Origin of the sequence: Lysobacter yananisis, assembly GCF_031199375.1 — a bacterium.
GTDB classification, from domain to species: Bacteria; Pseudomonadota; Gammaproteobacteria; order Xanthomonadales; family Xanthomonadaceae; genus Lysobacter; species Lysobacter yananisis.
The window spans coordinates 2032383-2145530 of sequence record NZ_CP133568.1 but is presented as its reverse complement, the minus strand read 5'-3'; the positions used below and the strand labels follow the sequence as shown (position 1 = coordinate 2145530).

The window sequence follows — 113148 nt, the reverse complement described above, 5'->3', positions numbered from 1 at the left end:
TTCACCGGCGCGCCGTTGCCGGACTTGGTCGCGTTCTCGACGAAGCGCAGGTCCGCCGCCGCCTGCGGCACGGCCTTGATCAGCAGGCTGTGGGCGAACTCGGACCGGCCCAGCACCGCCGCGCCGGCGCCGCTGCCGGCGAAGCCGGCGAAGAAGCGCTCGAACGGGCTCGGGGTCTTCTCCACGTAGCGCACGCGGAAGTCCTCGGCCTTGCCGAGCTTGGCGCGCTTGGCGACGTCGTCGACCGCGGCCTGCAGGCCGCCCAGCTCGTCGACCAGGCCGCGTTCCTTGGCCTGCGCGCCGCTCCACACGCGGCCGCGGGCGATGGCGTCGATGTCGGCCACCGGCTTCTTGCGCGCCTGCGCGACGCGGCCGGTGAAGTCGGCATAGCCCTTGTTGATGATGGTCTGGATCACCTGGCCGACTTCCGGCGCCAGCGGCCGGGTGATGTCGTAGGAGCCGGCGAAACGCGTGGTGCCGACGCCGTCGGAATGCACGCCGATCTTCTCCAGCGCGCGCGGCACGGTCGGGATCAGGCCGAAGATGCCGATCGAACCGGTGATGGTCGAGGGATCGGCATAGATGCGGTCGGCGTTCATCGAGATCCAGTAACCGCCCGACGCCGCCAGGTTGCCCATCGACACCACCACCGGCTTGCCGGCGGCCTTCAGGCCGACGATCTCGCGGCGGATCTGCTCGGAGGCGAACACTTCGCCGCCGGGCGAGTTGACCCGCAGCACCAGCGCCTTGACGTTGTCGTCGTCGCGCGCCTCGCGCAGCAGCGCGGCGGTGGAGACGCCGCCGATGGTGCCCGGCGGCTGCTCGCCGCCGGTGATCTCGCCCTCGGCCACGACGATGGCGACCTGCGGGCGGCTGTCGGCCGGGTTGACCACGCGGTCGAGGTTGAACAGATAGGCGTCCATCGCGATCTGGCGGAAGCCGCCGTCGGCGTCCTCGTCGGCGACGCCGCGCTTGGTCAGGATCTGGTCCACTTCCTCGCGCGTCTTCAGCCCGTCGACCAGCTTCAGGCCGAGCGCGTACTTGCCCAGGTCGCCCTGGGCCGCGTCCAGCCGCGCCGGCAGTTCGTCGATCGCCGCGCTCAGCGCGGCCGGCTGCAGCTTGCGCGCCTTGGCCACGTCGTCCAGGTAGCGCTGCCACAGGTCGTTCATCCAGAACAGGTCGGCGGTCTTGGACTCTTCCGAGGCGGCGTCGAGGATGTAGGGCTCGGCGGCCGACTTGAACTCGCCGACCCGGAACAGGTGCACGTCCACGCCGAGCTTGTCCTGCAGCAGCTGGCGGTAATACAGGCGGTAGCGGCCCAGGCCCTCGAGCATCATCGCGCCCATCGGGTCGAGATAGACCTCGTTGGCCTGCGCGGCGACCAGGTACTGCTTCTGGTCCATGCTCTCGGAAAAGGCGATCACTTCCTTCTTGGCCGCGCGCACCCGCGCCACCGCGGCGGCGACCTCGCGCAGGCCGGCCATGCCGCCGGACTGGAGCTTGTCCAGGCGCAGCACCACGCGCTCGATGCGCTTGTCGTTCTTGGCCGCGTCCAGCGCGCGCACCACGTCGCGCAACTGCACTTCCGGATTCTTGTCGCCGAGGGCGCGGTTGAGCGCGCGCGAGGCCGGGTCGGAGCTGTACTGCTCGACCAGGTTGCCTTCCGGCGCGATCACCAGGGTGGTGCGGTCCTGGAACGGCTTGGTGTTGCCGCCGAACAGCATCGCCAGCACCACGATCAGCATGAAACCGAAGAACACCAGGTTGAAGACCAACCGGCGGGTGAAGTTCATCGCGTCCCAGGCGCCTACGAAGAAACGGGCCAGCGGCCCGCGACGTGGGAGGGTCTCGTTCATTTGCACAGGCTCCGTGTGTACGCGCTCAGACTAACCCGGCGCGGGGCGGGGTTTCACCCGCCATTCGTAACGTAGGGTGGTGGAAAAGTTGCGATTCGGCCGCAATCCGTTCATCTGCGCAACGCTCGGCGGCGGCCGGCCCGGTCCGGGGCGGCCGCCGTCCGGGCGCGCTCAGGTGCAGCCGGTCTCGTGCGGATCGACCTCGTGCGGCGCCTCGCGCGCCATCCGCTCGGCCAGCCGCTGCGGCTGGCTGGAGCGCAGGAAGCGCGCGCACAGCAGGACCGAGGCCACGGTCAGGCCGGCGATCAGGCCGATCCACATGCCCTTCGGCCCCCAGCCCAGGCCCAGCCCGAGCCCGGCGCCGATCGGCATGCCCACGCCCCAGTACGCCAGCGCCGCCAGGACCATCGGCACGCGGGTGTCCTTGAGCCCGCGCAGCGCGCCGGCCGACAGTACCTGGATGCCGTCGGGGAACTGGAACATCGCCGAGTACAGCAGCAGCGAGGCGGCCAGCGAGGCGACCGCGACGTCGGTGGTGTAGAAGCTCACCAGCACCTCGTTCGCGCTCAGCAGCAGGATGCCGGAGAACAACTGCGTGCCGATGACGATGGCGTAGCCGGCGAAACCGGCGCGGCGCACGCCGGCGTAGTCGCGCCGGCCCAGGGCATGGCCGACCCGCACCGTGGTCGCCTCGGCCAGGCCCATCGGCACCATGAAGCACAGCGCCGAGAGATTGATCGCGATTTGGTGCGCCGACGCCGGCACCTCGCCGAGCCGCCCGATCAGCAGCGCGGTGACGATGAACAAGCTGCCTTCCATCAGCACGGTCACCCCGATCGGCAGGCCGGTGGCGAGCAGGCCGCGGATGGTCGGCCAGTGCGGCTTGTCGAAGCGCTCGAACAGGCGCAGGTCGGCGAAGCGCTTGGCCGCGCGCAGGACCAGGAAGAAGCCGATCGCCTGCACCCACAGCATCGCCGCCGAGGCGATGCCGAGGCCGCCGGCGCCCATCTCGGGCAGGCCGAACTTGCCGAAGGTCAGCACATAACCCAGCGGCAGCAGCACCAGCAGGCCGCCGGCGCTGAGCAGCATGGTCGGCAAGGTCCAGTGCAGGCCCTCGCTGAGATAGCGCATGCAGAAGAACAGGGTCAGCGCCGGCACGCCCCAGCGGATGCCGTGCAGGAACTCGCGCGCGCCGGGAATGATTTCCGGGGCGATGCCCATCGCCGGCAACGCGTACGGGATCAGGGTCAGGAACGCGAACAGGAACACGCTCAACAGCAGCGCCATCCACAGCGCCTGGCGGAACAGCGCGCCGATCTCGCCGCGGCGGCCGGCGCCTTCGAGTTGCGACACCGACGGCGGCACCGACAACAGGGTGCCGATCGGGACCATCATCGGCAGCCACCACAACGCGGTGCCGATGGTCACCGACGCCAGAGTGGTGGTGCTGTGGTGGCCGGCCAGGGTGTTGTCGACGAAGCCGATCAGGCCGGTGGAGACGTGGCCGGCGACCAGCGGCGCGGCCAGAACCAAGGTAGTACGGATTTCCCGGGCCAGGCCGGGGCTCGAGACGGAGGGGGACGACGCAGACATGGGGGGAAACCAACGGCGACTGCGGCCGCGCATCCGGTCGGGGCGCTGGCGCCGGGTCGCGGCGGACGGCTATCTTACCCGCTCGAAAGTGAAGGCCGGGGAGCCTCGTTTCTCGATACATGAGCGCAACCACTGAAGCCACGGCCGCGTCGGCCGGCCACGGCCACGGCCACGACCGCCCGAGCCACTGCGAGAACTGCCGGGCCGACCTGCACGGGCATTACTGCCACGAATGCGGCCAGTCGGTGCACAACCCGGTGCGCAATTTCGGCCATGCGGTCGAGGAGGTGTTCGAGTCGTTCTGGCACCTGGACGGGCGCGTGTTCCGGACTTTGCGCGATCTGCTGTCTCCGGGCAAAGTCGCGCGCGACTACCTCGCCGGCCACCGCGTGCGCTACCTGCCGCCGCTGCGGCTGTTCGTGATCGCCTCGGTGCTGACCTTCTTCGTCGCCCAGTTCGCGATCCACGTCGAGACCGCCACCCATTTCGACATCGACACCGCGCAGAGCACCACGGTGCGCCTGGGCAACGTCAAGAAGCAGATGCGCGCCGCGCAGAGCGTGGTCGAGGTCGAGGAACTGCGCGCGCGCATCGTCGGCGAGCTGCGCGTCGCGGCCGCCGCCGCGCCGGTGGCGCGCAGCACCATCGAAGCCTCGATCGCCGGGGTCCAGCGCCAGGCCGACAAGCGCATCGAAGCGCTGCGCGCCGAGCAGGGGCTGAGCGCGCAGGACGTGGCCTCGCAACGCGCCGAAGGCGACCGCCTCGCCGCCGCGCCCAAGCCCGGCAGCATGGAAGCGGCGAAGGACCTGGCCGAGGTCGAGCGCCTGCGCGACGCGCGCATCGCCCGGTTGCGCGACGAACACGCCGCGCAGGCCGCCGGCTTGCGCGACGCCTCGACCCTGGCCGCGCAGATCCGCGTGGCCAACGCCGAAGCCGGCTGCCGCATCGCCCAGTTGCAGATCGGCCACGCCGCGTCCAGCGAAGGCGCCCGCGCCCACGACAAGGACCGCGCGCGCTACGGCGAGACCGACTGCGACGGCATGGACGATCCGATCTCGTTCAACGGCAAGCCCTGGGACGCCAAGACCAATCCGCTGACGGTGACGTGGTGGCCGCGGTTCGCCAACGACTGGCTCAACCGCCAGGTCGGCAAGGGCGAGGCCAATTTCCAGCGCGCGACCAAAGACCCGGCGCTGTACATCCACGCGCTGATCGGCGCGATCCCCTCGGCGCTGTTCCTGATGGTGCCGATCTTCGCCCTGCTGCTGAAGATCGCCTACCTCGGCTCGGGCCGCGGCTACCTCGAACACCTGGTGGTGGCGTTGTACAGCCACACCTACCTGTGCCTGGCCTTGCTGGCGATGTTCGTGCTGATGCTGCTGGGCGACGCGATCGCGCCGCACTGGGCCGGCTTCGCCTGGATCAAGGGCCTGGGCATCGGCCTGTTGTGGCTGTGGATGCCGATCTACCTGCTGCTGATGGAAAAGCGCGTCTACGCCAACGGCTGGGCGCTGACGTTGCTGCGCTACACCCTGATCGGCGGCGCCTACTTCTTCCTGATGAGTCTGGCCACGGCCGGGATCATGGCCGCGGCGATCGTGCGGATGTAAGGCGCGGCGACGGCGACGCCTCGCGGGTGCCGCCGAACGCGACGCGGACGCACGACCACGACTCGGAGATCCAGACCATGCACGCGACCGCGGACGAAACCATCTACGAGGTATCGCTGGACGTGGACGCGGCGGTCGCCGCGGACTTCCTCGCCTGGCTGCGCGGGCACATCGACGAAATCTGCGCGCTGCCGGGGTTCCTCGGCGCGGACCTGCACGAACTCGCCGATCCGGCGCCCGCGCCGGGGCGGCTGGCGCTGTGCGTGCGCTACCGGCTGCGCGATGCGGCGGCGCTGGAGACCTACCTGCGCGACCACGCGCCGCGCATGCGCGGCGAAGGCCTGGCCCGCTTCGGCGGACGCTTCGACGCGAGCCGGCGGGTGATGCGGGTGTTGCCGCGTTGAGGCGCGGGCGCGCGGTTTCGTCGTAATCGCATTGGCGCGGTCGCGGCTTGCGCCGCTCCTACAGGGGCTGCGGTGGGTTTCGTTTGCGACTGTAGGAGCGGCGCAAGCCGCGACCGCGACAACGCAAAGACGGCGAATTCTGGGCCAGGCCGGCCATGGCAATAGAGGGCTTGTCCGCGCGATCGCGCGAACGACCCGCGTCTAGCGCGCCAATGCGTCGTGCAACCAGGTTCCGCGTTGCGCCGCCGGCGTCGCCAGCAATCCCGCGCGCAGGCGCTCGCGCTCCTGCGGCGGGGTGCGCTGCACCAGCACCGCCAGGTCCTTGCGCTGCGCCGCGCTGAGCCCGCGCAGCGCCGCCAGCAAGGTCGCGTGCTGTTCCTGCGGCAACTGCGCCAGCAGCGGCTGCAACGCCGGGTAGTCCGCGCCGAGCGCCGGGCCGAGCAGCCAGCCGCGGCGTTCGCTGCGGTCGAGCGCGTCGAATTGCGCGCGCAGCGCCTGTCGCTGCTCCGGCGGCAGCGCGGCATGGCGCGCGGCGGCGGCCTGGGCCTGCGCGCGTTCGTCGGCGCTCAGCGCCTGCCAGGCCAGGTAGCGTTCGCGGCGGGCGCCGCGTTCGGCCGCGTCGAGTTGGTTCCACTGTGCCGCGCGCTGGGCGAATTCGTGCCGTTGCGCCTCGCTCCAGCCGTCCCAGCGCGCGCCGTTGGCGCGGATGCGCGCCTGCACCGGCGCCGGCAGCCGGGCCAGGCTGCGTTCGAGTTCCGGCGGCAGCGCGCGCGCCGGCGCGCTCAGCGCCAGCGTCGTGGCCAGCGCCACGACACCGAACCAGGGCATGCGACTCCAGGCCGCGCCGAAACGCGCGCCGGAGCAGAACGTGCGCGCGACCGTGGTCCGGCTCATTCGCCCTCCTGCGCATCGGTTTCCAGGCCCGCGCGGTCGTTGCCCACCGGGGCCGGCGTCGCCGCCGGCTCGGCCGGCGGCGCGGCGACCGCCGGGATCGTCCCGGCGTCGCGCGCGGCCAGCCAGCTGTCGAAGTCGACCGCGGCCGACGCCGCCTCGCCCTGCGGGTCGGCGAGCAGCCCGAAGTCGCCGTCGGCGATCAGGCCGGCGTCGCGGCTGTAGCGCTCGGCCGGGCCGCTGCCCTCGGCCAGCGGCGCCACCGTGACGCCGTCGGGGCCGTCGCTGAGCCAGCCGCCGGGCAGCCCGGCCGCCCACCAGAAGGTCGCGGCGAAGGCCAACGCGCACAGCGCCAGCAGGCTCCACAGCAGCGGCATCAGCCAGCGCGGACGCGGGCGCGCCGGCGCCGGCGCGCGCCGTCCCGGCGGCACGGCGCCCGGCGCGGCGTTGCGCAGCGCGGCGTCGCGCGCCTGCGCCAGACGCTGCAGGCGTTCCGGCGGCAAGGTCTTGATCCGGCGGTGGATCTGCTCGCGCAGTTGCTGCCAGGCCTGCGGGTCGGCGCGGCCGTCGGCATGCCGCGGCAACGCCCGCTGCAGGGCCATGCGGTAGGTCGCCGGGGCGACGTGCAGTACCGCCGCCGCCTCGGGTTCGGCCAGGCCGGCGGCCAGCCGCAGCAGCAGCGCCGCGCGCGGGCCGCTGCCGAGTTCGCCGAGCCGGTCGGTGGCGTCCAGGGCGATCGCCACCGCGGTGCGCTGGCGCAGGCCGGGCTGGGTCAGCAGCAACGACCAGAAGCGCGCCGGCCATTCGTTCAATGCGGTCTCGGCGGCGAGTGAGCGGAACCCGGCCATGGCGGCGACCAGCGCGGCGTCGCCGGCGGCGGCGTCGCCGGCCTGCAACTCGGCCAGCACCGCGCCGCGGCGCTCGATCCCGCGCAGGAACGCCGACAGCGCGGCAGGGGCGGCGGGCGCGTCCGTTCGGGGGGTGGACGGCCCCGGGGCGGGGGGTGTGGAACTCATCGGAACGACTTCACCATACGGCGCATCATAGCGATGCCGGACGTGCGCAAAACTGCTTGACAAACCGCCAAACCGCGTCAGCGCGAGGCGGGACGCGGCTTGCGCGAAAATCCGGTTGTGCACAGCAGTAACGGAACCGTCATGCGTCGCCCTTTCACGGAACCAAACCCCCTTGTTACAGCGATGTTTCACGGCTAAGCACATGATTCATAAGAAAAACCTGCAATTGGCGATTTTTTCACCAACCTAACCCGAGGGCTTGATTCAACGCCCTCGCGCAGCCCTGCCGACACACCATGCACAGATTTATCCACAACCCATGTGGATAAGCGCGATTTCCTTTAACAGGCAGCCACTTGCGCGGGCTTTGTCAGGCGCCCCGCAGCAATGGCCGGCAAAGTCCCGCCTGCCGCCCAGGCCGGCGCGCTCGCTAGACTGATGCGATGCCCGAGGCCCCGTTGCTCCCATCGCCCACCGTCTGGCGCATCGCCCTGCCGGTGCCGCTGCCGCGCCTGTTCGACTACCTGCCGCCGGCCGGCGACGCCGGCGGCGACCCGGTCGGCGCGCGGGTGCGGGTGCCGTTCGGGCGGCGCGAGCTGGTCGGGTTGGTCGCCGAGACCGGCGCGCCCGAGCCCGGCACCGACCCGGCCGCGCTCAAGCAGGTGCTGGCCCGGCTCGACCCGGAGCCGTTGCTGCACGGCGAGTTGCTGGAGTCGCTGCGCTGGCTGGCCCGCTACACCCACGCCCCGCTCGGCGAGGTCCTCGCCACCGCCCTGCCCGGCCCGCTGCGCCACGGCGAGCCGCTGCCGGACACCCATGCCTGGGCCTGGCGCCTGACCGAGGCCGGCGCCACCGCCCGGCCCGGCCTGCGCGCCGGCAAGCCGCGGCGGCTGTCGGACCTGCTCGACGAACACGGCGAACTCGACGAAGACCGCCTCGACGACCTGCTCGAGGACTGGCGCAGCGCCGCCCGCGCCCTGGCCAAGCGCGGCCACGCCGAACGCGTCGCGGTGCCGGCCGTCGCCCATGCGCCCGCACCGCAACCCGGCCCGCCGCTCAACGACGAGCAACAGGCCGCGGTCGATTCGATCCTGGCCGCGCCCGGCTTCACCGGCCTGCTGCTCGACGGCGTCACCGGCAGCGGCAAGACCGAGGTCTACCTGCGCGCGATCGCCGACTGCCTGGCGCGCGGCAAGCAGGCGCTGGTGCTGGTGCCCGAGATCGGCCTGACCCCGCAGACCCTGGCGCGCTTCCGCGCCCGCCTCGGCGTGCCGGTGCACGCGCTGCACTCCGGTCTGGCCGACGGCGAACGCGCGCGCACCTGGGCCGCGTTCGCGCGCGGCGAGGCGCGGGTCGCGGTCGGCACCCGCTCGGCGGTGTTCCTGCCGCTGGCCGAGCCGGGCCTGATCGTGATCGACGAGGAACACGACGGCAGCTTCAAGCAGCTCGACGGCATCCGCTACCACGCCCGCGACTTCGCCCTGGTCCGGGCCAAGGCGCTGGACGTGCCGGTGCTGCTGGGCAGCGCCACGCCGTCGCTGGAATCGCTGCGCAACGCCCAGGCCGGCCGCTACGGCCACCTGCGCCTGCTGCGCCGCGCCGGCCAGGCGCAACCGCCGCGGGTGCGCGTGCTCGACGTGCGCAAGCGGCCGTTGCAGGCGGGTTTGTCGCCGGAACTGCTCGAACGCATCCACGCCGAACTGCGCGCCGGCGGCCAGGCGCTGGTGTTCAAGAACCGGCGCGGCTACGCCCCGGTGCTGCTGTGCCACGACTGCGGCTGGACCGCGCACTGCCCGCGCTGCAGCACCCCGCTCAAGCCCACCCCGATGACCGTGCACGCCGGCGGCCGCCGGCTGCAATGCCACCACTGCGGCACCCGCCGCCCCGCGCCCGACGCCTGCCCCGACTGCGGCGGCCTGGCCCTGCAATCGCAGGGCGCCGGCACCGAGCGCATCGAGGAATCGCTGGCGGCGCGGTTCTCGGATTTCCCGGTGCTGCGCATCGACCGCGGCACCACCCAGAAACGCGACGCGCTGGAGAAGCTGCTGGCCGAATTCGGCACCGCGCCGGGCGTGCTGGTCGGCACCCAGATGCTCGCCAAGGGCCACGACCTGGCCAACCTGACCCTGGTCGCGGTGGTCGGCATCGACGAAGGCTTGTTCAGCGCCGACTTCCGTGCGCGCGAAAAACTCGCGCAGCTGCTGATCCAGGTCGCCGGCCGCGCCGGCCGCGCCGAGAAGCCCGGCGAGGTGGTGCTGCAGACCCACCATCCCGAACACGAACTGCTGATCACGCTGTTGTCCGGCGGCTACCACGCCTTCGCCGAAGTCGAGCTGGCCCAGCGCGAAGCCGCCGGCTTCCCGCCGTTCGCGCACATGGCGCTGATCCGCGCCGAAGCGCAGCAGGTGGAACTGGCCAACGCGTTCCTGGCGATGGCGCGGCGCGAGCTGCAGCAGGCGGCCGCGCAGCGCGCGCGCCACGACGGCATCGAGCGCAGCGCGCTGGAGATCAACGGCCCGGTGCCCGCGCCGATGCCGCGCCGCGCCGGCTACCTGCGCGCGCAACTGATCCTGTCGGCGCCGCAACGGCGCGAACTGCACGCCGCCCTCGACGCCGCGCTGCCGGCGATCTATGCCGCGCCGGAAGCGCGCAAGGTGCGCTGGTCGCTGGACGTGGATCCGGCGGATCTGTACTGAGCCGCGCCGGCACGGCTGTTCCTTCAAGCGCTGCGGGCGCGGATCTGCAGCCTTCACAAAGCTTGCGCCGTAGTCGCTATGGCGCGGTCGCGGCTTGCGCCGCTCCTACAGGGGCTCCGGCCGGTTTCGTCGCGGACTGTAGGAGCGACGCGAGTCGCGACCGCGAGCCGGCGACTGCGACGGAACTTACGCCGCAGCAGCGGCGGCGCGGTCGCGGCTCACGCCGCCCGTACAGGGGCTCCAGTCGCTTGCGCTTCAAACTGTAGGAGCGACGCGAGTCGCGACCGCGAACCGGCGACTACGACGAAACTTGCGCCGCAGCAGCGACGGCGCGGTCGCGGCTTGCGCCGCTCCTACAGGGGCTCCGGTCGCTTGCGCTTCAGACAGTAGGAGCTGCACGAACGGCGACCGCGAACGCTCGATTGCGATGAGACGCCGATACGCGCACGCCCCAACCGCCCCTCACCGAATATCGATCTTCAACGAAAACTTCGACACCGTGCCGCGGCGCGCGATGGCGCGGAACTGGTACACCTGGATGCGATAGGTGCCATTGGCCGGCAATACCGCGCTCTCGCTCGAACGCCCGTTCTGATAGTCGCTGCTCAGTTCCAGGCCGTCCGCGTCCGGGTCCGGCGTTCCGTTCGCGCGCGGCGGAAAGACGTTGACGTTGGCGTTGGTGCTGCCGGAGATCGTCAGGCGCAGGGTCTGACCGGCGCGGGCGACGACGAGGTACTCCACCGAGTCGTAGCCTTTGATCGCGCCCTTGACCGTGGTGCCGGTGGTTCCCTTGGCGAACTTCACCGGCACGGTGACGACTTTGTCGGCCGCGCCGACGGCGCCGGCGGCGAGCGCCAGCGAGAGGACCGCGATTCGAGCGAAACGGGCGGGAGAAAAATGCATGCGGGTCTCTTCGGCGACAGGGAGGAACCGCGGAATCTACCGCACGCGCCTGAGCGCGGGTTGAAGTTTTTTCGCCGCGTTGCGAGCGCGTGCCCGCACTGCGCCGAATCGGCAGTCCACATGCAGTTGCAATGCAGGCACGCAGCGAGTGCACAGCTATTTCTGCGCGCCGCCCAGCCCTTTTCGTCCCTACCTTTGGCCGCTGGCTTGCCCGCGCCATCGTGGGTCTGTTCCTTGGCCGCCTGGCCTTTGGACCGGTGATGGAGCAGCTGTCGCGACTGGGAACCTGGGCGAGCACGATTGCGCGGTGCGGCCCGCTGGCGGCGAGCAAGCCGCGCTCGATGGGGCGGGACGCTGAGCGATCGCCCCGACTTCGCGCTCAGGTCCGGTCGGCCACCTCGGCGTAATTCGTGGGCGCCGCGGTCTGGTTCGCTCGGCTGGGCGCCACCTGCATCGAACCCAACTGATTCAGCGCATTGAGCGAGATCAACCCACCCGGCGTCGCCGGCGGATCGACTGCAATACCGCGATTGAGGCGTTCGCGCCGCGTCGCATTGCCAGCGATTTCCGCCGCGTTGCGCGCCGCCTGCGCCGCGCGCTCGGCGCGATGCGCCGAATCCTGCGCTTCATGCGCGGCCTTGGTATTGGCCGGCGACGGATGCCGCGAGCGACCATTCGGTATTTAGGTAAATGAAGAACCGACACTCTGCGCGGAATGTCGCGAAACGAGCCACAGGTACAGCGCGATGAATAATGAACGGGGTGCGTCGTGACACACTGGCGGTTCGCGCGAACGAAATCCACCAGACGACAAGGAGCGGCCCGATGGCGAAGGAAGCAGCAAGCATGGATGAAGCGGCCGATGTCGCCGAAAGGATCGCCAGGGCGCCTACTGAAAACGTCGCGCGCCAGATGATCGAGTACGCGCGCAGCGTCGAGCCCGACGGCATGCTCAATATCCAGACCTTGACCGAAAGCATCCGGTTCATGCCGAAGGATCGTCAGGCCGAGATCACCCAGAAGATCTCCGAGATGATTCCGCCCGAAGAGGCCGGCTATCTGCGCAACGCGCTGGCCAAGCCGGATCCCTTCGCCGAGTACCGCGATGCCCATCGCAAAGGCCGCAACATGGCCTTCGCCCCGGAAGAGGCGGGAGTCGATGTGGACATTTCGATCAAGAACGGCGCCGGCCAGGAAGTGAGCCTGACCGACGGCAGCTACACGCAGGGCGCCGGCCCCATTTCCAAGAACCTGGAAACCGGCGAGGTCGGCGTTTCGGTGCCCACGCCCATTCCCGGGGTCGAAGCGAAGGTCGGGCACGGCCCCGGCGCGCTGCCCATGGATCCCAACCAGACCAAGGTGGGCGTCGGCGTCGGCGTCGAGGCCGGCGATATCGGCGTCGAGGCCAGCGTCACGGTGGGTTTGAAGCAGCCGAGTCCCGGCATGGACGGTGCCTGGATCCAGACCAACGAGAAAGGCCAAGCCGTCATGGCCGGGCATGCCCAGCGCACTTCGCGCACCGGCCAGTTCGGGCCGATCGTGGAAACCCGTGTGGTCGGGCCGGACGGCACCGTCACGCGCGCGGACGTCGAAGTCGAATCGAAAAAGATGGCCGAGGCCCTCGTCAATCCGGCGTGGACCGACGGGCGCGCGACCACGGGCGAGAAGACGCCCGAGCAAGCCCAGCAGGAAGCGGTGTTCAAGCAACTCAAGGAAGGCATCCCGCCGGGCGATCAAGCGCTGTTCAACAAGCTGCGGGTGCTGGCGCCGGCGGGTACGTCCTACGAGACGGTCGCCGAAGCCCTGCTGATCGCCAAGCACAACGGCATCAACGATCCCAAGGACCTCAGCGATGGGTATCGGGACGGAAACTCCTGGAAGCTGACCGGCCCCAAGGGCGACCTCGAACTGGCCATCCTGGACGCGCCCAAGCCCGATGTCGCGGACGTGCTGCATCGCTTGAAGACGGACACGTTCCCGCCGTCGCAGAATCCGTCTGCCGCGGCGCCCGCTACCGACAGCGCCAAGCCGGAGGAGGGCCGCCAGCAGGCTGCGGCGGCCGCGCCTGCCGCTGCCACGCCGACTGCGAACGCCAGTGCGGTGTCGAACCTGCTCGATGGCATGCTGGCCGGCGATCGCGCCGCCCTGGCCGCTGCGCGCGAGCAGCCGGCGGGACAGGACCTGCGTGCGTCGGCCGTAGCCGAAGCCGACCGGCAAGAAGCGGCGCAACGCGCGCAGACCCCGGCCGCGCCCGCACCGGAAATGGCGACCGAATCGCCGGCCGCGCCTTCGCGTGGCGGCCGCTGACACGCAGGAAGGTTCCGGCCACCGGTGAGGCAAGGGCCGCACCCGGGATACTCGGGGAGCGTCCGGCTTCGTTCTGAGCCGAACGCTCGCGGGAGACGGCGGCGGCGCAGCGGCTCGAACAGCACGCCGCGCCCGAAGCGCGCAAGGTGCACTGGTCGCTCGAAGTGGACCCCGCCGATCTCTACTGAGCCGCACCCGTCCCCTGCAGGAGCGACGCGAGTCGCGACCGCGAAACCGCGCCTGCGACGCAAACGGCCGCCCCACGGTCGCGACTCGCGTCGCGCCTACAGCGGCCGTCCGCCGCGACACCGCGATCCCGGCGATACGTCCGCCGCGTTCGCTGCGAAGGGCGATTACGCCTTCGTTTCCTCTTTGACCTTGGGCTTGCCCGCGCCGGCCTTGTCAGGTTCTTTGCCCGGCTCTTTGACCGCGTCCTTCGCCGCATCCTTGACCGCCTTGCTCTTGGGCTTGTCGCGGACCCACACGACTTTGTTATTGCGGCGAGTCTCGAACAACCCCGAAGCTTCGATCAGATCGCTGAGCTTGCGATAACCATAATTGCGCGAGTCGAACGACGCTTGGTTGGCGACCTGGTTGCCGACCGCGCCCAGATGCGACCACCCGTCGTCGCCGCTGGCCGCCTCCACCGCGCGCCGCAGCATCCGCACCAGGCGGGTGTCGCTGCGCAGGTCCTGCGGGCTGCGCAGCGCCACCGTGGCCACGGTCTCGTCGGCCTGCACTTCCGCCGCCGGCTGGCCCAGCCCTTCGACGTAGGTGAACTTGGAGCAGGCGTTGACGAAGGGCTCGGGCGTTTTCTTTTCGCCGAAGCCGTAGACCTTGACCCCGTCGGTCAGCAGCCGCATCACCAGCGGGGTGAAGTCGGCATCGCTGGAGACGATCGCGAAGGCGTCGAGGTTGCGCGCGTACAGCAGGTCCATGGCGTCGATCACCATCGCCATGTCCGAGGCGTTCTTGCCCTTGGAATACGCGAATTGCTGGATCGGGCGGATCGCGTACTCGTGCAGCACCGCTTCCCAGCTTTTCAGGTTCGGGCTTTTCCAGTTGCCGTAGGCACGGCGCACGTTGGCCGCGCCGTAGCGGGCGACCTCGGCCAGGATCACCTCGATCTTGGCCGCCGGCGCGTTGTCGGCGTCGATCAACAGGGCGATGCGTTTTTCTTCCGTGGCCACGGCCATGCGCTCAGCTCCCCGGCCGCGGCGCGGCCGTCCGCGCCAGCCTAGCGCAAGCCGGCGCGGGCGGCGATGCGCGCGGCCGCCAGTCAGAAGATAGCGCCGGTTTCATGACGGGCTAACCGCAATGGGCGAAAATGGCGCGGATACCTAACGACAGACCCCACTGCCCATGAGCAACCGACTCGAACAGCTGCGCCAACTCTCCGCCGTGGTCGCCGACACCGGCGACATCGAGGCCATCGCCCGCTTCCACCCGCTCGACGCCACCACCAATCCCTCGCTGCTGCTCAAGGCCGCGTCCCTGCCCGCGTATGCGCCGCTGATCGACGCCGCCGTCGCCCAGGCCCGCGGCGGCGACGCGCAGGCGCGCGTGGCCGACGCCGGCCTGCGCCTGGCGGTGGCCATCGGCGGCGAGATCCTCAAGCTGATCCCCGGCCGCGTGTCCACCGAAGTCGACGCGCGCCTGAGCTTCGACACCCAGGCCAGCCTCGACCAGGCGCGGCGCATCGTCGAGCTCTACGACGCCGCCGGCATCGGCCGCGACCGCCTGCTGATCAAGGTCGCCTCGACCTGGGAAGGCATCCGCGCCGCCGAGCAGCTCGAACGCGAAGGCATCCACTGCAACCTCACCCTGCTGTTCTCCTTCGCCCAGGCGGTGGCCTGCGCCGAAGCCGGCGTGTACCTGATCTCGCCGTTCGTCGGCCGCATCCTCGACTGGCACCTGGCCAACGGCGCGGCCAAGCCGGCCACGCCGCAGGACGATCCGGGCGTGCAGTCGGTCGCCCGCATCTGGAACTACTACAAGCGCCACGGCTACGACACCGTGGTCATGGGCGCCAGCTTCCGCAACGTCGGCCAAGTGCTGGCGCTGGCCGGCTGCGACCGCCTGACCATCTCGCCGGAACTGCTCGGCGAGCTGGAAGGCAGCGACGGCGAGGTGCCGCGCGCGCTCGAAGACGACGGCGCGCGCGCCGCGCCGGGCGAGCGCCTGAGCGAGGCCGCATTCCGCTGGCAGCACAACGAGGACGCGATGGCCACCGACAAGCTCGCCGACGGCATCCGCCGCTTCGCCGCCGACCAGCGCAAGCTCGAAGACCTGCTCGCGCAACGCTTGAACGGATGAGGAGGCCGCCATGTCCGACACCCGCAAGCATGTCGTCATCGTCGGCGGCGGCTTCGGCGGACTGTGGGCGACCCGCGCACTGGCGTCCGCGCCGGTGCGCGTCACCCTGATCGACCGCCGCAACCACCACCTGTTCCAACCGTTGCTGTACCAGGTCGCCACCGCCGGCCTGTCCTCGCCGGACATCGCCGCGCCGCTGCGCCACATCCTGCGCAAGCAGGCCAACGCGGAAGTGCGCCTGGGCGAGGTCGTCGGCCTCGACGCCGACGCGCGCTGCGTCGTCCTCGCCGACGGCGAGCGCATCGGCTACGACTTCCTGCTGCTCGCCAGCGGCGCCACCCACGCCTACTTCGGCCACGACGAATGGTCCGCGCACGCGCCGGGCCTGAAGACCCTCGACGACGCCCTGCACATCCGCCGCCGGGTGCTGCTCGCGTTCGAGCGCGCCGAGGCGGCGCAGACCGAGCAAGAACGCGCGGCGTGGCTGCACTTCGCCGTGGTCGGCGGCGGCCCGACCGGGGTCGAGCTGGCCGGCACCCTGGCCGAGATCGCGCACAAGACCCTGCGCCGCGAGTTCCGCCGCATCGATCCGGCGCAGGCGCGGGTGCGCCTGATCGAAGCCGGGCCGCGGGTGCTGGCGAGCTTTCCCGAATCGCTGTCGGAAAAGGCGCGCGCGCAGTTGCAGCGGCTCGGCGTGGAAGTCTCCACCGGCACGCCGGTGGGCTCGATCGACGCCAACGGCTACACCCTCGGCGCCGAGTTCGTTCCCGCGCGCACGGTGCTGTGGGCCGCGGGCGTGGCGGCCTCGCCGCTGGGCGCCCTGCTCGACGTCCCGCGCGACCGCGCCGGCCGCGTGCAGGTGCTGCCCGACCTCAGCGTGCCCGGCCGGCCGGAGATCTTCGTCGCCGGCGATCTCGCCAGCCTGCAGCAGGACGAAGGCAAGCCGGTGCCCGGCGTGGCGCCGGCGGCCAAACAGATGGGCAGCTACGTCGCCCGCACCATCCGCGCGCGCTTGGCCGGCAAGCCCGCGCCGCCGCCGTTCCGCTACGTCGACTTCGGCAACCTCGCCACCATCGGCCGCCGCGCCGCGGTGGTGGACCTGCACGGCTGGCATTTCTCCGGCGTGCTGGCGTGGACGTTCTGGCTGGCCGCGCACGTGTTCTTCCTGATCGGCTTCCGCAACCGCCTGATCGTGCTGCTCAACTGGTCGTGGGCGTACTACACCTACCAGCGCCACGCCCGCATCATCCTCGGCGGCGTGGACGACAAGTCCGCCAACGACGACGAGGACTGAGTCCAGGCCGGGCGGCGACGCAGGCCACGGTAAAAAAAGGGCGCCCGAGGGCGCCCTTTTTCGTTCGTGGCCAAGCGCCCGCTCAGGTGTATCCGTCGTAGTAGTAAGCCGTCGCCTGCACCTGCTGGCTCGCGCCGGTGTCCAGGTCGGTCACGGTGGCCTGCACGATCGCCACGCCGTCGCCGGCCAGGTCGGTCGTGATCGGCACCGCGCACGCGTTCTGGTTGGCGCAGGACGCGACGATCGCATTGGTCTCCAGATCGCGCCAGACGAAACCGTAGTTGCCGGCCGGCAGGCCGGTCACGCTGAACACCGCCACCGACGTGTGGTGCGCGCCGTTGGGCACCCACCACGAACTGCAGGTGTCGGGAGTGGGGATGTCGTAACGGAAGGTGTCGACGTAACACACCATGCCGGCGCCGGTAACGTTGCCGGCCTGCGCCGGCGCGACGTGGCCCATGGCCAGCGCCAGCGCGACCGCGCCCAGGCCGATGCTTGTATTGATGCGCATGAAACTCTCCTTGTCCGATATGCGTGATTCGATATCCGCCGCGCGCTACGGCGTTCGCCGCCGGCGCGCGCGGCGACCGCGATCAGTTGTAGCCGTCCCAGTACCACGCCGTGGCATCGAGCGAACGCTGCGCGCCGGTGGCCGTGTCGGTCACCACCACGCGCGCGCGCGCCTCGCCGTCGCCGCGGGTCTCGGTGGCGATCGGAACGATGCAGTATTGCGCGTTGCCGCAACCCGACGGCGTCTGCCCGGTTTCCAGATCGGTCCAGGCGAAGCTGTAGTTGCCGGCCGCCAGGCCGGTCACCTCGAACATCGCCACCGACGGATTCGTCGCCGTTCCCGGCGTCCAGGTGCTGTGGCACCACTGCGCCTGCGGCACGTCGAAGGCGAAGGTGTCGACATAGCACGTCAGTTGCGCGCCGCTCAGATCCCCCGCGCGCGCGGGCGCGACCGCGACCAACGACAACGCCGCGGCGAAGCCTGCCGCGATCAGCATCTTGCTCACTTCCATGACCCCCTCCTTTTGGTTTTAGACCGGCGCATGGCGCGGCCGGCGCCGCAGTCTTGAGCCAGCGCGCGGGCGCCGGCAAGGAGGACGCCGCATTGCTGCGACGCGGCTTGCAGTTCTCAACCGTCCGCGCGGCGCGGCGGCGGCGAAGTTGCGCGCCGGCGCAACCGCGAATGGCGCCGGCTCATGCCTGCGCGGGCTCGCGCTCGATCGCGCACAGGAAACAGCCGTAGCGCGCGTTGTGGGCATGGATCCGGGCCACGCGCGGATCGTCGAAGAGTTCCTGCACCGCCGCCTCGGCGTCGCGTCCTTCGAGCGCGCGCGCCTGCAACATCCAGCCGTCGGCGTCGTAAGCGCGCAGCGACAGATGGCGGGTGGCGAGGATCGACGGCAGCCGATTGCGCAGCGTCGGCGCGCGCACCGCGCCCTCGCGCACGAAGATCGGGCCGCTGGCGCGATACGGACCGTCGCAATCATGGTGCTCGAAGGTCAACAGCAACAACCGCTCGCCGGGCGCGGCCTCGGCCAGCGAAACGCGGCAGGGATACCCGGTCGGCGAATCCGCCACGACCCGGCGCATGCCGTGCGCGCGCAGCGCGTCGTCGTCGAGCGCGAACAACGGCGCGAAAGCGTGCGGGGCGAGACCGTCGATTCGATAAGCGTGCATGGCGCGGGTTCCGGTGTGGGGGACGGTGCCAAGTTAGGCCGGCCGGGGCGGCGGCGATATCCGGGTCTTGCGGGGCGCGGGCATTGGTTTAGGCTGGCGGCCCGCGCGCAAGACGCGACTCGCCGATGAAGGACCGCATGAGCGCGCAGCGCAATCCGCCCCCGACTACGTACCCGCGTCCGCGCCGCCGTTCGACGCCGGCGTTGCTGCTGGCGCTGGCCGCGGCCGCCTGCGCCGGCGCGAACGCGGCCCCGCCTGGACTCCAGGCTCCCGTGCCCGCCGCGACACCGGCGGCAACCCGTGTGTCGGCCGAGGACTTCCTCGCCCAAGTCGGCGCCGAATCGCAAGCCGCCGACGACTTCGGCCGGCGCCACCTGCCGCTGCAGTTCTCCGGCCGGCTCGACCAGGCCGTGGCCGAACTGGTCGCCTACGCCGAGCGCGGCGGTGCCGCGCGCCGCTTCGCCATCGGCAACATGCTGTGGGCGATGGCGCCCGACGCCTCGCTGGGCCTGCACCGCGGCGCCGACGCGCTGCAGCCGGAGCAACCGGAAATCCTGTTCGAGCTGGCCTTGCACTACACCCGCAAGGACGACTGCGCCGCCGCGTTGCCGTTGTGGGCGCGACTGCGCGCCGGGCCCGTCGGCATCCCGGCTACGGCCACCTATGTCGCCGCGTATTGCCATCTCGCACGCGGCGACCTGCGCGGCGCGGTCGCGATCGTGCGCGACAGCGACGTCGATTCGCACCACGTCGGCGCCGAGAAGATGTCGTACGAAGTCTTCGGCGGCCCCAGCGAACTGAGCCTTTTCGACCGCGACTACCGCCAGGCCGCGGGCGGCGACCGGGTCGCGCTCGAGCGCCTGCTCGCGCGCTCGTTCGATTGGCACGGCGACTGGTGGAACGCCGCGCCGCAAGCGTCGGCGCAGGACGCCGCGATCACGCTGGCGCGCACGCAGTGGGGTCCGCAACAACGCGAGCGCCAGCAATGGGATTGCTTGTGGCCCAAGCTGCGCGACAGCGCGCAGGCCTTCGGCTACGACGACCTCGAGCGGTGCCGGGTGATCGTCGGCGGTCATCCGCCGTCGGCCCATCCGTACCCGGCCAGCTCGGCGCTGGGACGGGTCGCGCTGGGCCGCGCGGTGGCGCGCGCCGTGCAGCCGCCGGATTTCGCCGCCCTGCTCGCCCGTCACGGCGACACGCTGCGCGAACGCGCCCGCAGCGAGGCCGGCGATCTGGAAGCGCTGCGCGTGCTGGCCTATCTGCAGCAAAGCGCGGGCGATGCCGCCGGCCTCGCCGAGAGCGACGAACTGGGCTGGAAGCGCTATCGCGACGAACGCTTCGCGCGCAGCCGCATCCAGCACGCGGGCCCCGCCGCGGGCGCGACGCCGGACCCGGCCTACCGCGCGATGCTGACGCAGGCCGCGCGCGACTTTCCGCATTCGCCGCTGTATCCGATGCTGGCGGCGGCCGACCGCGCCGGCGACGGCGACTTATCCGCAGCCGATCTCGCCCGCATCCTGCAGGCCGAGACCCGCACCCTCGACCTGAGCGTGCGCAGCGGCGGCCTGCGTTCGCATTCGCAGCTCAAGGCGCTGTACCGGCTCCTGGACCAAGCGCTGGAAAAAGAAGGCGCCCGGCCCGGCGGCTGAGCGCGCCGCTGCCCGGGTGGGGCGACGGCGCGCGCCGGAGCGCGAGGCCAGCTCCAATGGGGCAAGCTCCAAAGAGGCCAGCTCCAACGAAGCCAGCTCCAACCAAGTCGGCGCCTAGCAAGCCAGCTACAACCGAGCCCGATCCGATCGCCCATAAACAAAAACGGCCCGGGTCGCCCCGGGCCGTTCGTCGTTCCGATCCGCCGCGCGCTTAAGCCGCGAACAGGCCGCGCATCTTCTTCAGCGCGTTGGCCTCGATCTGGCGGATGCGCTCGGCGCTGACGCCGTACTCGTCGGCCAGTTCCTGCAGCGTGACCTTGCTGTCGGCATCCAGCCAGCGGCGCTTGACGATGTCGCGCGAGCGCGCGTCCAGCCCGGCCAGGCCCTCGCGCAGCAGCGCGAGCTGGTTGTCTTCCTCGTCCTCGCGCTCGTAGCTCTGCGAGGGGTCTTCCTCGGCGGCGCGCAGGTAGGCGGCCGGCGACGGCGGGGCGTGGTCGTCGTCCTCGTCGGCGGGGGCGTCGAAGCCGATGTCGCGACCGGACAAGCGCGACTCCATCTCCAGCACTTCGCGCTCGGAGACGTTGAGGTCCTTGGCGACCTGGCTCACTTCTTCGGCGTTCATCCAACCCAGGCGCTTCTTGCTCTTGCGCAGGTTGAAGAACAGCTTGCGCTGCGCCTTGGTCGTGGCGACCTTGACGATGCGCCAGTTCTTGAGGATGAACTCGTGCATCTCGGCGCGGATCCAGTGCACCGCGAAGGAGACCAGGCGCACGCCCTGTTCGGGGTCGAAGCGCTTGACCGCCTTCATCAGGCCGATGTTGCCTTCCTGGATGAGGTCGCCGATCTGCAGGCCGTAGCCGTTGTAGCCGCGGGCCACGTGGACCACGAAGCGCAGATGGGAATGGACGAGTTCGCGGGCCGCGTCGAGGTCTTCCTCGTCGCGGAAACGGCGGGCCAACGCCTGCTCGTCCTCGGCGGTCAGCACCGGGATCTGGTGCACCGCGCCGATGTACGCGTCCAGCGAACCGAGCGCGCTGGGCACAGGCAGGTTGTTGGCGACAAGAGCGGAGGATTGGGCGATAGAGGTCATGTCGGCGATCTTAGCAGTCGGCCTATCGGACTGCTAAAGGGTGGGGAAGTTCCGCAGTGTTGCGCGTTTGGAACGGCCAGGACGGCGGAAAAACGGCTGGCGTTCAGACTGGCGGGAGTGTTTCGGAGCGGACGTGGCCGCGGCGTCGTGAAGCGATGACACCAGTGCGAAAACAGCCTTTCGGATCAGTGAGTTGGACCTGGCCGGCACCGCGCCCGGGAAGCCCTGGCCGAACCCGCATCGGCCGGTTTTCGCGAGCCCTCATGAGACCTGCAGCGGGGCGAAAAGTTCCCGCGGGCGGCCGGGCATCGCCCTGCCGGCCGAACCGACCCAACCGGCCTCTCGCGTGCCCATGCCGGGCGGTTCCAAGCGGTCCTGCGAGCCAGCCCGATCACCCGACGCCCCACTCAAGTGCATTCCCGGCACCTGAACGGGGAAAGCGTTGACACCTTTGGGCTGAAACAGCACGTAACAGCAAGCATTCCATCACAGTTTCGCAATGATTCCGGTCGCTTTCGCGCTTGCGACCGCTTTGCCGAATTGGGCGTACTGAGCGTGCGCCGGCCGCCTGCGCCGGCCCGACCCGGGGAGCTCTCATGATCAGCACGTCCACCCGCCGCGTCCTGCGGCGCCGCCCGCTTTTGACCGCTCTGGCCGTGGCCTTGGCCGCGCCGGCCTTCGCTCCCGCCGCGCTCGCCCAGGACGCCGCCGCACCGGCGTCGGCGCCAGCGCCGGCCGAGCGCAAGGCGACCGAACTGGAGGGGATCAAGGTCACCGCCTCGCGCATTCCGCGCTCGGGCTTCGACACCCTCGAACCGGCCAGCGTGGTGTCCAGCGAATCGGTGCGCGAGCGCGGCATGACCAACGTCGCCGACGCGCTCAACCAGACCGTCGGCTTCGGCATCGGCCAGACTCCGGAAGGCGGCCAGGCCAACTTCGCCGGCGGCGTCAATTTCGTGAACCGCTTCGGCCTGGGCAGCAACCGCACCCTGACCCTGGTCAACGGCCGGCGCGTGGTGACCTCGCGCGCGTTGACCAACTTCGGCGCGTCCGCCGGCGCCCAGGTCGACCTCAACGCGATCCCGGTGCAGATGATCGACCGGGTCGAGAACGTCGCCATCGGCGGCGCGCCGACCTACGGCTCCGACGCCATCGCCGGCGTGGTCAACGTGATCCTCAAGGACCGCTTCCAGGGCGTGGAGGCCAACTTCAACTACGGCATCAGCGACCACGGCGACAACGAGCGGCTGGGCTACAGCTTCCTGGCCGGCGCCGATTTCGCCGACGGCCGCGGCAACCTCATGGTCGGCGGCTCCTACGACGACAGCCAGGGCCTGCTGCGCTCGGACCGCACCGACTTCGCCCGCGCCTACGCCTTCCCCGCCAATCCCAACGCCGCGCAGATGCGCGCCAACCAGCCCGGCCGCAACCCCGAGAGCGACGGCCGCGTGCACGGCAACATCCCGTTCGACACCGGCCCGAACGACGGCATCCCCGGCACCGTGCTGATCCGCGACGCGCGCACCTTCACCAACACCTTCGGCGGCCTGATCCTGCCGGTCAGCGGCGCGGTCACTCTGCCCGGCGGCGCGCTGCGCGGCTTCGGCCCGGGCGAGCGCACCTATCTGCAGTTCGCGCCGAACGGCAACATCGTGCCCTACGACCCGGGCGTGAACTTCGGCACCAGCACGGCCTCCGGCGGCCAGGGCCTCAACACCGCCGACATCACCGCGCTGCTGACCAGCCTCAAGCGCCAGACGGTCAACGTGGTCGGCCATTACGACGTCGCCGACAACGCGCGCCTGTTCGTCGAGGCGATGCACTACCACGCCGATGCCTACTCGCCGACCGACATCGGCACCACCGGCAACACCACCGCCGGCACCCGCCTCAACAGCGCGCTGATCGTGCAGTCGACCCACCCGCTGCTCAACGACCAGGCGCGCCAGCAGCTGTCGGCGCTGGGCATCCGCAGCTTCCGTCTGGCCCGCACCTCGGCCGACCTGGGCCTGACCCCGGACCGCACCGAGACCGACATCGACCGCATCGTGGTCGGCGCGCGCGGCGACTTCGAGCTGTGGTCGAAGCCGTTCGACTGGGAAATCTCGGCCAACTACGGGCGCATGCAGGCGACCACGTCGTCGACGGCGCTGAACCAGCAGAACTTCATCAACGCCATCAACGTGCGCAACGTCGGCGGCCGCCTGGTGTGCGACCCGACCGCCGGCAACGCGCTGTACGCCGCCAGCGCCGGCGCCAACTCCAATCCCATCGCCGATCCCAACTGCGTGCCGCTGGACCTGTTCGGCCAGGGCCGGCCCTCGGCCGAGGCGATCCGCTACGTCACCGGCACCGCGCGAACCGACTTCGAGCAGAAGCAGAAGGTGTTCAGCGCCTTCGTCAGCGGCCCGGTCGCCGAACTGTGGAGCGGCCCGCTCAACGTCGCGCTGGGCTACGAGCACCGGATCGAGGAAGGCGGCTTCACCCCCAACGACTTCACCCGCCGCGGTCTCGGCCGTTCGGTCGCGATCCCGCCGCTCAACGGCAAGTACCACACCAACGAGTACTACGTCGAAACGATGCTGCCGCTGGTCTCGCCCGACGCCGGCATCCCGGGCCTGCGCCGGTTCGACATCACCGGCAAGTTCCGCCGCGTCGACAACAGCGTCAACGGCGGCTTCAACGCCTACACCTACGGCCTGCAGTGGGAGCCGATCGAGGGCCTGCAGATCCGCGGCAACAAGACCCGCTCGCTGCGCGCGCCGGTGATCACCGAGTTGTTCCTGCCGCAGGTGGAGCTGTTCCAGGCCACCTCCGATCCCTGCGACCGCCGCAACGTCACCGGCGGCCCGAATCCGGCCGCGCGCGCGCGCAACTGCGCCGCGTTCTACCAGCAGTACGGGCTCAACCCGGTCGACTTCCAGCAGAACAGCGCCAACTCGCGCGCCGCGCGCCAGGGCGAGCCGAACCTGCGCAACGAGGCGGCCGATTCGTGGACCGCCGGCTTCGTCTGGCAGCCGGAATTCGTCAAGGGCCTGCGCCTGGCGGTGGACTACAACGAGGTCAAGCTCAAGGACCAGATCTTCGCCCAGAGCGTCAACGACGTGCTGTCGGCCTGCTACGACAATCCCGATTTCAACGCCGGCAACGTCAACACCGCCAACTACTACTGCCAGCAGATCCAGCGCCGGCCCGACGGCCAGTTCGACATCGTCGCGGTGCGCTACCGCAACGGCGACTTCATCCACTTCCAGGGCATCACCGGCGAGTTGGCCTACCGTTGGGACGTCGGCGACTGGGGCCGTTTCGACTTCAGCGCCAACGCGCTGTGGGTCAAGCGCTTCGAAAGCTCGACCACCGGCGTGACCGTCGACGACGACGTCGGCGAGATCGGCATGGCCGAGCGCCAGTACCAGTTCGGCCTGGACTACCAGAAGAACAAGCTCGGCCTGAACTTGAACGCACGCTACTTGAGCGCCTCGGTGTTCAACAACGAGAACACCGTGGAGACCTCCGACGTGCTGCGCGCGCCGTCGTACTGGCTGCTCGGCGCCGGGGTGAACTACCGCTTCACCGACAACGTGCGGGTCAACTTCGCGGTGCAGAACCTGCTCGACAAGGACCCGCCGCTGGGCACCACGCCGAGCGAAGTCGGCGTCGGCACCTACGACATCCTCGGCCGGCGCTACAGCATGAGCGTGACGTACCGGTTCGATTGATGCAGGGGCGGGCCGCCCGGCCCGCTTGCTCCGGCGATACCGCCATCGGCCCGGACGCGGCGCGTCCGGGCCGACGCGGTGCTAGGCTGCCGGGCGTCGCCCACGCCCGCGCCCGATGCTCCAGCGCCGCCTCCAACACGATCGAACCGGCTGCGGCCTGGCCTGCGTGGCGATGCTGGCCGGGATCGGCTATGCCCAGGCGCGCACCCTGGCGCGGGCTCTGGCGATCGGTCCGAGGCTGTATCGCTATCGCGCCGGCGGCGGCCTGCGCACGGCGCGCGAGGGCTGGCTGACCGATGCGCGGCAATTGCGGCGGATGCTGGCGGTGCTGCGCATCGGCAGTGGCGGCGAACGCGCGGTGAGCGCCTGGCGCGACTGCGACGGCGACGGCTTGGTCGCGATCAACGCGCGCGCGGACGGCACCTGGCATTGGGTGGTGTACCTGCACGATCCGGTCTCGCCGCGCGTGCTCGATCCGAATCCGCGCGTGCGCCGCGGCGCACGCCGCGATTTCGGCCGGATGCGGCCGGTGCGGTTCGTGCCGGTGACGTTGCACGAAGCCTCCATGTAGAAGCGGCGCGCGCCGCGACCGCAGCAACGCGACTGCGGCGATGCTTTCGGCGCGAACGGCTGCAACGCGGTCGCGGCTTGCGCCGCTCCTACAGGGAGCGACCGCAGGCTGCGCGGATCGCGCTCACTGCGCGCCGATGCCCGCCAACGAACGCGCGAACGCGCGCGTCACCGGGCGGATCTGCTCGACGTCGGCGACGCCGTAGCCGAACGCGATGGCCGGTTGCGCCGGCGCGCTCATCGCGTATTCGGCGATCGACTGCGCCCCGGGCATGTGCCGCGGCAGTCGCGCCAGGATCGCCGGGGCCAGGGCCGGATCGCGGATGCGCGCGGCCAGGTGCATGCCGGCTTCGCACGGGATCGGCTGCAGCCACGGCGCCAGTTCGGCGTCCAGCGCCGCCAGCAGCGCCTCGCGCCGCGGCGCGTACACCGCGCGCATGCGGCGCACGTGGCGGGCCAGGTGGCCGTCGCGGATGAAGGCGGCGAGCACCGACTGGGTGATCGTGTCGCTGTGCGAATCGGCGCAGTGCTTGACCGTCGCCAGCGCGTCGCGCGCCCAGCGCGGGGCGACGATGAAGCCCTTGCGCAGCGACGGGAACAGGCTCTTGGAGAAGGTGCCGATGTAGAACACCAGGCCGTCGCGGTCGAGCGTCTGCAGCGCGTCGAGCGGGCGGTGGCCGAAACGGAACTCGCCGTCGTAGTCGTCCTCGATCACCAGCGCGTTGCGGCGGCGGGCGAAGTCGAGCAGCGCGCGGCGCCGGCGCAGCGACAGCGCCACGCCGGTCGGCGACTGGTGCGAAGGGGTCACGCTGATCACCCGCGCGTCCTCTGGCAGAAGGTCCACGCACAGGCCTTCTTCGTCCACCGGTATCGGCAGCAGCCGCGCGCCGGCCGCGGCGAAGGCGGCGCGCACCGGCGGGTAGCCGGGCTCCTCCACCGCCACCCGGGTTTCGCCCGGCGTCACCAGCAGCCGCGCCAGCAGGTCGAAGGCCTGCTGTGCGCCGGAGGTCACCACCACGTCCTCGCCGCCGCAGGCGACCGCGCGGGCGAACGCCACGTGCTGGGCGATCGCCTCGCGCAGCTCGGCGATGCCTTCCGAGGGCGGATAGCTGAAACCGGTCCGCGACCACGCCCGCAGCGTTTGCGCCGACAGCCGCCGCCAGGTCTCGTGCGGGAAGTGGCGATGGTCGGGAATGCCGAGGCGGAAGCAGCGCTCGGGCAGGTCGCGCGGCGGCTCCGGGCGCAGGAACGGAGTGCGCCAGAGCGGGTTCAGGCGCGGGTCTTCCGGGCCGGCGGACAGGCGCCGCGGCGCGCGCCGGTCGCGGCGCGCGGCGACGTTGGCGACCACCGCCTTGGCGCCGCGGCGCGGCACGAGGTAGCCCTCGGCGATCAACAGATCGTAAGCGGCGACCACGGTGTTGCGGGCGACGCCCAGGCCCGCGGCGACCCGGCGCGTGGCCGGCAGCGCCGCGCCCGCGGCGAGCCGGCCGTCGAGGATGGCCGCGCGCAGTTGCTGGTGCAGTTCGTGGGTCAGCTGGCCGTGGCCGCGCGCCGGCAGCTCCAGCGGGAACTCGAAGACCGGGCCGTCCGGATCGGCGGCCGCGGGCGCGGCGGCATCGAAAACTGGTTCCATGGATTCCGTCCGATTTGGACCAACGCGGGCGCCAGCGTACTCCTAAGCTGGCTCCATGGAAGCGGCCCCTCGCCGCCGCGGACGCCGCCGAGATGATCGACCTCCACTACGCCGCCACCCCCAACGGCCTGAAGCTGCGCCTGTACCTGGAAGAGACCGGGCTGGCGCACCGGATCGTGCCGGTGAAGCTCTCCGCCGGCGAGCAGTTCGCGCCGCGGTTCCTGGCGATGTCGCCGAACAACAAGATTCCGGCGATCCTCGACCATGCGCCGGCCGACGGCGGCGCGCCGCTGCCGGTGTTCGAATCCGGCGCGATCTTGCTGTACCTGGCGCGCAAGACCGGACTGCTGTGGCCGCGGGGCGAACGCGCGCAGTTGGAAGCGACGCAGTGGCTGTTCTGGCAGATGGCCGGGCTCGGCCCGATGGCCGGGCAGGCCGGGCACTTCCGCGCGCACGCGCCCGAAGCGGTGCCGTATGCGATCGACCGCTACACCCGCGAGGCCGCGCGACTCTACGGCGTGCTCGACCGGCGTCTGCACGGGCGCGAGTTCGTCGCCGGCGACGAACTGTCCATCGCCGACATCGCCTGCTATCCGTGGGTGGTGCCGCATGCCGGCCTCGGCCACGACCTGACCGCCACGCCCGACCTGCAGCGCTGGTTCGAACGCATCCGCGCGCGGCCGGCGACGCAACGCGCATATGCCGGCGTCGAGGACCCGTACGCGAAGCCGGCCAACTTCACTCAAGCCGAGCGGCAGGCGCTGTTCGGCCAGGGCGCGCAAGGCTGACGCGCCGCTGTCGTGGGAGGGGGCTTCAGTCCCGACGCTCTCGTGCCCGATCGCGGCGACCGGAAAGGAAAGCGTCGGGACTGAAGTCCCTCCCACACAAGCCAAGCCAAGCCAAGCCAAGCATCAAACCCTAGTCGGCCACGAGTCGGCCAGGGCGACAAGCCCCGAACGCCGCGCTGTCGTGGGAGGACCTTCAGGCCCGACGCTCTTGTGCCCGATCGCTGCGACCGGAAAGGAAAGCGCCGGGACTGAAGTTCCTCCCACACAAGCCAAGCCAAGCATCAAACCCTAGTCGGCCACGAGTCGGCCACGAGTCGGCCAGGGCGACAAGCCCCGAACGCCGCGCTGTCGTGGGAGGGCCTTCAGGCCCGACGCTCTTGTGCCCGATCGCTGCGACCGGAAAGGAAAGCGTCGGGACCGAAGTCCCTCCCACACAAGCCAGGCATAACCCGTCCTGTCGCGAGGCCCGCCATGCCCTGCCCCATTTGCGAAACCTGCGGCACCCAGTTCGCCGAATCCGCCGCGCCGCCCACGCATTGCCCGGTCTGCGAGGACGAGCGCCAGTACGTCGGCTGGAACGGCCAGCGCTGGACCACGATGGAATCGCTGGCCCAGCGTCACCGCCTGCGCATCGACGACGACGCCGGCGTGCTCAGCCTGAGCATGTCGCCCGGCTTCGCCATCGACCAGCGCGCGATGTTCCTGCCCACCGGCGCCGGCAACCTCCTGTGGGAGACGCTGTCGCTGGTCACCGACGAGGCAGTGCAGGCGCTGCGCGCGCTCGGCGGCGTCGACCTGATCGCGATCTCGCACCCGCACTTCTACGCATCGATGGTCGAATGGAGCCGCGCGTTCGGCGACGTCCCGATCTACCTGCACGAGGCCGACCGCGAATGGGTGCAGCGGCCCTCGCCGGCGATCCGCTGGTGGCGCGGCGACGAACTGGCGCTGTCGGACGATGTCGTGCTGATCCGCTGCGGCGGCCACTTCGACGGCAGCGCCGCGCTGCACTGGCGCCGCGACGGCGCGCGCGGCGCGGCGCTGTTCCCCGGCGACGCGCTGCAGGTCGTCTCCGACCGCCGCCACACCACCTTCATGTACAGCTATCCGAACTACATCCCGATGAAGCCGGCCGACGTGCGCGCGATGCGCGAACGCATCGACCGCTTCGCGTTCGAGGACGTGTACGGCTACAGCCTGGGCCGCAACATCCTCGGCGGCGGCCGCGCCGCGGTGGATGCCTCGTTCCAGCGCTATTTCGACGCGATCGCCGGCTGAGCCCAGCCGCCCACGCCCCACGAGGAACCGCCATGGCTTCCGGCTTCGACGCCCTGCACGACTACCTGCCCGCGCGCATCGGCGCCAGCGCGCAACTGCCGTGGATTCCCGCCGACACGCCCGGCAAGTACTCCAAGCCGCTGCGCTTCTTCGCCGACGACCGCGGCTTCGTCGAACTGCTGCGCATGGACCCGGGCCTGGCGATGCCGCTGCACCGCCACACCGGCGAGGTCCACGCCTACAACCTCAGCGGCACCCGCCAGCTGTGCACCGGCGAACTGATCGGACCGGGCGATTACGTCTACGAACCGCCCGGCAACGTCGACTGGTGGAAGATCGTCGGCGACGAACCGATGATCGCGCTGGTGGTGGTGATGGGCGCGGTCGAGTTCCTCGGCCCCGGCGGCACGGTGCGCCTGCGCGCCACCGCGCAGAGCCAGCGCGCCGCGTACGAGCGCTATTGCCGCCAACAACGGCGGCCGGCGCTGGACCTCACCGACCGCTGAGCGCGCACCCGCGCCTCAGGTCTCCACGAACGCCTGCAACCGCAGCAGCGCCTGGTCCCACTGCTCGGCGATGCGCTGCAGCGACTGCCGCGCCTGCTCCAGCTCGGCCGGCTCGAACTGCCACAAGCGCTCGCGCCCGGCCTTGAGGTCGCGCACCAGCCCGGCGCCGGCCAGCACCTGCAGGTGCTTGGTCACCGCCTGGCGGCTGATGTCGGTGCCGGCGGTGAGCTGGGCGATCGACAGCGCGCCGCCGGCGCACAGCGCCACCACCAGCCGCAGCCGGGTCTCGTCGCCGAGCGCGTCGAACACCCGCGCCGAGCGCCGCAGCGCCGGCGCCTTGAACGCGGCCGCCGGCTTGGCGGCGGCAGGCTTACTCGACATAGCGCGCGATGTTGCCGACCTGCTCGTCCCAGCCGCCGGAGTTCATGCGGAAGGCTTCCTCGCGGCGTTCGGCCGGGACCTGGTCGAAGCCCGACTCGGTCACCGTCAGCCAGGTGCCGCCGTCGGCGTCCTCGAGCGCGAACTCGACCAACGTAGGCGGCTCGTGCGAGTAGTCGTGGTCCGGATCGACCGCGTAGGGATGCCAGTGGAACGAGAACCGGCGCTCGGGCTCCATCGCCTGCACCACCACCCGCATCAGCAGGTGCTCGTAGCCGGGATAAGTGATGTAGCCCTGCGCGGGCTCGCCGGGGGCAAAGCGCTGGCCTTGCAGCTTCACTCCGAACCATTGGCCGAAGGACTCGGCGTCGGCCAGCGCGCGCCAGACCTTGGCGCGCGGAGCCTTGAGCAGGATGCGGCGTTGGATGCGGTCGGTGGATGCGTTCATTGGCAACCTCTTGGATGCATATCGCCGGGCCAGAGTGGACCGCAAATACGCAACCGTCAAGTTGCTTTTTCAGTCGCCGGCGCGAGGCCGCCAACCTCCGCACCCGCGCCCACGCATGGCTCGCCGCGCCGCGCTCAGTACGCCACCGCGAGCGCCGTCCATACCAGCGCGATCGCCAGCGCGACCGCGGTCGCGATCCGCTCCACCTCGGCGTCGCGCCACCGGATTCGGCAAACCACCGCGGCCGCCAACACCACGCACGGCACCGCCAAGGCTTCGATGCCGATCATCCCGCAACGCACCATGCGGTCGCCGACGTCGCACATGAAGCGATTCGGGTTCAGCGCGAGGGCGGTGTCGGCGATGACGGTATACAGCGGCGGCACCAGGGCCAGGCAGAACAACGCGATCCACAGCAACGACTGCGCCGCGCGCGCCGGCCACGCGCGCGGCCACCACTCCAGCGCCAGGCAGCACGCGCAGGCCGCGGCCGCGATCGCGGGCAGGCCCCAGGCGACGCCGCCGCGGTTGATCCAGACGGTGCACGCCAGCCCCGCGACCCACACCGCGGCGACTGCGATAGCATTCCTGCGCGCGGCCGCGCCGGCGCCCGCGCTCATCGCGTCCGCTTCCGCGGCGACCGGGCCGCCTTCGCGCCGGTCCCGCCGGCCGCCGCGCGCGCATCGCACCGCAACCGTCCGCGCCCGCACCGCATCGTCTCCATGGTTCCGCTCCGCATCGCGCGCCTCCTTTCGTGCCCCATGTTCACACACGCAAACCCGGCTGACGCTAGCCTCAACGGCAGATGTGTTTATTTGTATCGCCTCCACGGCCCACACCGCCCGGCGCTACCATGCCGGCTCGCATGAGGTGGCCATGAATAAAGTCCTGCTGATCGAGGACGACGCCCGTCTGGCCGGGCTGATCTCCGAGTACCTGCAACGTTACGACTTCCAGACCTCGGTGGTGCTGCGCGGCGACCTCGCGCTGCCCGCGATCGAGAACGATCCGCCCGACGTAATCGTGCTCGACCTGATGCTGCCCGGCATGGACGGCTTCGACGTGTGCCGGCAGATCCGCAAGCAGTCGAGCCTGCCGATCGTGATGCTGACCGCGCGCGCGGACCTGTTCGACCAGGTCACCGGCCTGGAGGTCGGCGCCGACGACTACGTGCTCAAGCCGGTGGAGCCGCGCCTGCTGCTGGCGCGGCTGCGCGCGGTGCTGCGCCGCAGCCAGGCCCAGCCGCAGGCGGCGGGGCCGTCGATCCTCAGCTACGGCGGCCTGCAGATCGACCTCACCGCGCGCCAGGTGCGCTGGAAGGGCGAAGAGATCGACCTCAAGACCGCCGACTACAACCTGTTCGTGATCCTGGCCCAGGCCGCCGGCCGCGTGCTCAGCCGCGACGAACTGCTGCGGCGCTGGCGCGGCATCGGCTTCGACGGCGTCGACCGCACCGTCGACGTCAGCATCTCGCGCCTGCGCCGGCACTTCGCCGACGACGCGCACGAGCCGCGCAAGATCAAGACCGTGTGGGGACGGGGCTATCTGTTCAGCCCGATCGCCTGGGAGGACTGAATGCTCTCGATGCTGGTGCGGTTGTACCTCACCGTGGCGGGGCTGCTGCTGTGCTCGATCCTGCTGGTGCAGCAGGTGTTCCCTTATCTGTTCCCGGACCAGTACTCGGCCTCGGTGCGGCACGAGTTCGTCGGCGAACTGACCCTGCTGCGCGAGCGCCTGGGCGATGCCGCGGGCGCCGAGCTCGACCGCCGCCTGGCCGAACTCAACCGGCGCACGCCCGAACGCTACAGCCGGGTCACGACGCAGGAACTGCGGGCGCTGACGTCGCGCAACCGCGCAGAACTTGCCCGCCTCGGCAGCGCCAGCACCCACGTCGGCAGCGAACGCCATCACCTGTTCCTGCGCCTGCCGGCCGGCGACACGGTGCAGATCGTCTATACCGAGAACGACTTCCCGATCCGTTACGTGGCCTACCTCACCGTGTTCGCGATGGTGCTGCTGGGCCTGATGATCTGGCTGCAGCCGCACTGGCGCGACCTGGAGCGGCTGCGCGACGCCGCCGCGCAGTTCGGCGACGGCGACCTGGGCGCGCGCGCGCGAGTGCGCGGCGGCTCGTCGATCCGCCAGCTGTGCGTGTTCTTCAACAACATGGCCGACCAGATCGGCCGCCTGATCCAGTCCCAGCGCGATATGGTCAACGCCGCCTCGCACGAGCTGCGTACGCCGATCACCCGGTTGGAGTTCGGCCTGGCCAACCTCGCCGACACCCTCGACGACCGGGTCGCGCGCGCCCGCGTGCACGCGCTGCGCTGCGACGTGGAGGAACTCGACCTGCTGGTCGGCGAACTCCTGACCCTGGGCATGCTCGAACGCAGCGGCCCGCGCCCGAGCCTGGAGCCGGTGCAGCTGGAAGGGTTCCTGCGCGCCTCCACCGGCGTGTCGGCCGACGAACTGCGCAGCCGCGCCACCCGGATCGAATGGGCGATCTCGGCGGAGCTGGACGAAGTGGCGGTGGAACCGCGCAGCCTGCGCCGCGCGTTCTCCAACCTGATGCGCAACGCGGTGCGCTACGCCGACAGCGCCATCCGCGTCGCCGCCGAACCGGCCGGCAACGACTGGCTGCTGATCGTCGAGGACGACGGCGTCGGCATCCCGGCCGAGGACCGGCGCCGGGTGTTCGAGCCGTTCTACCGGCTCGACCGCAGCCGCGACCGCGCCACCGGCGGTTACGGCCTGGGCCTGAGCATCGTGCGCCAGGTGATCGAACGCCACGGCGGCACGGTCCATGTCGAGCCCTCGCCGCTGGGCGGCGCGCGCTTCGTCGCGCGGCTGCCGCAGCGCCCGCGGCTGTGGTCCGAACGCGACGGCGCGGCCGTCGGCGAGGCCGAAGCCGGCCCGGGCGACGCGCAGGAGCGCCCGTTCCATCTGCAGTGAGCGGCCGCGGCCGCCGCGGCGATGACCCCTTTCGCTCCCGCACCGCGTTGGCAACAGCGCGGACGGCGTTTTCGCGCGCCGTTGCAAGCACGCTCGTTCACACTGCGACCGGCTCCAGGATAGGAACCCCGACCCATATGGATATGAACGCCCAGCCCGACGATCTCGAATCGCGGGTGCTCGACCTCGCCAACCAGGCCATCGCCCACCAGGCCGCCGGCGAGCATCGCCAGGCCGCCAAGCACTGGGGCCGCGCCATCGCCCTGGCCGACAGCGGCCTGGCCGACAGCGGCCTGGGCAGCGACGACATCCGCCACTGGCTAAGCGCCGGCGCGGCCGAAACCCTGTACCGGCTCGGCGACTACGCCGCCTGCATCGTCGCCGCGCGCGCGGCGCAGGAATGGAGCCGGCAGCAGCACGCGCCGCTGGCCGCGTTGCTGCTCGGCCAGGCGCAATTGCGCCTGGGTCGGCGCGAGGCGGCGCTGCAGGCGCTGCGCGAGGCGCGCGCGCTCGGCGGGGAGGCGGTCTGGGACGCGATCGACCTCGACCTGCGCGCGGCGGCCGCGCGGCTGCTGCGCAGCGACGCGGCCTGAGCGCGGCGCGCGCGCCCGGCGGCGGCGCGGCGCGCGCTCAGAACCGCGACCACCACTGCACGTTGCGCTCGAAATGGCCAACCAAGGTCTGGACCAGGCGATGCCGGGTCTCGGCCGGGCGCGTCTGCGCGTCGCCGCAGGCGATGGCGCGATCGACCGCGCCGTGCATAGCGCTGAAGAAGATCACCGCGGTCATGCGCGGATCCGGCGCCGCCCACACCCGCGCGGCGATGCCGCCTTCGAGCAGTTCCACCAACTGGTCGATCACCGGATTGTCCTGCCAGGCCTGGCGGTCGTAGCCCTTGCTGTGGGTGTGCGCGTCGTGGAACAGCGCGTCGTGCAGCGCCACCTGCTCCAGATACGCGCTCACCGCCGTCTGCACCCAGGCGCGCAGGCGCCCGCCCCAGTCGCCGTCGCGGCACCGGTCCATGGCCTGGCGCACGCGCGCGACGAAACCGTCGGCGAAGCGCTGCTCCAGCGCCGCGCGCAGGCGCCGTTCGCAACCGAAGCGGACGCGCAATTGGGCTTCGTCGAGGCCCGCCGCCGTGGCGATCCGCTCCAGCCGCAGCGCCGCGACGCCGTACGCGGCGACCAGGCGCGCGGCCGCGTCCAGCGCCGGGTCCGGCGTCAGCGCGAGGAAGGCCGATGCGGCGGCGGCGGCGCGCGCATCGGCTTCGCCCGCCACCGCGGGCTGCAGGGTGGCCATGGGCCGAATCTCCAAATGAGAACCGTTCTCATCATACTCCATCAGACGCGCGCCGGGCGGCGGCACCCAACCCCGCCGGTGACCGCCGGATCGACCGGCGGATCGATTGCCGAACCGAGCGTCGGGCCGGGCGCCGGCGCGAACGCGAGCGGCGAGGACGCAACCGCCGCATCGCCGACGCGCATTTTCCCGGCTGGATAATTTTTCACCAATCCTCACCCGCGCTTGCGACCGCGATCGACATTCGCATGCGAACCAATCCATTGCCGCGCGCGAAAACACGTTCGCGCTCAGCGGAAACGAATCGGACACGATCACAACTCGCGCGTGATTGAACGCGAGTCGTCGACATCGCGCGACATGGTCGTTTTCCCCTGGAATTTCGCGTTTTTCGCAAACTCCACCGAACTCGAAGACAACACCCGACGCTGTAGAAAAACCTTCACATATCCGTCTTGTGATAAGTCTCTCACCGTCGCCCCCGTAAATATTCGACTTGTGATATGCCTCTCATCCACCTTGATGGACATGACTTGAGCGCTCGGGGATATTGACCCCGAAGGCGCCGCACAACGCATCCGCGCAACGTCGCCTTTCGATGCGTTCGCGTCCGCCCGTCGCGGCGGAATGCCGCATCGTTTGTTCCGTCCCCCCTTTGCCACACCGATAAGAACTAAGGCCCACCGTCCGCCGCTCGCGCCGGATGTACACGGATAGAGGCCCTGCCCAGGCGCGCTGCGCCGCGGCCGTGCTGTATTTTTTTGCATTCGCTGACACACGGAGAGGGGGCCACTCGCAAGAACGAGTCGGCCGCAGGCCCGCGCGCACCCGGTACCGCGCGCCGACGGACATCGCGTCCGCCGGCCGGCGGGCGCGCGCGTCCCGGCGCCGGCTCAGAGGAAGCGCCATGAACGAACTCCATGCCCACGGCCTGCCGCTCACCACCGCCCAGCGCGGTCTGTGGGTCGGACAGAAGCTCGCCTCGGCCGAAGCGACCTTGAACATCGCCGAAGCGGTGGAGATCCACGGACCGGTCGAGCCGGCGCTGTTCCAGCGCGCGTTGCGCCAATTCGCCGACGAAGCGCAAGCCGTGCGCGCGCGCATCGTCGAGCACAACGGCCTGCCGTACCAGATCGTGCGCGAGCGCTACGAGTTCGACACGCCTTACATCGATTTCAGCGCCGAACCCGACCCGCGCGCCGCCGCCGACGCGTGGATGCAGGCGGAGATCAACCGCCCGGTCGACCTCGCACACGATCCGCTGTGGGTCGGCGCGATCTTCAAGTTCGCCGACGACCTGTATTGCTGGTACCAGCGCGCCCACCACACCGTCTACGACGGCTACAGCGGCGGCATGGCGGCCAAGCGCCTCAACGAGCTGTACTGCGCCTACCGCGACGGCGTCGAACCCGAGCCCTGCGGCTACGGCACGCTGGCGTCGCTGATCGAAGCCGAGGCGTCGTATCGCGATTCCGACCGCTACCGCCGCGACCGCGAATACTGGCTGGAGCAACTCGCCGGACTGCCCGAAGCGGTGACCCTGGCGCGCCGGCGGGTGCGCAACAACGGCGGCCTGCGCCGTTCCAGCGGCCACGTGCCCGAAGCCGGGCGCGAGCGCCTGGCGCAGATCGCGCGCGACAACGGCGTGAGCCTGCCGCAGGCGCTGATCGCGCTGATCTCCGCCTACTACCACCGCGCCAGCGGCGCCCACGACCTGGTGTTCGGCATGCCGGTCACCGGCCGCGCCAGCCACGCGCTGCGCAGCACCCCGGGCATGGTCGCCAACGTCGTCGCCATCCGCCTGCAGATGCGCGCGGACATGAGCATGAGCGAGCTGTTCCAGCAGACCTCGCGCACGGTCAAGTCGGCGCTGCGCCACCAGCAGTACCGCTTCGAGGAATTGCGCCGCGACCTCGGCCTGGTCAACCCGGACCAGCACATGGCCTGGCTCGGCATCAACATCGAGCCCTACGACTACAACAACTTCCTCGGCCACCGCGGCAGCGCGCGCAACCTGCACAACGGCACCGCCGAGGACCTGACCGTGTTCGTGTTCGACCGTCTCGACGGCCAGGGCCTGAGCTTCGACTTCGACGCCAATCCCACCCTGTACCCGGCCGCCGAACTCGACGAACACAAGCGCCGGCTGATGCGCCTGATCGACGCGGTGCTGGAAACGCCGGACATCGCCCTGGGCGCGATCGACGTGCTCGGCGCGGACGAGCGCGCGCGCCTGCTGACGCAGTGGAACGACACCGACGCGCCGCTGCGCGACACCACCGCGCTGGCCGAGTTCCGGCGCCAGGCCGACGCCACTCCCGACGCGGTCGCGCTGATCGCCGGGACGACCCGATTGAGCTATCGCGAACTCGACGAATCCAGCACCCGCCTGGCCCGGCGCCTGGTCGCGCGCGGCGTGCGCCCCGGCGACACCGTGGCGATCGCGCTGCCGCGCGACGAAGTGCTGCTGTCGGCGCTGCTGGCGGTGTGGAAGGCCGGCGCGGCCTACCTGCCGCTGGATCCCGACGCGCCGATGCAGCGCATCGCCCTGACCCTGGACGACGCCGCGCCGAGCCTGCTGCTGACCGCGCCCGCGTTCGCAGACGCGTTCGCCGGACGCGGCCTGCCGCTGCTGTTCGCGCACGCCCAGGACGAACGCTACGACGCGCCCGACGCGCCGGCGCTGCCCGAGGTCGGCGGCGACCACGGCGCCTATGTCATCTACACCTCCGGCTCGACCGGCGTGCCCAAGGGCGTGGAAATCGGCCAGCGCAGCCTGTGGAACTTCCTCCAGGCGATGCAGCGCGAACTGCGGCCCGAACCGGGCCAGCGCTATCTGGCGCAGACCACGATCACCTTCGACATCGCCGGCCTGGAGCTGTTCCTGCCGCTGACCGTCGGCGCCACCGCCGTGCTGACCACCGCCGAGGTCGCGCGCAATCCGCTGGCGCTGGCGCGGCTGATCGACGAACAGCGCATCGACGTGATGCAGGCCACGCCGTCGCTGTGGCGGATGCTGCTGGCCAACTCCGACGTGCGCCTGCAGCGCGTGCACGCGCTGATCGGCGGCGAAGCGCTGTTGCCGGAACTGGCCGAACAGCTGGTGCGGCAGGCGCGCCGCCTGACCAATCTGTACGGCCCCACCGAGACCACGGTGTGGTCGACCGCGATGGAGATCGACGCGCAGGTCCTGGCCGCCGGCAACGGCGCGCCGCCGCCGATCGGCCGGCCGCTGCTCAACACCCAGGTCTACGTGCTCGACGCCGCCGGCCAGCCGATGCCGACCGGCAGCGCCGGCGAGCTGTACATCGGCGGCGCTGGCGTCGCGCGCGGCTATCGCAATCGCGACCGGCTCAACGCCGAGCGTTTCCTGCCCGATCCGTTCCGCCCCGGCGGCCGTCTCTACCGCACCGGCGACCTGGCGCGCTGGCGCGACGACGGCACGCTGGAATACCTCGGCCGCGCCGACCAGCAGGTCAAGATCCGCGGCCATCGGGTCGAGCTCGGCGAGATCGAGACCCAGCTGCGCGGATTCGACGCGGTCGCCGAGGCCGCGGTCGCGCTGCATCGCGACGCCGCCGGCAACGCCCTGCTCACCGCCTACGTGGTGCCGGCCGCCGGCGCCGACGCCGCGCCCGACGCGCTGCGCCGCGCGCTGGCCGCGCGCCTGCCCGACTACATGGTGCCGGCGGCGTGGATCGAACTGGCGGCGTTGCCGATGACGCCCAGCGGCAAGCTCGACCGCAAGGCGCTGCGCCCGCCCGAGCGCAGCCGCCAGAGCGCGTACGTGGCGCCGCGCACCGAGGCCGAACGCAAGCTGGCGACGATCTGGCAGCGGATCTTCAAGCTCGAACGCGTCGGCATCCACGACAACTTCTTCGAACTCGGCGGCGATTCGCTGACCGCGGCCGAGCTGGTCGCGGCGCTGCCGCGCCATTTCGGTTCCGAGTTGTCGATGGGCGCGCTGTTCGAAGGCTCGACCATCGCCGGCCTGGCCGCGGCGCTGGAGCGCAGCGGCGGCGACAACGATCCGCTCGGCGCGCTGCTGGCGCTGCGCGGCGGCGCGGCGGAGCGCAACGCCCATCCCGAGCGGCCGCTGTTCTGCATCCATCCGGTCACCGGCGTGGGCTGGGCCTTCACCGGCATGCTGCGCCAGCTGGAGTTGCCGCTGTACGCGCTGCAGTCGCGCGGCCTGCGCGGCGGCGCGCTGCCGGGCAGCATCGAGGAAGTCGCGGCCGACTACATCGCGCAGATGCGCAAGGTCCAGCCGCACGGCCCGTACCGCCTGCTCGGCTGGTCGCTGGGCGGCCTGATCGGCCACGCGGTGGCGGCGCAGCTGCAGCGCGAAGGCGAGCGGGTCGAACTGCTGGCGATGATGGATTCCTATCCCTTCGCCACCGAACCGGCGACGCCCGACGAAGCCCAGCAGGCCCAGGCCGTGCTCAAGTTCCTCGGCTTCCACCACCGCCTGCGCGAAGCGCCGCAGGACATGCGCGCGCTGACCGAGCTGCTGTGCCAGGAGTACGAGGTGTTCTCGAACCCGCTGGTGCAGCAAGTGTTGAAGGACGACGCCAAGCTGATCGAGCACGTCGCCGCGGTCACCCGCAACAACCTGAGCCTGGCGCGCCGCTACGCGCCGCAGCGCATCGACGCCGACGTGCTGTTCTTCGACGCGCGGCGCAAGGAGCGGGTCGACCTGGACGGCCTGCTGCACTACCGCGCCAACGCCTGGCAGGCGCACGTGGCCGGACGGTTCGAGGTGCACGAAGTCGATTGCCACCACCAGACCATGCTCGAGCCGCGCGCCGCCGCGCATATCGGCCGGGTGTTGCGCGAGCGCCTGCACGGCGCGCCCGCGCAGCCCGCGCGCGCCGACGCGCCGCCGCCGGCCGCGCTGACCGCGGCCGCGGCCCTGGTCGCCGCCTATTCGTAAGGAGACGCACGTGTCCGCTTCCGCTTCCGCCGTCGCCGCAACGCTTCCCATCGCCGCCCAACCGGCCGATCCCACGCCCGGCGCGGTGGTGATCTTCACCGTCGGCACCCAGGGCGACGCGCGCCCGTGCATCGGCCTGGGCCAGTCGCTCAAGCGCGCCGGCTATCCGGTGCGCATCGTCACCAGCGAGAACTTCGCGCCGCTGGTGCGCGAGGCCGGGCTGGAATTCGCCGCGATCAGCGCCGACTTCAGCGACCTGCTGACCAACAATCCCGAGACCGTCGACAAGGCGCTCAACCCCTGGTACCTGGTCCAGCACACCCGCGCCAAGTTCGCGCAGTGGGCGGCGACCTGGGCGCAGGAAGCGCGCCCGGCGTGCAAGGGCGCGGCGCTGCTGGTCGGCACCGGCATCGTCACCCAGCTGGCCAAGGCGATCGGCGAGGCCGACGGCATTCCCTTCATCCAGGCCCACCTGCAGCCGTTCACGCCGTCGCGCAAGCTCTCGCCGCTGTCGTTCTGGTCCGAGCGCGAGTTCCCCGGCGCGGTCAACATGGCGCTGTTCTCGGTGATGAAGCTGCTGGCTTGGTACACGCTCAAGCCCGCGGTCAACGGCGCGATCCGCCCGCAGCTCAAGCTGCCGCTGTTTCCGTGGTACGGGCCGTTCTTCGACAAGAACCCCGAGCGCATGCGGGTGCTGTACGGCTACAGCCGCCACATCCTGCCGCCGCCGGACGACTGGCCGGCCGAGGTCAAGGTCACCGGCAGCTGGTTCCTCGACCAGGCCGACGTGTGGCAGCCGCCGCAGGCGCTGGCCGACTTCCTCGCCGAAGGCGACAAGCCGGTGTACTTCGGCTTCGGCAGCATGCTGGCCAACAACGCCGAGGCGCTGACCCAGGTGGTGCTCGACGCGGTGCGCCTGAGCGGCCGGCGCGCGGTGCTGGCGACCGGCTGGGGCGGACTGCGCTGCGATCCGGGACGCTTGAACGACCAGGTCTATGTGATCGAGGCCGCGCCGCACGACTGGCTGTTCCCGCGCATGGCCGCGACCGTGCAGCACGGCGGCGCCGGCACCACCGTGGCCGCCGCTCGCGCCGGCGTGCCGTCGGTGTTCGTACCGTTCTTCGGCGACCAACCGTTCTGGGCGCGGCGCATGCACGCGCTCGGCGCGGCGCCGCCGGCGCTGGACCGGCGCACCGTCACCGCCGAACAGATGGCGCAGGCGGTGGCGCAGGCGCTGCAACCCGAGCGGGTGCGCGCGGCGGCCGAACTGGGCGAGAAGATCCGCGCCGAAAACGGCGGCGCCTCCGCGGTCCGCGCGCTCACCGAATGGGGCCTGTTGCCATCGCCGCGGCTGGCGCGCGAAACGGCCGCGCCGGCGCTGGAGCGCGTGGCCTGAGTTCGCTATCCGGATAGGGGATAGCGCGGGCGCCCCGGCCCTTGCCCCCACTGGCAAGGGCCGGGGCGCGGTGCGCAAGCGCGCAGCGCAGCGCCATGGCGCGACCGCGACGCGCCCAGTCACAGCCCTCGCCCAGTCACAGCCTCGGAGACGAGCCGCGCGCACAATGGCAGACCGCCCCGCGGCGCCCGTGCGCGCCGCCCGCCACCGAGGCGTCCCCCATGCAAAGCAGCGATGTCGAACTCGAGCGCCTGCGCGTGCGCCGCGAGGCGCGCCGCGCCGAACTGGCCGCGCACAGCGGCGTCAACCAGCGCGAAGGCCGCGCCCTGTGCCTGTCCGGCGGCGGCTACCGCGCCGCGCTGTTCCACCTCGGCGGCCTGCTGCGCCTGCACGAAGCCGGCCTGCTCGCCGGCCTGAGCCTGATCAGTTCGGTTTCCGGCGGCAGCATCGTTTCGGCCTGGCTGGCCTGCCGCTACCTCGACACCCGCCGCGACCGCGACGAGAGCTTCGCCGCCTGGAGCGACCGCATCGACTTCCGCGCCGAGGTGGTCGAACCGTTCCGCGCGGTCGCCGCGCGCGACATCCGCACCCTGCCGGTGCTGGCGACGCTGCCGTTCAACTGGCTCAAGCCGTCGTGGCGCATCGGCCTGCTCGAACGCGGCTACATCCGCGCCTTCGGCGAACGCCATCTGGACGAACTGCCCGAGCGTCCGTCGTTCGTGTTCTGCGCCACCGACCTGAGCTTCGGCGTGAACTGGGAGTTCTCGCGCCGCCGCGTCGGCGACTACCTCGCCGGCTATCTGCGCGACGGCGCGCGGCGGGTGCGGCTGAGCTGCGCGGTCGCCGCCTCCTCGTGCTTCCCGCCGGTGTTCGGCCCGGTGCGCTTCGAAGCGGCGCCGGGCGACTACCAGCGCGGCGACTACCGCGGCGACGACGGCGACGCGCTGCGCGCGCGGATCGAACTCAGCGACGGCGGCGTCTACGACAACCTCGCCACCGAACCCAGCCTGCGCCGTTATCGCGAAGTCCTGGTATCCGACGCCGGCGGCCCGTTCGTGTTCGAGAGCAAGCGCTGGTGGCTGTCGCGGCTGATGCGTTACACCCAGGTCATCGGCAATCAGGCCGAAGCGCTGCGCAAGCGGTTGTTCTTCGGCCAGGCCGAGAGCGGATCGTTCAGCGGCGTGTACTGGAGCCTGACCGGCTATCGCGACGAAGGCGCCGACGGCTACAGCCCGGCGCTGGTGCGCGAAGTGCTCGGGCGCCTGCGCACCGACCTGGACCGCTTCCTCGACGTCGAGTTCGAGGTGCTGGTCAACCACGGCTACTTCGCCGCGCACGATGCGCTATGGCGGCAAAACGGCTGGGTGTCGGAGACGTCGCCGGCGGCGTGGCCGTATCCCGATCGCGCGGACGAAAGCCGGGTGCGGCGCTGGCTGCGGCGCAGCCATGCGCGGGTGCTGCATCGGCGCTGGTGGGGCGCGAGTTGAGCGCGGGCGGAGGTAGGCGACGACGTTGCGTTGCGCTGTCGCCGCTCACAGAAGCAACAAACGCCCCACACCGTCATTCCGGCGAAAGCCGGAATCCATTTTGCCGTTGCCGTTGCTGTTGCTCGTGCTCGCCCCCGAGCCCGCTGCAGTCGTCCCGCAGCCCCGAAGGGCGTGCGCATGGATGCGCACGCGCGCCATGGGGCAGGATGCCCCTTATGGCGCGGCCCCGCGCCCCTTTCGAGCCCTAGTGGCTCTTGATCCGAAAAAGATAAGGCCTTTTCTTTGGTTACTTTCTTTGTGGCTTGAGACAAAGAAAGTGACCCGGCCGCTTGCGGACGGAAGCTCTTGATGGTCGCTTGTCATCACTCGTAGCGACGACAAAAGCGAGAGCAACAACAGAGTCAAAATGGATTCCGGCTTCCGCCGGAATGACGGCTCGGGAGGTTCGTTGCCTCAAGGATCATCGGCTCAGCTACGTCGCCTCAGTTGGATTCCGGCTTCCGCCGGAATGACGGCTTGGGAGGTTCGTTGCTTTAAGGAGCGCCGGCGGAGCTGCATCGCTTCGGTTGGATTCCGGCTTTCGCCGGAATGACGGCGTGGGGAATTCGTTGCTTCGGGATGCGGCAGCGGAGCTTCGTCGCTTCGGTTGGATTCCGGCGTCCGCCGGAATCACGGCAAAGGGGCGACGTAGTTGCGTTGTCGCGGTCGCGGCTTGCGCCGCTCCTACAGGGGCTTCGGCTGGTTCGTATCCGACTGTAGGAGCGGCGCAAGCCGCGACCGCAACAACACAACTACGAGGCCGCCCTCAACGCAACCGAAATCATCCGCCTAAACCGCACACCCACCATCGAAGCCCTCAAACCGCCTTTCGTACGCACGGCGCGAACAGATCCATCCGCTTCTCGTACACGCTGGTCTCCACCTGCATCAACCCCAGCACCGAGTGGAACAGGTTGTCCTGGCTCGCCGGCTTGGCCGACTCCGCGCGCAGGCATTGCAGGTCCAGCCCGCGCGAGGCGGCGAAGCCCGGCGAGAACCACATCGTCATCGGCACCTTGGTCTGGGTCTTGGGCGCGATCGCGTACGGCACGCCGTGCAGGTACAGCCCGTTCTCGCCCAGCGATTCGCCGTGATCGGACAGGTAGATCATCGCGGTATCGCGCGACGTGTCCTGGGCCAGGTAGCGGATGGTGCGGGCCAGGAATTCGTCGGTCGCCAGCACCGCGTTGTCGTAGGCGTTGACGATCTGCTGCCGGTCGCACTTGCCCAGTTCGTTGGTGTCGCAGGTCGGCGTCCAGCGCCGCAGGCGGTCGGGATAGCGGCGGAAATAGGCCGGTCCGTGGTTGCCGAGCTGGTGCAGCACCACCACCGCGTCGCCCGGCTTGGCGCCGATGCGCTCGCGCAGGCCGCGCAGCATCACTTCGTCGAAGCAGCGCTCGCTGTCGCAGTACGCCGGGTCGGTGTCGTGCTCGAAGGTCTCGAACGCCAGTCCCTTGCACACGTTCTTGCAGCCGGTCTGGTTGTCGCGCCACAGGGTCTGGATGCCGGCGTACTCGAGCACGTTGAGCAGCGATTCCGAACCCTGGATGCGATCCTTGTCGTAATTGGCGCGGCCGTACGGCGAGAACATGCACGGCACCGAGACCTCGGTGCTGCTGCCGCAGGCCGTCGTGTCGGGGAAGTTGATCGGCCCGATCCGCGCCAGTTCCGGCGTGGTCTGGCGCTGGTAGCCGTTGAGCCCCCAGTTCTGCGCGCGCACGGTTTCGCCCACCACCAGCACCAGCAGGCGCGGCTTGGCGCCGGCGGCGCGGCCGGCGGCCACGCGCGCGTCGGTGCCGATCGGGGTGCGGCCGCGCACGCGCGAGGCCGAATCGTCCAGCGCTACCCGCGTCAGCGACACCAGGTAATTGGCCGGCGTCACCAGGTGGCGCATTTCCTTGTGGTTGCGCATCAGCGCCGAGATGTCCTGGAACGAGCCCATCAGCGCCAGCCCGGCCAGCGCCAGCGACGCGAGCAACAGCCCCAGCCGCACCAGTACCGCGCGGGCCAGCGGCCGCGGCTTCAACCGCACCCGCCACAGCAACAGCGCCGGCAGCAGGCCGTACAGCAGCAGCGGCAGCACCAGCCCGCCGGTGAACAGCTCCGCCGACTCCTTGCCGTCGGACTGCAGCACGTTGCGGATCATCCCGGTGTCCAGGTAGACCCCGTACTGGCTCATGAAGTGCGCCGCGCCGGCGGTGACCAGCAGCAACACCGTCAGCAGCGGCTTCACCGTCCAACGGTTCAACAGCACGCCCAGCAACAGCGAAGTGATCGCGACGATGGCCACGAACACGCAGGCCGCCACCCACGCGCCGCCGCCGTTGGCGAACGCGCCGGCGGCCGAGGCCGCGCGCCAGAACGCGTTGTTGGCGAAGGCGGCGAAGAACACGCTGGCGATCAGGACGATCGCTTCGACGCTGAGCTCGGGGCGATAGGCCAGCCACGCCGGCCAGCGCAGCTGCGGACGGGCGATGGCGTTCATCGGCCCGCTCCTTCCAGCGCTGCGCGCGCGGCCGGCGCCCCGCGCTCGTCCGCCGCCAGCGGCGCCTCGCGCCGCGCCATCGCCAGGTACAGCGCCAATGCCACGAACCAGCAGATCGCCAGCGTCCACACGTCGTGCGAAAGAAAGTGCGCGCCGCGCAGCTGCTGCGAGAAGCCGAACAGCAGCCCCACCGCCAGCCCGGTCGCCAGGCCCGCCCAGCGCAGGCGCGGGCGCGCCTGCAGGAAGAAGAAGTACAGCGCGATCCAGGCGTAGCCGCCGCTGGCGTGGCCGGCGGGGAAGCACACGCCGCGGTCCAGCCCCGGCGGCCGCCGGTCGAACAGGCCGAAGAAGGGAACCTCGCCGCCGTAGCGGGTCAGGTCCCAGGGGCAATCCATGTTGGTCAGCGACTTCAGGCCCGACGCCAGCGCCACCGCCAGCAGCGTCGCCAGCAACAGATAGGCCAGCGGCCGCCGCCACGGCGCCAGCGCCGGACGCGAGCGCGCGTACAGCCAGAACGCGAACGCGCCCAGCCACGCCGCGGTGCTGGCGTCGCGGCCGAAGCGATGGATCACCTGCTCGGTCAGGTAGGCGTTCTGCAGCGCCCAGCGCCCGCCTTCCAGCGCGTAGAAGCGGTCGGCCAGCCAGAAGTCGCCGCCCAGGCCCATGGTCAACGCCGACAGCGCCGCCAGCGTCAGCAGGGGCCACAACGCATGCAGCAGCAGGAACTTGCGCGGCGACATGCCGGCGGAAATGCCGGGCAGGACGGCGGGGCGCGGAAGGGCCGACGGCAGCGGCCTGGAAGCGGAACGGATCATCGACGGCAGCGGGCTCGGAGACGGGCGTGGAAGACCCGTGCGAGGGCGCTTCGGGCTGCGGGGATGATCGAAACCGCGCTGTCGGAGAGCGGTCGGAACCGGGTTGGCGGCGCGTTAAACAGGCAAAAAAGCCGCGAAGCCGAGCAAACGGCCGACATTGCGTTCAGATTCGGCCGGCGTTGCGCCGGCGCGGCGCTTGTACCGACTGCGTTCCGACGCCACCGTCTCCACACTGCCCGCCCGCGCCGGGACCGGGGACGTCCGCGCGCCCCATCACTCGACGCCCCGGCAATGGGGCACACTCGTCACGCCGCCCCCGCGGCAGGAGACCCGGCGCATGCGCCTGTTGGTAGTGGAAGACAATCGCAACCTGGTCGCCAATCTCTTCGATTACTTCGAAGCGCGCGGCTACACCCTCGACGCCGCGCCGGATGGCCCGACCGGCCTGCACCTGGCGGTGACCCAGCGCTACGACGCGATCGTGCTCGACTGGATGCTGCCGCGCCTGGACGGCCGCGAAGTGCTGCGCAGCCTGCGCGAGGAAGCCGGCTCCGACGTGCCGGTGCTGATGCTGACCGCGCGCGACGAACTGCCCGACAAGATCGCCGGCTTCCGCGCCGGCGCCGACGACTACCTGACCAAGCCCTTCGCCCTGCCCGAACTGGAAGTGCGGCTCGAAGCCCTGGCCGCGCGCGCCGCCGGCCGCGGCCGCAGCAAGCTGCTGCAGGTCGCCGACCTCAAGCTCGACCTGACCACGCTGGAAGTCAGCCGCGGCGGCCGCTCGCTGCACCTGTACCCGGCCTGCCGCAAGCTGCTGGAAGTGCTGTTGCAGTCCAGCCCCGGCGCGGTCACCCGCGAGCGCCTGGAGCACGCGCTATGGGGCGACAGTCCGCCCGACGGCGACATGCTGCGCTCGCATATCTACGAGTTGCGCCGCGCGGTCGACGGGCCGTATCCGGTCAAGCTGATCCAGACCCTGCCGCGAGTCGGCTACCGCCTCGCCGTGCCGGCGGATGCCGAGGCCGATGGCGACGCCTGACCGTCCCGCGGCGCCGGCCCGTCCGCGCTCGAGCCTGCGCCAGCGCATCCTGCTCGGCCTGTTCGGCTACACCGCGCTGCTCTCCATCGCGGTGGTGGTGCAGGGCTTCTTCGTCAACGAACACGCCGAACACCTGGTGTGGACTTCGCTGATGAACACCGAGATGGACTACTTCGTCGAGCGCAGCCGCAGCGACCCGGACTATCGCTGGAGCGACACCCAGGCGCTGTCGCTGTACGACAGCGCCACCCGCCCGCCGCCGCGCGAACTGGCGGCGCTGGCGCCGGGCGTGCACGACGAAGTCGTCGTCGCCGGCGTCGAGTACGTGACCCTGGTGCGCGACATCGACGGCCGCCGCCTGACCCTGGCGCTGGACATCGACGACATGGAGCACCGCGAGTTCGACCTCGCGTTGACCATCGCCGGCTCCGCCGTCACCACCTTGCTGCTGCTCGGCGTGGTGATCGGCTGGGGCGTGCGCCGGCTGGTGCGGCCGCTGACCAACATGGCCCAGCGCATCGGCGGCCTGCGCCCGGACCGCTCGGGCCAGCGCGTGGAAGTGCCCGAATCGGCCAGCTCGGAGCTGGTGGTGATCGCCGACGCGGTCAACGACTACCTGCAGCGCAACGACCGTTTCGTCGAACGCGAGCGCGCCTTCATCGACAGCGCCAGCCACGAGTTGCGCACGCCGATCTCGGTGATCGCCGGCGCGGCCGAGATCGCGCTGGAACAGAACGAACTGCCGGCCGGCGCGCGCCACCAGATCAACCGCATCCGCCGCGCCTCGCGCGATGTCGAGCAACTGATCTCGCTGCTGCTGGTGCTGGCCAAGGACCCCAAGCGGCTGAGCGCCAGCAGCGACCGCGTCGCCCTGGACCATCTGCTGCCGGAGATCGTCGAGGACCACCGCCACCTCACCCGCGACAAGGACCTGACCCTGGCGGTGGCGCCGCTGCCGCCGTGCGAGATCCTGGCGCCGCTGCCGATCGTGCAGGCCGCGATCGGCAACCTGCTGCGCAACGCGATCGAGAACAGCGACCGCGGCGAGATCGCGATCCGCCTGCACCCCGACGCCACCGTGACCATCGACGACCCGGGCCACGGCATGACGCCGGAAGAGATCAGCGCGATCTACGCCCGCGTCGCCCGCGGCGGCCGCGAAGGCGGCGGCATCGGCCTGGACCTGATCTCGCGCCTGTGCGAACACCTGGGCTGGACCCTGCGCTTCGACAAGGCCGAGCGCGGAACGCGCACGACGCTGGCGCTGAAGGCGACCGGGTAGCCGTCGCGATCGGGAACGAAAGCGTCGGGCCTGAAGGCCCTCCCACGACAGCGCCATCCGCCGAAGCGCAACGCTGCCGTGCGTAAAGCCGTCCCGCCATGCAAACCGCTGCGCGGTGGAAGGCCACAAGGCTGTCGTGGGAGGGCCTTCAGGCCCGACGCTCTCGTTCCAACTCGCCCGCGCCCTATCCCTCGAGCCGCTCCGGCAACGCCAGCGCCTCGCCCGCCTTCACCCGCCGATAGGCCCGCTCCACCGCCTGCGCGCCGTACCTCAGCTCCAGCCGCTTGACGATGAAATGCCCGCGCGCCATGTCCTGGTAGTGATTGGTGAACAACACATTCATCGTCGCCGCGGTCGCCGCGCCGAGCACCGGCACGATCTGCGCCGCGGTCTTCTCGGTGATCACGATGCCGAAGCGCGTGGCCACCGTATCGATCAGCTTGGCCATCCACGCCGCTGTCTGTTTCTTGGCGTACGCCTGGGTCAGTTCGTGCGCGCCGCGATGGCCGGCCAGGTGCACCAGCTCGCGGGTCGCGCCCTTGGTCAGCTCCGACAGCATCCCGCGCGAGGCGTAATAACCCGACTCGGCCGCATCGTCGCTCTTGCTGTTGCCGCCGAACGCGAACACCTCCACGCAGGCCGCGCGCACCCACGGCTCGGACACCGAAAAGCCCTCGCTGCGCGCGATGTCGGCGACCGAGCGCATCATGATCACCGTGGTCACCGGCAGCTCCACCGCCAGCCCGGCCATGCCGAAAAACCCGCCGGCCGCGCCGGACACCGCCGCGGCGAGCTTGTGGGTCTTGGTCGACGCGCCCTTGCTCGGCGCGTCGCCGACCGTGCTCAGCGCCGCCGACGCGGCCCGGTGCAAGGCCGCATGCACGATCTTGTGGATGCGCTCGTGCGCGAACTTGGGCAGCTTGGACATGCCGAACTCGATCGGCGCGCCGGCCAGCGCGGCCATGCGCGCGGTGATCGACGGCGTCTCCAGCAGCGCCACCGCGCGCTTGAGATCGGCCGCATCGGCCGGGTGCTGCAACGGATCGGAGTCCTGGGTCATCGCCTCTCGCCTGGTCGCGCCGGAATGGCGGCTCGCCGCGAAACGCGCCCGCGGCCTTGCGAAGGTAGGGGCCGGCGGCGGCCACCACAAGCCCGCCACCGCAATCGCCGTTCAGCCGTTCCCGCCGGCCGGGGCGGCCGTGGCTGCGTTTCCGACCGCCGGGAGCTGCGCGGGTCGCGGCCGTGCGACTTCAAGCTCGCGTCGCAAGCGCAGTAGCCCGGTCGCGGCTCGCGCCGCTCCTACAGGAAGCGACCGTAGCTTCGTTTCCGACTGTAGGAGCTGCGCAAGCTGCGACCGCGGGGCCTCAACCCCGCGTCGCAAGCGCGGTGGCGCGGTCGCGGCTCGCGCCGCTCCTACAGGAAGCGACCATAGTTTCGTTTCAAACTGTAGGAGCCGCGCAAGCTGCGACCGCGCGGCCGCAAGCTCGCGTCGCAAGCGCTGTTGCGCGCTCGCGACTCGCGCCGCCGCAACACGCGGGCTTCGCGGCTTATGCCGCTTCGCGCAACGCACGCTCGGCCGTCAGGCGCTGCACCAAGGCGTCGATGTCGCGTTCGGCGCGCTCGATCGACGCACGCAGGCGTTCGTCGCCGAATTCGTCGTATTCCACCGCGACCGAATGCGCGTCGTCGATGCCGATATAGCGCAGCGGGGTCAGCACGCCGGGCTCGACGTGGTTGATCGCCTCCAGCCGCTCGCCGCGGCCGTAGCCGTAGTCGCCTCGCGAACTCAACAGCACCAGCTGCCGTCCCTGGTCGGCGAGCATCGGCCAGTACGGCTCGCCTTCGCGCGCGCGGTCGAAGCCGAAGGTGCGGCCCACCCGCACGACGTTGTCGATCCAGGCCTTGAGCTGGGCCGGCATGCCGAAGTTGTACATCGGCACGCCGACGACGACGAGGTCGGCGGCCAGCAATTCCTCGACCAGCGCGTCGCTCTCGGCCAGCGCCTCGCGCATCCATGGCTCGCGCTGCGCGGGCGGGGTGAAGGCGGCATGGATCCAACCGCCGGTGACCGGGGCGGGCGGGTGCAGGCCGACGTCGCGAACGATCACGTCGTCGCCGGGGCGCAATTCGCGCCAACGGCGCACGAAGCGCGCGCTCAGACGCCGGCTGTGCGAGCCGTGGGCTTGGGTGTCGGACCCGCCGGGGCGGGCGCTGGAGTCGATGTGGAGCAGTCGGGTCATGGCGGGGCTCGCAGGCTATGGGTGAGTCGGGCTGCGCCACTTCAGCGCGGCGCCGGAATGAGAGCCATATTGAAAGCGGCCTCGATGGGCGACAAACTCCGATTTCTCAACCGATAGATGATCTGTCCTCAGCCATGTCCGGCCGCCGCCTGCCCCCGCTGAGCGCCCTGCGCGCGTTCGAAGCCGCCGCGCGGCTGCGCAGCTTCAAGCGCGCCGCGCAGGAGTTGTCGGTCACCCCGACCGCGATCAGCCACCAGATCCGCGGCCTGGAGGAGCACATCGGCGTGCGCCTGTTCGAACGCCAGACCCGCCGCGTCGTCCCCACCGCCGCCGCCGAGCGCCTGTTCCCGGTGCTGCGCGACGGCTTCGACGCCTTCGCCGCCGCGGTCGAGGCATTGCGCGCACAGCCGCAGCGCCGCGCGCTGACCCTGTCGGCGACGCTGTCGTTCACCGCCAAGTGGCTGGTGCCGCGCATGGCGTCGTTCCGTCAGGCGTGTCCGGACCTCGACCTGCGCCTGCACGCATCCGACGACCCGGTCGATCTGCACGCCGGCCTCGCCGACGCGGCGATCCGCTACGGTCGCGGCCCCTGGCCCGGGCTCAGCGCGGAACCGCTGGTCCACAACCGCTTCGCGCCGGTGTGCAGTCCGCATCTGGGCCTGCGCGTGCCGCAGGATCTGCAGCGGCACGCGCTGCTGCATTCGGAATGGCGCCATCCCACCGCCGACACGCCGACCTGGCAGCGCTGGCGCGAACGCGCGAGCGCCGACGGTCTCGACTTCGGCGATCTCGACTTCGACGCCGGCCTGCGCTTCACCGACGAGAGCCATGCGATCCAGGCCGCCATCGCCGGCCACGGCGTGGCCCTGCTGAGCCTGGCCCTGGTCGCCGACGACCTCGCCGCCGGCGCGCTGGTGCAACCGTTCGGGCCGGTGCTGGACGGCCACCCGCATTGGCTCGTGCAGGCGCCGGGCGCGGAGCGCGCCGACCTCGCGGCGCTGCGCGCGTGGCTGCGCGCGCAGGCCGACGCGGGCTGAGCGCGGCCGCGCGGGCGGCCCGTTTCCGCCGGCACGCCGGGGACGGCCGGCTTATGGCGGCCCGCTAATGGCGGCCTGCTCATGGCGACCTGTCGACCACAACAGGTTCCCAACGGCCGGCGGCCGCCGCGGGCTCAGCGCGGCGCGGCGATGCGCGTGGCCTGGTAGCGCCGTTCCTGAGTCGCGCCGCCGTAGCCGTAGGCGGCGGCGCGCGCATCGACGACGTGGATGTACGACACCTCGTGGACTTCGCCGATCAGCGCCGACAACTGCGCATAGGCGCGCTCGATGAAGCGCGCCTTCTCGTCCTTGGTATTGGTCTCGTCGGTGATGCTGATGTCGAGAAAGAACGAATTGCGCCCGAGTTCCTCCAGGCTGCGGCCGTCGACGAACCACAGCGCGCGATCGACGAAACGCACCTCGATGGCGATCAGCTCGCGTGGCTTGCCCAACGTTTCGACGGTGAGGTCGGCGACCAGGGCGCTGGCGCGGCGCGCCAGCGCCGGATCGGCGGGGCCGGAAATCTGCAGGTTCAGGTGCGGCATGGCGGCGGTTCTCTGCGGCGGGCCGGCATGACTCGGCCCCGGGATGCAGGTACAGGCTAGGCTTGCCGCATCCATCGGAATAGCGGGAAGATCGCCGCTCATCCATCGGCTATCCCGGTAACGCCGCCATGCGCAGCCTCGACCTCGACCAGCTCCGCGCCTTCGTCGCCGTCGCCGAAGCCGGCAGCATCTCCGCCGGCGCCGGCCGCGTGTTCCGCTCGCAGTCGGCGGTCAGCGAACAATTGCAGAAGCTCGAATCCGCCGCCGGCGCGGCCCTGTTGCTGCGCTCGCGCCAGGGCGTCGGCCTGACCCCGGCCGGACAGCGCCTGATCGGCCACGCCCGCCAGCTGCTGGCGCTGGGCGAACTGGCCTTGCACGACGTGCGCAACGAAGTACGCCGCACCCAGGCGCGGCTGGCGATCAGCGATTACTTCCGCAGCGACGAGATCGCCGGCCTGCTGGCGCAACTGGGCCGGCGCTGCCCGCAGTTGCGGCTGCAGGTCGAGGTCGGACTCAGCGCGGCGCTGGCCCAGGGCCACGCCGAAGGCCGCCACGATCTGGCGGTGATCATGCGCACCGGCGCCGCGCGCGAACGCGCCAAGACGCTGCCCCTGCGGCGCGAAGCCCTGCACTGGGTGGCCGCACCGGGCCTGGACCTGCGCGAGGAAAGCGAGTTGCCGCTGGTGCTGTTGCCGCCGGACTGCCGCCTGCATGGCTTGGCCGTACAACGCCTGCGCGCGCATCGCAGCGCCCATCGCATCGCCCACCAGGCCAGCGGCGTGGCCGGGCTGCAGGCGGCGCTGCGCGCGGGACTGGGCGTGGGTTGTCTCAATGCCTCGGCGATCGGGCCGGGCCTGGCGATCGCGCGATCGCCGCGACTGCCCGCCTTGCCGGACTGCGCGTTCGCCTTGCTCGCGCCGCCGGCCGATGCGCCCGCGGACCTGCACGAAGCGGCGGCGATCGTGCGCGCGTTCTTCGCCTGAAGCGCGCGGTCCAGGCGCGCGCTGGAACCCCACGAATGAAGCCTGCGGCTGGGAATCCGCCCGTCCCGACGGATCCAGCGCTTGTGACGGCGGCCAGGCGACCGCGAGCGGCGGCGCATGGCTTCGGGCCGGAGAATCGCCCGCCGCAGCCCGGGCGTGCGGCGAGTCGGCGGTTCCGCGGTGGGGTCAGAGCAGCATCAGCTCCGAGCGTTCCTTGGTGCTGTTGTCGACGAAGAACATCTTCTTGCCCTTGTCGGCTCGGTCCTCGACCACCTGATACAGGCGCAGGGCCTGACGGATCGCCGCGGTCTTGCTGACGCCCTTGCGGACGCACAACTCTTCGAGGAACTGCATCTCGCTGCCGGCCAGATTGAGGGTCATACGACGCCGGGTCTCTTTCATGAAATCACCTTACGTTGTGGCTGGGAGGATTCACGCTGACATCAGTGACTGCAAATCGCCGACGCCCGTAGCGGCGAAGGCGCAATCGCGCCGCCGGACCGGCCGGCGCGAGCCGGCGCAGCCTTGGCGGTGCGTTGAAGCCGCGCCGGCGGACCGGCGCGATGGGCGGACGGCGTCAGGGCCGTCCGCGGCTGCGGCCGCAGGCCGCGAGTTCGCGCGGCGTCGGCCGCCTGCGTACGGAGCGAACGGGAACCGGCTGCGCTCCGAGCTGTGCCGCTGCAATCGAAAGGCATGCGTAGGGTGACTTTCACTGCCCATTGAGGCACGCCCAGGGCAGAAAGCCGGACGCGTTGTATGGATGAATTGATCACTCCGCCGCCCCCTTATGGCCGATATGGACGCGTAATCGCTGCCGTCCGGCACCCTTCGACTTCCGACACCTGTCCCATCGGAGAAACCCGGGGGCCGAGGACATCGGTGGATTGACCGTGCACCAGACACGCGGTAGCGGAAAAGCGGGGCGCGAGGCAGCAGGCAGGGGGTTTGTGCGTTTTTTTCGACCGGTGACGTCGACAAATGACCTGTCGGGTCAATATAAATGTGATCAATATCACTAAATTGATCGATCTGTCCGGCAGGGGGTCATGCAAATTTTCAGACAAGTCCGAGCCGTTTTTCTTCACTGCAAGAGCCTTGGAGGTGCCTGCGAGCACACCGTGTCCTCGACTGGCCCGGTCCTGCGTCTCTACATCGGTTGCGACCAGAAGTCGTCCGGCCTGCCCTGCTCCCGCTCCACCTACCCGGCTCCGTCATGACGCGGAGCGAACGTGTCGCCGGTCACCCGGGTTTCCGAGGCTGGCGCACAAAAAACTTGACTAAAGGATGCTGGGTCCGATGCTTGGAAGTTTTGGCGCCTCGGCCTGCCCGCGCCTCCGGCCCGGCCACACGCCCCGATCGCAGTGCGGAGACAAAGGAATGAAATCGCCACACCCGCCGACCCTCGGCGGCCTGTTGCGCGCGCTGCGCGCCCGCAATCAATGGACCCTGAAACAGTTGAGCGAGCTTTCCGGCATCCCGCTGTCCACGCTGTCCAAGATCGAACACGACCGCCTGTCGCTGAGCTACGAGCGGCTGGTGCAGTTGAGCCAGCGCTTGAACCTGAGCATGGGCGAGCTGTTCTCGGCGCCGCGGCCGGCCGAGCGCGGGGTGACGGCGCGCCGCAGCATCGGCCGGCTGCGCGAGTCGCCGCACATCGGCGGCCGCAACTACGACGCCTACCTGCTGTGCGCGGAACTGCGGCGCAAACGGATGATCCCCGCGCTGACCCGGATCCACGCGCGCAGCCTGCAGGAGTTCGGCGAACTGGTGCGCACGCCCGGCGAAGAATTCGTCTACGTGCTCGACGGCGCGGTGGCGCTGCACACCGAGTTCTACGATCCGACCGTGCTGCGCGCCGGCGAGTGCAGCTACATCGACTCGGACATGGGCCACGCTTACGTCCTGGCCGAAGGCTGCGATTCGGCCACGGTGCTGGCGGTGGCGGCCTGCGACGACGAACAGCCGCTGCTGGATGCACTGGCGGCGCAGTGAGCCAGGCGGCGCAGCGCTTCGGGAATTCGGGAATTCGGGAATTCGGGAATTCGGGAATTCGGGAATTCGGACTGCGGACTGCGGACTGCGGACTGCGGACTGAAGGCTACGAGCTGCGATCGGCCCGTTGCGGTCCCCATTCGCGCGTCGCCAGCGCCCGATCCGGCCGGCGCTTCACGCGAATAACGACTACAGCGCGCTGCGCGGCGGCAACGCCCAGTCGATCGGCGTCTGGCCGTTGCGCTGCAGGTACTCGTTGGCGGCGGAGAAATGGCCGCAGCCAATGAAGCCGCGGTGCGCCGACAACGGCGAGGGATGCGGCGCCTTGAGCACGCGGTGCCGGCGCGGGTCGATCACCTTGCCCTTGGCCTGGGCATAACTGCCCCACAGCAGGAACACCAGCCCCTCGCGCTCGCGGTTGAGCACGTCGACGGCATGGTCGGTGAAGCCTTCCCAGCCCTTGCCCTGGTGCGCGCCGGCGCGGCCTTCCTCGACCGTCAGCACCGCGTTGAGCAGCAGCACGCCCTGGCGCGCCCACGGCAGCAGGCAGCCGTGGTCGGGCCGGACGATGCCGAGGTCGCGGTGGATTTCCTTGAAGATGTTGTCCAGCGACGGCGGCACCGCCACGCCCGGCTGGACCGAGAAGCACAGGCCGTGGGCCTGGCCCTGGCCGTGGTACGGGTCCTGGCCGAGGATCACCACCTTGACCTGGTCGAACGCGGTGGCGTCGAAGGCGGAAAAGATCTGCGGGCCGGGCGGGAAGATCCGCGCGCCCGCGGCCTTGCGCTCGCGCAGGAAGCGCGACAGCGACTGCATGTCCTCGCGCGCGAACCAGTCGCCGATGCGCGACTTCCACGACGGATCGAGCTTGATGTCGCGATCGCCGTCGCTCATGCCGGCACCGCCGCGGGCGTGCCGAGCCGCGACAGGCGCAGCTGGAACAAGGTCTTGGTCACCAGCAATCGTTCCTCGATCGGCTTGAGCACCAGATCGTTGGCGCCGGCGCGCAGCAACTCGCTCTGGTTGTCGCGGTTGGCGTCGCCGGTCATCACCAACACCGGCAGGCGGCGCTTGCCGTAAGCGAAGTCGTTGCGCAGCCGGGCGAGCAGGTCCTTGCCGCCGAGTTCGCCCTTCAGATACACGTCGGTCAGCACCAGGTCGGCGCCGGCGTCGCCGCCGTCGCGGCCGCTGGCGCGGTGCGCTTCCAGATGTTCGAGCGCTTCCTCCACGCCGATGAAATGCAGCACCTGCAGCGCATGGCGTTCGAGCATGCGCTTGGTCGCCACCGCCACCACCCGGCTGTCCTCGACGTAGAGCACGCGCGCGCCGGGAATCGGCTGCGGCTGCACGTAGCCGCGGATGAACGCGGCCAGCGCGCTCTGGCCGAGCGACTTGTCGAAGTAGTCGGTGACGTCCTCGGTGAAGCGGCGCGCCTCCAGATGGGCCTGGGCGTCGCCGGACACCACGATCACCGGCACGTAGGCCTGGCCCGCGGCCTCGCGCACCGCGCGCGCCAGGGCGATGCCGTCGCCGTCGGGCAGCACCAGCGAGGTGGTGACCAGATCGACTTCGCCGTGATCGAGCGCGAGCCTGGCCTCGATGATGGTGCCGCACTGGACGATGCGCGCATTCGGCAGCTCGCGCGCGAGCACGTCGGCGATGAGCTTGCGTACCAGCTTGGAGCCGTCCACCACCATCACCCGCGGCGCGGTGTTGTCGAAATGTCGCAGGTTCTGGCTTTGCATGCGGGGCGGTACCGTCTCCGGACGCGCGTCCGGCGGCGCGGGCGGCCGGGGCGGAAGGAGCGCAGGTCGTGCGGGGGGGAGTCCGATTCTAGGCGCAAGCGGGGTCGGATTCCGAGTCTTGCGCTGCAAGCCGGTGCGCCGGCCGCATCCGGGTGGGCGTTGCGGGAGGGACTTCAGTCCCGATGCTGTTCGCCGAGGTCGCCGCGATCGGACAGGAAAGCGTCGGGACTGGAGCCCCTCCTACAGCCGCCGCGCCTCCAGCGCCTGCGGCGGCTCAGTCCTGCCCGCCGCGGGTCTGGCGCAGGTAATGCCCGGTCACCACCCCGGCGCCAAGCCAGCCCAGCGCGGCGGCGCCGGCGAGGATGCCCAGTGCCTGCAGCGGATCGAAGCCGCGCAGGGCGAAGCGGCTGCCGTAGCTTTGCGCCAGCGCGCCCAGCGGTTCGCGCAGGCTGTGGTCGGCCGCGGTCAGCAGCGCCAGCGCGACCGCGCCGGCGGCCAGGCCGTAACAGGCGCCCAGGTACAGGAACGGCCGGCGGATGAAGCCGTCGGTGGCGCCGAGTTGCTGCAGCACGCCGATTTCCTCGCGCCGCGACTGGATGTCCAGGCGCACGGTGTTGCCGACCACCAGCAGCGCGCCCAGGCCGAGCATCGCCGCCAGCACCCAAGCCAGGCGGGTGCCGAAGCGCAGCCAGCCGTCCAGGCGCTGGCGCCAGCCGGCGTCGTGCTGGACCACGTCGGCCTCGCCCAACTGCTCCAGCGATTGCGCCAGGGCCAGTTCGTCGCCCTTGGGCGTGACCACCAGCAGGCTCGGCAGCGGATTGTTCTCGACCGCGGCCAGCGCCTCGGCCAGGCCGCTCTTCTCGCGCAACTCGGCCAGGCCCTGCTCGGGCGTGCGCACGTCCACCGCGCCGACGTCCGGCCGCGCGCGCAGCTGTTCGGCGAGCGCGCGGGCGCGTTCGACCTCGATCTGCGGCTTCAGGAACACGCTGATCTGGCGCGAACGCTGGACGTCGCCGGCGAAGCGCTCGATGTTGCTCAACGCCGCCCACAGGCCCAGCGGCAACGCCAGCGCCACCGCCATCACGCCGATGGTCAGCAGCGCCGCCCAGGGCTTGCGCAGCAGCCGGCCGAGGCTGGCGACCAGACTGTAGAGATGATGGTCCAGCCACATGCCCAGGCGCGATTGCGCCGAGGCGTCGACCGCCGGCTCGGCGCGTTCGGCGCGCAGCTCGGAAGGACGCAGGTCGGCGCGGCTCGCGTCGGCGCGCTTGTCGGCCATGCGCTCGCTTGCGCCATCCTCGTCGGGTCGGAAGTCTTCAGCGCTCATTCGGCCAGGTCCTCCGGGGCGATGTCGTCGACCAGGCGACCGTGGTTGAGCACCAGCACGCGCTTCTTCATGCGCTTGACCAGGGCCAGGTCGTGGCTGGCGATCAGCACGCTGGTGCCGCGTTCGGGCAGCGACTGGAACAGCGCCATGATCTCGGCCGACAGGGTCGGGTCGAGGTTGCCGGTGGGTTCGTCGGCGACCAGCAGGCGCGGCTCGCCGATGATCGCGCGGGCGATGCCGACGCGCTGCTGCTCGCCGGCCGAGAGCTCGCCCGGCAGCGCCGTGGCGCGCGCGCCGAGGCCGACCTTCTCCAGCGCCGAGCGCACCCGCCGGCCGATGTCGCCGCGGCGCAGGCCGCGCAGCAGCAGCGGCAGGGCGACGTTGTCGGCGACGCTGCGGTCGGCGAGCAGGCGATGGTCCTGGAACACCACGCCGACGTCGCGCCGGTGCAGGGCGATGCGGCGGCCGCGCACCTTGAGCAGGTTCTTGTCGGCGAACACCACCGCGCCGCGGCTGGGCCGCTCGCTGAGGTGGATGAGCTTGAGCAGGGTGCTCTTGCCGGCGCCGGAATGGCCGGTGACGAACAGCATCTCGCCGGCGGCGACCTCGAAGCTGACTTCGCTGAGTGCCTCGTGGCCGCTGCTATAGCGTTTGCTGACGTTGTCGAAGCGCAGGACGGTCATGGCGGAAGTATCGCAGAGCGAATCGCCGGAAGACATCGGGGTTCGGCGCGGCGGTTCGGTTTGCGTTCGCGCTGCGGCCGGCGTGGCCTCATCCGGGATCGGCCGCGCGCGGCTCGAACCGGAACATCGCAACGGAAAGCGTCGGGCCTGAGCGCTCTCCCACAAAAACACGAAGCCCCTCCCACGACAGGCCCGACGTGCTCGGGCGCTGTTGTGGGAGGGGCTTCAGCCCCGACGCTTTACGACCGGGTCGCCCGCGAGCGCGACGAAGCGGCGCGCGCCGCTTCGCCGGCCGGCCTCAGTGCTGGGTGCGCGGCGGACGCGCCACCAGCGACTTCAGCTTGCGGCCGAGGCGGCTCAGCAGCGAGGGCTGGCCCTGCGGCTGGGCCGGCTGCGCGGCGGCGGCCGGCTTGTGCGCGGGCACCGCCTTGGGCGTCGAAGCGGCCGCCGGCTGCGCGGTTTGCGCGGCCTGCGGCGCGTTGGCCGAACCCTCGGCGCCGTCGATGCGGCGACCGCCGCGACGGCGACGGCGCTTGCGCGGCGCGCGCTCGCCCTCGGCGGCCGGGCTGGCGCCCGGATGCGCGGCCTGCGCGGCGGCGTCCTGGACCGGCGCGCCTTCGACGCGCGGCTTGCGCGGCGGACGCGGCGCGCCCGCTTCGGCGCCGGCCGTCGCGGCCGCGCCTTCTTCGCTGCGCGGCTTGCGCGGCGCGCCGTCGCGACGGCCTTCGCTGCGGCCGCCGGGACCGCCGCTACGGCCGCTGCCGCCGCCGCTGCTGCGGCCACGACCGCCGCCGCCGCCGCCGCGACGCTGTTCGTCGGCCGCGCGCTGCTCGCGCGCTTCCTTGAAGATCGCGCCGATGCTCTCGTTCTCTTCCTCGCCGTCCTCGGCCGCCGGCAGCTCGCGCTGCGGACGCGGCAGCGCCACCAGCAGTTCGGCGTCGACCGGCGCGGTCGGCAGCTTCTGCTCGATGTAGGCCTCGATGTCCGGCAGGCTCATCGCGTAGCGCTCGCAGGCGAAGCTGATCGCGTCGCCCTCGGCGCCCAGGCGCGCGGTGCGGCCGATGCGGTGGACGTAGTCCTCCGCGTCGAACGGCAGGTCGTAGTTGTAGACGTGGCTGACGCCGTCGATGTGCAGGCCGCGCGCGGCCACGTCGGTGGCGACCAGGATCTCGAGCTGGCCCTTCTGGAACTTGTTCAGCAGCGACTCGCGCTTCTTCTGCGGCACGTCGCCGGACAGCACGCCGACGCGGTAGCCGCCGCGCTCCAGCGCGCGCGCGACGCGCTCGACGAAGGCCTTGGTGTTGACGAACACCATCGTGCGCGCGCCCTCGCTGCGCGACAGCAGGCCCAGCAGCAGCGGGATCTTCTCGTCGTCGGCGGGGAAGTAGACCTTCTGCCGGACCTTGGCCGCGGTGATGAACTCGGTCTCGACCACGACCTTCTCGGGCTCGTTCATGTGCTCGTAGGCCAGCTCCAGCACGCGATGGCTCAGCGTCGCGGAGAACAGCAAGGTCTGGCGCTCGGTGCGGATCGGCATGCGCCGCAGCAGGAAGCGGATGTCCTTAATGAAGCCCAGGTCGAACATGCGGTCGGCTTCGTCGAGCACGCACACTTCGCAGGCGTGCAGCGAGACCACCTTGTGCTGCTTGACGTAGTCGATCAGCCGGCCCGGCGTGGCGATGATGACGTCGGCGCCCTTCTGCAGCAGCTCGCGCTGCTTGTCGTAGTCGACGCCGCCGTAGACCAGGGCGAACTTCAGGCCCAGCTCGGAGCCGAACTTGACCGCGTCCTTGTGGATCTGGATCGCCAGCTCGCGGGTCGGCGCCAGGATCAGCGCGCGCGGGTCCTCGGGCTTGCGCTCGGCCAGGGCCGGGCGGGTCAGCAGGCGGTTGATGACCGCGACCAGGAAGGCCAGGGTCTTGCCGGTGCCGGTCTGGGCCTGGCCGGCGACGTCGCGGCCGGTCAGGGCGATCGGCAGGGTCAGCGCCTGGATCGGCGTGCAGCGGGAGAACCCGGCCGCTTCCAGACCCGCGAGCAGGCTCGGATGCAGGTCGAAGGACGAGAACGTGATATCGGTTAAAGGCTTGTCGCTCATGCGTTTCCGGAATCCGCGCCGGTTCGGCGCCGTAGGGTGTCGCTTGCGTGGGTGGCGTCGGCGAAGCAGACTGCCGGGGCCGAGCCGGACCCCGTTTTATATGTCGGGAAGACCGGTTCGAGGAGGCCGTGGCGCCACGCGATACGCTGTGTCCCAGCCCTTGAAGGGGCCTTGAAGGCGCCACGAAACGCCCCAGTTTAGCGTAAGCCCCCGCCCGGCATGGCCCGCCTGGGCATTCCGTTCCAAATTAGTCCATTCCGTATGGTTTGGACACCCGCAGGAGACCCCCGTGAGCGAAAAAGTTCTGCATGCTGGCGCCGCCGATTTCGATGCCACCGTGCTGCAGTCGTCCGAACCCGTCCTGGTCGATTTCTGGGCGCCGTGGTGCGGCCCGTGCAAGGCCATCGGCCCGATCGTCGAGCAGCTGGCCGACCAGTACGACGGCCGCGCCAAGGTGGTCAAGGTCGACGTGCAGGAACATCCCGCGCTCGGCGTGCGTTTCAACATCCGCAGCATCCCGATGCTGATGATGTTCAAGGACGGCCAGATCCACTCGACCCAGCTGGGCGCGCCGCCGAACATCAAGACCCTGCTGACCCAGATGATCGACAAGGCCATCTGAGCCGGCCGACCTGAGCAGCGACCGGTCCGCGCCCGCCACGGGCGCGGACCCTCCCCGACCGGCCGGCGAGCCGCCCCGGTCAGGTGAACGGCAAGATTGGGGAATCTTGCCGCAGCCCCGCAGCAATGCTAGTTTCGCGGTACCCGGCGTCGGACTTCGCGTCCCCGCGCCGCACCCCGTCTAGCAACTCATCACATCCATCCACGTCCCTGACGTCCCGCTCGCCCGATGCGAGCGCTCGCCGCTTAGCGAGGAACCTCCGCTTGTCCGATAAGACCCCCGACGCTGGCGAAACCGCCGAGAAGCGCGTGCGCAAGCCGCGCGCCAGCAAGGCCGCCGAAGCCGCTCCGGCCGTCGTCGCCGATGCCAGCCCCCTGATTCCCGCGCCGATGCCCGCGAGCGAATCCGCTCCGGCGCCGACGCCTCGCGCGGCCAAGGCCGCCGCCCCGGCCGCCAGCGCCGGCGAGTCCGCTCCGGCCGCCTCCGGCGCCGCCGAGACCGCCGCGCCGCAGCACGCCGGCAACGGCCAGCCGGCCGGCGAAGGCGGCGGCGCGGCCAACAACAACCCGCAACAGTCGCAGCAGCAAGGCCAGCAGAACCAGGGCGGCCAGCAGCGCGACGGCGGTTTCGACAACCGCGGCGGCAACAACCGCCGCGACCGCTTCCGCAACCGCCGCGACCGCGAGCGCAACAACCGCCAGCAGCAGCGCGGCGGCAACGGCGGCGAGGATTTCGGCGACAACGGCGAGAACTTCGTCCCGCGTCCGCACCCGCAGGTGCCCGAGGGCTTCCCGCAGTACTCGCTGGGCGACCTCAAGCGCATGCCGGCGCCGAAGCTGCTCGACCTGGCCGACCAGCTCAGCATCCAGGAAGGCGTCGCCCGCGCGCGCAAGCAGGACGTGATCTTCGCCCTGCTCAAGGTGCTGACCCGCCACGGCGAAGGCGTCGCCGCCGACGGCGTGCTGGAAATCCTGCCCGATGGCTTCGGCTTCCTGCGCGCGGCCGAGGCCAGCTACCTGGCCGGCCCGGACGACACCTACATCTCGCCGAGCCAGATCCGCCGCTTCAACCTGCGCACCGGCGACCACCTCTCCGGCCGCATCCGCTTCCCCAAGGACGGCGAGCGCTACTTCGCCCTGTCGGTGGTCGACAGCATCAACGGCGAGCCGCTGGAAGCGTCGAAGAACAAGGTCCTGTTCGAGAACCTGACCCCGCTGTTCCCGCGCAAGCGCTTCCGCCTGGAACGCGGCGACGGGTCCACCGAGGACATCACCGGCCGCATCCTCGACCTGATGGCGCCGCAAGGCAAAGGCCAGCGCGCGCTGATCGTCTCGCCGCCGAAGGCCGGCAAGACGATGATGATGCAGCAGGTCGCCACCGCGATCACCCACAACCATCCCGACGTGCACCTGATCGTGCTGCTGGTCGACGAGCGTCCGGAAGAAGTGACCGAAATGCAGCGCACCGTGCGCGGCGAAGTGGTCTCCTCGACCTTCGACGAACCCGCCGCGCGCCACGTGCAGGTCGCCGAGATGGTGATCGAGCGCGCCAAGCGCCTGGTCGAACACAAGAAGGACGTGGTGATCCTGCTCGACTCGATCACCCGCCTGGCCCGCGCCTACAACAACGTCGTGCCGAGTTCGGGCAAGGTGCTGTCGGGCGGCGTCGACGCCAACGCCCTGCACCGTCCCAAGCGCTTCTTCGGCGCCGCGCGCAACGTCGAAGAAGGCGGCTCGCTGACGATCATCGCCACCGCGCTGATCGACACCGGCAGCAAGATGGACGAGGTGATCTACGAAGAGTTCAAGGGCACCGGCAACTCGGAAGTCCACTTGAACCGCCGCATCGCCGAAAAGCGCGTGTACCCGGCGATCGACATCAACCGCTCGGGCACCCGCCGCGAAGACCTGCTGATCGAGCCGGAGCTGCTGCAGAAGATCTGGATCCTGCGCAAGCTGCTGCACGGCATGGACGAGATCGGCGCGATGGAGTTCCTGCTCGACAAGATGAAGACGACCAAGTCGAACGACGAGTTCTTCAGCTCGATGAAGCGCTGAGTCGGTCCGGCTCGCCACGAAAAGCCCTCGCCTCGCGCGAGGGCTTTTTCGTTTTGGGGATCGCTCTCGCCGGAACCCATCGCGGTTTCGATTCCGACTGTAGGAGCGGCGCGAGCCGCGACCGCGACACTTCAAGCTCGCGCCGCAAGCGAGGTTTCGCGGTCGCGGCTCGCGCCGCTCCTACAGGAGGGATAACGCAGGTTCGCGACCGGCTTGAGGCTCAGGCCGGACCGCAATCGACGGTCACTGCATGCTCGATGCCTTGGCGGAACATCTTCGCGTAAGGACAGATGCGTTCGGTGTTGCGCACCAGCTCCGCCGCCAGCGCGCGGTCGAGCCCGGGCAGGCGCACGCGGATTTCGGCCGAGAGCAGGAACAGGCCGTCGGCGGGGTCGCGCGCGAAACTCACCGCCGCGTCCACCGCGAACTCGGGCAAGGCGACGCCGGTGCGCTGCGCCAGCAACATCAGCGCGCCATGGAAACAGGCCGCGTAACCGGCGGCCAACAACTGTTCGGGATTGCTGCCGCCGCCGGGCCCGCCGAGCTCCGGCGGCAGACGCAGTTCGACCGCCAGCGCGCCGTCGTCGGAACGCGCGCTGCCCGACGCGCGCGCGTGCCCGGCTTCGCCGCCGCGCACGCTGACGCGCCCGGTGTAGAGCGCGACGCTGGCGTCGCCGCGGTACTTGTCCAGCAGGCTGGCGGGCGGCGCTTGCAGCGGGGCCATGGCCACGGTCCTGAGGCGGGCGGTGCGGATGCGGCCGACGCCCGGTTGCGGCGCGCGTCGGGGCGGCGGCGGACGGCGGCTCAAGCCCGCGGCGCGGGACGCGCGTGCCCGGACTGCGCCAGCCAGGCGTCGAAATCCAACGCGCCGAGCCAGGCCTCGCCCTCGGGCACCAGCGTGCCGTCGTCCAGTTCGGCGCCGAAGTAGCGCGCGTGCGGGTCGGTGACGGCTTCGCGCGGGTCCTCGACCGCGCGCAGGTAACGCTGTGCCAGGCGCGCCATCGGCAAGCGCTCGGGGCCGGCGATCTCGACGATGCCGTTGGCCGGCGGCTGCTGGGCCAGGCGCGCGACCGCCGCGGCGACGTCCTCGGCGGCGATCGGCTGGATCTGCGCCTGCGGCAGGCGCACGCGCTCGCCGTCGGCGCCGGACTGGACGATGCCGGGCAGGAACTCGAAGAACTGGGTCGAATGGACGATGGTGTAGGGCCGGTTGGATTCGCGGATCAACCGTTCCTGTTCGATCTTGGCGCGGAAGTAGCCGCTTTGCGCGAGCTTGTGGGTGCCGACCACCGACAGCGCGAGGTGGTGGCCGACGCCGGCGCGCGCTTCGGCGGCGAGGATGGTGCGGCCGGCGGCGGCGAAGAATTCGAGCACCGCCGCGTCCTCGAACGAAGGCGAATTGGCCAGATCGATCACGGTGTCGGCGCCGGCCATCGCCGCGTCGAGTCCGGCGCCGGTGAGGATGTCCACGCCGGTCGAGGGCGCGGCGGCCAGCGCCTCGTGTCCGGCCGCGCGCAGCCGCGCCACCACCTTGCCGCCGATCAGTCCGGTACCGCCGATGACCAGGAATTTCATGGATCGCCTCCGCAGGTTGGATTTCGATAAGGGCGGCCGGCGCGCGGGCGGCGCCGGCCGATCGCAAGCGATGCTAGGAAGCCGGCCGCGCCGGCGGTAGCCCTCGCCGCGGCCGCGCGGCGTTGCCCTGCGCGCACCAATCGCCGCGGCTAGCCGGCGGCGGCCAGCGCCGCGGGCACGGCGGCGCAGGCATGATCGAGCGCGCAGTCCAGATCCAGCGCGCGCACCCGCGCGGTGGCGAAGTCGATGAAGACGCGCACGCGCTTGGGCAGTTGCTCGCGACTGAGGTAGCACAGGTAGTGGCCGCCGTCGTCGGGCGCGTAGCCGCCCAGGCAATGCACCAGCGCGCCCGAGCGCAGCGCGTCGCACGCCAGGTACGCCGGCAGCTGCGCCAGGCCCTGGCCGTCGACGGCCGCGTGCAGCAGCAGTTCGTCGTCGTTGAACGCCAGCTCCGCCGCGGGCGCGAACGCCTGCGCGCGGCCGTCGACCTTGAACTCCCAGGCGCGCAGGCGGCCGCCGCCGAGGCGGCGGTTGAGGCAGGCGTGGCGCGCCAGTTCCGCCGGCGAAGCCGGCAGGCCGTGGCGGCGCGCGTAGTCGGGCGCGGCGCACACCAGCCACTGCATCGGGATCAGTCGCTTGGCGATGACCTGGCTGTCGTCCAGACGGCCGTCGCGAAAGGCCAGGTCGAGCCGGTCCACGGCCAGCTCCGGCGTGCGTTCGTCCAGCACCAGTTCGATCGCGACGCCGGGATGGCGGCGGCGGAATTCGCCGAGCAGCGGCGCCAGCACCTTGCGGCCGAAGCCGGGCGCGGCGCCGATGCGCAGCTGCCCGCGCGGCGGGCCGTCGCGCAGCTCGCGCAGGTCTTCCAGCGCCTGCACGATGCGCTCCATGCCGGGCCGGCAATGGTCGAAGAACAATTGACCTTCGGGGGTGAGCGAGGTCGAACGCGTGGTCCGCGAGAACAGCCGCGCGCCGACCTGTCCTTCCAGTTTCTGCACGCTGCGGCTCACCGCCGAGCGGCCGATGCCGAGGCGATCGGCGGCGCGGGCGAAGCTGCCTTCGGTGGCGACGGCGATGAAGGCGACCACGCCCGCGTAGCTGGCGGAGAACGCCGGCGAAAGCGGCGACGGCGACGCTGGCGGCGAGAGCGCGACGGGCGCGGCGCAGGCATGCGGCGGCGGTGCCGCACCCGCGGACGGGTCGCGGCGACTCGCGGCCGGGGCGACGGCGGACAGGTTCGCGCGCCGATCTTCTCGCGCGCGCGGCGGAACGGATGGATGCGGGTTCATACCCGATACGTCGAACCAGCGTCGGGGTTTGTGACATCCCGGCGATTGGTGCGTCGCGCTCAACACCGCGCGTCCGCGCGGCGGCCTACCGCGGCGCCGGCCGCCGGCCTAGATTGGCCGCCAACCGCCGGCACTTCCGCCGCGCCGCACCTCACCTCACGGAGCTTGCGTCATGACCCAGCGCCTGGATTACCAACAGCAGTCCCCGGAACTGTTCAAGAAGCTCGTCGACTTCAGCATGGCCACCAAGAAGCCCTCGCTCGGCCACACCCTGCTGGACCTGGTCAACATCCGCGCCTCGCAGCTCAACGGCTGCGGGTTCTGCCTGGACATGCACGTCAAGGAAGCCACGATCCGCGGCGAGCGTCCGCTGCGCCTGCACCATGTCGCGATCTGGCGCGAATCGACCCTGTTCGCCCCGCGCGAACGCGCCGCGCTGGCCTGGACCGAGGCGCTGACCCAGCTCTCGCCGCAGGGCGTGCCGGACGAGCTCTACGACCGCGTGCGCACCCAGCTGTCGGAGCAGGAGATCGTCGAGCTCACTTATGCGGTGATGACGATCAACGCCTGGAACCGCATCAACGTCGCGTTCCGCGCGACCCCGGGCAGCCACGACAAGGCCTTCGGCCTGGACAAGGCCCAGCTCGCCTGAGCCCGCGCACGGCGGGCGCCGCGCGCGTCCGCCGTGGTCCGTCAATGCACCCGCCGGTGCGCTCGCCCAGCGCGCGCCCCGTCCGCAACGGCCATCCCGGAGCCGCCCATGTCCCCTCGCCTGTCCGCCCTCGCCATCCTCCTCGCCGCCGCGTGCCCGGTCGCGGCCGCCGCCCACGGCGCCGCGCCGGCCGCGGGCCACGCCGCGCCCGCTCCGGTCGTGACCGAGGTCATGCGCAAACCGCTGCCCGACTATCCCGGCAAGGAAGCGCTGATGCTGTCGGTCGAATACCCGCCCGGCGGCGCCGATCCGGTCCATCGCCACGATGCGCACGCCTTCGTCTACGTGGTCGAAGGCGCGATCGTGATGGGCGTGGCCGGCGGCAAGGAGGTCGAGCTCAAGGCCGGCGAGAGCTTCTACGAAGCGCCCGGCGACCTGCACACGGTCGGCCGCAACGCCAGCGACAAGCGCCCGGCCAAGTTCGTGGTGGTGCTGCTCAAGGATGCCGGCAAGCCGGCGCTGATGCCGGTGCCCTGAGGCGCCGGCCGGACGCGGACGCGCGCCACGGTCGGCGCGCGTGCGCCTGGGTCACAATCGCGCCTCCCGATCCGACTCAGCGGTGTATGGACGGCGCTCTCGACTGCTTCACCCGCCTGCGCCCGCGCCTGCTCGGGCTGGCCTACCGCATGCTCGGCTCGCTGGCCGAGGCCGAGGACGTGGTCCAGGACGTGTGGCTGGGCTGGAACGAGACCGGCGCCGCGCAGGCCGACGACGCCGAGGCCTGGCTGGCGGTCGCCACCAGCCGCCGCGCGATCGACCGCCTGCGCCGCGCGCGCGCCGAACGCGCGCGCTACGTCGGCCTGTGGCTGCCCGAGCCGGTGCTCACCCAGGACGCGCCGGCCACACCGGAAGACCTGCACGAAGCCGCCAACGATTTGTCGGTGGCGTTCCTGACGGTGCTGGAACGGCTCGCGCCGCAGGCGCGCGCGGCGTTCCTGCTGCGCGAGGCCTTCGACGCCGACTACGCGCAGATCGCCCGCGTCCTCGACAAGAGCGAAGCCGCGTGCCGGCAGATCGTGCATCGCGCCAAGGCGCAGCTGCGCGAGCAGCAGCCGCGCTACCGGGTGCCGGCGCAGGCGCACCGACGGCTGATGCAGCGCTTCCTCGACGCCTGGAACGCCGGCGACCTCGGCGCGATGAGCGCGCTGATGGACGACTCGGCGACCTTGATCGGCGACGGCGGCGGCATCGTCGCCACCTTCCCCGCGCCGATGGTCGGCGGCCCGCGCATCGCCCGGCTGCTGTTCGCCTCGACCTTGCGCCGCGAGCGCGGCCTGCGCCTGCAGGCGGCGACGATCAACGGCCGCCTGGGCGTGTTGCGCTACTTCGGCGACGCGCTGGAATCGGCGCAGGCCTACCACAGCGACGGCGAACGCATCCTCGGCGTGTACGTGCAGCGCAATCCGCACAAGCTGCGGCGGATCGCGCTGGGGGCGACGGCGCGGCTGGGCTGACGGCGAGGCGGTGGCGATCCGCAACGCGGGTCGGCCCGGTCGGCCCGGTCGGGCCGGAACGCCGGCGAAAACACCGGCGAAAACGCCAGGGCCCGCCGGCCCGATGCTCTCCGATCGGACTCCGGTCGTACGCATCGCGACCGGAACGGAGAACATCGGGCCGGCGGGCCCCGTGGAGGGTTGCCGGCGCCCGCGCCGGAGCCCTGGAGGACTCCGGCGCCGAAGCGCCGGCGCGCCGATTACAAGCCGCGGCCGCCCGCGACCTGGTTCTGCTGCGCGTTCTGGCCGTCGCCGCTGGCGGCGTGGTGCGCGGCCAGCTTGCTGCTGGTCTCGATGCTCTGGTCGGCGCCCTTGACCACATCGATGGCGACCATGCGCCGGGTCGGCGAATCCAGCTCGCCCTGCACCGCGAACACGCGGCTGCCGTCCTTGCTCGGCACCAAGTGATCGACCTGGTTCAGGCCGGCCTCGCGCGCGGCCGGCACCAGCGCCGCGGCGAGGTTCTTCTGCTGCTGCTCGCCGAGTTTGTTCGGCAGGTCGACGCCCTTGACCTTGTCGAGCAGGTCGCGGTACTGGCCGTTGAGCGCGTTGGCGCCGCTGGTCAGGATGCCGGCCACGCGCAGGCCTTCCTCGACCGCGCCGCCGAGCTTGTTGGTGTTGCGGTTGGCGACCTCGCGCTGCGGGTCGGGCAGCAGGTAGGTGCCGCGCTCGCGTTCCCCGTCGCGGTCCTTGACGTAGCGCTTGACGTCCTTGAGCTCGAGGTCGAGGAATTCCTTCGACGCGCCCTTGGCCGCCTGCGCCAGCTGCATCGCCTGCTGCGGGGTCAGCTTCTCCAGGCCCTGGCCGCTGGCCAGCGCCTCGACCAGCGACTCGGGCTGCACCTTCTGCTTGAGGAAGGCGAGGAAACGCTCGCGGGTCTCGCCGTTGCCGCCGAAGCCGTCGACGATGCGGGTGGCGGTGGACAAGGCGTTGCCGGCGTCGGTGGGCATGCCGGCGATCTGCCGCATCACCCCGCTGATGGCCTGCTTGGGCTCCATGCCTTCGGCGAACGGGAAGCGCTCGCGGAACTCGTCCCACTGCGGCTTGAGGATGGCTTCGCGGATGTGCTTGATCAGGCTGTAGGCGCCGGCGGCGAAGGCGACCACGGCGATGCCGATCGGGGCGACGCCGATCAGGCCGGCGACCAGGCCCGAATTGCTCGCGCCCATCAGCAGCGCGGTGCTGCCGACGTTGCCGGCGAGCTTGAAGCCGCCGTTGAGCAGGTCGAACGCGGAGTTGACCCGGTCGTCGGTGGTCAGCGCCTTGCCGGTGACCGGGTCGCGGCCGTTGAACACGCGGCCTGCGTTGTGGCTGATCTCGCGCGCGCCGCCGGTGATGCCCTTGACCGCGGTGTAGCGCTCCAGCAGCTTGGCCGCCTCGCGTTCGTGGCCGCTGCGGGTGGCGAATTCCAGCACCGCGCTCAACGCGACCGCGTCGAGCGGCTTGCCGGCCTGCTGCGCGGCGGAACCGGCCTTGATCGCCGCGTCCAGCGCTTCCAGGGTTTCCAGCACGTCGGGCTTGCCGGCGGCGGCGGCCAGGCCCTTGAGCTTGTGCAGCGGAGCGTCTTCGCTGCCGGGCGCGTGCGGGTCGTGCTGCGCGGCCCAGTCCTTGGCGTAGGCGGTCAGCGCGGTCTGCGCGGACGCCGGCACCTGCAGCGAGTACCCCTGGAACGGCGGGGCGACGCGGCCTTCGCCGCGGCTCTCGCCGGGCTGCAGCTTCCAGGCGAAGCCGGCGTCGGCGAAGGCGCCGCCGGGCGCGGACGCGGCGGCGACGGTGGCGTCGAGGGTGTCCTCGTCCACCACCAGGCCGTTGCGTTGCAGGGCGTCGGCGACGAAGGCGCGCATCACCGTCGCGCGCGGCCATTCGCCGTCGGCGGGCAGCAATGCGGTGTAGGCGGTGGCTTGGCTCAGCGGTACGCCCTGTCCGGCGTACCAGCGCGGGGCGGCGGGGTCCCCGGCCGCGGCGACGCCGACGGGGGTGGGTGAATCGACTACGGCGGCATTCATAGACACTGGCTCCATGTCGGTGCTATTTGCTTCACGAGTCGCCGAGCCCGACTAGGGATGAGGAGCTCCGGGATGGCGGGCGAACCCGCATGATGCCCTCGAAGCTGAACGACAGCAATTCGTCAGCGTACGTTGGCGCCCGGGTTTGGCCTGAAGAATGCCCGTTCAGCGTTACCGCCCGTCGGCCGGGGCGATGCGCCCCGCCCCGCCCCGCCCCGTCCGCGACCGCTCCCGCCGCATCGCCGCGCTTCGCGGCCGCCGCCTTCGCTTTCAGCCGACCGCCCGCGCCGCCGCTGCGCGCGGCGGCGTCGCATCGCCCTGCTTGGCCTTGCCGGCGACGGCGCCGTCGGCATGCAGCAGCGGCGGACGGTCGAAGGTCGGATTGCACGCGCTCAGCAACAGCGCCGCGAACAGCAAGGTCAGGGTCTTCATCGAAATCTCCATATGGGTCGGCCGGATACGGGCGTATCCGACGGGCGTACGCGGCCGTGAGCGTCCTGCGCAAAACCGGCACATTTCGTGCGGCGGCCGCACGTAATTTTCGCTACCTGCGTTCGCAGGCATCGCGACTGCGCGAGCGCCTTTTCGACACCGCGACCGCAAGCAAAAAAAAGCGCCTCCGCGAGGGAGGCGCTGGTTCGGCATCGGTGCGGACGCGACGGGCTCAGCCGTTGCCGTCGAGCCCGTCGAGCAGCCGCCGGCCGCCGCCGAGCAGGCGCGGGCCGTTGCCGGCCATGGCGTCGACGCCGGCGTCGGCGGTCTGCCGCGCCCACGGCGCGCGCTGGCGCGGGCCGGGCACGTACACGTCCCATTGCCCGTAAGCCTTGTCCTGGTGACCGGGCAGCACGAACGTGACCGGCACGCGCACCAGCCAGGAGTCGTTGCCCGCCTCCTCGCCCTGGCTCGGCGGCACGATGCTCCAGCGCCGCACCGCGGCCAGGGTGGCCTCGGCGAAGGACTTGCGGAACCACTCCATCTGCGCCTGGGTGCCGACCCGGTACAGATTGACCTGCTCGACGAAGGACTCCCGGACCTTGCCGTCGCGGCCGAACCGCGCGACCACGTACACCGTGGCCGGCACGCCCTGCATCGCCGCGCGGGTCGGGTAGGTCGGCGGCGGCGTGGAATGGTCGAACGGCGGCTCGGGCTCGCCGAAGCTCGCGCTGACGATGCGCATGACGTACGCGTCGTCGGTCTGCGCCTGCGGATCGCGGCGTACCGCCACGCGCAGCGTCATCGCGACCTCGGCCGCCGGCGCGGGTTCGGCCAGCGCCTCGAAGCGCCAGCGCGGCACCGCGCCGCCGATCAGCTTCACCACGTCGCCGGGCACCTGCGCTTCGCGGTCGACGCTCACGTCCTCGACCCGGCCGTCGGCGGCGATGCGCACCGTGCCGGTCACCACCATGCTCATCTCGGCCTGCTTGCGCACCTCGGCGCGCCCCTGCGCCATGGCCGACGCCGGCGCCGCCAGCGCGGCGATCAGCACGAGCGCCGCCCATCCTTTCATTGCCTTCATTTGCCGCATGATTCCCTTGCTCGACGAAAACGAAAAACGACGCTGCAACAACGACGATTGAAAATCGTCGAGCCGGCAACCATAGCAAACCGGTTGCGTCATCCATCGCCCCAGCGGGCCGTTGTCGGCGATGCAGCGTCCCATCCCTCTCCCCCATCCGACGCCAGCAGGCGCCATAATCCCAGCCGGAGGTGCCTATGCACGGTGGCGGTCTCGAACTTGCGTTGTTGTTCCTGCTGGCCGCGGTCATCGCCGTGCCGGTGTTCCGCAAGTTCGGACTGGGCGCGGTGCTGGGCTATCTGGCCGCGGGCGTGGTGCTCGGGCCGTACGGCGTCAAGGTCATCGCCGACGCCGAGCCGGTGTTGGCCGCGTCGGAAATCGGCGTGGTGATGATGCTGTTCGTGATCGGCCTGGAGCTGTCGCCGTCGCGCTTGCGGGTGATGCGCAAGCCGGTGTTCGGCGCCGGCGGCCTGCAGGTGATCCTCAGCGGCATCGCCCTGGGCGCGCTGGCGATGTTCGGCGGCGGCCTGGGCTGGAAGGCCGCGACCGTGGTCGGCCTCGGCCTGGCCCTGTCTTCGACCGCGGTGTGCTTGCAGTTGTTGTCCGAACGCAAGGGCCTGACCGCCGACTACGGCAAGCTCGCGTTCGCGATCCTGCTGTTCCAGGACCTCGCCGCGATCCCGCTGCTGGCGGCGATCCCGCTGCTCGGCAAGGCCGCGGGCGTGGAAGGCCTGAACTGGATTTCGGTGGCCAAGGCGGTCGGCGCGATCGCCGCGGTGGTGTTCGGCGGCCGGGTGCTGCTGCGCCAGGTGTTCCGGGTGGTGGCGCGCACGCAGATGCCGGAAGTGTTCACCGGCGCGGCGCTGCTGACCGTGCTCGGCTCGGCCTGGATCCTGCAGACCGCGGGCCTGTCGGCCGGCCTGGGCGCGTTCCTGGCCGGCGTGCTGCTGGCCGATTCGGAATTCCGCCACGAACTCGAATCGCAGATCGAGCCGTTCAAGGGCCTGCTGCTCGGCCTGTTCTTCATGGCCGTGGGCATGAGCATCGACCTGCAGCGGGTGATGAACGAGCCGCTGACCATCGGCGCGATCGTAGTGACCCTGCTGGCGGTGAAGTTCGCCCTGCTGTTCGCGGTCGGCGTCAGCGCCGGCGGCCTGGACAAGCGCGGCGCGTTCCAGCTGTCGACGGTGATGGCGCTCGGCGGCGAATTCGCGTTCGTGGTGTTCAACGAAGCGTTCAAGGCCAAGCTGCTCGACGATCCGACCCGCGACCGCCTGATCGCCGCGGTCGGCGTGTCGATGGCGCTGACGCCGTTGCTGATGATCGCCGCGCAGCGCGTGCTCGACGCCAAGCCCGCGCCCAAGCCCAAGCGGCCTTACGACGAGATCACCGACGATCATCACCCGCAGGTGCTGCTGGCCGGCATGGGCCGCTTCGGCCAGATCGTCGCGCGCCTGCTGGTGGCGCAGCGCACGCCGTTCATCGCGATCGAGAACAGCGCCGAGCAGGTCGACTTCATGCGCCGCTTCGGCAACATGATCTATTACGGCGACCCGGCCCGGCCGGAACTGCTGCGTTCGGCCGGCGCGGCGCAGGTGAAGGTGTTCGTGATCGCCATCGACGACCGCGACGCCTGCATCCGCACCGTGCGCACGATCCGCCGGCTGTACCCGAAGGCCAAGGTGTTCGCCCGCGCGCGCGACCGCCGCCACGCCTGGGACCTGATGGACCTCGGCGCCGAACCGATGCGCGAGACCTTCCACTCCAGCCTCAAGCTCGGCGAAGAGGTGCTGGTCGAACTCGGCGTCGAGCCGGCGACCGCGCGCAACCACGTCGAACGCTTCCGCGAACTCGACGAACGCATGCTCAACGCCCAGTACCTGGTCCACGACGACGAAGACGCGCTGCTGCAGAGCGCGCGCGACGCGCGCAAGGAACTGGAAGAACTGTTCGACGCCGACCGCGGCGAAGGCTTGCTGGCGGGGATGGTGGACAAGCAGGCGACGACGGTGCCGAGCGACAGCGCCACGCGGCATTGAAGCCGGCTCGCGGAACAACGGGGCCGCAATCGCGGCCGCCGCTTCGCTTCCGACTGTAGGAGCGACGCAAGTCGCGACCGCGGGGTTCAAGCTCGCGTCGCAAGCGCAGTGTCGCGGTCGCGGCTCGCGCCGCTCCTACAGGCAGCGGCCATAGTTTCGCTTCCGACTGTAGGAGCGACGCAGGTCGCGACCGCGGGGTTCAAGCTCGCGTCGCAAGCGCAGTGTCGCGGTCGCGGCTCGCGCCGCTCCTACAGGGAGCGGCCGTAGTTTCGTTTCCGGCTGTAGGCGCTGCGCAAGCTGCGACCGCGGGGTTTCAAGCCCGCGTCGCAAGCGCCGCGCGGCGGCTCAGTTCCCCGGCCCGCCTCGCAGGAACCGCGCCATCGATACGCCGCCGTTGTTGCCATTGCCCGCGGTCGCCGGGGCGAACTCGGCGGCGATGTCGACGAAGCCGCGCATCACCGCGATTTCGCGCGGGGTGCGGTTGAGGGCGTCGCGCAGGTCCGGGTTGGCGCCGTGGCGCAGCAGGCGCTGGACCACCCGCAGCAGGCCGTGCAGCGCGGCCAGGTGCAACGGGCCGAAGCCGCGCGGGTCCTGCACGTCGAGCGAGGCCTCGTGGTCGAGCAGCAGCTCCAGGCCGGCGATCAGCACGTCTTCGTCGGCGGCGGTGCCCGGTTCGGCGCGCGCGCCCAGCAACAGCAGCAGCGGGGTGGCGCCGGCGGCGGACTGGTCGGCGTCGACGCCGGCCAGCAGCAGGGTGTCGAACAGGGCCACCAGGCGGCTGCGTTCGCGCGCGGTGAAGCCGTACATCGCCGCGCAGTGCAGGGCCATGCGGCCTTGCGCGTCGCGCGCCTGGACGTCGGCGCCGGCGGCGAGCAGGCGCGCGGCCAGGTCGGTCAGGCCCAGCGCGCAGGCCACCATCAGCACGGTCAGGTCGCCCGGCAGGCGCTGCTCCAGCGAGGCGCCGGCGGCGACCAGGCGGTCGACGATCTCGGCGTGGCGCATGCTCACCGCCGCCGACAGCGGGGTGGCGCCGGAATTGGCCGCGCGGCCCGGGGCGGCGCCGCGCGCCAGCAGCAGGTCGACCACGGCGCGGTGGCCGCCGCCGGCCGCGCGCAGCAGCGCGGTGCAGCCCTGGCTGTCGGGCGCGTCGACCGACAGGCCGAGGTCGAGCAGGCGCCGCACCGCGTCGGCGTCGCCGACGATGGCCGCGGCCGGCACGTCGCCGGCGCGCAGCGGACGCTTGGGCAGCGGCCAGCCGCGCCAGTCCAGCCAGTCGGCGAGGTCGCGCCGGCCCGAGGCCAGCGCCACGCCGAGCGGGGTCTGGCCATCGGCGGCGAGCAGATCCGGGGCGGCGCCGTGGGCGACCAGCCGCTTGAGCATGTTCTCGCGGCCCAGCGCCGCGGCCAGGTGCAGCGCGCTCATGCCGTGGCTGTCGCGGGCGTTGAGGTCGACGCCCGCGGCGAGCAGGCGCTCGAGCAGGCGCGCCCAGCCCAGCCGCACCGCGATCGCCAGCGGCGGGTCGCCGGCCGGGGTGCGCGCGAACGCGTCGGCGCCGCGCTCGATCAGGTCCAGGGCGAACTGCTCCAGCCCGCGCGCGGCCTGTTCGCCAGCCGAGCAGGTGGCCAAGAACCGGCCCAGGCCGCCGCGGCCGGCCGGCGACACGCCGCGGCGCAGCAGCGCATGCAGCGCCGGCAACGAGCCGGGCGCGCGATCGAGCAGGGCGAACAACACGGTGTCGCCGGCGGCGTTGCGCACGTTGGCGTCGGCGCCCTGCCCCAGCAGCCAGTCGATGCGCTCGGCGGTCGGCGCCTGGCCGTCCTCTTCGTGCAGCTGCGCGCCCAGCTCGGCCGGGCTCAGCAGTTTGGCCAGGCCGGTCAGTTCGCTGGAGCGGCCCTCGCGCAGGCCGTCGCGCAGCAGCGCGGCGGGCATGCGGTCGACGATCACCCGTTCGCCGTCGGGCGCGTCCACGTCGCCTTCGCCGCTGACCGCGGCCGGCAGCGGATAGGCGCGGTCGAGCGCGGCCACCAGCGACCAGCGCCCGGCCTCGGCGGCGCGGTCGACCGCGCGCTTGCCGTGGCGGTCGCGCAGTTCCGCGTCCAGGCCCAGTTCGAGCAGGCGCAGCACCAGCGGCGGCGAGGCGGTCTCGGCCTGGCAGGCCAGGATCAGCGCGCTGGCGCCGTCGGCGTCGAGCGCCTTGGCGTGTTCGGCGCCGCCCTGCGGCAGGTGTTCGAGCAGCTTCTCCAGCACCGCCGGGCGGCCGCCGCGCGCGGCTTCCAGCACCGGCGTGCGTTGCTGGCTGTCGATCGCGGACGCGTCGGCGCCGGCGGCGAGCAGGGTCGCGACGATGTCCTGGTGGCCGGCGAAGGCGGCGGTGTGCAGGGCGCTGCGGCGCTGGCCGTCGCGCGCGTCGATCCGCGCCTTGTGCTTGAGCAGCAGCTGCACGCCGGCCGGATCGTCCTCGTCGCCGCCGGCCGCGGCCAGCAGCGCCGGCGAGCCGCCGGGATGCTCGGTCTTGGCGCCGCGCTCGAGCAGGAACTTGGCCAGCCGCCAGTTGCCGCTGGCGCAGGCCACGCCGAGCGGGCTGAGGCCGTCGTGGTTCAGCGTCTCCAGCTCGGCCTGGGCGTCGCGCAGCAGCGCGGCCACGCCCGGGTCGGAACTGCGCGCGGCGTGGTGCAGTGCGGTGTTGCCTTCGTGGTCGGCCAGGCGCGGGTCGGCGCCGTTGGCGAGCAGGGTCATGACCGCGTCGGGGCGGCCGTGCCAGCTGTCGCGGGTGGCGGCCAGCAGCGGGGTCATGCCGGCGTGGGCGGCGTTGAGGTCGACGCCGCGGCCGATCAGCGCGCGCAGCAGGCGCAGGTCGGGCAGCACCGCGGCCAGCACCGGCAGGCTGCGGCGGTCGCGCCCGTCCTCGCCCGGCGGCGCCGCGTTGACGTCGGCGCCCAGCTCGATCAGCTCCAGCGCGCGCTCGACCTTGCCGGCGCGCGCGGCGACGTACAGCGCCTGCGTCAGTTCGGCGTCGCTGAGTTCGTTGGCGTCGCCGTCGAGGCGCTCGTCGTGGCCGTGGACGGTGTCGAGTTCGGGATCGAACTCGGCCCCGGGCAGCGCGTCGGCCGGGCGGATCGCCTGCAGCAGCGCGTGCAGCGCCGGCGAGGCCAGGGCGAAGGCGACCGCCAGGGTCCAGCGCGCGCCGCCGCCGAGCAGGCCCGGCCAGGCCAGCAACAGGACCAGCGCGACGAGGCTGGCGACGATGCCGGCCACGCCCAGGCCGCGCCAGGCGCCCAGCTCGAGGTCGGGCAGACGCGCCCATTGCGGCGGCAGCGCGGCGCCGTCGCGCTCGCTGCCCTGCCACAGCGGCCACAGCCGCCACAGCCCCAGCAGCAGCAGGCCGGCGACCACGCTCAGGCCCAGCGCGGCCAGCAACGAGCCGGTCTGCAGCAGCGAACTCAGCGGCCATGCCGCCAGCGCCGCGGTCGCGGCGGTGGCACCGCCCCACAGCGCGGCCAGGTTCAGCAGTTCGGGCTTCCAGTCGGGCGCCTGCGCCGAAGCGTCGCCGCGCTGGCGCCACAGCCGCGCCGCCAGCGCGAACGCCGGCTGCGCCAGGGCGCCGCCGAGCAGCGCCACGACCGCCCCCGCCGGCGTGCCGCCGAAGCCGGTCGCCAACGCCAGCGCCAGGCCGGCGGCCAGGGCGATGGCGAAGCCCTTCGACAGGGCGCGCGAGGTGGGAGCGTCAGGCATCGGGTTGCGCAGCCTCCGCGACGGGCGCGCCGGGCACCGGCGGGAACTGGATGTGGAAGCCGCGCGAACCCAGGTTCTCGCGCACCGCAGCCGCGTCGGCGCGGGCCAGTTTGCGCTCGGGCGACAGCTCGACTTCGAGCACGAATTGCAGCGAACCCAGTTGCTGGAGAACGGGTTCGGGCAGGCGCGCGAAATCGTCGCGCGCGCTCAGGAATACGTAGGTGTCTGGCTTGCGCAGACTTTTGTACACGTAGGCTTGCATGGGCCGGGCGATGCAGCCGGGGGAGACTGCTTTTTATGCATCGAAGATGCGACGCACAGCATACCCGCCCGTTCGGGCCGCGCGTACTTCCGCGTTCAGCGCGGGGCGCGTCCGCGGGTGGTAGGCCGGCGCGGACCGCGATCCGCGCCGCCCGGCGCCGTTTCGCCGGCCCCGGGCGAGGGTCCGGCCGCCGCCGTCAGTGGTAGCCGGCGTCGGCCGCGACCTTGCCGCGGAACACCCGGTAGGACCAGTAGGTGTAGCCCAGGATCGCCGGCAGCAGGATAACCATGCCGCCGAGCACGAACATCTGCGAGGAGCGCGCCGCGGCCGCCTCCCACAGGGTCAGCCCCGGCACGATGTTCGGCCAGATCCCCAGCACCAGGCCGACGAAGCCGAGCACGAAGAACCCCAGCGAGTACACGAACGGATCGCCGTCGCGGCCCTCGCGCCGCACCGAGCGCCACAGCGCCCAGGCGTTGGCGATCACCAGCAGCGGCACCGGGAACAGCCAGTAGAAATTCCCGCCCTCGAACCAGCGCGCCATGATCCGCGAGTCCAGGAACGGCAGCCAGGCGCTGACCAGGCCGATGAACACCGCCACCACCAGCGCCAGCGGCCGCGCCAGGGTGCGGGCGATGTACTGCAGCCGGCCCTCGGTCTTGAGCACCAGCCAGGTCGATCCGAGCAGGGCGTAGCCGAACACCACCGCCGCGCCGGTCAGCATCGAGAACGGGCTGAACCAGTCGAACATGCCGCCGACGTACTTGCCTTCCTGCATCGGCATGCCCTCGACGATCGCGCCGAGGATCACCCCCTGGGCGAACGCGCAGAACAGCGAGCCCAGCGAGAACGCCGCGCCCCACGCCGCCTTGGCGCGCCGGGCCTTGAACCGGAACTCGAAGGCCACCCCGCGGAACACCAGCGCGATCAGCATCAGCAGCACCGGCAGGTACAGCGCCGACAGCACCAGCGAATACGCCTTCGGGAACGCGGTCAGCAGGCCGACGCCGCCGAGCACCAGCCAGGTCTCGTTGCCGTCCCAGATCGGCGCGGCGGTGTTCATCATGTGGTCGAGCTGGTCCTCGTCCTCGGCGAACGGCGCCAGGATGCCCAGGCCGAGCACGAAGCCGTCCAGCAGCACGTACATCAATACGCCGAAGCCGATCACGCCGAACCAGATCACCGGCAGCCAATAGTCCATCGTCGCTCTCCGTCTCTCGCGTCCGCGGCGCTCAGGCGCCGCTCTGGCCCGGCGCGCTCACGCGCCTGCCTCGGTGGATTCGTCCGGCACCGACAGCGGCCGCGCCGGCGTCTTGTCGCCGTGCATGCGCTGCGGCGGCGGCTCGTGCGGATGCGGGCCCTTGCGGATCAGCTTGACCAGGTAGCGGAAACCGGCGCCGAACACGGTGAAATAGACCACCGCGAACACGATCAGCGAGGTCATCACGCTCGCCGCCTCGACCGGGCTGACCGCGTCGGCGGTGCGCAGCAGGCCGTAGATCACATACGGCTGGCGGCCGATCTCGACCACGTACCAGCCGGCCAGGATCGCGGCGAAGCCGCTCATGATCATCACCCGCCAGCCCCACAGCACCGCGCGCGACTCGTACAGCCGCCGGCGCCACAGCAGCCACAGCGAACACGCCACCAGCGCCAGCATCGCCATGCCCAGGCCGACCATCACCCGGAACGCGTAGAACACCGGTTTCACCGGCGGCCGCTCGCTGGCCGGCACCGACTTCAGCGGCTGGATGTCGCCGTCCAGGGTATGCGTGAGGATCAGGCTGCCGAGCTTGGGCACGGCGATTTCCAGGTCGTTGCGCTCGGCCTTCTCGTTGGGCACCGCGAACAGGATCAGCGGCACGCCCTCGCCGGGCGGGTTGGACTCCCAGTGCGCCTCCATCGCCGCGACCTTGATCGGCTGGTGCTCGCGCGCGTTGAGCCCGTGCAGGTCGCCGACGAACACTTGGGCTGGCACGGTGATCGCGGCGAACACCACCGCCGCCTTGAGCATGCGCTTGCCGGCTTCGACGTGGATGCCGCGCAACAGGTACGACGCGCCGGTGCCGCCGATCACGAAGCAGGTGGTGATGAACGCCGCCAGCACCATGTGCGCCAGGCGGTACGGGAACGAGGGATTGAACACGATCGCCCACCAGTCGTCGGGAACGAACACGCCGTCGACGATGCGGTGGCCGGTCGGCGTCTGCATCCAGCTGTTGGCCGAGATGATCCAGAACGTCGAGATCAGCGTGCCCAGCGCGACCATGCACGTCGCCAGGAAATGCATGCGTTCGCTGACCCGGCCCCAGCCGAACAGCATCACCCCGAGGAAGGTCGCCTCCAGGAAGAACGCGGTCAGCACCTCGTACGACAGCAATGGCCCGAGGATGCTGCCGGCCTGCTCGCTGAGCACCGCCCAGTTGGTGCCGAACTGGAAGCTCATGACGATGCCGGAGACCACGCCCATGCCGAAGGACACGGCGAAGACCTTGGTCCAGAAGAAGAACAGGTCGCGCCACAGGGTGTCGCGGGTGCGCAGCCAGCGCCATTCGACGAACGCCAGCCAACTGGCCAGGCCGATGGTGAAGGCCGGGAACAGGATGTGGAAAGAAATGACGAAGCCGAACTGGATCCGCGACAGCAGCAGGGCGTCCACGCGATGTGCCTCCACGGCGCGGTGTGCGCCGTCGGGTTCATTTTTGCGCCGCAGCATGCGCCGCGCGCGCCGGGCTCGTGGGAGCACTTAAACCGCAAAGGCGGTGAGCGCGGCGTGGTCGGGGCCTGAAACTGCGACATTCGGCGACTGGCGCCGAATACGCGGCGCGGCCGGTCAAGCGCTCGGCGGGGCGCGCGCGGCGGCGGACACGATTCGCGCGATGCGCCGGCGCGATTCGCGCGCGCGGCCGCTGCGACAAACGGCGGCATTGGGCAGCATTGGGCGACATCGGCGCCGGACGCGCGATCGCGCGGACGGGCGCGGATCGGCGCGGACGGGCACGCGTCAGCGCGAACGTTCGTCTGCGACGCTCCCGCTCCGAAGCGCAGCGTCGCGCCCGCCCTTGTGGGAGGGCCTTCAGGCCCGACGCTTTCCGATCCGGGATACGAATCGAGCGGAGACAAAAGCGTCGGGCCTGAAGGCCCTCCCACAACGGCCCGCGAATCCGCATCGGCATCGCCACCCAACCCTGGATGGCCGCCCCTGCAAGGCCGCCGACCGCGGCGGCCCCGGTCGCCCCCAGTTCTCCGCCCTGCTTGCGCCCGCCGCGAAACCGCCGATCGCGCAAACCCGACGCCGGCGCATCGTCCGCCGGCCCCGTCCGTCGACCCGGAACCGCCCCGAACCCGCCCGAATCCGCACCGCCGCCATGACCAACGACCGGCCCGCCGCGCCGCCGCCGGCTGCTACCCTGCCCCGTCTTTGTCCCAAGAGCCCGTTCGATGCGCCTCGCCTACGCCCGACTCGCCGCCCTGCCGCTGGCCCTGCTCGCCAGCGCCGCCTTCGCCCAAAGCGGCGCCGCCGCGCCGCTGACCCTGGCCGACACCATGGCCGACCCGGACTGGATCGGCCCGCCGGTCGAACGCGCCTGGTGGGCCTGGGACGGCCAGCGCGTGCAGTACCAGCTCAAGCGCGACGGCGCGACCATCCGCGACACCTGGCAGGCCGGCGCCGCCGGCGGCGCGCCGCAACGCCTCGACGGCGCCGCGCGCAACGACCTCGACGCGGTCAATCCGGTCTACGACGCGCAGCGCGCGCGCATGGCCTTCATCCGCAACGGCGACGTGTTCGTGCGCGACCTGCGCTCCGGCGCGCTGACCCAGGTCACCCGCAGCAACGAGGCCGAAGCGCGCCCGCAGTTCTCGCGCGACGGCAACCTGGTGTTCCGCGCCGAAAACCAGTGGTTCCAGTGGCGCGCGGGCCAGGGCGTGAGCCAGGCCGCGCAAGTGCTGGCGCAGAACGACCCGGCCAAGGCGCCCAAGGCCGATGCGCTGCGCGACTACCAGCTGTCCACCATCGACACCCTGCGCAACGACCGCGCCCAGCGCGAAGCCTCGCGCGAGCAGGACGAAGCCTGGCGCAAGAGCGACCCCAGCCGCGCGCCGCGCGCGGTCTACCTCGGCAGCGACGTCGAGATCGTCGACACCGCGCTGTCGCCCGACGGCCGCTACCTGCTCGCGGTCACCCAGGACAAGAAGGGCGAACCCGGTACCAGCGGCAAGATGCCCAAGTACGTGACCGAATCGGGCTACGAGGAGTTCGAGGAAGTGCGCACCCGCGTCGGCCGCAACGAGCCGCTGCCGCAGAAGCTGTGGCTGGTCGACGTGGCCGCGGGCAAGGCCAGCGAACTCAAGTTCGACAAGCTGCCGGGCATCGGCGAAGACCCGCTCGCGGCGATGCGCAAGGCGGCCAAGAAGGACCCGCTCAAGGGCGACCGCCCGGTGCGCATCGAGACCGACGGCGACGGCCGCAACGCCGCGGTGCGCTGGAGCGACGACGGCCGCCACGCCGGCGTGCTGATTCGCGCCACCGACAACAAGGACCGCTGGATCGCCTCGGTCGACCTCGCCCGCGCCGCGCTCGAAACCCGCCATCGCCTCAACGACAAGGCCTGGATCGGCTGGGACTACAACGACTTCGGCTGGCTGCCCGACGGCGGCCTGTGGCTGCTGTCGGAACAAAGCGGCTACTCGCACCTGTACGTCAGCGACGGCGGCGCGGCCAAGCCGATCACCTCGGGCAAGTGGGAAGTCTCCGACCCGCAGCTCGGCGCCGACGGCAAGACCTTCTTCTTCCTGTGCAACCGCAAGTGGCCGGGCGACTACGAAGTCTGCGCGGCCGACCGCAACGGCGGCGGCGTGCGCGAAGTCACCGCGCTCGACGGCGTGGAGAGCTTCGCGCTCTCGCCCGACGGCCGCAAAGTGCTGGTGCGCTACTCCGAAAGCTACCTGCCGCCGCAGTTGGCGGTGGTCGATGCCAGCGGAGAGAACACTGTCAAGCTCACCGACACCCGCAAGGACGGCTTCAAGCAGCGCGAGTGGATCCAGCCCGAGTACGTGCAGGTCCCGTCCAAGCACGGCGCCGGCACGGTCTGGGGCAAGTTCTACGGGCCGAAGAACTACGAGCCCGGCAAGAAGTACCCGATCGTGATGTTCGTGCACGGCGCCGGCTTCCTGCAGAACGTCAGCGAGCGCTACCCGAACTACTTCCGCGAGCAGATGTTCCACAACCTGCTGGTGCAGCAGGGCTACGTCGTGCTCGACCTGGACTACCGCGCCTCGCAAGGCTACGGCCGCGACTGGCGCACCGCGATCTACCGCCAGATGGGCCACCCGGAACTCGAGGATTACCTGGACGGCCTGGACTGGTTGGTCGCCAACAAGCAGGGCGACGGCGACCGCGCCGGCATTTACGGCGGCTCCTACGGCGGCTTCATGACCTTCATGGCGCTGTACCGCGCGCCGGGCAAGTTCAAGGCCGGCGCCGCGCTGCGCCCGGTCTCGGACTGGTCGCAGTACAACCACGAATACACGTCCAACATCCTCAACACCCCCGAACTCGATCCCGAGGCGTACAAGAAGTCCTCGCCGATCGAGTACGCGTCCGGGCTCAAGGACAACCTGCTGATCGCCCACGGCATGATCGACGACAACGTGTTCTTCAAGGACTCGGTGATGATGACCCAGAAGCTCATCGAACTGCGCAAGGACAAGTGGGAGATCGCCCCGTACCCGCTGGAGCGCCACGGCTTCGTCCATGCCGACGCGTGGTACGACGAGTACCGGCGCATCTACGAGCTGTTCGAGCGCACCTTGAAGAAGTAACGGCCGCCCACGAACCCCTGCAGGAGCGGCGCAAGCCGCGACCGCGAAACAACGCCTGCGACGCAAGCACGAAGCCCCGCGGTCGCGACTCGCGTCGCTCCTACACCCAGAAGCGAAACCACGGCCGCTCCCTGTAGGAGCGGCGCAAGCCGCGACCGCGATACCGCACTTGCGACGCGAGCCCGAAGCCCCGCGGTCGCGACTCGCGTCGCTCCTACACCCAGAAGCGAAACCACGGCCGCTCCCTGTAGGAGCGGCGCAAGCCGCGACCGCGATACCGCACTTGCGACGCGAGCCCGAAGCCCCGCGGTCGCGACTCGCGTCGCTCCTACACCCGGAATCGAAACCACGGCCGCTCCCTGTAGGAGCGGCGCAAGCCGCGACCGCGTCACCGCGCTTGCCGCGCAAGTCGCCCCTGGCAGGCCACCACCGCCTCGAACCGAACCGGCTTGACCCAGGTCAATCCGATCCACGCCGCGCATCGCTAGAATGCGCGCCATGAACGACTTCGACCGCGTCCGCGATTACCTCTCCGGCTTGCAGGACCGCATCTGCGCCGCCATCGAAACCGCCGACGGCGGCGCCCGCTTCGTCGAGGACCAGTGGCAGCGCGCCGAGGGCGGCGGCGGCCGGACCCGCATCCTGCGCGGCGGCAACGTGTTCGAGCAGGCCGGCATCGGCTTCTCCGACGTGTCCGGCAGCAAACTGCCGCCGTCGGCGAGCGCGGCGCGGCCGGAGCTGGCCGGCGCGTCCTGGCGCGCGGTCGGGGTGTCGCTGGTGTTCCACCCGCACAACCCCTACCTGCCGACCACCCACGCCAACGTGCGCCACTTCCGCGCCATGCGCGACGGCGAAACCGTGGCCTGGTGGTTCGGCGGCGGCTTCGACCTGACCCCGTTCTATCCCTTCGCCGAAGACGTGCAGCACTGGCACCGCACCGCGCGCGACCTGTGCGCGCCGTTCGGCGGCGAGGAGCGCTACCAGGCGCACAAGCGCTGGTGCGACGAATATTTCTTCCTCAAGCACCGCAACGAGACCCGCGGCGTCGGCGGCCTGTTCTTCGACGACCTGCACGGCGACTTCGAACGCGACTTCGGCTACATGCGCGCGGTCGGCGACGGCTTCCTCGACGCCTACCTGCCGCTGGTGGACCGCCGCCGCGACACGCCCTACGGCGAACGCGAACGCCAGTTCCAGCTGTACCGGCGCGGCCGCTACGTCGAGTTCAACCTGGTGTTCGACCGCGGCACCCTGTTCGGCCTGCAGTCCGGCGGACGCACCGAGTCGATCCTGATGAGCCTGCCGCCGCTGGTGCGCTGGGAATACGGCTTCCAGCCGGAGGCCGACAGCGACGAGGCGAAGCTGGCGCAGTTCCTGGCGCCGCGCGACTGGTTGGGCGAGGCCGGCTGAGGCGCAGCGGCGGCGGCTTCCCGCAGGAGCGGCGCGAGCCGCGACCGCGGGGCGGCCGGTTGCGTCGCAAGCGCGATCTCGCGGTCGCGGCCCGCGCCGCTGCTACCGCGGCCCGGGCGGTTTCACGCGCTAATCTGTCATTTCTAATTTTTTCCAAAGCAACACGCGAAACCCATCGCATTTGCCGCGTGAGCGCTTTCGTTTAATCGCTTTGTTATCTGCGACTGCGAATATACCCAGGCGGCCGCGGCGGAATCGTCGTCCGGGCAAAACAAAAGCCGCTGCGCGGACGCAGCGGCTTTCGGCCGGAAAATAAAAAGCCCCGCGGGCAGGGGGGGCCGGCGGGGCTGGTGGAGCGAGACCTGGGGAGGGGTCGTTCGCTCCGGGGGATCACTCCAGGGGAGGGAGAGATCGGCGACAGACGTTGCATCTGTCGCGACCTATATGACCATCCGGCACATGGATAGTTCGTGAAGATGGGAGTTAATAAATTGTTGGATTCAGGACCGATTCATTAAACCAAGCCCAGCAAAATCAAGGGCTTCCAGATAATCAATGCGCTTCGTCCCAATTAATACCCACCCCGCTGTCGACGACGAGCGGCACGCGCAGCGTGGCGGCGCCCGCCATCCGGCGTGAGGCCTGCGCCAACAGTTCCTCGACGAAGCTGTCTTCGACCTCGAACACCAGTTCGTCGTGCACCTGCAGGATCATCAGCGCGCGCTCGCGGTGTCCGGCCAGCCAACCGTCGATGTCGATCATCGCCCGCTTGATGATGTCGGCCGCGGTGCCCTGCATCGGCGCGTTGATCGCCGCGCGCTCGGCGCCGGCGCGCAGGCCCTGGTTGGAGGCCTTGATGTTCTCCAGGTACAGGCGGCGGCCGAACACGGTCTCGACATAGCCCTTGTCGCGCGCGTCCTGGCGGGTGCGCTCCATGAAGTCGCGCACGCCCGGATAGCGGCTGAAGTACAGGGCGATGTAGTCCTGCGCCTCGCCGCGGCCGATGCCGAGCTGGCGCGCCAGGCCGAACGCGCTCATGCCGTACATCAGGCCGAAGTTGATCGCCTTGGCGGCGCGGCGCTCGTTGCCGCTGACTTCGTCGAGCGACTTCTTGCCGAACACTTCCGCGGCGGTGGCGCGGTGCACGTCGGCGCCGGACTCGAACGCGCGCACCAGGCCTTCGTCCTGCGACAGATGGGCCATGATCCGCAGCTCGATCTGCGAGTAGTCGCAAGCCACCAGCTTGCGCCCCGGCGGCGCGACGAAGGCGCGGCGGATGCGGCGGCCGTCGTCGGTGCGGATCGGGATGTTCTGCAGGTTCGGATCGCTCGACGCCAGCCGCCCGGTGGCCGCGCCGGCCTGGTGGTAGCTGGTGTGCACGCGGCCGGTATGCGGGTTGACCATCTCCGGCAGCTTGTCGGTGTAGGTGCTGCGCAGCTTGGCCAGGCCGCGGTAGTCGAGGATCACCCGCGGCAGTTCGTGCTGGTCGGCGATCGCCTCCAGCGCTTCCTCGTTCGTGCTGGGCTGGCCGGTCGGCGTCTTCACCAACACCGGCAGCTTGAGTTCGTCGAACAGCAGCGCCTGCAGCTGCTTGGGCGAATCCAGGTTGAAGGTGCGCCCGGCCAGTTCGGTCGCCTTGAGCTGCGCGTCGAGCATGCGCTTGCCGAGCTCCTGCGACTGCTTGCGCAGCTCGTCGCCGTCGATCATCACGCCGTTGGCCTCGACCCGCGCCAACACCGGCACCAGCGGCATTTCGATCTCGCGGTAGACCTTCTCCAGCGCCGGCTCGGCCGCCAGCCGCGCGCCGAGCACGCGGTGCAGGCGCAAGGTCACGTCGGCGTCTTCGGCGGCGTACTTGGTCGCATCGTCGATGGCGACCTGCGAGAACGAAATCTGCTTGGCGCCCTTGCCGGCCACGTCGCTGTACTTGATCGTGTCGTAGCCCAGGTAGCGCTTGGCCAGCGAATCCATGTCGTGGCGGCTGGCGGTGGCGTTGTAGACGAAGCTCTCGAGCATGGTGTCGTCGGCGTAGCCGGCGATCTCGACGCCGCAGCGGCGCAGCACGTGCAGGTCGTACTTGCCGTGCTGGCCGAGCTTGCGCCGGGCCGGATCGGCGAACACCGGGCGCAGCGCCGCGAGCACCGCCTCGCGGTCGAGCTGGGCCGGCGCGCCGGGATAATCGTGGCCGAGCGGGATATAGACCGCGCGCCCGGTTTCGCTGGCGAAGCTCAGGCCGACCAGGTTGGCCTGCATCGGGTCGAGCGAATCGGTTTCGCTGTCGAAGGCGAATTCTTCGACCGCCTGCAGCGACGCGACCAACGCGTCGAGCTGCGGCTGGGTCGTCACCGCCTCGTAGTCGCCCTTGGCCGCCAGCTCCGGGGCGGGCGCTTCGGCCGCGCCGCCGCTGCGGGCGTGGCCGGCGGCGGTGGCGCGCAGGCCGGCGCGGTCGCTGGCGATGTCGTTGGCGGTGGACGCGCCTTCCAGCTCGCGCAGCGCCTGCTTGAAGCCGTAACGCGCGTACAGGCCGCGCAGCGCGTCGGCGTCGCGCTCGCGCAACGCCAGTTCGGCCGGGCCGCGTTCGAGTTCGACGTCGGTCTTGATCGTCGCCAGCTGGCGGTTCAGCGGCAACCGCGGCAGCGCCGCGCGCAGGTTGTCGCCGATCTTGCCCTTGATCGCCGAAGCATGTTCGATCACCCCGTCGAGCGTGCCGTACTCGCCGAGCCACTTGGCCGCGGTCTTGGGGCCGCACTTCTCCACGCCGGGGATGTTGTCGACGCTGTCGCCCATCAGCGACAGCAGGTCGATCACCTGATCGGCGCGCACGCCGAACTTGGCGATCACCGCCTCGTCCGAATCCATGCGGCTGCCGCTCATGGTGTTGACCAGGACGATGCCGGCGCGGTCCGGCTCGGCGGCGCGCACCAACTGGGCGAAGTCCTTGTCGCCGGTGGAAATGGTGACGTCGATGTTCTCGGCGTTGGCGCGCCGGGCCAGGGTGCCGATCACATCGTCCGCCTCGACGCCGTCGATGCGCAGGATCGGGATGCCCAGCGCCTCGACGATCTCGCACATCGGCAGCACCTGCGCGCGCAGGTCGTCGGGCATCGGCGGGCGATTGGCCTTGTAGTTCGGGTCGAGATCGTCGCGGAAGGTCTTGCCGGGCGCGTCGACCACGAAGGCCACGTAGTCCGGCCGTTCGTTCAAGGTCGCGCGCAGCATGTTGACCACGCCGAACAGCGCGCCGGTGGGCTCGCCGGCGTCGTTGCTCAGCGGCGGCAGCGCGTGGAAGGCGCGGTAGAGGTAGCTGGAACCATCGATCAGGACGAGTCGTTTCATGGCGGGGATTCTACGCCCTGGCGTCTCGCCGGCGAGGACGCGGGCGCCGGCGCGGACGCGGGCACGGATGCGCACGCTTAACGGCCGCGCGGCGTATCCTGTGAGCCTGCACCCCGGAGAACCGCCATGCGCGCCCCCCACGCCCCCCGAGCCGCCTTCGCCGCCGCGCTGCTGGCGCTGGCCCTGGCCGGTTGCGCCAGCACCGGCGGCGCCGCCAACGCCGCCGACCCCACCGCCGGACTCAGCAACGCCGAAGTGCGCACGCGCACGGTCGAGAACGGCGACACCATCGAGGAGTACCGCGTCGCCGGCCAACTGCGCGTGGTCAAGGTGGTGCCCGCGCGCGGCCCGACCTATTACCTGGTCGACGAGAACGGCGACGGCCGGCTCGACGCGAGCAAGGGCGAAGGCACGGTGTCGCCGGTGTACTTCAGGTTGTTCAGCTGGTGAGGCGGGTGGAGCGAGAAGCGAGCGCGGAGAAGTGAGGAGTGAGCGGAAGCCGCTTTCGCTCACTCCTCACTCCTCTCCGCTCACTCCTGCCCCCATGACCACGATCCGCACCCTCACCGGCGACACCGAACTGCGCGCGGTCTGGCCCCTGGTCGCGCAACTGCGCCCCGAGTTCGACGAAGACCGCTTCGTCGCCCAGATGCACCGCCAGATCGCCCAGGGTTGCCGCGCCACCGTGGTCTTCGACGACGACGGCGCGCCGCGCGCGTTCGCCTGCTGGCGGGTCATGGAGATGCTCGCGGTCGGGCTGCACGTGTACGTGGACGACCTGATCGTCGACCAGACCGTGCGCAGCCGCGGCTACGGCAAGACGATGCTGGATTGGCTCAAGGCCGAGGCCAAGCGCCTGGGCTGCGCGCGGCTGCAACTGGATTCGGGCACGCAGCGGCAGGACGCGCACGCGTTCTATCTGCGCGAGCGGCTGCGGATCGAGGCGTTCCACTTCGGGGTCAAGCTGGATTGAGGTTGGCGAGCCGGGCGATGCCGAAGGCCGTGGATCCCGGCGTTCGCGCGGATGACGGCCTGGGAAATTCGCGGCAGAGCCAGCAGCGACGAACCCACCTATCGTCATGCCCGCGACGACCGCAGCCCCGCACTGATCGCGTCGTGTCGTGTCGCGTCGCGTTGCCGCGCCGCCGCGGTCGCACGTCTTTGCCGATCGAGGCCGTCCGGCACGCGCGTTCTGGCGGCGGGCCTGCTAGGGTGGCCCTTGCCCACAGGGGGCGACTACAGCAGGGACGGAGTCGATGCCACGCATGTCCGGTTTGCGCGCTGTCTGCGTTCGCGGTTTGGTCCTGGCGTTGCTCGCGCTGCTCGCCGCCTGCGGCGAACCGGCGGCCAACGTCGCCCAGCCCAAGGCTTACGACCGCCTCGGCGTGCAGGTGCAGATTCCGGGCAACTGGAAGCTCGCCGACGATCAGCGCCTGGGCGGCGTGCATTACCTCACCGTGGAAAGCCCGGGCTCGGCGGTGTTCATCGCCATGGTCCAGTCCGACCGCAATCGCGAGCTGGAAGAGTTCGCCCGCAGCTTCTCGGCCGAAGCCGACAAGCAGATGCCCGGCGCGCTGGAGCGGCAGAGCCGCTTCGATCTGTCGGCCTTCGCCGACGGCACCATCCGCGAGCACTACACGGTGAGCCTGGGCGGGGTGAAAGTCCCGCACCTGCGCGAGTACCACAAGATCACCGGCGCGCGCCGCAGCGCGTTCCTGGTCACCCAGAGCGCCGATGAAGACCTGGCCCAGGCCAAGCCCGGCTTCGACCTGATCCTGAAGTCGTTCAAGTTCAACGAGGCCGCGGGCGGGTGAAAGCGGAGGAGTGAGCGGAGAGGAGTGAGGAGTGAGAAAAAGCGGTTGCTCCGCTGTTGCTCACTCCTCACTCCTCTCCGCTCACTCCTCGCTCCTCGCTCCTCAGCCTTCGCAGCGCGCGCGCAGGCCCAGCGTCCGCGCGATGTCGCGCCAGTCGAACGCGCCCACCGCCTGATCGTCGTGCACGGCGTAGAACGCGCCGTCGGGGAAGCGCACCGAGCCGGTCTGCTGCAGCCACACGCCGTCGGTGTTGCCGACGCTGCGGCCGGCGAAGGCGCCCAGGTGGCGCAGGCTGGCGCGGTCGAACACGTGGAACAGGCTGCGGTCCTTGTACTGGTCGGTGGCGATCCAGTAGCCGCTGCCGTCGGCGCATTGCCACAGGGCGATGCCTTCGGCCTGGGCCTTGAACAGGCCCTGGCCGATGGTGCGGCCGCGGTAGCGCCCGTCGAGGCCGTATTCGCGCAACGCGGTGCCGGTGGCGAGGTCTTCCTCGGCGATCAGCAGGCGGTCGTGGGCGGGATCGCCCCACACCGATTCGGGGACGCGGATCGCGCCTTCGGCGCTGGTGTCGCCGAACGCGCCGAGGTGGCGCACCCGCGGCGCGCCGGCGCCGAGCGCGAGTTCGTAGCGCTGCAGGCGTCGGTCCAGCCGTTCCAGCGGCGGCGCGATCGCATCGCCGTTGCCGTCCTCGCCGGCCATGTAGGCGTCGGTGACGATGGCTTCGAGCGTGCCCGGCGCGCGCTGCCGCACCCACAGGCCGTACGGCTGCTGGAGTGCGCCCTCGCCGAAGGTGGCCAGCGGACGCAGCTGCGGCGTGCGCTTGTCGGCCACGCCCGGCTGCGCGCTGCGCGCCGGCGGCAGCGACAGCTGCAGCACCTGCACGCGATGGTTGTCGCGCTCGACCACGAAGGCCAGGTCGCCGAACACGGCGATGCCGTTGGGCCGGCGGAACTGGCCCGGCGCGGCGCCGCCGCGGCCGTACTGGCCGACGCGTTCGCCGTTGTCGCCGTCGTAGATCGCCAGACCGTCGCCTTGCTTGGCCGTGGCCAACAGCCACAGACGGCCGTTGGGCGCGCGCCAGACCGCCGGCGAATCGATGTTGTCCTCGGGCGTGGACGCGGTCAGGAACGCTTCGGCGACCACGTGATGATCGATGCCGGATCGAGCCAGCAACGGGTCGTCGGCCTCGGCCGCGCGCCGGTCGGGTTCGTTGTCGCCGGGCCGCGCGTCCGTGGCGATCGCCGGCGCCGCATCGGCGGCGTCGCCCGCGGCCCGGGGCGTGGCGCAACTGACCAGCGCGGCCACGGTCGCGGCCGCCGCGAGGCCGGCGGCGAGGACGGAAAATTTCGGCATGCGCGACACCCGGATGGCTTGGACGACGTAAACGATCCCCTGCCGCTGTTATAGAACCGTCACGTGCCGCTTTGATGACAAGCGCGGCGAACGCAGCCGCAGCGGCGACGGCAGCGCCCGTTCGTCGCTTGCGCGCCCGCGCGGTCATCGTCCTGCCATCGCCCGGACTTACAACGCTCGCCAACTTTCGCCCGGCGAGCTTTCGATGCGCAGCATGCAGTCCATCCCGTTCCGTCGCCGCCATGCGCTGTGCGCCGCGCTGCTGGCCGCCTGCGGCGCGCCCGCCGTCGCCGCCGAAGTCGAGCCCGGCAACGAACGCCGCGCGACCGAACTCGACCGCGTCACCGTCACCGGCGACATCGCCTATCGCGACCGCAGCGACGCCACCGCGCCGACGCTGAGCTACGGCCTGGACTACTTCCAGCGCTTCGAGCCGCTGACCGTCGGCGACATGCTCAAGCGCGTGCCCAGCGTCGGCTTCGTCTCCGACGTGCTCGAATACGACGGCGCGCGCCTGCGCGGCCTGGACCCGGGCTACACCCAGATCCTGATCAACGGCAAGAAGGTGCCCGGCGCCGGCGGCGACCGTTCGTTCTACGTCGACCGCATCCCGGCCGAACTGGTCGAGCGCATCGAGATCGTGCGCAGCCCCAGCGCCAACCGCTCCGGCGACGCGGTCGCCGGCGCGCTCAACATCGTCCTTCGCGACGCCTACGAATTCGACGGCGGCTATCTGCGCGCCGGCGCCATGCATTTCGACGACGGCAAGACCAAGCCGGTGCTCGGCGCGGTCGGCAGCGGCGAATTCGCCGGCGGGCGCGTGCTCGGCGGCATCAACGTGCAGGGCCGGCACAACCCCAAGCGCAAGCGCAGCGACCGCTTCGAATCCTTGAGCGGCGACTTCGTCGACCGCGAAGACCAGAGCGACGTGCGCGACGGCACCGACACCTCCGGCAACCTGTCCTATGTGCGCGAGATCGGCAGCGGCCGGCTGAGCCTGGACGGTTTCTACGTGCGCACCGACCGCAGCGAAACCGAGCATTCGCGCGAGTACGACCATCCCTCCAGCCGTTCGCGCGACCGCCTGCTGTCGGTCAACGACCAGAAGGTCGACATCGACCAGAAGAATCTCGTGCTCGGCGCGTCCTACGCCTTCGACATGGCCGGCGGCCGCAGCGAGATCGACCTGGGCTACGCCCGCTTCGACGACGACCGCTTCGACACCGAGCAGGAAACCGGCTACGACAACCAAGATTCGCCGCCGTCGTTCGACGGCCTCGAAGGCACGCGCATCCTCACCGATGCGCGCGACCGCGAACTCAGCCTCAAGCTCGCGCACAAGCGCGAGTTCGGCGTGGCCAGGTGGGAGTTCGGCGTCGACGGGGTAGACAAGCGCCGCGACAGCTCGCTGCGCACCAGCGAGGTGAAAGCGAAGAAGGAAGGCCAGCCGCTGCCGCCGTACGCCGAGTTCGACCATCAGCGCAGCCGCATCCAGGAACGCCGCGCCGACCCGTACGCGATGCTGTCGGGCAAGCGCGACCGGCTGGATTGGGAAGCCGGCCTGCGCTACGAGACCACCCGCGCGCGGATCGACCTGCGCAGTGAAGAAGGCGCGCCGCTACAGCGCCAGGACAAGGACTACAGTCTGCTGCTGCCTTCGGCGCACCTGCGTTTCGACCTGACCGGACAGGACCGCATCAGCGCCTCGCTCGCGCGCACCCTGCGCCGCCCGGATTTCGACAAGCTGCTGCCGCTGACGCTGGAAGAGGAATACGGCGACAACGACTTCGTCGGCAATCCGCAGTTGCGGCCGGAAACCGCGTGGGGCCTGGACTTGGGCTACGAACGCCGGCTCGGCCAGCGCGGCGTGGTCGGCTTCAACCTGTTCTACCGCAAGGTGCGCGACCTGATCGAAGTGACCGGCACCGGCCGTCCCAGCGCCAAGGCGCTGGAGGACCACGAGGAAGCGGTCGAGGCGTTCCTCGACGAACACCCCGGCGCCGGCCCGGGCGCGCCGGGGTATCCGGCGTTGGATCCGGACAGCTTCGTGTTCACCGCCGCCAACGTCGGCGACGGGCGCGCGTGGGGCGCGGAGTTCGACCTGTCGACGCCGCTGACCGCGCTGGGGCTGGAGCACACCGGCGTGTTCCTCAATTACTCCTGGCTCGACAGCGAAGTCGAGGACGGATTCGGCAAGCGCCGCTTCAACAACCAGCCGCGCTTCGTGCTCAACGTCGGCTTCATCCAGGATTTGCCCGAGTGGGGCGTGTCGTTCGGCGCCAGCTACCGGCGCCAGGGCGGCGCGTATTCGCGCGTGCTCGGCGAGGAAGTCTCGACCGACTACGGCGCCGACCTGGAGGCATTCGTGGAGAAGCGCTTCGGTTCGCGGATCGCGGTGCGGCTGACCGGCTCGAACCTGCTGGACGCGTCGAAGGACGAGGCGTTCCATAAGTTCGACACCTTCGGCGATCAGCTCGGGCGCGATTACGGCGAGTACGAGCGCGAGAGCGAGAAGGCGGGGCCGGTGTACCAGTTGACGGTGCGGTACGCGTTCTAGCGGTTATGGCTTCGGCGCCGGTGCGCTTGGCTCGGGCCGCTGGAGATCGGCTGCGTCGGATCGGAGAGCGTCGGGCCTGAAGGCCCTCCCACAACAGCGGGAAACTCCCGCATGCGGCGCACTGTTGTGGGAGGGGCTTCAGCCCCGATGCTGTTCGCTCAGGTCGCCGAAGAGATCGACTTCGTCGGATAGAAAAGCATCGGGCCTGAAGGCCCTCCCACAAGAGCAGGGAGCTCCCGCATGCGGCGCGCTGTTGTGGGAGGGGCTTCAGCCCCGACGCTGTTCGCTCAGGTCGCCGGAGAGATCGGCTTCGTCGGATAGAAAAGCATCGGGCCTGAAGGCCCTCCCACAAGAGCGGGGAACTCCCGCATGCGGCGGACTGTTGTGGGAGGGGCTTCAGCCCCGACGCTGTTCGCTCAGATTGCCGGAGAGATCGGCTTCGTTGGATCGAAAAGCATCGGGCCTGAAGGCCCTCCCACTGCAGGCCGAGGCCTTAGGTGCAGATGCAAGCCGAAGCCTCGGGTGCGAACCGAGGCCTCAGGCGGGCTGCAGGTTCGCGTACGCCAGCACCAGCCATTTGCTGCCGACGTCGTCGAAGTTGACCTGCACCCGCGCATGCGCACCGTCGCCTTCGTAGTCGGTGACGGTGCCGACACCGAAGGTGCCGTGACGCACCTGGGCGCCGAGCTTGATCGGCGATTCGTCGATGCGCGCGTGGCCCATGTCGCGGCGCGGCGCGGCGCGGTACATCGGCCGCGAGACCTGCACCTTCGGCCGCACTTCGTTGAGCAGCGGCGCGGGAATCTCGCGCAGGAAGCGCGAGGGCACGCCGTACATGTCCGCGCCGTGGATGCGCCGGGTCTCGGCGTAGCTCAGCACCAGTTTGTCGCGCGCGCGGGTGATGCCGACGTAGGCCAGCCGCCGCTCTTCTTCCAGGCGCCCGGATTCCTCGGTCGAACGACCGCTCGGGAACAAGCCCTCTTCCAGCCCGCCGAGGAACACCAGCGGGAACTCCAGGCCCTTGGCGCTGTGCAAAGTCATCAGCTGCACGCCGTCCTCGCCGGCCTGGGCCTGGCCCTCGCCAGCCTCCAGCGCGGCGTAGCTGAGGAACGCGATCAGCTCGGGCATTTCGGCGTTCTCGTCCTCGTCGCTGCGGGCGAAGCGCGAGGCCACCGAGACCAGTTCGTCGAGGTTGTCGGTACGCGAATCGAGCTGGCCGCGCGATTCGTTGGCGTAGTGTTCGCGCAGGCCCGAGCGCTGCAGCACGTGGTCGATCTTCTCCGGCAGCGGCATCTGCGCGACGTCGCTTTCCAGGGTGTCGATCATCAGCGCGAAGCCGGCCAGCGCGTTGCGCGCGCGCGCCGCCAGCACGTTCTCGCCGGCGACCCGGCGCGCGGCCTCCCACAGCGCCACCGCGTCGCCGCGAGCGCGCTTGCGCACCTCGTCGAGGGTGCGCTCGCCGATGCCGCGGGTCGGCGTGTTGACCGCGCGCTCGAACGCGGCGTCATCGGCGCGGTTGGCGATCAGGCGCAGGTACGCCAGGGTGTCCTTGATTTCGGCGCGCTCGAAGAAGCGCTGGCCGCCGTAGACGCGGTAAGGCACCTGCTCCGACAGCAGCGCCTCTTCGAACGCGCGCGACTGGGCGTTGCTGCGGTAGAGCACGGCCACGTCGCCGTAGCTGCCGCCGTCGCGCACCCACTGGCGCATGCGCTCGACCACGAAGCGCGCCTCGTCCATCTCGTTGTAGGCCGCGTACAGGTCGATCGCCTCGCCGTGGCCGGTGTCGGTCCACAGCTTCTTGCCGAGGCGGTCGGGGTTGTGGGCGATGACCGCGTTGGCCGCGTCGAGGATGTTCGCGCTGGAGCGGTAGTTCTGCTCCAGGCGGATGGTCTGGGCGCCGGGGAAATCGCGCAGGAAACGCTGCACGTTCTCGACCTTGGCCCCGCGCCAGCCGTAGATGGCCTGGTCGTCGTCGCCGACCACGAACACGTGGCCGGAATCGCCGGCGAGCACGCGCACGAAGGCGTACTGGATCGCGTTGGTGTCCTGGAACTCGTCGACCAGAATCTCGCGGAAGCGCGTCCGGTAATGCGCCAGCAGCGCGGCGTTGTCGCGCAGCAGCTCGTGCGCGCGCAGCAGCAGTTCGGCGAAGTCGACCAGACCGGCGCGCTCGCAACGCTCCTGGTAGGCCTCGTAGCAGCGCAGCATCGCTTCCTGCCACTCGTCGCCGCCGGGCTGGATGTTGCGCGGGCGCCGGCCTTCGTCCTTCTGCGCGTTGATCCACCAGGCGATCTGGCGCGGCGGGAAGCGGGTGTCGTCGAGCTCCAGCGCCTGCACCACGCGCTTGACCAGGCGCAGCTGGTCGTCGCTGTCGAGCACCTGGAAGCCTTCGGGCAGCTTGGCCTCCTGCCAGTGCAGGCGCAGCAGGCGGTGGGCCAGGCCGTGGAAGGTGCCGATCCACATGCCGCGCGCGCCGCGCGCCAGCTGCGCGTCGACGCGCGCGCGCATCTCTCCGGCGGCTTTGTTCGTAAAGGTCACCGCGAGGATGCCGTGGGTCGGCACCCCGATCACCTCGTTGAGCCAGGCGATGCGGTGGGTCAGCACGCGGGTCTTGCCGCTGCCGGCGCCGGCGAGGACCAGATAATGCCCCGGCGGCGCCGAAACGGCTTCGCGCTGGGCCGGGTTGAGAGCGTCGAGCAGATGCGATACGTCCATGCGGCTATTGTAGCGGTCCGGGCGCGGGAACCCTCCCGCGCGGCGAGGTGGCGATGCGCCGGCGTGCGCGGATGAACATGTCGATGAACCGGTCGCTCGCCGCCGCGGCGTTGCTCGCGCTGGCGGCCGCAGCGCTGGCGCCCACGCCCGCACGTGCGCAACCAGTCGCAACGCAGGCCGCCGCCGCGCCGAGCGAACGCGTGCTGCGCGTGGGCGAGCGTCGCCTGCGGGTGATCGTCGAAAACCCGCCCAGCCGCGCGCGCGCCGAAGAACTGCAGCGATGGCTGGCCGAATGCGCGCGCGCCCAGCTGACCGCGTTCGACGCCTTCCCGCTGCGCGAGGCGACGGTGCGCATCCGCCTGGTGCCGCGCCGCGGCCGCGATCCCAGCCCGGTGCCGTGGGGCCAGACCCAGCGCGAGGACGGCGTGTCGGTGCTGCTGTACGTACGCGAGGACGCCAGCGGCGACGAGCTGCGCGCGGACTGGACCGCGGTGCACGAACTGGCGCACCTGTTCCATCCCTTCCTCGGCAGCGACGGCCGCTGGCTCGCCGAAGGCCTGGCGAGCTACTACCAGAACGTGCTGCGCGCGCGCGCCGGCCTGCTCGACGGCGAGGAGGCCTGGCGGCGCCTGGACGCGGGCTTCCGCCGCGGCCGCGCGGCCGGCGGCGATGCGCGCATGGACGAAATCGGCTGGAGCCGCGCCAGCACCATGCGCATCTACTGGGCCGGCGCGGCGTTCTGGCTGGACGCGGACCTGAGCCTGCGGCGCGAACGCGGACGCAGTCTGGACGAAGTGCTGGCGGCGTACTCGCGCTGTTGCCTGCGCGAGGACAGCCGCAGCGCGCCGCAAGCCTTCATCGCCGCGCTCGACCGCGCCGGCGGCGGCGGGACGCTGGCGCGCGTGTACGCGCGGCATGCGGCGATGACCGGGTTTCCGTCGCTGCAGGCCGACTATGCGGCGCTGGGGATCGAAATCGAGGGCGAGGCGCTGCGGTTTTCGCAGGAGGCCGCGGCGGTGCGCTTGCGCGCGGCGATCATGGGGCCGCGGGCGGCGGTGGCGCTGCGCGCTTCGGCCGATAGCGACGGCGAATAGGCGGGGTTCGTCGTTGTCGCGGTGGCGCGGTCGCGGCTTGCGCCGCTCCTACAGTCTGGGACGAAACCGGACGCCGCCCCTGCAGGAGCGGCGCGAGCCGCGACCGCGACACCGCGCCCGCGACGAAAGCCGCATCGCGAACCGGCGACGCCGGCCCGCGACGCAGGCCCGGCCTCAATGCCCGTTCTTGGCCGCCTTGATCCCGGCGCTCATCAGCTTGTCGGTCCAGGCGATGCCGACCGCCGACACGATGAACAACAGGTGGATCAGCGCCTGCCACATCACCCCTTGCTCGGTGATGTCGGTGCAGCGCATCGCCTTGTCGAGGGTGCCGTTGGCGGTCATCGCCGCGACCGCGCGCGCCATCTCGTAGGCCTCCGGCGTGCCGCACAGCGGCAGCCCGAGGCTGCCGGCGCCGATGAAGGTCTTCAGCAGGTGGATCGAGGAGATGCCGATGATCGCCATCGCCAGCTTGACCTTGAGCACGCTGGCGTTGACGTGGCTCAGCCACTCGGGCTGGTCGGGATGGCCTTCCAGGCGCAGGCGCGAGACGAAGGTCTCGTAGCCGCCGACGATCACCATCACCAGCAGGTTGGAGATCATCACCACGTCGATCAGGCCGAGCACGATCAGCATGATCGCCTGCTCGGTGAGGTTGGCCGCGTCGGTGATCAGGTGGATCAGTTCGCGCACGAACTGGAACACGTACACGCCCTGGGCCACGATCAGGCCCAGATAGAGCGGCAGCTGCAGCCAGCGCGAGCTGAAGATCAGGGCCGGCAGGGGATTGAGTCGGTTGATCTTGGGGTCGGTCATGCGGATCGATTGCGGTAGTAAAGGGAGCGGTTCCCGCGTAGCGGGGGGCCAAGAGTAGCCGGGCGACGGCGTCATCGCCATGGCAACGGCCGTCGCATTCAGGCGCGGCACGCGTCGCATGCGCGCTGGCACGCGCCTTTCCAGGCCCGCAACGGCCGCTCGCGCGGGGCCGCGCTTACACTGCCGGCTGCCGCGAAACCCGGTTTTCGCACGCCCGTCCACTCAGCGGAGTCCGTCCCCCATGATCGACCTGCACTACTGGCCCACCCCGAACGGCCACAAGATCACCCTGTTCCTGGAAGAAGCCGCCGACGCCGGCCGCCCCCAGGCCTATCGCATCGAGCCGGTCAACATCGGCGCCGGCGACCAGTTCAAGCCCGAATTCCTGGCCATTTCGCCCAACAACCGCATGCCGGCGATCGTCGACCATGCGCCGGCGGACGGCGGCGCGCCGATCAGCGTGTTCGAGTCCGGCGCGATCTTGCGGTATCTGGCGGAAAAGACCGGGCTGTTCGCGCCCGCCGACCTGCGCGGCCGGGTCGAGGTCGATGAATGGCTGTTCTGGCAGGTCGGCGGCTACGGCCCGATGCTGGGCCAGAACCACCACTTCAACCGCTACGCGCCGGAGAAGGTGCCCTACGCCATCGACCGCTACCAGCGCGAGACCGAACGCCTGTACGGCGTGCTCGACAAGCGCCTGGCCGGGCGCGAATTCATCGCTGGCGAGGCCCTGAGCATCGCCGATTTCGCCTGCTATCCCTGGGCCCGCGAGCACGACTGGCACCACGTCGACCTGGCCCGCTACCCCGCGGTGCAGCGCTGGCACGACGCGCTTTCCGCACGCCCGGCCTTCCAGCGCGCCTACGAAATGGGCAAGGTATACCGCGCCGACAAGGCCATGACCGACGAGATGCGCAAGCACCTGTTCGGTACGCCGGGGTCGTCGGCGCCCCATCCGCAGTAACGCCAGCCGCCCCGCTGCCGGCCCCGCGCCGGCGGCGTTCGCCACGGACCGCCCAATTCGATGAACACACCCCGCCGCCTCGCTGCCTGCCTGCTCGCCATGTCGCTGACCGCCGCCACGCCCGCCCTCGCCGCTCCGCCCGCCGCCGCGCCGGCCGACGGCCGCCTGACCCTGGAAGCGCTGACCGGCGACGCGCCGCTGTCGGGGCCGAGCCTGCTCAAGCCCAAGGTGGCGCCGGACGGCAGCAAGGTGAGCTTCCTGCGCGGCAAGCCGCGCGACCGCAACCGCCTGGACCTGTGGGCCTACGACATCGCCAGCGGCAAGACCGCGCTGCTGGTGGATTCCGACGACGTGCTGCCCGGCGCGGAAGTGCTCAGCGACGCGGAGAAGGCGCGGCGCGAGCGCCAGCGCATCGCCGCGCTGTCGGGCATCGTCGATTACCAGTGGTCGCCCGACGGCAAGCGCCTGCTGTTCCCGCTCGGCGGCGAGCTGTACCTGTACGACCTGACCAAGACCGGCAAGGCCGCGGTGCGCCGGCTCACCCACGGCGAAGGCTTCGCCACCGATCCCAAGCTTTCGCCCAAGGGCGGCTACGTCGGCTTCGTGCGCGACCGCAATCTGTGGGTGATCGACCTGGCCGACGGCAAGGCGACCCAGCTCACCGCCGACGGCAGCGACACCATCGGCAACGGCGTCGCCGAGTTCGTCGCCGACGAGGAAATGGACCGCCACACCGGCTATTGGTGGGCGCCGGACGATTCGGCCATCGCCTACGCCCGCATCGACGAATCGCCGGTGCCGGTGCAGAAGCGCTACGAGGTCTATCCCGACCGCACCGACGTGGTCGAGCAGCGCTATCCGGCGGCGGGCGACCACAACGTGCGCGTGCAGCTGCGGGTGGCGTCGATCGGCGCCGGCCGCGGCGCGCCGCGCGAGATCGACCTGGGCAAGGAGCAGGACATCTACCTCGCCCGCGTCGACTGGCGCGACGCCGGACGCCTGACCTTCCAGCGCCAGTCGCGCGACCAGCACACGCTCGAACTGATCGAGACCGACCTGGCCAGCGGCCAGCAGCGCACGCTGCAGACCGAGACCAGCAAGACCTGGGTGCCGCTGCACGACGACCTGCGCTTCCTCGCCGACGGCCGCATCCTGTGGAACAGCGAGCGCAGCGGCTACGAACATCTCTACCTGCTGTCGGAAGACGGCGCCAAGGCGATCGCGCTGACCTCCGGCGACTGGCCGGTGGACAGCGTGCTCGCGGTCGACGAAGCCGCCGGCCAGGTGTATTTCGCCGCCGGCAAGGACCGCCCGACCGACGCCCAGATCTATCGCGTGCCGCTGGCCGGCGGCGCGATCGAGCGCCTGTCCAAGGACGACGGCATCCACGCCGCCAGCTTCGCCAAGAACGCCAGCGTCTACGTCGACAGCTGGTCGAACCCGACCACGCCGCCGCAGCTGGAGCTGATGCGCAACGACGGCAGCCGCATCGCCGCGCTGATCGCCAACGACCTGAGCGATCCCAAGCATCCCTACGCGCCCTACCTCAAGGCGCAGCGGCCGCTGGAGTTCGGCACGCTCAAGGCCGCCGACGGCAAGACCGAACTGCACTACAGCCTGATCAAGCCGACCGGCTTCGATCCGGCCAAACGCTATCCGGTGGTGGTCTACGTGTACGGCGGCCCGGCGGCGCAGTCGGTCAAGCGCGTCTGGGCGCCGGACTTCAACCAGTACCTGGCCCAGCAAGGCTTCGTGGTGTTCTCGCTCGACAACCGCGGCACCCCGCGCCGCGGCGCGGCGTTCGGCGGCGCGCTGTACCGCAAGCAGGGCACGGTCGAAATCGCCGACCAGCTCGAAGGGGTGAAGTGGCTGAAATCGCAGCCGTGGGTGGACGGCGCCAAGATCGGCGTCTACGGCTGGTCCAACGGCGGCTACATGACCCTGATGATGCTGGCCAAGGCCAGCGACCAGTACGCCTGCGGCGCCGCCGGCGCGCCGGTCACCGACTGGGGCCTGTACGACAGCCACTACACCGAGCGCTACATGGGCCTGCCCAAGAGCAACCCCGACGGCTACCGCGAAGGCCGCGTGCTCGAACACCTGGACGGGCTGACCTCGCGCCTGCTGCTGATCCACGGCATGGCCGACGACAACGTGCTGTTCACCAACTCCACCGTGCTGATGAGCGCGCTGCAGCAGCGCGGCCGTCCGTTCGAGCTGATGACCTACCCCGGCGCCAAGCACGGCCTGCGCGGGCGCGACAACCTGCACCGGCTGCGCCTGACCGAGGATTTCTTCGAGCGCTGCCTCAAGCGCTGAGCGCCCGGCCCCGCCACCGACCGACGACAAGGAACGCGACGCGATGGAAACCGAATACCGCAAACCCTGGGTGCAGCGGCATTGGGTGTTGATGCTGGTGCTGAGCTTCGTGGTGATGATGGCGCTGTCGCTGGCCATCGGCCTGGGCTCGCTCTACGCGTTGATGTCTTCGGTCAAGGACACCGCGCCCTATCGCGAGGCGATGGCGCGGGTGCGCGGCGACGCCGGCATGGTCCAGGCCCTGGGCGAGCCGATCCAGACCAAGTGGATCCCGCTGGGCGTGGTCGAGCAGCGCGAGCAGGGCCGGGCCGCGTTCGTGGTGTTCCTGCGCGGCCCGCGCGGCGAAGGCAGCGTCGACGTGCAAGGCGGCTTCGAAAGCGGCACTTGGCATTACCAGCGCCTGCAGGGCGAAGCCTTCGGCCCGCCGCGCGAGCGCTTCGACCTGCGCAGCGCCGCCGACCACTGAGCCGCGCGGCGCCGGCCCCGGGGCCGCGCGCATGACCTTCGGCGCTTGGCCGCGCGCGGCCGCCGGCCGATGCTGGCCAACGCAGCGCGTCAGCCGCCGCTTTTCCTTTCCGCACTTCCGACAAGGGTCGCCGCCATGAAACCGCTCGTTCTCGCTATCGCCCTGGCGCTGTGCGCCCCCGCCCTCGCCGCCGCGGCGGGCGCCGCGCCCGCCGCGGCCCAGGCCGCCAAGCCGGTTCCGGCCTGGGTCAACCAAAGCAACGAGTACACCCAGATCCTGATCAAGGCCCAGGCCGATTTCTCGCCCGAGGGCTTCTCCTTCTTCGGCATCCCCGGCTACGACGACAAGGTCAGCGACCTGCGCCCGGGCGTGACCGAGCGCTACCGCGCGGCGATGGGCAAGGCGCGCGCGCAGCTGCAGGAGAAGCTCGAACTCGAGCGCGATCCCAACGTGCGCCAGGACCTGGAAATCCTGCTCGGCGCGATCGACCAGAGCGTGCGGGGCAGCGAACTCAACGAGAAGCTGATGCTGCCGTGGTTCGACGCGCCGCAGACGGTGTTCTCGGGCATGAACGCGCTGCTGTCCGACCAGACCCCGCCGGCGCGCCGGGCCAAGGCGTTGGCGCGCCTGCAGGCCTACGTCGGCCAGGCGCCGGGCAGCCAGCCGCTGACCGCGCTGGCGCGCCAGCGCTACGAGGAGCGGCTGAGCAATCCGGCGCTGTTGCAGCCGACCAAGCTCGAGGTCGAGCAGGCGCTGGCCAACGTCGAGACCTACGCCGCCGGCATCCGCAAGCTGTTCGTCAAGTACAAGATCGCCGGCGCCGACAAGGCGCTCGCGGCGATGGAAACGCAGCTGCGCGAATACGGCCAATGGACCCGCGAGCAGGTGCTGCCGAAGGCGCGCGCCGACGCGCGCCTGCCGGCGGAGCTGTACGCGTTCCAGCTCAAGCAGTTCGGCATCGACGTCGATCCGCAGCTGCTGATGCAGCGCGCCCAGGTCGAGTTCATGGAGACCCGCGCGGCGATGCGCCAGCTGGCGCCGCTGGTGGCCCAGGCCAAGGGCCTGAAGGTCGCCGATCCGCACGACTACGTCGCGGTGATCCGCGCGCTCAAGGCCGACACCATCCCCAACGACCAGCTCGAAGGCCGCTACCGCAAGGTCATCGACGCGATCGACCCGATTATCCGCAAGGAGAAGATCGTCGACGTGCCGCAGCGGCCGATGGTGATGCGCCTGGGCAGCGAGGCCGAATCGGCGGCGCAGCCGGCGCCGCACTTCCTGCCGGCGCCGCTGGTCGGCAACACCGGCCAGCAGGGCCAGTTCGTGCTGCCGGTGGCGGTGCCCAGCGCCGGCGGCAAGGCGCTGCACTACGACGACTTCAACTACGAATCGGCGGCGTGGACGCTGTCGGCGCACGAGGGCCGGCCGGGCCACGAACTGCAATTCACCGCGATGGTCGAGCGCGGCATCTCGCTGGCGCGCACGATGTTCGCCTTCAACTCGGTCAACGTCGAAGGCTGGGCGCTGTACGCCGAAGCCGAAATGGTGCCGTACGAGCCGCTGGACGGGCAGCTGATCGCGCTGCAGTTCCGCCTGCTGCGCGCGGCGCGCGCGATCCTCGACCCGATGCTCAACCTCGGCCTGACCGACCGCGCCAGCGCGGCCAAGATCCTCGGCGAACAGGTCGGTTTTTCCGAAGCGATGACCAAGCAGGAGCTGGACCGCTACATGTTCAACGCGCCGGGCCAGGCCGGCAGCTACTTCTACGGTTACAGCCGCATCCTGGAACTGCGCATGCAGACCGAGCTGGCGCTGGGCGACAAGTTCGACCGCCTGGGCTTCAACAACTTCCTGCTCGACCAGGGCCTGCTGCCGCCGTCGCTGCTGGCCAAGGCGGTGCAGGAGGACTACGTGCCGCAGCGCAAGGGCAAGTGACGCGCGCGGCTTCGGCCGCGGGATGAACGAAGGCCGCGGCCATTGCCGCGGCCTTTTTCTTTGCCGGTTTGCCGCGCCGTGCGGCGTCTCTTACCGCAACACCGCGGTCCGGCGAAATCCGGAACCCACAATTTCTTGCTGCTGTTGCTGTTGCTGTTGCTGTTGCTGTTGCTGTTGCTGTTGCTGTCAGCTTGGACGCAACCCCATGCGAAGCACACGCCTTGCAGCCCCGGAGGGCGCGCGCATGGATGCGCGCGTGCGCCATGGGGCAGGATGCCCCTTATGGCGCAGCCCCGCGCCGGGTGCTGGACCTAGTGGCTTTTGACTTAAAACAAGCGTTTTTCTTTGGCTACTTTCTTTTGTCGCGCTGACAAAAGAAAGTAGCTCGGCCGCTTGCGGACGAAAGCATTTGATGGTGGCTTGTCGTCGCGCGACACATCGGTAACGGTGAGAGCAGCAGCAACGTCAAAATGGGTTCCGGCTTTCGCCGGAATGACGGACGTGGGGTCGCGTGTCCGACTGTAGGAGCGGCGCGAGCCGCGACCGCGACAACGAATCTACGATGAAACTTTCGTAATCGCCGCGATGGCGCGGTCGCGGCTTGCGCCGCTCCTACAGGGGGCGTGCCGCTGTGGGGTTCGTCTTTACGTGTGCGTACGGGTGACGACAAGCGAACATCAAGGGCTTCCGTCCGCAAGCGGCCGGGTCACTTTCTTTGTCTGAAGCCACAAAGAAAGTAACCAAAGAAAAGGCCTTATCTTTTTCGGATCAAGAGCCACTATGGCTCGAAAGGCGCGCGGGGCCGCGCCATAAGGGGCATCCTGCCCCATGGCGCGCGTGCGCATCCATGCGCACGCCCTCCGGGGCGGCGGAACGACTGCATCGTGCTCGGGGGCGAGCACGAGCAACGGCAACGGCAACGGCAAAATGGATTCCGGCTTTCGCCGGAATGACGGAGTTGCACGCTGCCGGTGCGCATGTGCTGGGCCGAAACGCTGCGACCGAAGCCCTTGTAGGAGCGGCGCAAGCCGCGACCGCGAAACTGCGACTACGACGAACAACCGGCGCACACGCCGCCCCCCGTCGCGCGCCGCGCTCCCGCCTCAATACACCAACGACCACTGCATCGTATGCAGCGCGAACACGAACCACACCACCGCCACGCAAGCCGCCGCGATCGCCAGCGCGCAGGCGCGGCGCACGCGGTGCACCGGCGGGCGCAGGGCCTGGCGCGCGTTGAGGATCGACACCGCCGCCACCGCCACGCTCAACAGTCCCAGCAGCTGCGCCATGCGCAGGCCCGAGTCGAGCTGGCCGTCGAACATCCGCGGCGACAGTTCGATGCGCCCCAACATCCACGCCCACAACGCCAGCAACAGCAGGTTCGCGATCAATCCGAAGAAGGTCAGCAAACGCAGGTCGCGCCCGCGTCCGTCGAGCTTGAGTTGACGTTGCGTGTGCCGGCGCACCAGCGCCGCCGCCGGCCATAGCAACAGCGCCAGCACGTGCACCGCCACGGTCGCGTAGAACAGCGGCAGCATCCAGCCGGCCGAACGCCACGCCGGCACCGGCTGCAGCCACATCGCCGGCGGCGCGTCGTCGGTGCCGATGGCGACGATCTTGCCGTCCACGCGCTTGGCCGCCAGGCGGCTGTCGCCGTCGACTTCCTGCCACACGTAAGGCTCGATCTCGCGCCAGCGCTTGATCCGCCCGTCGCGCGCGCGCAGGGTCGAGACCGAAACCGTGTCGTCGTCGTTCAACGACACCACCGCGCTGCCGAGCAGGCGCGCGATGGCGAGGAAGTTGCTCGCCGACTGGCGGCTGTTCTCGTAACGCCCGACCAGCTGCTTGCCGTGCAGGCGCGCGGTCAGCCGCGTCGCCGGCGGCGCGCCGCGCTCGGGGTAGTAGCGCTTGAGCAAGCCGTCGATCAGATCGCGATGCAGCGCGCGCCCGGCCTTGCCGGGGCCGTCCACCGACACGAACACACCCAGTTTCTTGTCCGGCAGCAACGCCAGGCTGCTCTGGAAAGCCTCGGTCGCGCCGCCGTGGCCGAGCGCGGTCAGGCCGTGCTTGTCGCGGCGGAAGAAGCCCAGCGTCATCGCGTCGAGCCCGGCGATCGGCCGCACCGCCACCCGCTGCATCGCCTGCGCGGTGTAGGGCTTGAGGATCTCGGCGCCGCGGAACCGGCCCTGGTCGAGCTGGGCGATCATGAAGTTGGCCATGTCGCGGCCGGTGGTGGACAGCGCGCCGGCCGGCGCGGCGTTGACCAGTTCGAACGGGATCGGCGCGGCGCCGGGCTCGGCGTAGCCGAGCGCGACGTCGCCGGCCAGGCCCTTGGGCAGCGGCTGGCGGAAGGTCGAACGGCGCATGTCCAGCGGCATCAGCACGCGCTGCTCGATGTAGTCGTTGAACGGCTGGCGGGCGACGCGCTCGACGATGTAGCCGGCCAGGGCCACGCCGTAGTTGGAATACGCCGGCACCTGCCCGGGCGGATAGATGCGCTCGGGCTGCACCGTCTCCAGGTAGGCGCGCAGCGGGCGCAGGCGCGAGGGGTCGGCGGCGAACAGGTGCTTGGCCGATTCTTCGAAACCGGCGCTGTGGGTCATCAGGTGGCGCAGGGTCAGCGGCTGGCCCTGGTAATCGCGGATGCGGAAGTCGAGGTAGTCGTTGACGTCGGTGTCGAGGTCGAGCTTGCCCTGTTCGACCAACTGCATCACCGCGGTCCAGGTGAACAGCTTGGAGATCGAACCGGGGCGGATCACCGTGCGCGCGGCGTCCATCGGCCGGCCCTTGGCGCGGTCGGCGTAGCCGTAGCCCTTGGCCAGGATCACTTGGCCGTCCTTGACCACCACGACCACCGCGCCGGCCAGGCCGCCGCGGGCCAGGGCGCTGGGCACCAGTCCGTCGGCATAGGCCTCGACATCGACCGAGACCAGCGCCGGGGTCGGCGCCAGGCCGCTGCTGGCGTCGGCGTCGAGCAGGATCTCGCCGCCGCCGTCGTCGACGCCGGGCTCGGCCGGCAACGGCGCCACCGCGACCGGCGCGGGCGGCGGCAACGCTACCGGCTTGGGCGCGGCGGCGACCGGCGCGGGTATGGGCGCGGGTATGGGCGCGGGCACAGGTGCAGGCACGGGCGTGGGTGCGGGCGGCGGCGCGGCGGGCTTGGGCGCGGGCGGCGGCAACGGCCGCAGCGGGATCGCCTGGGTGTCGTCGCCGATGCCGCCCTCGGCCAGCGGCGAGGCCTGGCGGATCACCCCGCCCGACAGCGGCGCGACATACGGCGCCGACCCGGGCGGGCGCTGCGGCGCCGGCGGGTCGACGATCACGCGCGAGGGCGGCGGCGCGGTGGTCGCCGCGCGCACGGCGGCCGAGGGGCCGCGCGGCGGCTCGGACGCCGCGGCGGGCGGTCGCCGCGCTGGCGCCGAGGCGGCCGGTGCGGGATGCGACGCGGCCGGTGCCGAGGCCGCCGCGGCGGGACGCGGCGCGGCCGGGGCGGAGGCCGTCGGGGCGGGGCGCGACGCGGCGGGTGCAGGAACGGTGGTTGCGCGCGGCGTTGCCGCCGGCGCAGGCGCGGCGTTACGCGGCGCCGGAGTGGCGGCGGGACGGTTCGACGCTGCGCTGCCGGAGGACGGCGCGGACGTCGACGTCGCGGGCGGTGCGGACGCGGCGACCGGCGTACGCGGCGGCGTCGCCGTACGCAGCGAACCGGAGGCGGGCGCGGGCGGCGGCGCGGGCGGGCGCGGCGTCGAGGGCGTCGGCGCGGACGTCGACGTCGCGGACGGCGCGGATGCAGCGGCCGGCGTGCGCGGCGGCGTCGCCGTACGCAGCGAACCGGAGGCGGGCGCGGGCGTCGGCGCGGGCGGGCGCGGCGTCGAGGACGACGGCGCGGGCGTCGAAGTCGCGGGCGGTGCGGGCGTCGCGCCCGTGCGCGCCGGGGGCGTCGCGGCCGTGGCGGGCGCGGGACGACGGGTTTCGGCGGCGGCGGGCGCGATCGGCACGGCCACGGGCGCCGGCGCGGACAGCGCGCCCGACGGGGTCGCGGCAGGCGGCGGCGCGGCCGCGGGCGACGGCGTCAGCGGCACCGCCGTGGTCGTGGCCGGAAACGCGGCGGCGCCGGAGGCGCGGCGCGGCGGCAGGCTCGGCGGCGGCCGGACGCGCTTCCGAGGGCCGCGTCGCAGCCGGCCGCGACGCGGCCTGGTCGGCCTCGGCCGCCGCACCCGGCTCCGGCGAAGCCGGCGGCTGCGCCGCCACCGCCAATGCCCAGCACAGTCCCACCGACGCACTCGCGCGCCACGCCCAGCCCCAGACCTTCCCACTCATCCCTAAAACCCCCTCTCGCCCGGGGCGTCGCCCCGGCACATCCGTCATCGCGACCGCGCGCCGGCGTCGGGGCCGACGGCAGCCCGGCAGTGTACGCGCCCGCGGCGACGCATCGGCGGCGGCGCCCGGCTGGCCCGCCCCGCGCGAACGCGCCGCCTGAAGGCCCCGAGCCGCGGCCACTCCTGCCCCGCCCCTGCCAGCCCCCGCCTGCGCCCCAGGCCGAGTCCAGCCGCTCAAACCCCTGACCTCCAGCTCAAGTCCCGCACCCCGCACCCCGCGCCAGATTTTCAAAACGACCAACCCCGTTTCACAATCCGCACAATCCCTTGACCGCCACGCTTGGCAAGCCTCCGCCCCGCGCCCTAGAGTCGCGTGTGCCCCTTTCCGGCCCCGTCCATGCCCGCCAAGCGCAGCAAGACCGTCATCGTCGCCGCGCCCGCCGCCGCTCCCAATCCCGGCGTCGCCCTGCGCGCCCTGCGCCGCCAGCGCGGTTGGACCCTGGCCGAGATCGGCGCGCGCACCGGGCTGCCGATCTCCACCTTGTCCAAGATCGAGAACGGCAAGATGTCGCTGAGCTTCGACAAGCTCACCCGCATCGCCCAGGGCCTGGAAGTCGACATCGGCGAGTTGTTCTCGAACCAGCCGCCGGCCGGCAACGACGCCTTCAGCGGACGCCGCAGCATCACCCGCGCCGGCGAAGGCTATGCGATCCGCACCGAGAACTACGATCACCTCTATCCGGCTTCGGAACTGCTCAACAAGCGCCTGGTGCCGATCATCGCCGAGGTCCGCGCGCGCAGCCTGGACGAGTTCGGCGAACTGATCCGGCACAGCGGCGAAGAGTTCGCGATGGTGCTGGAAGGCGCGATCGAACTGCACACCGAGCTGTACGCGCCGGCGCGACTCGAGACCGGCGACTCGATCTATTTCGACAGCGCCATGGGCCACGCCTACATCGCCGCCGCGCCGGGCCGCTGCCGGGTGCTGGCGGTGTGTTCGGGCGGCGAGGCGCACCTGCGCGAAGCGATGGCGCGCCAGGACGCCGCCCGCTACGAGCCGCCGCGCCCGTCGCGCGCGCGGCGCGAGGACGGCTGAGCGCCGCGCGCGCCGGCGCCTGCCATAAAACTTCGCGCAAGAGGCGGCCCGCGCAAGGCCGATACGCTGCATCCGGCTGATCGCAGTCACACAAGCCGCAGGCAGCGATCACGGCGCCGAGTTTTCGCCGGACGAAAGTTTTTCGCCGCGCCGCGCCGGATCGTGCCGCGCCGGACCGTGCCACCCCGAACCGGGCCGCCGCGGACCGCTCAGCCGCGCAGCCGGCGCAACGCGCGGCATTCGTCGAGCCAGGCCAACAGCGCCGCCGCGGCGCGGCGCTCGCCGGCGCGGCCGCGCAGCAGTTCGCGCACCGGCACCGGCGCGCCCGGGTCCAGCCGCGCCAGCAGCGCGCGCTCGGCCGCGGCCTCGCCGTCCACGCGCAGGCCGTGGCCGTGCGCGGCGAAGCGCCAGCCGCCGGGCTCGCGCCGGCGCAGCACGGTATCGATCAAGGCCACCCGCGCATCCGCCGCGAACGCGCGCGCCGGCGCGCGCGCCGGCGGCGGTTCGAAGCCGCCGGCCGACAGGCGCTGCAGCGACACCGCGCGCACCCGCGTGCGCAGCGCCGCCGGCGCCGCCATCGCCCGCGCGCTGTCCAGCGCCGCGCGCAAGGCCGGCGGCAAGGGCTCGGCGAGCACGCCGTCGGCGCCGATCCGCGCCGGCGCCAGCACCGCGAGATCGGCCGGCAACGCGGCGCGCAGCAACTGCGCGGCCGGATCGATCTGCGCGTCGGCGCGGCCGAGATCGACCATCAGGTCTTCCAGTTCGTACACCGGCCGGTGCTCGTGCCTCGGTACGCCGAGGTTGACGCTGGTGCAGACGCCGCCGTCGACGCTCTCGCCGACGTGGTAATAGTCGGCCGGCCAATACAGCACGTCGCCGGGCTCGGCCTCGACCAGGAACGAGCTGTGCAGATGGGCGCGGTAATCGGGCAGGGTCGAGATCGCCTCGCGCCACGGCTTGCGCGTCCAAAAGCGCATGCGCTTGCGCCCCTGCACCGGCACCATGAAGGTGGCGAAGCGGTCGCGGTGCACGCCGACCGGCGTGGATTCGTAATTGCCGTGGAACAAGGTGGTGATCGCGCCGGTAACCGGCAACCCGGCCTCGCGCCACAGCGGCGCGAAGAACGCGCGCTCGCTGCGCCACAGCGGCCAGCGGTAGCTGTGGAACGCGCTGATCACCAGCGCGTAGCGGCGCTCGCCGAGCGCGGCCAGCATGCGCTGGCGATAGCCGTCCAGCGACGCGTCCTCGCGCCGCGGCATCCACGGCGCGGGGTCGAGTTGCTGCAAACGGCCGAGCGTGAGCACGGTGTTGTCGGGCTCTTCCGGCAGCCGCCGGCGGCTGCGCGCCGCCGCGGCCACGGCGCTGCGGAACACTTCGTCGAGGGCGAACGGCCGGCCGTGGGCGACGCCCTTGAACAGCACCGGGCGGCGGTCCCAGTCTTGCGCGACGAACGCCGGCCAATCGAGCGTCTCGCGCAGGCGCGGGCTGCGGCGCGGGTCGGATGCGCTCATGCGTCCTCCACGTCGCCGCGGCGGCGCAGGCCGCGCAACTCGTACAAGCGCTGCAGCACGGCGACCAGATCGGGATCGACGCCGCGACCGGATTCGTGCCCGGACTCGCGCGCGCACAACGCCGAAACGCGCGCCGCTTCGCCGCTGCGCAGCTGCGCCAGCAGGCGATCCAGGCGCGGGTGATCGGGCATCGCGAAGCTGTGGCCGGCCACCGCCCAGCGCCAACCCGCGTCTTCGCGCAGGCGCAGCAACGGGTTGCGCGGATCGCACTCGACCTCGTCGCCGGCGCGCAGGCGCGACGGCGCGCGCGGCACCGGCACCGGTTCCAGTGCGCCGGCGCTGACGCGTTCCAGCCAGCCGGCGCGCACGCTGCGTTCCAGTTCGCCCGCCGCCACCGCCGTGCGCATCGCCGCGGCGACCCGCGCCAGCGGCGCCAGCGCGGTCGCGCCGCGCTGCGCGCGCGGCGGCGGGAAGTCGAGCATCGCCACGCGTTCGTCGGCGCCGAGCTCGGCGTCGACGCTGTCGGCCAACGCATCCTTGGCCGCGATCATCGCGTCGCCGCCGCGCACCGGCACGCGCAGGGCCAAGCCGAGGCAACCGCCTTCGTCGCCGAGTTCGTGCCAGTGCCGGCCCGGCCAACACAGCGCCTCGCCGGGCCGCGCGCGCAGACTTTGCGCCGGCGCCCGCCCGGGCGCGGGCCGCGTCCGCCACGAACGCAGCGCGCACGCGCCCAGCAGCGGCAACTGGATCAGCACGTGGCGCGGCGCCAGGCGCAGGCCCAGCGTGGCCGCGTCGGCGTCGCCGATCCACAGGCTCGCCTCGACCGGCAGCGCCGGCAGGCCCAGGCGCGCGAACAGCGGCGCCAGCAGCGCGCGCGTGCGCGCCCACAGCGGGTAGTCCAGGAACAGCGGATGCGCGACGCGCAACTGGAAGCGCGCGCCGTCGAGGCGTTCGCGCACCCGTTGCAGATAGCGTTGCGGATCGTCGCGGTCCTCGGCGCCGGGCAGCAGGTCGCCGGGCGCGCGCAGCTGCGCGCCGTCGCGATAAAAACGCACGTCCGGCAGCGCCATGAAGCGGGTGCCGGCGCGGAACGGTTCGGCCGCGCGCGCGATCAGCGCGAACGCGCGCTGCGGCGGCAACGGCGGCGCGCCGGCGCCGGGTGCCAGCGCGGCGCGGCGGTCCCAGTGCGGCCACAGCGGCGACCAGTCCACGCCGGGTGTGTCGTCCTGGCTCGGCGGATCGTCCGGACGCGGCGAGGCGCTCATGCCGGCGCCGCCTCGAACGCGCTGCGCACGCGCCGCGCGTAATCGGC

General features: G+C 71.0%; 88 protein-coding genes and 4 pseudogenes (2 of these 92 running past the window's edge). 46 read left to right on the top strand and 46 right to left on the bottom strand.

Features of this window, described 5'->3' with window-relative positions:
- On the bottom strand, positions 1-1856 hold the 5' portion of the coding sequence (gene sppA, locus RDV84_RS09005) for a signal peptide peptidase SppA (RefSeq protein ID WP_309153135.1). Its footprint begins 31 nt before the window's first position; the window shows 1856 of its 1887 coding nt (coding positions 1-1856); its start codon is at positions 1854-1856; the stop codon falls past the left edge of the window.
- Between the two features lie 171 nt (positions 1857-2027).
- Positions 2028-3449: an MATE family efflux transporter gene (locus RDV84_RS09000; RefSeq protein ID WP_078999243.1), complete on the bottom strand. Its 1422-nt coding sequence runs from the start codon at positions 3447-3449 to the stop codon at positions 2028-2030.
- Positions 3450-3568: 119 nt separating this feature from the next.
- Between RDV84_RS09000 and RDV84_RS08995 the strand changes: the two genes are divergently transcribed.
- Both RDV84_RS08995 and RDV84_RS08990 read left to right on the top strand, forming a co-directional pair.
- The gene (locus RDV84_RS08995) at positions 3569-5059 is read left to right on the top strand and encodes a DUF3667 domain-containing protein (protein ID WP_078999244.1); all 1491 of its coding nucleotides are present in this window, start codon (positions 3569-3571) and stop codon (positions 5057-5059) included.
- Between the two features lie 77 nt (positions 5060-5136).
- The gene (locus RDV84_RS08990; protein WP_250448861.1) at positions 5137-5463 is read left to right on the top strand and encodes a DUF4286 family protein; all 327 of its coding nucleotides are present in this window, start codon (positions 5137-5139) and stop codon (positions 5461-5463) included.
- A 201-nt stretch (positions 5464-5664) separates the two neighbouring features.
- Here RDV84_RS08990 and RDV84_RS08985 read toward each other — a convergent pair whose 3' ends face one another.
- Entirely contained in the window at positions 5665-6357 is a 693-nt protein-coding gene (locus tag RDV84_RS08985; RefSeq protein ID WP_309153134.1) for a DUF3106 domain-containing protein, read from the bottom strand.
- A complete protein-coding gene (locus RDV84_RS08980; RefSeq protein WP_309153133.1) occupies positions 6354-7370 on the bottom strand; it encodes a hypothetical protein in 1017 nt (338 codons plus the stop codon). Before RDV84_RS08980 ends, RDV84_RS08985 begins: the two co-directional genes overlap by 4 nt.
- Positions 7371-7813: 443 nt before the next feature.
- Between RDV84_RS08980 and RDV84_RS08975 the strand changes: the two genes are divergently transcribed.
- Entirely contained in the window at positions 7814-10066 is a 2253-nt protein-coding gene (locus RDV84_RS08975) for a primosomal protein N' (protein ID WP_336044545.1), read from the top strand.
- A 462-nt stretch (positions 10067-10528) separates the two neighbouring features.
- Here RDV84_RS08975 and RDV84_RS08970 read toward each other — a convergent pair whose 3' ends face one another.
- Entirely contained in the window at positions 10529-10969 is a 441-nt protein-coding gene (locus tag RDV84_RS08970) for a g-type lysozyme inhibitor (RefSeq protein WP_309153131.1), read from the bottom strand.
- Positions 10970-11794: 825 nt separating this feature from the next.
- Between RDV84_RS08970 and RDV84_RS08965 the strand changes: the two genes are divergently transcribed.
- Positions 11795-13276, top strand: a complete 1482-nt coding sequence (locus tag RDV84_RS08965) for a hypothetical protein (protein WP_309153130.1) — start codon at positions 11795-11797, stop codon at positions 13274-13276.
- A gap of 353 nt (positions 13277-13629) precedes the next feature.
- Here the strand turns inward: RDV84_RS08965 and RDV84_RS08960 are convergent, their stop codons facing one another.
- A complete protein-coding gene (locus RDV84_RS08960) occupies positions 13630-14472 on the bottom strand; it encodes an NYN domain-containing protein (RefSeq protein WP_057949377.1) in 843 nt (280 codons plus the stop codon).
- Positions 14473-14638: 166 nt separating this feature from the next.
- Between RDV84_RS08960 and tal the strand changes: the two genes are divergently transcribed.
- Together tal and RDV84_RS08950 are read left to right on the top strand one after the other, a co-directional pair.
- Positions 14639-15592 (top strand): transaldolase, encoded by a 954-nt coding sequence (gene tal, locus RDV84_RS08955; RefSeq protein ID WP_309153129.1) that lies wholly within the window; start codon positions 14639-14641, stop codon positions 15590-15592.
- Between the two features lie 10 nt (positions 15593-15602).
- The gene (locus RDV84_RS08950) at positions 15603-16886 is read left to right on the top strand and encodes an NAD(P)/FAD-dependent oxidoreductase (RefSeq protein ID WP_250448854.1); all 1284 of its coding nucleotides are present in this window, start codon (positions 15603-15605) and stop codon (positions 16884-16886) included.
- Positions 16887-16968: 82 nt separating this feature from the next.
- On the opposite strand, the gene RDV84_RS08945 is transcribed toward RDV84_RS08950, so the two are convergent.
- The 3 genes from RDV84_RS08945 to RDV84_RS08935 form a co-directional block, all read right to left on the bottom strand.
- Positions 16969-17397 carry a hypothetical protein gene (locus RDV84_RS08945; RefSeq protein WP_057949380.1) on the bottom strand — a complete coding sequence of 143 codons (429 nt, stop codon included), beginning with the start codon at positions 17395-17397 and terminating at the stop codon, positions 16969-16971.
- Positions 17398-17479: 82 nt separating this feature from the next.
- Positions 17480-17908 (bottom strand): hypothetical protein, encoded by a 429-nt coding sequence (locus RDV84_RS08940; RefSeq protein WP_309153128.1) that lies wholly within the window; start codon positions 17906-17908, stop codon positions 17480-17482.
- Positions 17909-18089: 181 nt separating this feature from the next.
- Entirely contained in the window at positions 18090-18572 is a 483-nt protein-coding gene (locus tag RDV84_RS08935; RefSeq protein ID WP_250448852.1) for a DUF1203 domain-containing protein, read from the bottom strand.
- 272 nt (positions 18573-18844) lie between these two features.
- Here RDV84_RS08935 and RDV84_RS08930 point away from each other — a divergent pair, with 272 nt between their 5' ends.
- Positions 18845-20221, top strand: a complete 1377-nt coding sequence (locus RDV84_RS08930; RefSeq protein WP_309153127.1) for a hypothetical protein — start codon at positions 18845-18847, stop codon at positions 20219-20221.
- Positions 20222-20432: 211 nt separating this feature from the next.
- Here the strand turns inward: RDV84_RS08930 and rpoH are convergent, their stop codons facing one another.
- The gene (rpoH, locus tag RDV84_RS08925) at positions 20433-21311 is read right to left on the bottom strand and encodes an RNA polymerase sigma factor RpoH (protein WP_057949384.1); all 879 of its coding nucleotides are present in this window, start codon (positions 21309-21311) and stop codon (positions 20433-20435) included.
- A 596-nt stretch (positions 21312-21907) separates the two neighbouring features.
- On the opposite strand from rpoH, the gene RDV84_RS08920 reads away from it, so the two are divergent.
- Positions 21908-25030: a TonB-dependent receptor domain-containing protein gene (locus RDV84_RS08920; RefSeq protein WP_309153126.1), complete on the top strand. Its 3123-nt coding sequence runs from the start codon at positions 21908-21910 to the stop codon at positions 25028-25030.
- 115 nt (positions 25031-25145) lie between these two features.
- A complete protein-coding gene (locus RDV84_RS08915) occupies positions 25146-25601 on the top strand; it encodes a hypothetical protein (RefSeq protein ID WP_309153125.1) in 456 nt (151 codons plus the stop codon).
- A 123-nt stretch (positions 25602-25724) separates the two neighbouring features.
- On the opposite strand, the gene pdxR is transcribed toward RDV84_RS08915, so the two are convergent.
- On the bottom strand, positions 25725-27233 hold the full coding sequence (pdxR, locus tag RDV84_RS08910) for a MocR-like pyridoxine biosynthesis transcription factor PdxR (RefSeq protein WP_309153124.1): 1509 nt from the start codon (positions 27231-27233) through the stop codon (positions 25725-25727).
- Between the two features lie 92 nt (positions 27234-27325).
- Here pdxR and RDV84_RS08905 point away from each other — a divergent pair, with 92 nt between their 5' ends.
- On the top strand, positions 27326-28021 hold the full coding sequence (locus RDV84_RS08905; protein ID WP_309153123.1) for a glutathione binding-like protein: 696 nt from the start codon (positions 27326-27328) through the stop codon (positions 28019-28021).
- The gene (locus tag RDV84_RS26115) at positions 27933-28313 is read left to right on the top strand and encodes a DUF6053 domain-containing protein (RefSeq protein ID WP_425606289.1); all 381 of its coding nucleotides are present in this window, start codon (positions 27933-27935) and stop codon (positions 28311-28313) included. Before RDV84_RS08905 ends, RDV84_RS26115 begins: the two co-directional genes overlap by 89 nt.
- On the opposite strand, the gene RDV84_RS26110 is transcribed toward RDV84_RS26115, so the two are convergent.
- Positions 28215-28454, bottom strand: a complete 240-nt coding sequence (locus RDV84_RS26110) for a DUF6053 domain-containing protein (protein ID WP_425606290.1) — start codon at positions 28452-28454, stop codon at positions 28215-28217. The two genes, RDV84_RS26115 and RDV84_RS26110, sit on opposite strands and share 99 nt — an antisense overlap.
- Between RDV84_RS26110 and RDV84_RS26105 the strand changes: the two genes are divergently transcribed.
- The gene (locus RDV84_RS26105) at positions 28372-29805 is read left to right on the top strand and encodes a DUF6053 domain-containing protein (protein WP_425606423.1); all 1434 of its coding nucleotides are present in this window, start codon (positions 28372-28374) and stop codon (positions 29803-29805) included. The two genes, RDV84_RS26110 and RDV84_RS26105, sit on opposite strands and share 83 nt — an antisense overlap.
- A 15-nt stretch (positions 29806-29820) precedes the next feature.
- On the opposite strand, the gene RDV84_RS08890 is transcribed toward RDV84_RS26105, so the two are convergent.
- The 3 genes from RDV84_RS08890 to RDV84_RS08880 form a co-directional block, all read right to left on the bottom strand.
- Positions 29821-30186, bottom strand: a complete 366-nt coding sequence (locus tag RDV84_RS08890; RefSeq protein WP_078996374.1) for an ArsR/SmtB family transcription factor — start codon at positions 30184-30186, stop codon at positions 29821-29823.
- Entirely contained in the window at positions 30176-30631 is a 456-nt protein-coding gene (locus RDV84_RS08885; protein WP_309153121.1) for an SRPBCC family protein, read from the bottom strand. The genes RDV84_RS08890 and RDV84_RS08885 overlap by 11 nt, the downstream gene beginning before the upstream one ends.
- A gap of 134 nt (positions 30632-30765) precedes the next feature.
- Positions 30766-31251 carry a hypothetical protein gene (locus RDV84_RS08880; protein ID WP_157490449.1) on the bottom strand — a complete coding sequence of 162 codons (486 nt, stop codon included), beginning with the start codon at positions 31249-31251 and terminating at the stop codon, positions 30766-30768.
- Positions 31252-31507: 256 nt separating this feature from the next.
- Between RDV84_RS08880 and RDV84_RS08875 the strand changes: the two genes are divergently transcribed.
- The 3 genes from RDV84_RS08875 to RDV84_RS08865 all read left to right on the top strand — a co-directional run bounded on the left by RDV84_RS08875 (position 31508) and on the right by RDV84_RS08865 (position 34176).
- Positions 31508-32206 (top strand): response regulator, encoded by a 699-nt coding sequence (locus tag RDV84_RS08875; protein ID WP_057949394.1) that lies wholly within the window; start codon positions 31508-31510, stop codon positions 32204-32206.
- Positions 32207-33583 (top strand): ATP-binding protein, encoded by a 1377-nt coding sequence (locus RDV84_RS08870; protein WP_309153120.1) that lies wholly within the window; start codon positions 32207-32209, stop codon positions 33581-33583.
- Positions 33584-33720: 137 nt separating this feature from the next.
- The gene (locus RDV84_RS08865; RefSeq protein ID WP_309153119.1) at positions 33721-34176 is read left to right on the top strand and encodes a hypothetical protein; all 456 of its coding nucleotides are present in this window, start codon (positions 33721-33723) and stop codon (positions 34174-34176) included.
- Positions 34177-34213: 37 nt separating this feature from the next.
- Here the strand turns inward: RDV84_RS08865 and RDV84_RS08860 are convergent, their stop codons facing one another.
- A complete protein-coding gene (locus RDV84_RS08860; RefSeq protein WP_250448841.1) occupies positions 34214-34882 on the bottom strand; it encodes a TetR/AcrR family transcriptional regulator in 669 nt (222 codons plus the stop codon).
- Positions 34883-35789: 907 nt separating this feature from the next.
- On the opposite strand from RDV84_RS08860, the gene RDV84_RS08855 reads away from it, so the two are divergent.
- The 3 genes from RDV84_RS08855 (at position 35790) to RDV84_RS08845 (ending at position 42698) form a co-directional block, all read left to right on the top strand.
- On the top strand, positions 35790-39815 hold the full coding sequence (locus RDV84_RS08855; protein WP_309153118.1) for an amino acid adenylation domain-containing protein: 4026 nt from the start codon (positions 35790-35792) through the stop codon (positions 39813-39815).
- Between the two features lie 10 nt (positions 39816-39825).
- A complete protein-coding gene (locus RDV84_RS08850; protein ID WP_198944572.1) occupies positions 39826-41211 on the top strand; it encodes a glycosyltransferase in 1386 nt (461 codons plus the stop codon).
- A gap of 221 nt (positions 41212-41432) precedes the next feature.
- A complete protein-coding gene (locus RDV84_RS08845) occupies positions 41433-42698 on the top strand; it encodes a patatin-like phospholipase family protein (RefSeq protein WP_309153117.1) in 1266 nt (421 codons plus the stop codon).
- A gap of 856 nt (positions 42699-43554) precedes the next feature.
- Here the strand turns inward: RDV84_RS08845 and RDV84_RS08840 are convergent.
- Together RDV84_RS08840 and RDV84_RS08835 are read right to left on the bottom strand one after the other, a co-directional pair.
- Positions 43555-45222 carry a phosphoethanolamine transferase gene (locus tag RDV84_RS08840; RefSeq protein ID WP_309153116.1) on the bottom strand — a complete coding sequence of 556 codons (1668 nt, stop codon included), beginning with the start codon at positions 45220-45222 and terminating at the stop codon, positions 43555-43557.
- Positions 45219-45962, bottom strand: coding sequence for a phosphatase PAP2 family protein (locus tag RDV84_RS08835; protein WP_309153115.1), 744 nt, complete (start codon positions 45960-45962; stop codon positions 45219-45221). The genes RDV84_RS08840 and RDV84_RS08835 overlap by 4 nt, the downstream gene beginning before the upstream one ends.
- 412 nt (positions 45963-46374) lie before the next feature.
- On the opposite strand from RDV84_RS08835, the gene RDV84_RS08830 reads away from it, so the two are divergent.
- Genes RDV84_RS08830 through RDV84_RS26100 form a run of 3 tightly spaced genes read left to right on the top strand, consistent with a single transcriptional unit; the run spans position 46375 to position 48444 of the window.
- A complete protein-coding gene (locus RDV84_RS08830; protein WP_057949402.1) occupies positions 46375-47076 on the top strand; it encodes a response regulator transcription factor in 702 nt (233 codons plus the stop codon).
- Positions 47063-48358, top strand: coding sequence for a sensor histidine kinase (locus tag RDV84_RS08825; RefSeq protein WP_309153114.1), 1296 nt, complete (start codon positions 47063-47065; stop codon positions 48356-48358). The genes RDV84_RS08830 and RDV84_RS08825 overlap by 14 nt, the downstream gene beginning before the upstream one ends.
- Positions 48289-48444 (top strand): DUF6053 domain-containing protein, encoded by a 156-nt coding sequence (locus RDV84_RS26100; RefSeq protein WP_425608207.1) that lies wholly within the window; start codon positions 48289-48291, stop codon positions 48442-48444. The genes RDV84_RS08825 and RDV84_RS26100 overlap by 70 nt, the downstream gene beginning before the upstream one ends.
- Before the next feature lie 98 nt (positions 48445-48542).
- Here the strand turns inward: RDV84_RS26100 and RDV84_RS08820 are convergent, their stop codons facing one another.
- Together RDV84_RS08820 and RDV84_RS08815 are read right to left on the bottom strand one after the other, a co-directional pair.
- Entirely contained in the window at positions 48543-49418 is an 876-nt protein-coding gene (locus RDV84_RS08820) for an EcsC family protein (RefSeq protein WP_309153113.1), read from the bottom strand.
- A gap of 487 nt (positions 49419-49905) precedes the next feature.
- Positions 49906-50598, bottom strand: a complete 693-nt coding sequence (locus tag RDV84_RS08815; RefSeq protein ID WP_309153112.1) for an FMN-dependent NADH-azoreductase — start codon at positions 50596-50598, stop codon at positions 49906-49908.
- 134 nt (positions 50599-50732) lie between these two features.
- On the opposite strand from RDV84_RS08815, the gene RDV84_RS08810 reads away from it, so the two are divergent.
- Positions 50733-51635 carry a LysR substrate-binding domain-containing protein gene (locus tag RDV84_RS08810; protein WP_309153111.1) on the top strand — a complete coding sequence of 301 codons (903 nt, stop codon included), beginning with the start codon at positions 50733-50735 and terminating at the stop codon, positions 51633-51635.
- 134 nt (positions 51636-51769) lie between these two features.
- Here RDV84_RS08810 and RDV84_RS08805 read toward each other — a convergent pair whose 3' ends face one another.
- The gene (locus RDV84_RS08805; RefSeq protein ID WP_309153110.1) at positions 51770-52180 is read right to left on the bottom strand and encodes a tautomerase family protein; all 411 of its coding nucleotides are present in this window, start codon (positions 52178-52180) and stop codon (positions 51770-51772) included.
- A 128-nt stretch (positions 52181-52308) separates the two neighbouring features.
- On the opposite strand from RDV84_RS08805, the gene RDV84_RS08800 reads away from it, so the two are divergent.
- Positions 52309-53163, top strand: coding sequence for a LysR family transcriptional regulator (locus tag RDV84_RS08800; RefSeq protein ID WP_078996387.1), 855 nt, complete (start codon positions 52309-52311; stop codon positions 53161-53163).
- A gap of 186 nt (positions 53164-53349) precedes the next feature.
- Here the strand turns inward: RDV84_RS08800 and RDV84_RS08795 are convergent, their stop codons facing one another.
- The gene (locus tag RDV84_RS08795) at positions 53350-53544 is read right to left on the bottom strand and encodes a hypothetical protein (protein ID WP_197414784.1); all 195 of its coding nucleotides are present in this window, start codon (positions 53542-53544) and stop codon (positions 53350-53352) included.
- A gap of 996 nt (positions 53545-54540) precedes the next feature.
- Between RDV84_RS08795 and RDV84_RS08790 the strand changes: the two genes are divergently transcribed.
- A complete protein-coding gene (locus tag RDV84_RS08790) occupies positions 54541-55155 on the top strand; it encodes a helix-turn-helix domain-containing protein (RefSeq protein ID WP_309153109.1) in 615 nt (204 codons plus the stop codon).
- A gap of 189 nt (positions 55156-55344) precedes the next feature.
- On the opposite strand, the gene ung is transcribed toward RDV84_RS08790, so the two are convergent.
- The 3 genes and pseudogenes from ung to RDV84_RS26090 form a co-directional block, all read right to left on the bottom strand.
- Positions 55345-56049 (bottom strand): uracil-DNA glycosylase, encoded by a 705-nt coding sequence (gene ung, locus RDV84_RS08785; protein ID WP_309153108.1) that lies wholly within the window; start codon positions 56047-56049, stop codon positions 55345-55347.
- Positions 56046-56900: a response regulator gene (locus RDV84_RS08780; protein ID WP_057949411.1), complete on the bottom strand. Its 855-nt coding sequence runs from the start codon at positions 56898-56900 to the stop codon at positions 56046-56048. The genes ung and RDV84_RS08780 overlap by 4 nt, the downstream gene beginning before the upstream one ends.
- 88 nt (positions 56901-56988) lie before the next feature.
- A pseudogene (locus RDV84_RS26090) lies at positions 56989-57132 on the bottom strand (DUF6053 domain-containing protein); the annotation flags it as partial.
- Here RDV84_RS26090 and RDV84_RS26085 point away from each other — a divergent pair.
- Positions 57077-57208: pseudogene (locus RDV84_RS26085) on the top strand (DUF6053 domain-containing protein); the annotation flags it as partial. The pseudogenes RDV84_RS26090 and RDV84_RS26085 sit on opposite strands and share 56 nt — an antisense overlap.
- Here RDV84_RS26085 and ftsX read toward each other — a convergent pair.
- From ftsX to rhlB, 3 genes are all read right to left on the bottom strand, one after another.
- Positions 57175-58071 (bottom strand): permease-like cell division protein FtsX, encoded by an 897-nt coding sequence (gene ftsX, locus RDV84_RS08775; protein WP_123646420.1) that lies wholly within the window; start codon positions 58069-58071, stop codon positions 57175-57177. The pseudogene RDV84_RS26085 and the gene ftsX sit on opposite strands and share 34 nt — an antisense overlap.
- A gap of 152 nt (positions 58072-58223) precedes the next feature.
- On the bottom strand, positions 58224-58910 hold the full coding sequence (gene ftsE, locus RDV84_RS08770) for a cell division ATP-binding protein FtsE (protein WP_057949412.1): 687 nt from the start codon (positions 58908-58910) through the stop codon (positions 58224-58226).
- A 298-nt stretch (positions 58911-59208) separates the two neighbouring features.
- A complete protein-coding gene (gene rhlB, locus RDV84_RS08765) occupies positions 59209-61005 on the bottom strand; it encodes an ATP-dependent RNA helicase RhlB (RefSeq protein WP_309153107.1) in 1797 nt (598 codons plus the stop codon).
- Between the two features lie 289 nt (positions 61006-61294).
- On the opposite strand from rhlB, the gene trxA reads away from it, so the two are divergent.
- Together trxA and rho are read left to right on the top strand one after the other, a co-directional pair.
- Positions 61295-61627, top strand: coding sequence for a thioredoxin (gene trxA / locus RDV84_RS08760; protein ID WP_057949414.1), 333 nt, complete (start codon positions 61295-61297; stop codon positions 61625-61627).
- Between the two features lie 569 nt (positions 61628-62196).
- A pseudogene (gene rho, locus RDV84_RS08755) lies at positions 62197-63684 on the top strand (transcription termination factor Rho); the annotation flags it as partial.
- Between the two features lie 220 nt (positions 63685-63904).
- Here the strand turns inward: rho and RDV84_RS08750 are convergent.
- The 3 genes from RDV84_RS08750 to RDV84_RS08740 form a co-directional block, all read right to left on the bottom strand.
- Complete coding sequence (locus RDV84_RS08750; protein ID WP_309153105.1) at positions 63905-64408, bottom strand: Ohr family peroxiredoxin; 504 nt, start codon at positions 64406-64408, stop codon at positions 63905-63907.
- A gap of 80 nt (positions 64409-64488) precedes the next feature.
- Positions 64489-65259 (bottom strand): SDR family oxidoreductase, encoded by a 771-nt coding sequence (locus RDV84_RS08745; protein ID WP_309153104.1) that lies wholly within the window; start codon positions 65257-65259, stop codon positions 64489-64491.
- Positions 65260-65408: 149 nt separating this feature from the next.
- Positions 65409-66347 (bottom strand): LysR family transcriptional regulator, encoded by a 939-nt coding sequence (locus RDV84_RS08740; protein ID WP_309153103.1) that lies wholly within the window; start codon positions 66345-66347, stop codon positions 65409-65411.
- Positions 66348-66720: 373 nt separating this feature from the next.
- Between RDV84_RS08740 and RDV84_RS08735 the strand changes: the two genes are divergently transcribed.
- The 3 genes from RDV84_RS08735 (at position 66721) to sigJ (ending at position 68714) form a co-directional block, all read left to right on the top strand.
- Positions 66721-67200, top strand: coding sequence for a carboxymuconolactone decarboxylase family protein (locus RDV84_RS08735; RefSeq protein WP_057949418.1), 480 nt, complete (start codon positions 66721-66723; stop codon positions 67198-67200).
- Positions 67201-67308: 108 nt separating this feature from the next.
- Positions 67309-67737: a cupin domain-containing protein gene (locus RDV84_RS08730; protein WP_309153102.1), complete on the top strand. Its 429-nt coding sequence runs from the start codon at positions 67309-67311 to the stop codon at positions 67735-67737.
- 86 nt (positions 67738-67823) lie between these two features.
- Positions 67824-68714, top strand: a complete 891-nt coding sequence (sigJ, locus tag RDV84_RS08725) for an RNA polymerase sigma factor SigJ (protein WP_250448824.1) — start codon at positions 67824-67826, stop codon at positions 68712-68714.
- Between the two features lie 239 nt (positions 68715-68953).
- Here the strand turns inward: sigJ and RDV84_RS08720 are convergent, their stop codons facing one another.
- The 3 genes from RDV84_RS08720 to RDV84_RS08710 all read right to left on the bottom strand — a co-directional run bounded on the left by RDV84_RS08720 (position 68954) and on the right by RDV84_RS08710 (position 72275).
- Complete coding sequence (locus RDV84_RS08720; protein ID WP_309153101.1) at positions 68954-70759, bottom strand: XVIPCD domain-containing protein; 1806 nt, start codon at positions 70757-70759, stop codon at positions 68954-68956.
- A 270-nt stretch (positions 70760-71029) separates the two neighbouring features.
- Entirely contained in the window at positions 71030-71191 is a 162-nt protein-coding gene (locus RDV84_RS08715; protein WP_309153100.1) for a hypothetical protein, read from the bottom strand.
- Between the two features lie 232 nt (positions 71192-71423).
- Entirely contained in the window at positions 71424-72275 is an 852-nt protein-coding gene (locus RDV84_RS08710; protein ID WP_309153099.1) for an energy transducer TonB, read from the bottom strand.
- Between the two features lie 197 nt (positions 72276-72472).
- Here RDV84_RS08710 and RDV84_RS08705 point away from each other — a divergent pair, with 197 nt between their 5' ends.
- Positions 72473-74314: a monovalent cation:proton antiporter-2 (CPA2) family protein gene (locus tag RDV84_RS08705; protein ID WP_057949423.1), complete on the top strand. Its 1842-nt coding sequence runs from the start codon at positions 72473-72475 to the stop codon at positions 74312-74314.
- A 345-nt stretch (positions 74315-74659) separates the two neighbouring features.
- Here RDV84_RS08705 and RDV84_RS08700 read toward each other — a convergent pair whose 3' ends face one another.
- From RDV84_RS08700 to RDV84_RS08685, 4 genes are all read right to left on the bottom strand, one after another.
- Complete coding sequence (locus RDV84_RS08700) at positions 74660-78046, bottom strand: ankyrin repeat domain-containing protein (protein WP_309153098.1); 3387 nt, start codon at positions 78044-78046, stop codon at positions 74660-74662.
- Positions 78039-78308: a YcgL domain-containing protein gene (locus RDV84_RS08695; RefSeq protein WP_309153097.1), complete on the bottom strand. Its 270-nt coding sequence runs from the start codon at positions 78306-78308 to the stop codon at positions 78039-78041. Before RDV84_RS08695 ends, RDV84_RS08700 begins: the two co-directional genes overlap by 8 nt.
- A gap of 196 nt (positions 78309-78504) precedes the next feature.
- A complete protein-coding gene (gene cydB, locus RDV84_RS08690; RefSeq protein WP_057949426.1) occupies positions 78505-79509 on the bottom strand; it encodes a cytochrome d ubiquinol oxidase subunit II in 1005 nt (334 codons plus the stop codon).
- 57 nt (positions 79510-79566) lie between these two features.
- Complete coding sequence (locus tag RDV84_RS08685; RefSeq protein WP_078996399.1) at positions 79567-80967, bottom strand: cytochrome ubiquinol oxidase subunit I; 1401 nt, start codon at positions 80965-80967, stop codon at positions 79567-79569.
- 405 nt (positions 80968-81372) lie between these two features.
- Here RDV84_RS08685 and RDV84_RS26080 point away from each other — a divergent pair, with 405 nt between their 5' ends.
- From RDV84_RS26080 to hemF, 3 genes are all read left to right on the top strand, one after another.
- Entirely contained in the window at positions 81373-81840 is a 468-nt protein-coding gene (locus tag RDV84_RS26080; RefSeq protein ID WP_425606291.1) for a DUF6053 domain-containing protein, read from the top strand.
- Positions 81750-84131 carry a S9 family peptidase gene (locus RDV84_RS08680; RefSeq protein WP_309153096.1) on the top strand — a complete coding sequence of 794 codons (2382 nt, stop codon included), beginning with the start codon at positions 81750-81752 and terminating at the stop codon, positions 84129-84131. Before RDV84_RS26080 ends, RDV84_RS08680 begins: the two co-directional genes overlap by 91 nt.
- A 498-nt stretch (positions 84132-84629) precedes the next feature.
- A complete protein-coding gene (gene hemF, locus RDV84_RS08675) occupies positions 84630-85541 on the top strand; it encodes an oxygen-dependent coproporphyrinogen oxidase (protein WP_250448818.1) in 912 nt (303 codons plus the stop codon).
- 552 nt (positions 85542-86093) lie between these two features.
- Here hemF and polA read toward each other — a convergent pair.
- Positions 86094-88877, bottom strand: coding sequence for a DNA polymerase I (gene polA, locus RDV84_RS08670; protein WP_309153095.1), 2784 nt, complete (start codon positions 88875-88877; stop codon positions 86094-86096).
- Between the two features lie 126 nt (positions 88878-89003).
- On the opposite strand from polA, the gene RDV84_RS08665 reads away from it, so the two are divergent.
- The 3 genes from RDV84_RS08665 (at position 89004) to RDV84_RS08655 (ending at position 90691) form a co-directional block, all read left to right on the top strand.
- On the top strand, positions 89004-89327 hold the full coding sequence (locus RDV84_RS08665; RefSeq protein ID WP_309153094.1) for a DUF2782 domain-containing protein: 324 nt from the start codon (positions 89004-89006) through the stop codon (positions 89325-89327).
- A 94-nt stretch (positions 89328-89421) separates the two neighbouring features.
- Complete coding sequence (locus RDV84_RS08660; RefSeq protein WP_057949431.1) at positions 89422-89850, top strand: GNAT family N-acetyltransferase; 429 nt, start codon at positions 89422-89424, stop codon at positions 89848-89850.
- 292 nt (positions 89851-90142) lie between these two features.
- A complete protein-coding gene (locus RDV84_RS08655; protein WP_309153093.1) occupies positions 90143-90691 on the top strand; it encodes a hypothetical protein in 549 nt (182 codons plus the stop codon).
- A gap of 102 nt (positions 90692-90793) precedes the next feature.
- On the opposite strand, the gene RDV84_RS08650 is transcribed toward RDV84_RS08655, so the two are convergent.
- Positions 90794-92044 carry a phytase gene (locus tag RDV84_RS08650; RefSeq protein ID WP_309153092.1) on the bottom strand — a complete coding sequence of 417 codons (1251 nt, stop codon included), beginning with the start codon at positions 92042-92044 and terminating at the stop codon, positions 90794-90796.
- A 214-nt stretch (positions 92045-92258) separates the two neighbouring features.
- Between RDV84_RS08650 and RDV84_RS08645 the strand changes: the two genes are divergently transcribed.
- Together RDV84_RS08645 and RDV84_RS26065 are read left to right on the top strand one after the other, a co-directional pair.
- Positions 92259-94601: a TonB-dependent receptor plug domain-containing protein gene (locus RDV84_RS08645; RefSeq protein WP_309153091.1), complete on the top strand. Its 2343-nt coding sequence runs from the start codon at positions 92259-92261 to the stop codon at positions 94599-94601.
- A gap of 369 nt (positions 94602-94970) precedes the next feature.
- Positions 94971-95078, top strand: a pseudogene (locus tag RDV84_RS26065) (DUF6053 domain-containing protein); the annotation flags it as partial.
- Between the two features lie 60 nt (positions 95079-95138).
- On the opposite strand, the gene uvrD reads toward RDV84_RS26065, so the two are convergent.
- Positions 95139-97316, bottom strand: a complete 2178-nt coding sequence (uvrD, locus tag RDV84_RS08640; protein WP_309153090.1) for a DNA helicase II — start codon at positions 97314-97316, stop codon at positions 95139-95141.
- A gap of 83 nt (positions 97317-97399) precedes the next feature.
- Here uvrD and RDV84_RS08635 point away from each other — a divergent pair, with 83 nt between their 5' ends.
- Entirely contained in the window at positions 97400-98410 is a 1011-nt protein-coding gene (locus RDV84_RS08635) for a M61 family metallopeptidase (RefSeq protein ID WP_309153089.1), read from the top strand.
- Positions 98411-98584: 174 nt separating this feature from the next.
- Here the strand turns inward: RDV84_RS08635 and RDV84_RS08630 are convergent, their stop codons facing one another.
- Positions 98585-99226 carry a TIGR00645 family protein gene (locus RDV84_RS08630; RefSeq protein ID WP_057949437.1) on the bottom strand — a complete coding sequence of 214 codons (642 nt, stop codon included), beginning with the start codon at positions 99224-99226 and terminating at the stop codon, positions 98585-98587.
- A gap of 241 nt (positions 99227-99467) precedes the next feature.
- Here RDV84_RS08630 and RDV84_RS08625 point away from each other — a divergent pair, with 241 nt between their 5' ends.
- The 4 genes from RDV84_RS08625 (at position 99468) to RDV84_RS08610 (ending at position 104910) form a co-directional block, all read left to right on the top strand.
- Entirely contained in the window at positions 99468-100190 is a 723-nt protein-coding gene (locus RDV84_RS08625; protein ID WP_057949438.1) for a glutathione binding-like protein, read from the top strand.
- Positions 100191-100289: 99 nt separating this feature from the next.
- A complete protein-coding gene (locus RDV84_RS08620; protein ID WP_309153705.1) occupies positions 100290-102509 on the top strand; it encodes a S9 family peptidase in 2220 nt (739 codons plus the stop codon).
- A 43-nt stretch (positions 102510-102552) separates the two neighbouring features.
- On the top strand, positions 102553-102975 hold the full coding sequence (locus tag RDV84_RS08615) for a cytochrome c oxidase assembly factor Coa1 family protein (RefSeq protein ID WP_057949440.1): 423 nt from the start codon (positions 102553-102555) through the stop codon (positions 102973-102975).
- 135 nt (positions 102976-103110) lie between these two features.
- Positions 103111-104910, top strand: coding sequence for a DUF885 domain-containing protein (locus RDV84_RS08610; RefSeq protein ID WP_309153088.1), 1800 nt, complete (start codon positions 103111-103113; stop codon positions 104908-104910).
- Positions 104911-106013: 1103 nt separating this feature from the next.
- Here the strand turns inward: RDV84_RS08610 and RDV84_RS08605 are convergent.
- Positions 106014-107966, bottom strand: coding sequence for a serine hydrolase domain-containing protein (locus RDV84_RS08605; protein ID WP_309153087.1), 1953 nt, complete (start codon positions 107964-107966; stop codon positions 106014-106016).
- A gap of 37 nt (positions 107967-108003) precedes the next feature.
- Here RDV84_RS08605 and RDV84_RS08600 point away from each other — a divergent pair, with 37 nt between their 5' ends.
- Together RDV84_RS08600 and RDV84_RS08595 are read left to right on the top strand one after the other, a co-directional pair.
- The gene (locus RDV84_RS08600; RefSeq protein ID WP_309153086.1) at positions 108004-109236 is read left to right on the top strand and encodes a hypothetical protein; all 1233 of its coding nucleotides are present in this window, start codon (positions 108004-108006) and stop codon (positions 109234-109236) included.
- A 390-nt stretch (positions 109237-109626) separates the two neighbouring features.
- Positions 109627-110325, top strand: a complete 699-nt coding sequence (locus tag RDV84_RS08595) for a helix-turn-helix domain-containing protein (protein WP_309153085.1) — start codon at positions 109627-109629, stop codon at positions 110323-110325.
- Between the two features lie 209 nt (positions 110326-110534).
- On the opposite strand, the gene RDV84_RS08590 is transcribed toward RDV84_RS08595, so the two are convergent.
- The 3 genes in view from RDV84_RS08590 to RDV84_RS08580 are tightly spaced (each overlapping or abutting the next) and all read right to left on the bottom strand, a layout consistent with a single transcriptional unit that may run on beyond the window.
- Entirely contained in the window at positions 110535-111836 is a 1302-nt protein-coding gene (locus tag RDV84_RS08590) for a JmjC domain-containing protein (protein WP_309153084.1), read from the bottom strand.
- On the bottom strand, positions 111833-113101 hold the full coding sequence (locus RDV84_RS08585) for a hypothetical protein (RefSeq protein WP_309153083.1): 1269 nt from the start codon (positions 113099-113101) through the stop codon (positions 111833-111835). The genes RDV84_RS08590 and RDV84_RS08585 overlap by 4 nt, the downstream gene beginning before the upstream one ends.
- A protein-coding gene (locus RDV84_RS08580) for a DUF6624 domain-containing protein (RefSeq protein WP_309153082.1) crosses the window boundary here: on the bottom strand, positions 113098-113148 show its end. It continues 2457 nt past the right edge of the window; the window shows 51 of its 2508 coding nt (coding positions 2458-2508); the start codon falls outside the window, past its right edge — the gene reads right to left on this strand; its stop codon occupies positions 113098-113100. The genes RDV84_RS08585 and RDV84_RS08580 overlap by 4 nt, the downstream gene beginning before the upstream one ends.

What these genes read in the sequence shown, in the direction of transcription:
- RDV84_RS08875 (WP_057949394.1), top strand. Translation starts at nt 31,508, where the DNA reads ATGAATAAAGTCCTGCTGATCGAGGACGACGCCCGTCTGGCCGGGCTG.
- RDV84_RS08970 (WP_309153131.1), bottom strand. Translation starts at nt 10,969, where the DNA reads ATGCATTTTTCTCCCGCCCGTTTCGCTCGAATCGCGGTCCTCTCGCTG.
- RDV84_RS08905 (WP_309153123.1), top strand. Translation starts at nt 27,326, where the DNA reads ATGATCGACCTCCACTACGCCGCCACCCCCAACGGCCTGAAGCTGCGC.
- RDV84_RS08630 (WP_057949437.1), bottom strand. Translation starts at nt 99,226, where the DNA reads ATGACCGACCCCAAGATCAACCGACTCAATCCCCTGCCGGCCCTGATC.
- RDV84_RS08700 (WP_309153098.1), bottom strand. Translation starts at nt 78,046, where the DNA reads ATGCCTGACGCTCCCACCTCGCGCGCCCTGTCGAAGGGCTTCGCCATC.
- RDV84_RS08795 (WP_197414784.1), bottom strand. Translation starts at nt 53,544, where the DNA reads ATGACCCTCAATCTGGCCGGCAGCGAGATGCAGTTCCTCGAAGAGTTG.
- RDV84_RS08780 (WP_057949411.1), bottom strand. Translation starts at nt 56,900, where the DNA reads ATGCAAAGCCAGAACCTGCGACATTTCGACAACACCGCGCCGCGGGTG.
- RDV84_RS08835 (WP_309153115.1), bottom strand. Translation starts at nt 45,962, where the DNA reads ATGTCGCCGCGCAAGTTCCTGCTGCTGCATGCGTTGTGGCCCCTGCTG.
- RDV84_RS08950 (WP_250448854.1), top strand. Translation starts at nt 15,603, where the DNA reads ATGTCCGACACCCGCAAGCATGTCGTCATCGTCGGCGGCGGCTTCGGC.
- RDV84_RS09000 (WP_078999243.1), bottom strand. Translation starts at nt 3,449, where the DNA reads ATGTCTGCGTCGTCCCCCTCCGTCTCGAGCCCCGGCCTGGCCCGGGAA.
- RDV84_RS08890 (WP_078996374.1), bottom strand. Translation starts at nt 30,186, where the DNA reads ATGTCGAGTAAGCCTGCCGCCGCCAAGCCGGCGGCCGCGTTCAAGGCG.
- sigJ (WP_250448824.1), top strand. Translation starts at nt 67,824, where the DNA reads ATGGACGGCGCTCTCGACTGCTTCACCCGCCTGCGCCCGCGCCTGCTC.
- RDV84_RS08995 (WP_078999244.1), top strand. Translation starts at nt 3,569, where the DNA reads ATGAGCGCAACCACTGAAGCCACGGCCGCGTCGGCCGGCCACGGCCAC.
- RDV84_RS08825 (WP_309153114.1), top strand. Translation starts at nt 47,063, where the DNA reads ATGGCGACGCCTGACCGTCCCGCGGCGCCGGCCCGTCCGCGCTCGAGC.
- RDV84_RS08730 (WP_309153102.1), top strand. Translation starts at nt 67,309, where the DNA reads ATGTCCCCTCGCCTGTCCGCCCTCGCCATCCTCCTCGCCGCCGCGTGC.
- RDV84_RS08645 (WP_309153091.1), top strand. Translation starts at nt 92,259, where the DNA reads ATGCAGTCCATCCCGTTCCGTCGCCGCCATGCGCTGTGCGCCGCGCTG.
- RDV84_RS08960 (WP_057949377.1), bottom strand. Translation starts at nt 14,472, where the DNA reads ATGGCCGTGGCCACGGAAGAAAAACGCATCGCCCTGTTGATCGACGCC.
- RDV84_RS08590 (WP_309153084.1), bottom strand. Translation starts at nt 111,836, where the DNA reads ATGAGCGCATCCGACCCGCGCCGCAGCCCGCGCCTGCGCGAGACGCTC.
- rpoH (WP_057949384.1), bottom strand. Translation starts at nt 21,311, where the DNA reads ATGACCTCTATCGCCCAATCCTCCGCTCTTGTCGCCAACAACCTGCCT.
- RDV84_RS08800 (WP_078996387.1), top strand. Translation starts at nt 52,309, where the DNA reads ATGCGCAGCCTCGACCTCGACCAGCTCCGCGCCTTCGTCGCCGTCGCC.
- RDV84_RS08635 (WP_309153089.1), top strand. Translation starts at nt 97,400, where the DNA reads ATGAACCGGTCGCTCGCCGCCGCGGCGTTGCTCGCGCTGGCGGCCGCA.
- RDV84_RS08600 (WP_309153086.1), top strand. Translation starts at nt 108,004, where the DNA reads ATGGGCGCGGGTATGGGCGCGGGCACAGGTGCAGGCACGGGCGTGGGT.
- RDV84_RS08625 (WP_057949438.1), top strand. Translation starts at nt 99,468, where the DNA reads ATGATCGACCTGCACTACTGGCCCACCCCGAACGGCCACAAGATCACC.
- RDV84_RS08990 (WP_250448861.1), top strand. Translation starts at nt 5,137, where the DNA reads ATGCACGCGACCGCGGACGAAACCATCTACGAGGTATCGCTGGACGTG.
- ftsX (WP_123646420.1), bottom strand. Translation starts at nt 58,071, where the DNA reads ATGTGGCTGGACCATCATCTCTACAGTCTGGTCGCCAGCCTCGGCCGG.
- RDV84_RS08840 (WP_309153116.1), bottom strand. Translation starts at nt 45,222, where the DNA reads ATGAACGCCATCGCCCGTCCGCAGCTGCGCTGGCCGGCGTGGCTGGCC.
- RDV84_RS08855 (WP_309153118.1), top strand. Translation starts at nt 35,790, where the DNA reads ATGAACGAACTCCATGCCCACGGCCTGCCGCTCACCACCGCCCAGCGC.
- RDV84_RS08830 (WP_057949402.1), top strand. Translation starts at nt 46,375, where the DNA reads ATGCGCCTGTTGGTAGTGGAAGACAATCGCAACCTGGTCGCCAATCTC.
- RDV84_RS26115 (WP_425606289.1), top strand. Translation starts at nt 27,933, where the DNA reads ATGCCGGCGTCGAGGACCCGTACGCGAAGCCGGCCAACTTCACTCAAG.
- RDV84_RS08860 (WP_250448841.1), bottom strand. Translation starts at nt 34,882, where the DNA reads ATGGCCACCCTGCAGCCCGCGGTGGCGGGCGAAGCCGATGCGCGCGCC.
- uvrD (WP_309153090.1), bottom strand. Translation starts at nt 97,316, where the DNA reads ATGGACGTATCGCATCTGCTCGACGCTCTCAACCCGGCCCAGCGCGAA.
- RDV84_RS08750 (WP_309153105.1), bottom strand. Translation starts at nt 64,408, where the DNA reads ATGGCCCCGCTGCAAGCGCCGCCCGCCAGCCTGCTGGACAAGTACCGC.
- RDV84_RS08665 (WP_309153094.1), top strand. Translation starts at nt 89,004, where the DNA reads ATGCGCGCCCCCCACGCCCCCCGAGCCGCCTTCGCCGCCGCGCTGCTG.
- rhlB (WP_309153107.1), bottom strand. Translation starts at nt 61,005, where the DNA reads ATGAGCGACAAGCCTTTAACCGATATCACGTTCTCGTCCTTCGACCTG.
- RDV84_RS08945 (WP_057949380.1), bottom strand. Translation starts at nt 17,397, where the DNA reads ATGCGCATCAATACAAGCATCGGCCTGGGCGCGGTCGCGCTGGCGCTG.
- RDV84_RS08790 (WP_309153109.1), top strand. Translation starts at nt 54,541, where the DNA reads ATGAAATCGCCACACCCGCCGACCCTCGGCGGCCTGTTGCGCGCGCTG.
- RDV84_RS08710 (WP_309153099.1), bottom strand. Translation starts at nt 72,275, where the DNA reads ATGAAGGCAATGAAAGGATGGGCGGCGCTCGTGCTGATCGCCGCGCTG.
- RDV84_RS08705 (WP_057949423.1), top strand. Translation starts at nt 72,473, where the DNA reads ATGCACGGTGGCGGTCTCGAACTTGCGTTGTTGTTCCTGCTGGCCGCG.
- RDV84_RS08720 (WP_309153101.1), bottom strand. Translation starts at nt 70,759, where the DNA reads ATGAATGCCGCCGTAGTCGATTCACCCACCCCCGTCGGCGTCGCCGCG.
- RDV84_RS08680 (WP_309153096.1), top strand. Translation starts at nt 81,750, where the DNA reads ATGCGCCTCGCCTACGCCCGACTCGCCGCCCTGCCGCTGGCCCTGCTC.
- RDV84_RS08810 (WP_309153111.1), top strand. Translation starts at nt 50,733, where the DNA reads ATGTCCGGCCGCCGCCTGCCCCCGCTGAGCGCCCTGCGCGCGTTCGAA.
- RDV84_RS08585 (WP_309153083.1), bottom strand. Translation starts at nt 113,101, where the DNA reads ATGAGCGCCTCGCCGCGTCCGGACGATCCGCCGAGCCAGGACGACACA.
- RDV84_RS08885 (WP_309153121.1), bottom strand. Translation starts at nt 30,631, where the DNA reads ATGAACGCATCCACCGACCGCATCCAACGCCGCATCCTGCTCAAGGCT.
- RDV84_RS08980 (WP_309153133.1), bottom strand. Translation starts at nt 7,370, where the DNA reads ATGAGTTCCACACCCCCCGCCCCGGGGCCGTCCACCCCCCGAACGGAC.
- RDV84_RS08650 (WP_309153092.1), bottom strand. Translation starts at nt 92,044, where the DNA reads ATGCCGAAATTTTCCGTCCTCGCCGCCGGCCTCGCGGCGGCCGCGACC.
- RDV84_RS08660 (WP_057949431.1), top strand. Translation starts at nt 89,422, where the DNA reads ATGACCACGATCCGCACCCTCACCGGCGACACCGAACTGCGCGCGGTC.
- RDV84_RS08610 (WP_309153088.1), top strand. Translation starts at nt 103,111, where the DNA reads ATGAAACCGCTCGTTCTCGCTATCGCCCTGGCGCTGTGCGCCCCCGCC.
- RDV84_RS08595 (WP_309153085.1), top strand. Translation starts at nt 109,627, where the DNA reads ATGCCCGCCAAGCGCAGCAAGACCGTCATCGTCGCCGCGCCCGCCGCC.
- hemF (WP_250448818.1), top strand. Translation starts at nt 84,630, where the DNA reads ATGAACGACTTCGACCGCGTCCGCGATTACCTCTCCGGCTTGCAGGAC.
- RDV84_RS08620 (WP_309153705.1), top strand. Translation starts at nt 100,290, where the DNA reads ATGTCGCTGACCGCCGCCACGCCCGCCCTCGCCGCTCCGCCCGCCGCC.
- RDV84_RS08745 (WP_309153104.1), bottom strand. Translation starts at nt 65,259, where the DNA reads ATGAAATTCCTGGTCATCGGCGGTACCGGACTGATCGGCGGCAAGGTG.
- RDV84_RS08820 (WP_309153113.1), bottom strand. Translation starts at nt 49,418, where the DNA reads ATGACCCAGGACTCCGATCCGTTGCAGCACCCGGCCGATGCGGCCGAT.
- RDV84_RS08655 (WP_309153093.1), top strand. Translation starts at nt 90,143, where the DNA reads ATGTCCGGTTTGCGCGCTGTCTGCGTTCGCGGTTTGGTCCTGGCGTTG.
- RDV84_RS08845 (WP_309153117.1), top strand. Translation starts at nt 41,433, where the DNA reads ATGCAAAGCAGCGATGTCGAACTCGAGCGCCTGCGCGTGCGCCGCGAG.
- RDV84_RS08865 (WP_309153119.1), top strand. Translation starts at nt 33,721, where the DNA reads ATGGATATGAACGCCCAGCCCGACGATCTCGAATCGCGGGTGCTCGAC.
- pdxR (WP_309153124.1), bottom strand. Translation starts at nt 27,233, where the DNA reads ATGGAACCAGTTTTCGATGCCGCCGCGCCCGCGGCCGCCGATCCGGAC.
- RDV84_RS08870 (WP_309153120.1), top strand. Translation starts at nt 32,207, where the DNA reads ATGCTCTCGATGCTGGTGCGGTTGTACCTCACCGTGGCGGGGCTGCTG.
- cydB (WP_057949426.1), bottom strand. Translation starts at nt 79,509, where the DNA reads ATGGACTATTGGCTGCCGGTGATCTGGTTCGGCGTGATCGGCTTCGGC.
- tal (WP_309153129.1), top strand. Translation starts at nt 14,639, where the DNA reads ATGAGCAACCGACTCGAACAGCTGCGCCAACTCTCCGCCGTGGTCGCC.
- ftsE (WP_057949412.1), bottom strand. Translation starts at nt 58,910, where the DNA reads ATGACCGTCCTGCGCTTCGACAACGTCAGCAAACGCTATAGCAGCGGC.
- RDV84_RS08920 (WP_309153126.1), top strand. Translation starts at nt 21,908, where the DNA reads ATGATCAGCACGTCCACCCGCCGCGTCCTGCGGCGCCGCCCGCTTTTG.
- RDV84_RS08615 (WP_057949440.1), top strand. Translation starts at nt 102,553, where the DNA reads ATGGAAACCGAATACCGCAAACCCTGGGTGCAGCGGCATTGGGTGTTG.
- RDV84_RS08715 (WP_309153100.1), bottom strand. Translation starts at nt 71,191, where the DNA reads ATGAAGACCCTGACCTTGCTGTTCGCGGCGCTGTTGCTGAGCGCGTGC.
- RDV84_RS08965 (WP_309153130.1), top strand. Translation starts at nt 11,795, where the DNA reads ATGGCGAAGGAAGCAGCAAGCATGGATGAAGCGGCCGATGTCGCCGAA.
- RDV84_RS08695 (WP_309153097.1), bottom strand. Translation starts at nt 78,308, where the DNA reads ATGCAAGCCTACGTGTACAAAAGTCTGCGCAAGCCAGACACCTACGTA.
- RDV84_RS08940 (WP_309153128.1), bottom strand. Translation starts at nt 17,908, where the DNA reads ATGGAAGTGAGCAAGATGCTGATCGCGGCAGGCTTCGCCGCGGCGTTG.
- RDV84_RS08805 (WP_309153110.1), bottom strand. Translation starts at nt 52,180, where the DNA reads ATGCCGCACCTGAACCTGCAGATTTCCGGCCCCGCCGATCCGGCGCTG.
- ung (WP_309153108.1), bottom strand. Translation starts at nt 56,049, where the DNA reads ATGAGCGACGGCGATCGCGACATCAAGCTCGATCCGTCGTGGAAGTCG.
- RDV84_RS08880 (WP_157490449.1), bottom strand. Translation starts at nt 31,251, where the DNA reads ATGAGCGCGGGCGCCGGCGCGGCCGCGCGCAGGAATGCTATCGCAGTC.
- RDV84_RS08915 (WP_309153125.1), top strand. Translation starts at nt 25,146, where the DNA reads ATGCTCCAGCGCCGCCTCCAACACGATCGAACCGGCTGCGGCCTGGCC.
- RDV84_RS08975 (WP_336044545.1), top strand. Translation starts at nt 7,814, where the DNA reads ATGCCCGAGGCCCCGTTGCTCCCATCGCCCACCGTCTGGCGCATCGCC.
- RDV84_RS08985 (WP_309153134.1), bottom strand. Translation starts at nt 6,357, where the DNA reads ATGAGCCGGACCACGGTCGCGCGCACGTTCTGCTCCGGCGCGCGTTTC.
- RDV84_RS08935 (WP_250448852.1), bottom strand. Translation starts at nt 18,572, where the DNA reads ATGCACGCTTATCGAATCGACGGTCTCGCCCCGCACGCTTTCGCGCCG.
- RDV84_RS08815 (WP_309153112.1), bottom strand. Translation starts at nt 50,598, where the DNA reads ATGACCCGACTGCTCCACATCGACTCCAGCGCCCGCCCCGGCGGGTCC.
- RDV84_RS08735 (WP_057949418.1), top strand. Translation starts at nt 66,721, where the DNA reads ATGACCCAGCGCCTGGATTACCAACAGCAGTCCCCGGAACTGTTCAAG.
- polA (WP_309153095.1), bottom strand. Translation starts at nt 88,877, where the DNA reads ATGAAACGACTCGTCCTGATCGATGGTTCCAGCTACCTCTACCGCGCC.